This window comes from Streptomyces flavotricini (assembly GCF_020639365.1).
In the GTDB taxonomy this organism is placed as follows: domain Bacteria; phylum Actinomycetota; class Actinomycetes; order Streptomycetales; family Streptomycetaceae; genus Streptomyces; species Streptomyces flavotricini.
Window position 1 is genome coordinate 1525148 of record NZ_JAINUL010000001.1, and the last position, 115343, is coordinate 1640490.

At 70.3% G+C, this 115343-nt stretch carries 89 protein-coding genes and 4 pseudogenes (2 of these 93 running past the window's edge); 65 read left to right on the forward strand and 28 right to left on the reverse strand.

Annotation, left to right across the window (positions count from 1 at the left end):
• Positions 1 to 687, reverse strand: partial view of an ABC transporter substrate-binding protein gene (locus K7B10_RS07225; protein WP_229335116.1) — the 5' portion only. 309 nt of this gene lie to the left of the window's left edge; 687 of the gene's 996 nt are visible here — the first part of the coding sequence; its start codon is at positions 685 to 687; its stop codon lies off the left edge, out of view.
• A 540-nt stretch (positions 688 to 1227) separates the two neighbouring features.
• Between K7B10_RS07225 and araB the strand changes: the two genes are divergently transcribed.
• Together araB and araA are read left to right on the forward strand one after the other, a co-directional pair.
• Positions 1228 to 2922, forward strand: coding sequence for a ribulokinase (gene araB / locus K7B10_RS07230; protein WP_229335117.1), 1695 nt, complete (start codon positions 1228 to 1230; stop codon positions 2920 to 2922).
• Positions 2923 to 3004: 82 nt separating this feature from the next.
• Entirely contained in the window at positions 3005 to 4516 is a 1512-nt protein-coding gene (gene araA / locus K7B10_RS07235; RefSeq protein WP_229335118.1) for an L-arabinose isomerase, read from the forward strand.
• Positions 4517 to 4672: 156 nt separating this feature from the next.
• Here the strand turns inward: araA and K7B10_RS07240 are convergent, their stop codons facing one another.
• A complete protein-coding gene (locus K7B10_RS07240; RefSeq protein WP_229335119.1) occupies positions 4673 to 7597 on the reverse strand; it encodes a glycoside hydrolase family 48 protein in 2925 nt (974 codons plus the stop codon).
• Positions 7598 to 8270: 673 nt separating this feature from the next.
• Between K7B10_RS07240 and K7B10_RS07245 the strand changes: the two genes are divergently transcribed.
• Positions 8271 to 9995: a glycoside hydrolase family 6 protein gene (locus K7B10_RS07245; RefSeq protein WP_229335120.1), complete on the forward strand. Its 1725-nt coding sequence runs from the start codon at positions 8271 to 8273 to the stop codon at positions 9993 to 9995.
• Between the two features lie 107 nt (positions 9996 to 10102).
• On the opposite strand, the gene K7B10_RS07250 is transcribed toward K7B10_RS07245, so the two are convergent.
• Complete coding sequence (locus K7B10_RS07250) at positions 10103 to 11158, reverse strand: LacI family DNA-binding transcriptional regulator (RefSeq protein WP_229335121.1); 1056 nt, start codon at positions 11156 to 11158, stop codon at positions 10103 to 10105.
• Positions 11159 to 11589: 431 nt separating this feature from the next.
• Here K7B10_RS07250 and K7B10_RS07255 point away from each other — a divergent pair, with 431 nt between their 5' ends.
• The 4 genes from K7B10_RS07255 (at position 11590) to K7B10_RS07270 (ending at position 16546) form a co-directional block, all read left to right on the forward strand.
• Positions 11590 to 12939, forward strand: coding sequence for an ABC transporter substrate-binding protein (locus K7B10_RS07255; protein ID WP_229335122.1), 1350 nt, complete (start codon positions 11590 to 11592; stop codon positions 12937 to 12939).
• Between the two features lie 115 nt (positions 12940 to 13054).
• Positions 13055 to 14095 carry a carbohydrate ABC transporter permease gene (locus tag K7B10_RS07260; RefSeq protein ID WP_229335123.1) on the forward strand — a complete coding sequence of 347 codons (1041 nt, stop codon included), beginning with the start codon at positions 13055 to 13057 and terminating at the stop codon, positions 14093 to 14095.
• A gap of 4 nt (positions 14096 to 14099) precedes the next feature.
• The gene (locus K7B10_RS07265) at positions 14100 to 14993 is read left to right on the forward strand and encodes a carbohydrate ABC transporter permease (protein ID WP_229335124.1); all 894 of its coding nucleotides are present in this window, start codon (positions 14100 to 14102) and stop codon (positions 14991 to 14993) included.
• A 110-nt stretch (positions 14994 to 15103) separates the two neighbouring features.
• Positions 15104 to 16546: a GH1 family beta-glucosidase gene (locus tag K7B10_RS07270; protein ID WP_229335125.1), complete on the forward strand. Its 1443-nt coding sequence runs from the start codon at positions 15104 to 15106 to the stop codon at positions 16544 to 16546.
• 76 nt (positions 16547 to 16622) lie between these two features.
• Here K7B10_RS07270 and K7B10_RS07275 read toward each other — a convergent pair whose 3' ends face one another.
• Complete coding sequence (locus K7B10_RS07275; protein ID WP_229335126.1) at positions 16623 to 16901, reverse strand: hypothetical protein; 279 nt, start codon at positions 16899 to 16901, stop codon at positions 16623 to 16625.
• An 89-nt stretch (positions 16902 to 16990) separates the two neighbouring features.
• Here K7B10_RS07275 and K7B10_RS07280 point away from each other — a divergent pair.
• Positions 16991 to 17587 (forward strand): annotated as a pseudogene (locus K7B10_RS07280) (ABC transporter permease); the annotation flags it as partial.
• Positions 17588 to 17683: 96 nt separating this feature from the next.
• Here K7B10_RS07280 and K7B10_RS07285 read toward each other — a convergent pair.
• A complete protein-coding gene (locus tag K7B10_RS07285) occupies positions 17684 to 18901 on the reverse strand; it encodes an ROK family protein (RefSeq protein ID WP_229335127.1) in 1218 nt (405 codons plus the stop codon).
• 13 nt (positions 18902 to 18914) lie between these two features.
• Positions 18915 to 20345: a xylulokinase gene (xylB, locus tag K7B10_RS07290; RefSeq protein WP_229335128.1), complete on the reverse strand. Its 1431-nt coding sequence runs from the start codon at positions 20343 to 20345 to the stop codon at positions 18915 to 18917.
• Positions 20346 to 20437: 92 nt separating this feature from the next.
• Between xylB and xylA the strand changes: the two genes are divergently transcribed.
• Positions 20438 to 21610 carry a xylose isomerase gene (gene xylA, locus K7B10_RS07295; RefSeq protein WP_229335129.1) on the forward strand — a complete coding sequence of 391 codons (1173 nt, stop codon included), beginning with the start codon at positions 20438 to 20440 and terminating at the stop codon, positions 21608 to 21610.
• A gap of 80 nt (positions 21611 to 21690) precedes the next feature.
• On the opposite strand, the gene K7B10_RS41210 is transcribed toward xylA, so the two are convergent.
• Positions 21691 to 22233 carry a glycoside hydrolase family 31 family protein gene (locus tag K7B10_RS41210; RefSeq protein WP_372481381.1) on the reverse strand — a complete coding sequence of 181 codons (543 nt, stop codon included), beginning with the start codon at positions 22231 to 22233 and terminating at the stop codon, positions 21691 to 21693.
• A 1062-nt stretch (positions 22234 to 23295) separates the two neighbouring features.
• Positions 23296 to 23505, reverse strand: a pseudogene (locus K7B10_RS41555) (substrate-binding domain-containing protein); the annotation flags it as partial.
• A gap of 438 nt (positions 23506 to 23943) precedes the next feature.
• Between K7B10_RS41555 and chvE the strand changes: the two are divergent.
• The 7 genes from chvE (at position 23944) to K7B10_RS07335 (ending at position 31467) form a co-directional block, all read left to right on the forward strand.
• On the forward strand, positions 23944 to 25035 hold the full coding sequence (gene chvE / locus K7B10_RS07305; protein WP_308284550.1) for a multiple monosaccharide ABC transporter substrate-binding protein: 1092 nt from the start codon (positions 23944 to 23946) through the stop codon (positions 25033 to 25035).
• 105 nt (positions 25036 to 25140) lie between these two features.
• Positions 25141 to 26688 carry a multiple monosaccharide ABC transporter ATP-binding protein gene (mmsA, locus tag K7B10_RS07310; protein WP_229335130.1) on the forward strand — a complete coding sequence of 516 codons (1548 nt, stop codon included), beginning with the start codon at positions 25141 to 25143 and terminating at the stop codon, positions 26686 to 26688.
• Between the two features lie 3 nt (positions 26689 to 26691).
• A complete protein-coding gene (gene mmsB, locus K7B10_RS07315; protein ID WP_229335131.1) occupies positions 26692 to 27927 on the forward strand; it encodes a multiple monosaccharide ABC transporter permease in 1236 nt (411 codons plus the stop codon).
• A 96-nt stretch (positions 27928 to 28023) separates the two neighbouring features.
• A complete protein-coding gene (locus tag K7B10_RS41215) occupies positions 28024 to 28410 on the forward strand; it encodes a hypothetical protein (RefSeq protein WP_308284551.1) in 387 nt (128 codons plus the stop codon).
• Positions 28411 to 29099: 689 nt separating this feature from the next.
• Positions 29100 to 30002 (forward strand): expansin EXLX1 family cellulose-binding protein, encoded by a 903-nt coding sequence (locus K7B10_RS07325; RefSeq protein ID WP_229335132.1) that lies wholly within the window; start codon positions 29100 to 29102, stop codon positions 30000 to 30002.
• A 125-nt stretch (positions 30003 to 30127) separates the two neighbouring features.
• Positions 30128 to 30661 carry a SigE family RNA polymerase sigma factor gene (locus tag K7B10_RS07330; protein WP_229335133.1) on the forward strand — a complete coding sequence of 178 codons (534 nt, stop codon included), beginning with the start codon at positions 30128 to 30130 and terminating at the stop codon, positions 30659 to 30661.
• Complete coding sequence (locus K7B10_RS07335) at positions 30658 to 31467, forward strand: hypothetical protein (RefSeq protein ID WP_229335134.1); 810 nt, start codon at positions 30658 to 30660, stop codon at positions 31465 to 31467. The genes K7B10_RS07330 and K7B10_RS07335 overlap by 4 nt, the downstream gene beginning before the upstream one ends.
• Positions 31468 to 31619: 152 nt before the next feature.
• Here K7B10_RS07335 and K7B10_RS07340 read toward each other — a convergent pair whose 3' ends face one another.
• Positions 31620 to 34166: an RICIN domain-containing protein gene (locus tag K7B10_RS07340; protein WP_229344819.1), complete on the reverse strand. Its 2547-nt coding sequence runs from the start codon at positions 34164 to 34166 to the stop codon at positions 31620 to 31622.
• A gap of 676 nt (positions 34167 to 34842) precedes the next feature.
• Here K7B10_RS07340 and K7B10_RS07345 point away from each other — a divergent pair.
• From K7B10_RS07345 to K7B10_RS07365, 5 genes are all read left to right on the forward strand, one after another.
• Positions 34843 to 36402: a sigma-70 family RNA polymerase sigma factor gene (locus K7B10_RS07345; RefSeq protein ID WP_229335135.1), complete on the forward strand. Its 1560-nt coding sequence runs from the start codon at positions 34843 to 34845 to the stop codon at positions 36400 to 36402.
• Between the two features lie 592 nt (positions 36403 to 36994).
• Positions 36995 to 39361, forward strand: coding sequence for a non-reducing end alpha-L-arabinofuranosidase family hydrolase (locus K7B10_RS07350; RefSeq protein ID WP_229335136.1), 2367 nt, complete (start codon positions 36995 to 36997; stop codon positions 39359 to 39361).
• Between the two features lie 455 nt (positions 39362 to 39816).
• Positions 39817 to 41844: a serine/threonine-protein kinase gene (locus K7B10_RS07355; RefSeq protein WP_229335137.1), complete on the forward strand. Its 2028-nt coding sequence runs from the start codon at positions 39817 to 39819 to the stop codon at positions 41842 to 41844.
• Positions 41845 to 41996: 152 nt separating this feature from the next.
• Complete coding sequence (locus K7B10_RS07360; RefSeq protein WP_229335138.1) at positions 41997 to 44273, forward strand: outer membrane protein assembly factor BamB family protein; 2277 nt, start codon at positions 41997 to 41999, stop codon at positions 44271 to 44273.
• Between the two features lie 108 nt (positions 44274 to 44381).
• Positions 44382 to 46535: a serine/threonine-protein kinase gene (locus K7B10_RS07365; RefSeq protein WP_229335139.1), complete on the forward strand. Its 2154-nt coding sequence runs from the start codon at positions 44382 to 44384 to the stop codon at positions 46533 to 46535.
• 34 nt (positions 46536 to 46569) lie between these two features.
• Here K7B10_RS07365 and K7B10_RS07370 read toward each other — a convergent pair whose 3' ends face one another.
• The 4 genes from K7B10_RS07370 to K7B10_RS07385 form a co-directional block, all read right to left on the reverse strand.
• Complete coding sequence (locus tag K7B10_RS07370) at positions 46570 to 46758, reverse strand: hypothetical protein (RefSeq protein ID WP_229335140.1); 189 nt, start codon at positions 46756 to 46758, stop codon at positions 46570 to 46572.
• Between the two features lie 489 nt (positions 46759 to 47247).
• On the reverse strand, positions 47248 to 49956 hold the full coding sequence (locus K7B10_RS07375; protein ID WP_229335141.1) for an OmpL47-type beta-barrel domain-containing protein: 2709 nt from the start codon (positions 49954 to 49956) through the stop codon (positions 47248 to 47250).
• Between the two features lie 399 nt (positions 49957 to 50355).
• On the reverse strand, positions 50356 to 51579 hold the full coding sequence (locus tag K7B10_RS07380) for an MFS transporter (protein ID WP_229335142.1): 1224 nt from the start codon (positions 51577 to 51579) through the stop codon (positions 50356 to 50358).
• Positions 51580 to 51584: 5 nt separating this feature from the next.
• Entirely contained in the window at positions 51585 to 52946 is a 1362-nt protein-coding gene (locus K7B10_RS07385; RefSeq protein WP_229335143.1) for an NAD(P)-binding domain-containing protein, read from the reverse strand.
• 114 nt (positions 52947 to 53060) lie between these two features.
• Here K7B10_RS07385 and K7B10_RS07390 point away from each other — a divergent pair, with 114 nt between their 5' ends.
• The 3 genes from K7B10_RS07390 (at position 53061) to K7B10_RS07400 (ending at position 54402) form a co-directional block, all read left to right on the forward strand.
• Positions 53061 to 53423: an ArsR/SmtB family transcription factor gene (locus tag K7B10_RS07390; protein ID WP_229335144.1), complete on the forward strand. Its 363-nt coding sequence runs from the start codon at positions 53061 to 53063 to the stop codon at positions 53421 to 53423.
• Positions 53420 to 53914, forward strand: a complete 495-nt coding sequence (locus K7B10_RS07395) for a GNAT family N-acetyltransferase (RefSeq protein WP_229335145.1) — start codon at positions 53420 to 53422, stop codon at positions 53912 to 53914. Before K7B10_RS07390 ends, K7B10_RS07395 begins: the two co-directional genes overlap by 4 nt.
• A gap of 86 nt (positions 53915 to 54000) precedes the next feature.
• Entirely contained in the window at positions 54001 to 54402 is a 402-nt protein-coding gene (locus K7B10_RS07400; protein WP_229335146.1) for a cadmium resistance transporter, read from the forward strand.
• 176 nt (positions 54403 to 54578) lie between these two features.
• Here the strand turns inward: K7B10_RS07400 and K7B10_RS07405 are convergent, their stop codons facing one another.
• From K7B10_RS07405 to K7B10_RS07435, 7 genes and pseudogenes are all read right to left on the reverse strand, one after another.
• Complete coding sequence (locus tag K7B10_RS07405; protein ID WP_229335147.1) at positions 54579 to 55796, reverse strand: hypothetical protein; 1218 nt, start codon at positions 55794 to 55796, stop codon at positions 54579 to 54581.
• Between the two features lie 15 nt (positions 55797 to 55811).
• Positions 55812 to 56072, reverse strand: a complete 261-nt coding sequence (locus K7B10_RS07410) for a hypothetical protein (protein ID WP_229335148.1) — start codon at positions 56070 to 56072, stop codon at positions 55812 to 55814.
• Between the two features lie 29 nt (positions 56073 to 56101).
• Positions 56102 to 56350: an ABC transporter permease gene (locus K7B10_RS07415; RefSeq protein ID WP_229344821.1), complete on the reverse strand. Its 249-nt coding sequence runs from the start codon at positions 56348 to 56350 to the stop codon at positions 56102 to 56104.
• Between the two features lie 556 nt (positions 56351 to 56906).
• Positions 56907 to 57344: an NUDIX hydrolase gene (locus K7B10_RS07420; protein ID WP_229335149.1), complete on the reverse strand. Its 438-nt coding sequence runs from the start codon at positions 57342 to 57344 to the stop codon at positions 56907 to 56909.
• Positions 57345 to 57645: 301 nt separating this feature from the next.
• Complete coding sequence (locus tag K7B10_RS07425; protein WP_229335150.1) at positions 57646 to 58194, reverse strand: GNAT family N-acetyltransferase; 549 nt, start codon at positions 58192 to 58194, stop codon at positions 57646 to 57648.
• A gap of 22 nt (positions 58195 to 58216) precedes the next feature.
• The gene (locus tag K7B10_RS07430; protein WP_229335151.1) at positions 58217 to 58366 is read right to left on the reverse strand and encodes a hypothetical protein; all 150 of its coding nucleotides are present in this window, start codon (positions 58364 to 58366) and stop codon (positions 58217 to 58219) included.
• 755 nt (positions 58367 to 59121) lie between these two features.
• A pseudogene (locus K7B10_RS07435) lies at positions 59122 to 59286 on the reverse strand (pirin); the annotation flags it as partial.
• Between the two features lie 95 nt (positions 59287 to 59381).
• Between K7B10_RS07435 and K7B10_RS41220 the strand changes: the two are divergent.
• From K7B10_RS41220 to K7B10_RS07450, 3 genes are all read left to right on the forward strand, one after another.
• Positions 59382 to 60536, forward strand: a complete 1155-nt coding sequence (locus K7B10_RS41220; protein WP_229335152.1) for a tyrosine-type recombinase/integrase — start codon at positions 59382 to 59384, stop codon at positions 60534 to 60536.
• 573 nt (positions 60537 to 61109) lie between these two features.
• Positions 61110 to 62015: a tyrosine-type recombinase/integrase gene (locus K7B10_RS07445; RefSeq protein ID WP_372481382.1), complete on the forward strand. Its 906-nt coding sequence runs from the start codon at positions 61110 to 61112 to the stop codon at positions 62013 to 62015.
• Positions 62016 to 62271: 256 nt separating this feature from the next.
• Positions 62272 to 63081: a protein kinase family protein gene (locus tag K7B10_RS07450; protein ID WP_229335154.1), complete on the forward strand. Its 810-nt coding sequence runs from the start codon at positions 62272 to 62274 to the stop codon at positions 63079 to 63081.
• Between the two features lie 123 nt (positions 63082 to 63204).
• Here K7B10_RS07450 and K7B10_RS07455 read toward each other — a convergent pair whose 3' ends face one another.
• Entirely contained in the window at positions 63205 to 64008 is an 804-nt protein-coding gene (locus K7B10_RS07455; protein ID WP_229335155.1) for a class I SAM-dependent methyltransferase, read from the reverse strand.
• Between the two features lie 272 nt (positions 64009 to 64280).
• Between K7B10_RS07455 and K7B10_RS07460 the strand changes: the two genes are divergently transcribed.
• The 6 genes from K7B10_RS07460 (at position 64281) to K7B10_RS07485 (ending at position 72544) form a co-directional block, all read left to right on the forward strand.
• Positions 64281 to 64943 carry a GNAT family N-acetyltransferase gene (locus K7B10_RS07460; RefSeq protein WP_229335156.1) on the forward strand — a complete coding sequence of 221 codons (663 nt, stop codon included), beginning with the start codon at positions 64281 to 64283 and terminating at the stop codon, positions 64941 to 64943.
• A 156-nt stretch (positions 64944 to 65099) separates the two neighbouring features.
• Positions 65100 to 67652: a valine--tRNA ligase gene (gene valS / locus K7B10_RS07465; protein WP_229335157.1), complete on the forward strand. Its 2553-nt coding sequence runs from the start codon at positions 65100 to 65102 to the stop codon at positions 67650 to 67652.
• A 359-nt stretch (positions 67653 to 68011) separates the two neighbouring features.
• Positions 68012 to 68380 carry a hypothetical protein gene (locus K7B10_RS07470; RefSeq protein ID WP_229335158.1) on the forward strand — a complete coding sequence of 123 codons (369 nt, stop codon included), beginning with the start codon at positions 68012 to 68014 and terminating at the stop codon, positions 68378 to 68380.
• A 111-nt stretch (positions 68381 to 68491) separates the two neighbouring features.
• On the forward strand, positions 68492 to 70360 hold the full coding sequence (locus K7B10_RS07475) for a nitroreductase family protein (RefSeq protein WP_229335159.1): 1869 nt from the start codon (positions 68492 to 68494) through the stop codon (positions 70358 to 70360).
• Positions 70350 to 71375, forward strand: coding sequence for a hypothetical protein (locus K7B10_RS07480; protein ID WP_229335160.1), 1026 nt, complete (start codon positions 70350 to 70352; stop codon positions 71373 to 71375). Before K7B10_RS07475 ends, K7B10_RS07480 begins: the two co-directional genes overlap by 11 nt.
• Positions 71372 to 72544 (forward strand): JmjC domain-containing protein, encoded by a 1173-nt coding sequence (locus K7B10_RS07485; RefSeq protein ID WP_229335161.1) that lies wholly within the window; start codon positions 71372 to 71374, stop codon positions 72542 to 72544. Before K7B10_RS07480 ends, K7B10_RS07485 begins: the two co-directional genes overlap by 4 nt.
• 103 nt (positions 72545 to 72647) lie before the next feature.
• Here the strand turns inward: K7B10_RS07485 and K7B10_RS07490 are convergent, their stop codons facing one another.
• The gene (locus K7B10_RS07490; RefSeq protein ID WP_229335162.1) at positions 72648 to 73529 is read right to left on the reverse strand and encodes a hypothetical protein; all 882 of its coding nucleotides are present in this window, start codon (positions 73527 to 73529) and stop codon (positions 72648 to 72650) included.
• Between the two features lie 250 nt (positions 73530 to 73779).
• On the opposite strand from K7B10_RS07490, the gene K7B10_RS07495 reads away from it, so the two are divergent.
• The 10 genes from K7B10_RS07495 (at position 73780) to K7B10_RS07540 (ending at position 83987) form a co-directional block, all read left to right on the forward strand.
• Positions 73780 to 74238: an NUDIX hydrolase gene (locus K7B10_RS07495; RefSeq protein WP_372481540.1), complete on the forward strand. Its 459-nt coding sequence runs from the start codon at positions 73780 to 73782 to the stop codon at positions 74236 to 74238.
• 8 nt (positions 74239 to 74246) lie between these two features.
• Positions 74247 to 74885 carry a hypothetical protein gene (locus K7B10_RS07500; protein ID WP_229335164.1) on the forward strand — a complete coding sequence of 213 codons (639 nt, stop codon included), beginning with the start codon at positions 74247 to 74249 and terminating at the stop codon, positions 74883 to 74885.
• Positions 74885 to 76687, forward strand: a complete 1803-nt coding sequence (locus tag K7B10_RS07505) for a DUF4254 domain-containing protein (protein ID WP_229335165.1) — start codon at positions 74885 to 74887, stop codon at positions 76685 to 76687. Before K7B10_RS07500 ends, K7B10_RS07505 begins: the two co-directional genes overlap by 1 nt.
• 50 nt (positions 76688 to 76737) lie before the next feature.
• A complete protein-coding gene (locus K7B10_RS07510) occupies positions 76738 to 77310 on the forward strand; it encodes a phosphoribosyltransferase (protein ID WP_229335166.1) in 573 nt (190 codons plus the stop codon).
• On the forward strand, positions 77307 to 78485 hold the full coding sequence (locus K7B10_RS07515; protein ID WP_229335167.1) for a glycosyltransferase family 9 protein: 1179 nt from the start codon (positions 77307 to 77309) through the stop codon (positions 78483 to 78485). The genes K7B10_RS07510 and K7B10_RS07515 overlap by 4 nt, the downstream gene beginning before the upstream one ends.
• Positions 78486 to 78679: 194 nt before the next feature.
• Positions 78680 to 79603, forward strand: coding sequence for a hypothetical protein (locus K7B10_RS07520; protein WP_229335168.1), 924 nt, complete (start codon positions 78680 to 78682; stop codon positions 79601 to 79603).
• Positions 79588 to 80349: an SDR family NAD(P)-dependent oxidoreductase gene (locus tag K7B10_RS07525; RefSeq protein ID WP_229335169.1), complete on the forward strand. Its 762-nt coding sequence runs from the start codon at positions 79588 to 79590 to the stop codon at positions 80347 to 80349. Before K7B10_RS07520 ends, K7B10_RS07525 begins: the two co-directional genes overlap by 16 nt.
• Positions 80342 to 81007 (forward strand): histidine phosphatase family protein, encoded by a 666-nt coding sequence (locus K7B10_RS07530; protein ID WP_229335170.1) that lies wholly within the window; start codon positions 80342 to 80344, stop codon positions 81005 to 81007. The genes K7B10_RS07525 and K7B10_RS07530 overlap by 8 nt, the downstream gene beginning before the upstream one ends.
• A gap of 3 nt (positions 81008 to 81010) precedes the next feature.
• Complete coding sequence (locus K7B10_RS07535; protein WP_229335171.1) at positions 81011 to 81496, forward strand: helix-turn-helix domain-containing protein; 486 nt, start codon at positions 81011 to 81013, stop codon at positions 81494 to 81496.
• 928 nt (positions 81497 to 82424) lie between these two features.
• Positions 82425 to 83987, forward strand: coding sequence for a NaeI family type II restriction endonuclease (locus tag K7B10_RS07540; RefSeq protein WP_229335172.1), 1563 nt, complete (start codon positions 82425 to 82427; stop codon positions 83985 to 83987).
• Positions 83988 to 84151: 164 nt separating this feature from the next.
• On the opposite strand, the gene K7B10_RS07545 is transcribed toward K7B10_RS07540, so the two are convergent.
• On the reverse strand, positions 84152 to 84886 hold the full coding sequence (locus tag K7B10_RS07545; RefSeq protein ID WP_229335174.1) for an HAD family hydrolase: 735 nt from the start codon (positions 84884 to 84886) through the stop codon (positions 84152 to 84154).
• The gene (locus K7B10_RS07550; protein ID WP_229335175.1) at positions 84883 to 86403 is read right to left on the reverse strand and encodes a helix-turn-helix domain-containing protein; all 1521 of its coding nucleotides are present in this window, start codon (positions 86401 to 86403) and stop codon (positions 84883 to 84885) included. The genes K7B10_RS07545 and K7B10_RS07550 overlap by 4 nt, the downstream gene beginning before the upstream one ends.
• A gap of 197 nt (positions 86404 to 86600) precedes the next feature.
• Between K7B10_RS07550 and K7B10_RS07555 the strand changes: the two genes are divergently transcribed.
• Both K7B10_RS07555 and K7B10_RS07560 read left to right on the forward strand, forming a co-directional pair.
• Complete coding sequence (locus tag K7B10_RS07555; RefSeq protein WP_229335176.1) at positions 86601 to 86795, forward strand: hypothetical protein; 195 nt, start codon at positions 86601 to 86603, stop codon at positions 86793 to 86795.
• Between the two features lie 41 nt (positions 86796 to 86836).
• A pseudogene (locus tag K7B10_RS07560) lies at positions 86837 to 87598 on the forward strand (type I glutamate--ammonia ligase).
• A 195-nt stretch (positions 87599 to 87793) separates the two neighbouring features.
• Here K7B10_RS07560 and K7B10_RS07565 read toward each other — a convergent pair.
• On the reverse strand, positions 87794 to 88507 hold the full coding sequence (locus K7B10_RS07565; protein WP_229335177.1) for a 2'-5' RNA ligase family protein: 714 nt from the start codon (positions 88505 to 88507) through the stop codon (positions 87794 to 87796).
• Positions 88449 to 89969, reverse strand: coding sequence for a helix-turn-helix domain-containing protein (locus K7B10_RS07570; protein ID WP_229335178.1), 1521 nt, complete (start codon positions 89967 to 89969; stop codon positions 88449 to 88451). The genes K7B10_RS07565 and K7B10_RS07570 overlap by 59 nt, the downstream gene beginning before the upstream one ends.
• 340 nt (positions 89970 to 90309) lie before the next feature.
• On the opposite strand from K7B10_RS07570, the gene K7B10_RS07575 reads away from it, so the two are divergent.
• On the forward strand, positions 90310 to 91365 hold the full coding sequence (locus tag K7B10_RS07575; RefSeq protein WP_229335179.1) for a phosphotransferase enzyme family protein: 1056 nt from the start codon (positions 90310 to 90312) through the stop codon (positions 91363 to 91365).
• A gap of 140 nt (positions 91366 to 91505) precedes the next feature.
• Here the strand turns inward: K7B10_RS07575 and K7B10_RS07580 are convergent, their stop codons facing one another.
• The gene (locus K7B10_RS07580) at positions 91506 to 91994 is read right to left on the reverse strand and encodes a TrmO family methyltransferase domain-containing protein (RefSeq protein ID WP_229335180.1); all 489 of its coding nucleotides are present in this window, start codon (positions 91992 to 91994) and stop codon (positions 91506 to 91508) included.
• A 72-nt stretch (positions 91995 to 92066) separates the two neighbouring features.
• The gene (locus K7B10_RS07585) at positions 92067 to 93470 is read right to left on the reverse strand and encodes an NsdA family TPR-like regulatory protein (protein ID WP_229335182.1); all 1404 of its coding nucleotides are present in this window, start codon (positions 93468 to 93470) and stop codon (positions 92067 to 92069) included.
• A 211-nt stretch (positions 93471 to 93681) separates the two neighbouring features.
• Here K7B10_RS07585 and K7B10_RS07590 point away from each other — a divergent pair, with 211 nt between their 5' ends.
• The 19 genes from K7B10_RS07590 to K7B10_RS41225 all read left to right on the forward strand — a co-directional run.
• Entirely contained in the window at positions 93682 to 95127 is a 1446-nt protein-coding gene (locus K7B10_RS07590; protein ID WP_229335183.1) for an SAM-dependent methyltransferase, read from the forward strand.
• Complete coding sequence (locus K7B10_RS07595) at positions 95124 to 95711, forward strand: hypothetical protein (RefSeq protein ID WP_229335184.1); 588 nt, start codon at positions 95124 to 95126, stop codon at positions 95709 to 95711. Before K7B10_RS07590 ends, K7B10_RS07595 begins: the two co-directional genes overlap by 4 nt.
• Positions 95708 to 96037 carry a hypothetical protein gene (locus K7B10_RS07600; protein ID WP_229335185.1) on the forward strand — a complete coding sequence of 110 codons (330 nt, stop codon included), beginning with the start codon at positions 95708 to 95710 and terminating at the stop codon, positions 96035 to 96037. Before K7B10_RS07595 ends, K7B10_RS07600 begins: the two co-directional genes overlap by 4 nt.
• 176 nt (positions 96038 to 96213) lie before the next feature.
• Entirely contained in the window at positions 96214 to 96681 is a 468-nt protein-coding gene (locus K7B10_RS07605) for a hypothetical protein (protein ID WP_229335186.1), read from the forward strand.
• Positions 96678 to 97166 (forward strand): GntR family transcriptional regulator, encoded by a 489-nt coding sequence (locus K7B10_RS07610; protein WP_229335187.1) that lies wholly within the window; start codon positions 96678 to 96680, stop codon positions 97164 to 97166. Before K7B10_RS07605 ends, K7B10_RS07610 begins: the two co-directional genes overlap by 4 nt.
• Positions 97167 to 97632: 466 nt before the next feature.
• Positions 97633 to 97806, forward strand: coding sequence for an FxLD family lanthipeptide (locus K7B10_RS07615; RefSeq protein WP_229335188.1), 174 nt, complete (start codon positions 97633 to 97635; stop codon positions 97804 to 97806).
• Positions 97807 to 97887: 81 nt separating this feature from the next.
• Positions 97888 to 100956 (forward strand): lantibiotic dehydratase, encoded by a 3069-nt coding sequence (locus K7B10_RS07620; RefSeq protein WP_229335189.1) that lies wholly within the window; start codon positions 97888 to 97890, stop codon positions 100954 to 100956.
• The gene (locus K7B10_RS07625; protein WP_372481541.1) at positions 100953 to 102224 is read left to right on the forward strand and encodes a lanthionine synthetase C family protein; all 1272 of its coding nucleotides are present in this window, start codon (positions 100953 to 100955) and stop codon (positions 102222 to 102224) included. Before K7B10_RS07620 ends, K7B10_RS07625 begins: the two co-directional genes overlap by 4 nt.
• A 67-nt stretch (positions 102225 to 102291) precedes the next feature.
• Positions 102292 to 104361 (forward strand): methyltransferase, FxLD system, encoded by a 2070-nt coding sequence (gene fxlM / locus K7B10_RS07630; RefSeq protein WP_229335191.1) that lies wholly within the window; start codon positions 102292 to 102294, stop codon positions 104359 to 104361.
• An 85-nt stretch (positions 104362 to 104446) separates the two neighbouring features.
• Positions 104447 to 105547 (forward strand): hypothetical protein, encoded by a 1101-nt coding sequence (locus K7B10_RS07635; RefSeq protein WP_229344823.1) that lies wholly within the window; start codon positions 104447 to 104449, stop codon positions 105545 to 105547.
• Positions 105548 to 105924: 377 nt separating this feature from the next.
• Positions 105925 to 107934, forward strand: a complete 2010-nt coding sequence (locus K7B10_RS07640) for an ATP-binding cassette domain-containing protein (RefSeq protein WP_372481383.1) — start codon at positions 105925 to 105927, stop codon at positions 107932 to 107934.
• Positions 107931 to 108101, forward strand: a complete 171-nt coding sequence (locus K7B10_RS07645; RefSeq protein WP_229335192.1) for a hypothetical protein — start codon at positions 107931 to 107933, stop codon at positions 108099 to 108101. The genes K7B10_RS07640 and K7B10_RS07645 overlap by 4 nt, the downstream gene beginning before the upstream one ends.
• Positions 108098 to 109441 (forward strand): MFS transporter, encoded by a 1344-nt coding sequence (locus tag K7B10_RS07650; protein WP_308284557.1) that lies wholly within the window; start codon positions 108098 to 108100, stop codon positions 109439 to 109441. Before K7B10_RS07645 ends, K7B10_RS07650 begins: the two co-directional genes overlap by 4 nt.
• A gap of 38 nt (positions 109442 to 109479) precedes the next feature.
• Positions 109480 to 110961 carry an NUDIX domain-containing protein gene (locus K7B10_RS07655; RefSeq protein ID WP_308284559.1) on the forward strand — a complete coding sequence of 494 codons (1482 nt, stop codon included), beginning with the start codon at positions 109480 to 109482 and terminating at the stop codon, positions 110959 to 110961.
• 54 nt (positions 110962 to 111015) lie between these two features.
• Entirely contained in the window at positions 111016 to 112314 is a 1299-nt protein-coding gene (locus K7B10_RS07660; protein WP_229335194.1) for a protein-L-isoaspartate O-methyltransferase family protein, read from the forward strand.
• Positions 112311 to 112712, forward strand: coding sequence for a GFA family protein (locus K7B10_RS07665; RefSeq protein WP_229335196.1), 402 nt, complete (start codon positions 112311 to 112313; stop codon positions 112710 to 112712). Before K7B10_RS07660 ends, K7B10_RS07665 begins: the two co-directional genes overlap by 4 nt.
• A gap of 27 nt (positions 112713 to 112739) precedes the next feature.
• Positions 112740 to 113546: a class I SAM-dependent methyltransferase gene (locus K7B10_RS07670; protein WP_229335197.1), complete on the forward strand. Its 807-nt coding sequence runs from the start codon at positions 112740 to 112742 to the stop codon at positions 113544 to 113546.
• Positions 113543 to 114922, forward strand: a complete 1380-nt coding sequence (locus tag K7B10_RS07675; RefSeq protein ID WP_229335198.1) for a phosphotransferase — start codon at positions 113543 to 113545, stop codon at positions 114920 to 114922. The genes K7B10_RS07670 and K7B10_RS07675 overlap by 4 nt, the downstream gene beginning before the upstream one ends.
• A 38-nt stretch (positions 114923 to 114960) precedes the next feature.
• On the forward strand, positions 114961 to 115343 hold the 5' portion of the coding sequence (locus K7B10_RS41225; protein ID WP_229335199.1) for a GNAT family N-acetyltransferase. Its footprint extends 97 nt past the window's final position; 383 of the gene's 480 nt are visible here — the first part of the coding sequence; it begins with the start codon at positions 114961 to 114963; its stop codon lies beyond the right edge, outside the window.

The window sequence follows — 115343 nt, forward strand, 5'->3', positions numbered from 1 at the left end:
GTCCTTCTGGGACTTCAGGAACGCCTGCATGACCTCCTTGCCCTTGGCGCGGGTGAAGTCGCCCGTCTGCGAGGCGACGATCTTGAACTTGCCGTCGGCGCGGATGGCGTCGGCGAAGCCGGCCTTGCGGTCGTTGGCGGGTGCGGAGCCCGTGGTGCCCTGGAGCTCGACGATGTTGACCGGGCCCTGCTCGTTCGCATAGGCGGCGGTCAGCCACTCCCCCGCGGACTTGCCCTCCTTGACGAAGTCCGAGCCCAGGAAGGTCTTGTAGAGGGAGGTGTCCTTGGTGTCCACAGCGCGGTCGGTGAGGATGACCGGGATGCCCGCGTCCTTGGCCTCCTTCAGCACCGTGTCCCAACCGGACTCCACGACCGGCGAGAAGGCGATGACGTCGACCTTCTGCTGGATGAAGTTGCGGATCGCCTTGATCTGGTTCTCCTGCTTCTGCTGCGCGTCGGAGAACTTGAGGGTGATCCCGGCCTTCTTCGCCGCCTCCTGGACGGACTTGGTGTTGGCGGTGCGCCAACCGCTCTCGGCGCCGACCTGGGCGAAGCCGAGCGTGATCGTCTTGCCGGATCCCGCCTTGGCTTCGGAGGGGGAGCTGGAGGCGGGGCTGCTGGTCGAGCAGGCGGTCGACGAGGAGGCGAGAAGGGCGGCAGTGAGGACGAGAACTGCTCTGCGAGCCATGTCGAGTGTCCTTTCAGGGGGTACGGGAAGAGGCGCCGCACGGCCGGGGCCGGGCTTTGCCCACCAGGAGCCCCAGGAGTGCCGCGCGGTGCACGACGGCCGGGGGTGGCCGCGTCCGGGTCGGCGGGAGAGGGACCCCCTTGAGAGGGGGCACCGTGGCATTGTGAGCGCTAACAAGCCAGGTTCTCAACCCCCTTGCGCACGTTACCTCCCCGTTACCACCTCGGGTGCGGCAACGAGGCGGACCCCCATCCGTTCACGAGGCCATCGGTCCCACCACCTGGATTGAAGGCTCAACCCGTGCCACATCGACGGCAGATCAATCCGGGCCGCCGTATACGGAGGCAACCGTGCCGATGGAGCTCACACGTGATCCACGCAGACCCCTTGCCCATCGACATTGTTAGCGCTCACAATGGCGGGCATCGGACCACCCGGCCGACCGCCAGGATCGCGGGCGGCAACGCCTCCTGCCGGGCCTCCTGCCGGGCCGTCTGCCGGGCCTCCTGCCGCCTCACGGCTCCTTCGAAAGGCACTCTGTTGACCTCACCCCATCCCCTCGCGCCCACCCCGCATTCCGAGGAATCGGAGCAGTACACGGTCGGCGTCGACTTCGGCACGCTGTCGGGCCGCGCCGTGGTGGTGCGGGTTCGCGACGGTGAGGAGCTGGCCGCCGCGGTCCACGCCTACCGGCACGGAGTCATCGACCGGCACCTGCCGCACGGCGGTGCGCCACTGCCTCCGGACTGGGCCCTGCAACACCCCCAGGACTGGCGGGACGTACTGCGTCACGCCGTCCCGCAGGCCGTGGCGGCGGCCGGGATCGATCCCGCCGCGGTGATCGGCATCGCCACCGACTTCACCGCCTGCACCGTCCTGCCCACGCTGGCCGACGGGACCCCCCTCGCCGAGACCGAGCTCGCCGGACGGCCGCACGCGTGGCCCAAGCTCTGGAAGCACCACGCCGCCCAATCGCATGCCGACCGCATCAACGAACTCGCCCACGCCCGCGGGGAGAAATGGATCGCCCGCTACGGCGGCCGGATCTCCGCCGAGTGGCAGTTCGCGAAGGCCCTCCAGGTCCTGGAGGAGGATCCGCTCGTCTACGAAACCTGCGCACGGTGGATCGAGGCCGCCGACTGGATCGTGTGGCAGCTCACCGGAACCGAGTCCCGCAACGCCTGCACGGCCGGCTACAAGGGCATCCACCAGGACGGCGCCTACCCGAGCGAGGAGTACCTGGCCGCGCTGAACCCCCGGTTCGCCGACTTCGCACGCACCCGCCTCGCATTCCCCCTCTCCGCGCTGGGCTCACGAGTGGGCTCGCTCAGTACCGAGGCGGCAGCGTGGACAGGGCTGCGGCCCGGCATCGCCGTGGCCGCGGGCAACGTCGACGCCCATGTCACCGCGGCGGCGGCCCAGGCCGTCGAGGACGGTCAGCTGCTCGCCATCATGGGGACCTCCACCTGCCACGTCGTGAACGCCCCCGTCCTCGCCGACGTCCCCGGCATCTGCGGTGTCGTGGCCGGTGGGATCGTCGAGGGCACCTACGGCTACGAGGCCGGCCAGAGCGCGGTCGGCGACGTCTTCGCCTGGGTACTGGACCAAGGCGTCCCGTCGGACTACCTCACCGAGGCCGCCGACCGCGGCGAGGACCTGCACACCCTGCTGACCCGGAAAGCCGCCGGCCAGCCGGTCGGCGGACACGGACTGGTCGCCCTCGACTGGCTGAACGGCAACCGTTCGGTCCTCGTCGACCACCACCTCTCCGGAGTCATCGTGGGCCTCACCCTCGCGACCCGTCCCGAGGACGTCTACCGCGCGCTGCTCGAAGCCACCGCGTTCGGCACCCGCGTCATCGTGGAGGCCCTGGAGGCGGGCGGCGTACCGGTGCACGAGTTCATCGTCGCCGGCGGACTGGCCAAGAACGAACTGCTGATGCAGATCTACTCCGACGTGCTGCGCCGCCCCGTCTCCCTGGCCGCGTCCGACCAGGGCCCCGCCCTCGGGTCGGCCATCCACGCCGCCGTAGCCGCCGGCGCGCACGCGGACGTACGCACGGCCACCGCCGCCATGGGCCGCCGTCTGCCCGCCGTCCACACGCCCGACCCCTCCCGGGCCGACGCCTACGACGTCCTCTTCGCCGAATACCAGCTCCTGCACGACCACTTCGGTACCGGTGGCCTGCTGCACCGCCTGAGGAAAATCCGCGACACGACCCACACCGGGGGCTGACCCCGCCCCGCTGTTCCTACCCCCTTCCCCACCCGCCCGCCGCCCTCACCACCGTTGCGGGACGTCACCTTCAGGAGTCCATGTGCCCAGCCGAACATCTCCCGCCCAGGAAATCTGGTTCCTCACGGGCAGCCAAGGCCTGTACGGGGAGGCGACCCTGAAGCAGGTCGCCGAACAGTCGCGGCAGATCGCCACCACCCTGGCCGACGTCCCCGGCATTCCCGCACGTGTCGTGTGGAAGCCGGTACTGACCGACGCCGATGCCATCCGCCGAGTGTGCCTCGACGCGAACGCCGAAGACCGGTGCATCGGGCTCATCGCCTGGATGCACACCTTCTCGCCGGCCAAGATGTGGATCGCCGGACTGGACGCGCTGCGCAAGCCGTTGCTGCATCTCCACACCCAGTCGAACGTGGCCCTGCCCTGGGACACCATCGACATGGACTTCATGAACCTCAACCAAGCCGCCCACGGGGACCGCGAGTTCGGCCACATCCAGGCCCGTCTCGGCGTCCCCCGCAAGACCGTGGCCGGCCACGTCACCGATCCGGTGACGACCGCACGCGTCGCGATCTGGGCGCGGGCGGCCGCCGCGCGGTCCGAACTGGCCACCCTCAAGGTCGCCCGCTTCGGCGACAACATGCGCGACGTGGCCGTCACGGAGGGCGACAAGGTCGAGGCCCAGCTGCGCTTCGGCGTATCCGTCAACACCTACGGCGTCAACGACCTGGTGGAGGTCGTCGACAGCGCGGACGAGAGCGAGGCGGCTTCCCTCGTCGAGGAGTACGCGGACCTGTACCGCCTGGCGCCGCAACTGCGACCGGGCGGCGAACGGCACGACTCGCTGCGTTACGCGGCCCGCATCGAAGCCGGCCTGCGCACCTTCCTCGAAACGGGCGGCTTCGGGGCCTTCACCACCAACTTCGAGGACCTGGGCGGACTGCGCCAGCTGCCCGGCCTGGCGGTCCAGCGGCTCATGGGCCAGGGATACGGCTTCGGAGGAGAGGGCGACTGGAAGACCGCCACCCTGCTGCGCGCCCTCAAGGTGGCCGCCACCGGACTCCCGGGCGGCACCTCCTTCATGGAGGACTACACCTACGACATGACACCCGGCAACGAGCTCATCCTCGGCGCGCACATGCTGGAAGTCTGCCCCACCATCGCGACCGCCAGGCCCAGCTGTGAGATCCACCCCCTCGGCATCGGCGGGAGGGAGGACCCGGTGCGCCTGGTGTTCGACGCGGCCCCCGGCCCGGCCGTGGTGGTAGGGCTCGCCGACCTCGGCGACCGCTTCCGCCTGATCGCCAATGACATCGACCTGGTGGTACCCCCTCACCCGCTGCCCGCCCTGCCCGTCGCCCGCGCTGTCTGGCGGCCCAGCCCCGACCTGCGGACCTCCACCGAATCCTGGCTGACGGCCGGAGGACCGCACCACACCGTCCTCAGCACCGCCCTCACCTCCGACCACCTCGACGACCTGGCGGAGATGCTCCGCATGGAACTCGCGCTCATCGACAAAACCACCACCCCGAAGCAGTTCCGGCGCGATCTCCGCTGGAACCAGGCGTACCACCGGCTGGCACTGGGACTGTGAACCGCTCGAAGCCCGGCGCGTCCCTCCGTCACGGACATCGACGCGGTCCGGGCTTCCGGGAGACCGTATGACGGGTGGACGCGTAGAGGCCGGGCAGGCCCTGACGGCCTGCCCGGCCTCGTCGTACGCGGAGCTGTCTCCGGGCGGGGCGCTCTGTTATTCGAGCAGCTCCGCGTACGAGCCCATGGCCAGGGCGATGTCCGCCTGGGCCCAGAACCGGTGGTAGGTGAAGACGGGCGCGGCGCCGCCGGCGAGGTAGGCCTCGATCTTTGGCCAGGCCGGGTCGTTCTTGTAGAAGGTGCGGATCGAGGCGAAGGTGGACGAGGAGTTCACCGTGTCGCCGTTGGGCATCTTGCCGGTCCACGTGCTGGGGACGTACACCGGGTCGTTGAAGCGCTTGTAGTCGGTCCGGGTCTCCTGGACGGAGAGGCCCAGCGGGTCCTGGTGGTGGGCCCACATGCCGTCGAGCAGTCCCTTGGCGACCCGCTTGGCCTCGGTGTTCCCGGACTTCGCGGCGTAGTAGGTCAGGGTCTTGGCGTAGGCGGCGGCCACGCCCACGTCGTCGGTGTAGTCGGCGACGGTGACGTGCAGGCCCGCGTTGGCGCCGGGCGCCGACGCGTTCCAGGTGTCGGGGGCGCCGGACCACTTGAGGGTGGAGGGGATCCGGTAGGTGCCGTCGGGGTTGATCGTGGTCTTCGACAGGGCCCAGCCGACCCACTTGTCGAGCACGGTCTTGGCCGCCGCGTCGCCCGTCTGCTCGTAGAGCTCGGCGACCCGCTCCATGGACCAGGCCTGGAAGCCGAACCACTGGTTGGACGGCGGGTCCTGGTAGACGGGCTTCTCGTCGTAGAAGAGGCCGTGGAAGGTGGGGGTCCCGGCCGGGGGCTGGGCGTAGCGCCCCTGCCAGCTGTTGGTGGCGCCGCCCGCGATGGCGCCTTCGTCGGACTGGAGCCAGCGGTAGAACTCCAGTTGCCGGTCGAGGCTGGTCGCCCAGTCCGTGGCGCCGGTCGTCGACTTGGGCTTCAGCGGGGCGTACTCGCTGAGTGCGTAGGCGGCGAGGGGGTTCTGGTAGCCGCTGTGCGCGTGGCTGGAGCCGATCCGCCAGGACCAGCCGGCCGAGGTGTCGGTGGCGCCGCCCCAGGCGTAATACCAGGACATCAGGTAGTGCGCGCTGTCCTTGCCGGTGCCGGCGGGGCAGACGGTCGGGCCGATGCAGTTGCCGGTCTTCTTAAAGTACTTGTCGAACATGGAGTACCGCAGGTAGTCGCCCATTTTGGCCGCCTTGGAGACGGTCGTGGTGACCTGGTTTCCCCTGCCCTGTTCCTTCGCCCAGACGTCGGCCCAGTAGGCGGCCTGGATGGCACGCGCGTCGGCGTCCGGGGCATCGGTGAACTTCCACTGCTTGGCGTAGGAGGAGTCCCCGGTGAAGAGGTCGAGGTAGCCGTTCTTGCCGCCGTACGCGAACGTGTCACAGGTGGGGTGCGGCACGGTCTCCCAGACCGATTCCTCGGGCCCGCGCTGGAAGGTGTTGATGTACGAGGGTCCGGTCGCGGTCGGTCCGGCGGAGCACTTCCCGGGCTCGTTGCCGTAGCCGTAGACGTTGTCGACGTCCTGGAGCCAGTGCATGCCGTAGATGTCGTCCGTGCCGTACGCGCTCTTCAGCTCGCCGGCGATCGGGTCCGCGCCGGCGGCGACTCCTCCGTCGAGCTTGGCCGGGTACTGCGAGGGGAGGTCGTGCTCGGGTGCGTAGGTGGCGGGCTTGGAGGCGTTGTAGGAGCCGGTCGTCGGCTGGTCGGCATGGGTGGGGATCATGAACTTCTCCATGGTCTCCCACGCACCGTTGAACTTGGTCCAGTCCCCGGTGATCTTCCCGTACATCGCCTGCAGCCAGATCAGATAGCTGTAGGCCTCCGAGGTCGTCTCGTGCCCCTGGTCCGGGGCCTCCACGATGAGCGTCTCGACGGAGTGGTACGGGATGCCCTCGGGCGAGAAGTAGCCGTTGGCCGGGTTGGTGATCTTCCCGTGGAGGTCGAGGAAGCGGGCGTCGTACGTGGAGTCGGCGGCCAGCTGGGCGACGGTGACCTCGGCCTTGGCGTGGCCGGGGGCGGTCGCGGTGAAGACGGCGGAGCCGCTGCCAGTGGTCCCGGCGGTGACCGTCACCTTCTGGGCGGTGTTCCAGTTCGCCGGGGTGAAGGTGAGCTCGGGAGGCGTCGCGGCGAGGTCGGTGTTGCCCGAGGTGCGGGCGACGCTCACCGTGACGTTCGCGGTCGGCTGGGCCGAGAGCTTCAGGCCGAAGGTGCCCGTCTCCCCGCGGCGTACGGAGAGTTGCGCGGGGGTGGCGACGAGCGCGGGGCCGGCGGCGACGGTGATGCCGACGGGGGCCGACTCGGCGGAGGCCCCGAGGGTGTCGTAGGCCTTGGCGTAGAGGGAGTGGGAACCGGCTGCGAGGCCGGTGGCATCGAGGGTGAAGGGCGCAGTGGTGTCCGTGCCCAGGAGCGTGGTGTCGCTGTAGAACTCGACCTTGCCCACGGTGGCGCCGTCGGCCGCGGCGGCGGTCGCGGCGAGCGGGACGGGGGCGCCCGCCGTGTAGACGGCGCCCGCAGTGGGGCTGGTCAGGACGGTGACCGGGGGCTGGTGTGCTCCGGTGCACGGGGTGCCGTTGACGGCGAAGGAGGTGGGGGCGGCGTTGGTCCCGCTGTAGCTGAACTGGGCGCCGGCGGTGACGGCCGCGCCGGCAGCGACGGTCTTGTTCCAGTCCGGGGGCGCGACGCGGACGCTCTTGCCGGACTGGGTCCAGACGCCGTTCCAGCCGTTGGTCAGCTGCTGGTTGCCGGAGTAGTCGTAGGTGAGGTTCCACCCGTCGAGTGCGGTCGCGGACCGGTTGGTGAGGGTGAGCTCGGCGGTGAAGCCCGAACCCCAGTCGTTGGTCTTGTAGTCGACGCTGCACTGCACCGCTGCGGCCGCGGCCGTGGTGGCGCCGACGGCCGTGAGGCCCAGGGGGAGGGAGAGGGACAGGGCCGTGGCGGACGCGGTCAGCAGTTTGCGTCGTCCGTGGAATCTGCGTGGGGGGTGTGCCGACATGCGGATGGTTCTCCTCGCGGCTCGGGGAGACGGCGGATGGGAGAAGCGGCTGCGCACACGTTCTCAACAGTGGGAGCGCTCCCACTGTGCAGACGCGTCGCGACGGCGTCAAGACGCGTGAAGAGTCGAAAGCAATCTGCAAGAAATTTACTCAACTCCCCTTTTGTATGACGACAGTTGGCGCTACGGTCTGGCCCCAACCAGTGGGAGCGGTTCCATCAGCAGGCGCGCCGCCGGGGCGCACCTCGCTGCACGGACTCGCTCATCGACGCCCCGCGCCTGCCGGCGCTGCTCCGCGGAGCAGCGCCGACCTTGCGCGACGGCGGTACCTGCCGGCATCGGCCACGAGGTCGCCGGCACGCAGGACCTGGTGGAGGCCGTGCATACGACCGGGGCCCGCAGTTTCCTGCCGGTCCCCGGGATCGCCTACGACGACCCGAGCCAGCCGCTCACCCCTTCCCCATCCTCGCCTCGGTCGCCGGCCGGGTCCCCCGGTCGCGGGCGAGAGCGGCGAGCACACCTGCGGACAGGCGTTCGTCGACCGCGCCACGGCCCGGTTCCGACGCCCGCATCCGCTCCGTACAACGGAACCCCTGCTCACAACGGCACTCCCCGCATTCGGCACCGGGTGCGCGACCGCCTGCGCACCCTGAACTGAAAGGCACCCCACGAAATGAGCCGCACCATCCCCCGCACCGCCTTACTGGCGGCCCTCAGTCTCGTCACGGCCGCCGGCGCCACCGCCACGGCGTTCGGTACCAGCGCCGGCGCCGCCACCGCCGGCTGCAAGGTCGAGTACCAGATCTCGAACCAGTGGAACACCGGCTTCGGTGCCAACGTGATCGTCACCAACACCGGTGACCCGGTCGCCTCCTGGACCCTGGAGTGGTCCTACGCGAACGGCCAGGAGGTCACCCAGGGCTGGAACGCCACCATCACCCAGTCCGGGGCCGCGGTGACCGCGAAGAGCATGTCCTACAACGGGTCGCTGGCCACGGGCGGTTCGACGTCCTTCGGGTTCAACGGCTCACACACCGGCACGAACGCCGTCCCCGCGACCTTCAAGCTCAACGGCGTCACCTGCAACGGCGCCACCGACCCGACCCAGCCCCCCACCACACCGCCGACCACGCCTCCGCCCACCGGCGGCAAGGTCGACAACCCCTACGCCGGCGCCAAGATGTACGTGAACCCCGAGTGGTCCGCCCATGCCGCCGCCGAACCGGGCGGCAGCAGGGTGTCCAACCAGCCCACCGCAGTCTGGCTCGACCGCATCGCCCTCGTCACGGGCACGAGCGGCACGATGGGTCTGCGCGACCACCTCGACGCGGCCCTGACGCAGAAGGGCGGCGGCGAACTCGTCGTCCAGCTGGTGATCTACAACCTGCCCGGACGGGACTGCTCCGCGCTCGCCTCCAACGGCGAACTGGGCCCCACCGAGATCGACAAGTACAAGACGCAGTACATCGACCCGATCGCCGCGATCCTCGCCGAACCCAAGTACGCAGGGCTGCGGATCGTCACCACCGTCGAGATCGACTCACTGCCGAACCTGGTCACCAACGTCTCCGGCCGTCCCACCGCCACCGCCAACTGCGACGTGATGAAGACCAACGGCAACTACGTCAAGGGCGTCGGCTACGCCCTGAACAAGCTCGGCTCGATCGCCAACGTCTACAACTACGTCGACGCCGGCCACCACGGCTGGCTCGGCTGGGACGACAACCTCGGCGCCTCCGCCGAGATGTTCAAGCAGGCCGCGACCGCCGAGGGCTCCACGCTCTCCAACGTGCACGGCTTCATCGTCAACACCGCCAACTACAGCGCCCTGAAGGAGGACAACTTCAAGATCGACGACTCCGTCAACGGCACCTCCGTGCGCCAGTCGAAGTGGGTCGACTGGAACCGCTACACCGACGAACTGTCCTACGCCCAAGGCATGCGGACCAAGCTGGTCTCCCTGGGCTTCGACGCCCACATCGGCATGCTCATCGACACCTCCCGCAACGGCTGGGGCGGCACCGCCCGCCCGACCGGACCCGGCGCGCTGACGAGCGTGGACACCTACGTCAACGGCGGCCGCTACGACCGGCGCATCCACCTCGGCAACTGGTGCAACCAGTCCGGCGCCGGACTCGGCGAACGACCGCAAGCGGCCCCGGCCGCCGGCATCGACGCCTACGTGTGGATCAAGCCCCCGGGCGAGTCCGACGGGGCGAGCAAGGAGATCCCGAACAACGAGGGCAAGGGATTCGACCGGATGTGCGACCCCACTTACACGGGCAACGTACGCAACGGCAACAGCATGTCGGGAGCCCTCCCGAACGCACCGCTCGCCGGCCAGTGGTTCTCCGCCCAGTTCCAGGAGCTCATGAAGAACGCCTACCCGGCACTGTGACGCAGGTCGGGTGACGAGCCCGGAGCCCTTGCGGAAGCGTCCCCTTCCGCAGGGTTCCGGGCCTCGGCACGCTCCGTGCGGGGCGGCCGGCGGGCTGCCGGAGCGGCTCAGGAGGAATCCCGCACGACCAGTGCCGTCGGGAGTACCCGGCGCGGCTCCTCACCCTCGCCCTGCCTCGAGGCGGCGTCGGCTCGGGACTCCTCCGCGATCTTCTGGAGCAGGAGCCGGGTCATAGTGCGGCCCATCTCCTCGATGGGCTGGCGCACACTGGTCAGGGGCGGGTCCATCAGACGGGCCACCGTGGAGTCGTCGACCCCTACGAGGGCGACGTCCTCGGGGACCCGCCGGCCGGCCTCGCGCAGCACGCCGCGCGCACCGGCCGCCATCACGTCGGAGGCGGCGAAGACGGCGTCCAGGCCGGGGGCGCGTTCCAGGAGCTCGCGCATCGCCAGCCGGCCGCCCTCCTCGGTGAAGTCCGCGGTCGCCACGAGCGACTCGTCGGGCTTGATCCCGGCCTCGGCCAGGCCCGCGCGGTAGCCGCCCAGACGGGCGCGGGCCACGTACATGTCCAGCGGCCCGCTGATGGTCGCGATCCTGGACCGGCCGCGCCCCGCGAGATGGGCGACGGCCGCCCGTCCCGCACCGATGTTGTCGGAGTCCACATAGGCCACCGGCTCGGCCTCCGAACGTCGCCCGTTCATGACGACCGGCAGGCCCAGCCGCGCGATCCGGTCGGGCAGCGGGTCGTCCCCGTGGACCGATGCCAGCAGCACGCCGTCGACCCGCTGGGCGGCCAGGTAGTGCTCGAACCGCTGCCGCTCGGCCTCGGTCCGGACCAGGGTGAGCAGCAGCTGCTTGTCCGCCTCGGCCAGCTCGGCGCTGACCCCGCGGATGAGGTCGAGGAAGTACGGCTCCGAGAAGATCCTGGCCTCGGTCTCCGGGATGACGAGGGCTACGGCGTCGGTCCGGCTGCCGGCCAGCGCCCTGGCCGCCTGGTTGGGCACGTACCCGAGCTCGGCGACGGCTCGGGCGACCGCTTCCTTGGCCTGCCGGCTCACCCGCGGGGAGCCGTTGATGGCCCGGGAGACCGTGCCCCGGCCGACGCCTGCCAGGGCCGCGACCTCTTCCAGGGTGGGCCTGCCGCCGCTCTGCCGTCCGCTCACGCTCTTGAACTCCCCTCGTGCGCCATCGCACTCTGCACCGGGCACGGGCCCGGCCTGCCGATCAGGTAAGTAAGACGGTGCACCCGTCCGTCCCGTAGCCGTGGGACACGTTACGCCGACGAGGAGTGGGAGCGCTCCCACAGTACTCTCGATCCCCTCCCGACACCACGGTCGCGTTCACAACCTGACACGGGCAGCGCTCGAGAAGGAAGGCGCGCGCGCCCGAGGCTTCTGCGTAATGAATTCGCGTTCGTCTCTTGACACCCGCACCCGCCAGGCAGCAACCTTCCGGCAACGGCGTGGGAGCGCTCCCACTCAGGGGTGCGACAACGGCTTTCACATCAGGTCCGGGCGGGCCGCCGGCCGAGCCGCGAACAGCCCGCCGGACCCCATGGCGCACAACGAGCAGCACCTTGGACGAGGAGAGTGGAATGCGTACTTCCAGCAGCAGACGCGGACGCCGCACCGCAATGACCGCGATCGCCGCGGCCGCCGCGGTCGTGACCGGTGCAGCCTTGCTCACCGGTTGCGGGGGTGGCGACGGCAAGGGCGACGGCGCGGCCGGTGGCGGGCGGATCACGCTGCGGATCGGTACCTTCGGTTCCTTCGGCTACGACGACACCACGGGGGCCAAGCTCTACGCGGAGTACGAGAAGGCCCACCCCAACATCAAGATCGAAGAGTCGAACGTCGCCGACGGCCAGAAGTACTGGGACACGCTCAAGCTGCGCCTCTCCCGCAACAGCGGTCTCGCGGACATCCAGGCCCTGGAGGTGGGATACATAGCGGAGGCGACCGGGCCCGCCATGGCGGACAAGTGGGCCGACCTCGGCAAGACGGGCGGCGCGGACCTCGGCGCGTTCCTCGACTGGAAGGTCAAGCAGGCCACCACCGGGGACGGCAAGGTCATCGGCCTCGGCACGGACATCGGCCCGATGGCCATCTGCTACAACAAGGACCTCTTCGCCCAGGCCAAGCTGCCGACCGACCGCACCGAAGTCGCCAAGCTCTGGGCGGGCGACTGGGCGAAGTTCCTCCAGGCCGGGGAGACGTACAAGAAGAACGCGCCGGCCGGGACCGCCTTCCACGACTCAGCGAGCGGCCTCTTCAACGCCGTGGTATCCAGCGAGCCGCTGCAGTACGCCAATGCCAAGGGCGAGCTGGACTACGAGAACAGCCCGGGCGTGAAGCGGGCATGGGACACCGCCGTGGCGGCGGTCCAGGCCGGACTGACCGCAAAACTGCGCCAGTTCGACGAGAAGGGCACCTGGAACGCGGCCTTCAAGAACTCGAAGTTCGCCACCGTGGCCTGCCCGAGTTGGATGACGGGCATCATCAAGGAGCAGGCGGGCCCGGAGAACCAGGGGAAGTGGGACATCGCGGCGCCGCCCGTGGCGGGGAACTGGGGCGGCTCGTTCCTCACCGTGCCCAAGTCGGGCGAGCACGTCAAGGAGGCGGCCGAGCTGGCCGCCTGGCTCACCGCTCCGGCGCAGCATGCGAAGGTCTTCGGTGTGAACGGCAACATCCCGTCCACCAAGGACACGCTCACCTCCACGGCGGTCCAGGAAGCCAAGCTGCCGTACTTCGGCGACACGCCGATCGGCAGGATCTATTCCGAGGCCGCCGCCGGCATCACGCCCGCGCCCATCAGCCGGTGGGACGGCCAGGTGAAGACGTTCCTCACCGACAACGGCATCCTCGACATCGAGCAGCGGGGCACCGACCCGGCGAAGGCCTGGGAGAACGTCAAGAGGCTCGTCGACGACAAGATCGACAAGTAGCGGAGGCCGCACGGCGGCCCGCCCCCACCCGCCGCCTGCCGCCGCCTCCCCGCGGGTGGCGGCGGGCCGCCGCCGTCCGCACCACTGCACGCATCGACCTGGAAGGAACGCCCCCGTGGCCACCTCCGTACGGGCGACCAGTGGCGACTCCCCGCCGCCCGCCGCACAGTCCCCGGGCCCCAGCGCCGGCTCGCGCAAGCGGCCGCCCTCCGGCCGGAGCGGGCTGCGCAGCACGCTCTACCGCCTCGATCTGAAGGCGGTCCCCTACGTATTCGTCGCCCCCTTCTTCCTCACCTTCGCGGCCTTCGGGCTCTTCCCGCTGATCTACACGGGCTGGCTCTCGCTCCACCGGGTGGAACTCGGCGGCAGCGCGCAGTGGAAGGGGCTGGAGAACTACACCTCCCTGGCGAGCAGCGAGTTCTTCTGGAACGCCCTCGCCAACACCTTCACCATCGGCGTGATCTCCACCGTTCCCCAGCTGCTGATGGCCCTCGGCCTGGCCCACCTGCTCCACTACAAACTCCGTGGCCGCGGTTTCTTCCGCGTCGCGGTCCTCGCCCCGTACGCCACCTCGATCGCGGCGGCGACGCTCGTCTTCGCCCAGCTCTTCAACACCGACTACGGCCTGATCAACACGGCCCTGGGCTGGGCCGGCTTCGAGCCGGTCGCCTGGGAATCCTCCAAGTGGCCCGCTCAGATCGCGATTTCGGTGATCGTGACGTGGCGCTGGACCGGCTACAACGCCCTCATCTACCTGGCGGCGATGCAGGCCGTACCCCAGGACCTCTACGAGGCGGCGGCGTTGGACGGAGCTTCGCGCTGGCGCCAGTTCCTCAGCGTGACCATCCCCTCCATCCGGCCGACGATCCTGTTCACCGTCATCGTCTCGACCATCGGGGCCACCCAGCTCTTCGGCGAGCCGATGCTCTTCGGCGGCAGTGTCGGGATCAGCGGCGGGAGCGGGAACCAGTTCCAGACGCTGAGCCTGCTCATGTACGAGAAGGGCTGGGTGACCGGCGCGCTGGGCCAGGCCTCCGCCATCGCCTGGGTCATGCTCCTGCTCCTCCTGCTCATCGGCGGCCTCCACGCCCTGGTCTCCCGCTCGAACCGCATCCGCAACCGCGCCGGCCGCATGCGCACGAAGGCGGGGAGCTGAACCCATGAGCCGCACACTCGACACGACCGCCGCCGGGGCGCCGCGCGCCAGGCGCCTTCGCCCGTCGGCCGGCCGCCAGCACCACGCCGGACCGCTGACCTACGTCCTGCTCGGCCTCGCCGCCCTGGTCTCCCTCTTCCCCCTGTACTGGAACCTGGTCGCCGCCTCCCATACGGGCGAGCGCGTGGTCAAGGCCCCGGCCCCGCTCCTGCCCGGCCCCCGGCTCTTCGACAACCTCTCCTTCGCCTGGAACCAGGTCGACATGGGCGAGGCGCTGGTCAACACGACGATCGTGGCCGGGCTCGTGGCCCTGTCCACCGTCCTGTTCTCCACCCTGGCCGGCTTCGCCTTCGCCAAACTGCCCTTCAGGGGTCGGAGCGCCCTGTTGGCGCTCGTGGTGGCCACCATGACGATCCCGCCGCAGCTCAGCGTGATCCCCCTCTACCAGATCATCACCGACCTCGGCTGGGTCGACCAGCTCCAGTCGGTCGTCCTGCCCTCGCTGGTCGCAGCCTTCGGCGTGTTCTTCATGCGCCAGTTCCTCATCGAGGCCCTGCCGGTGGAGCTGGTGGAGGCGGCGCGGATGGACGGCGCGCACAGCCTGCGCATCATCTGGCACGTGGTCTTCCCGGTGGCCCGGCCCGCGATGGCGGTCCTGGGAATGCTCGTCTTCGTCCAGGCCTGGAACGACTTCTTCTGGCCGTTCATCGCGCTGACCCCCGACGGGAACCCCACCCTCCAGGTCGCCCTGGCCGGCCTCGGCGCGGGAAACCACACCGTCGACCAGGCCGTCGTACTGACCGGGGCGCTCATATCCACCCTGCCGCTGCTGCTGGTCTTCGCCGTACTCGGCAAGCACATCGTGGGCGGAATCACCGCCGGCGCCGTCAAGAACTGACGGCGTTCGTCGAGGACCGGCCGGACCGCCGGCGTGTTCACACACCGCGCCTTCCGCCACCGCTTCATCCGGCACGACTTCATCCGATCCTGCGTTGGGAGCGCTCTCCTATGACCGCGTCCGAGACCCGGCCGCTCACGGCCACCCGCGCCTTCCCCCCCGACTTCCTGTGGGGCACGGCCACCGCCGCGTACCAGATCGAGGGCGCCGCCCGGGAGGACGGCCGGACCCCATCCATCTGGGACACCTTCTCCCACACCCCCGGCAAGGTCTTCGAAGGCCACACCGGTGACGTGGCTGTGGACCACTACCACCGGTTCCCCGAGGACGTCCGCCTCATGTCGGAACTCGGCCTGGGCGCCTACCGGTTCTCCGTCTCCTGGTCACGCGTACAGCCGACCGGCCGGGGCCCCGCCGTCCAGAAGGGCCTGGACTTCTACCGTCGGCTCGTCGACGAACTGCTCGCCGCGGGCGTCACACCCGCCCTCACCCTCTACCACTGGGACCTCCCCCAGGACCTGGAGGACGCGGGCGGCTGGCCCGAGCGCGCGACCGCGGAGCGGTTCGCCGAGTACACGAGCCTGGTGGCCGACGCCCTCGGAGACCGGGTGAAGCACTGGATCACCCTCAACGAGCCCTGGTGCAGCGCGTTCCTCGGCTACGCCTCCGGCGTCCACGCCCCCGGCCGTACGAACCCGGTCGCCGCCCTGCGCGCGGCCCATCACCTCAACCTCGGTCACGGCCTCGCAGTCCAGGCCCTGCGGGCGGCGCTGCCCGGGGACGGTCAGGTCGCGGTCTCCCTCAACCTCCACGAGGTGCGTCCCCTGACCTCCTCCGCCGGCGACCAGGAGGCGGCCCGGCGCATCGACGCCGTCGGCAACCGGATCTGGCTCGGACCGATGCTGGAGGGCGCCTATCCCGAAGACCTCCTCGTGGACACCGCGCACCTGACCGACTGGTCCTTCGTCCGGGACGGCGACACCGCCACGGTGCACCGGCCCCTGGACCTGCTCGCCGTGAACTACTACACCCCGACGGTCGTCTCGCACGCAGCGGAGGGCGGAGCGGTGCCGCAGGACGACGGGCACGGCAACAGCGAGCACTCGCCGTGGCCCGGAGCAGAGGGCGTGGCGTTCCACCGGGCACCGGGTGAACGTACGGCGATGGACTGGCCGGTCGACGCGAGCGCCCTGTACGACCTGCTGACCCGGACCGCCGCCCGGTACCCCGGGCTGCCGCTCTTGGTCAGCGAGAACGGGGCGGCGTACGAGGACGACATCGGCCCCGACGGCACGGTCCACGACCCGGAGCGCGCCGCCTACGTCCACGCCCACCTCGACGCGGTGCACCGGGCGATCACCGACGGGGCGGACGTGCGCGGCTACTTCCTCTGGTCGCTGCTCGACAACTTCGAGTGGGCGTACGGATACGCCAAACGCTTCGGCGCCATCCACGTCGACTACGACACCCTGAAGCGCACCCCCAAATCGAGCGCGCACTGGTACTCCCGCGTGGCCCGGACGGGAGAACTGCGCGCTCCCGGCGCGGCGTAGCGGGCGGTGCCGGTGGACTCGGCGGCAGTGCGAGCCCACCGGTACGCCGTCGGCAGGCTCTTGGCCGGTCGCCCCGTCACCAGCCCGTCGGGAGACCGGCGATGAACGAGGTGAGCCGGTCGGCGATGAGCCGGTCGTCGTGGGCCGCGTCGTGCCAGTCGCAGCCGAGGAAGTCCAGGCCCGAGTCGTCGAGGGACCAGTAGCGGACCCCGCTGCCGCCGGCGTCGTTGCGCGCCTCGACCACCTGCTGGACATGGCCGGCGTACGGGCCGGGCGGGCGGGCGGGAGTGGCGACGGTGGCTCCTTCGACCTGGACGTCGCAACCGGCCGCCGAGTCGCCCAGCACGATCCCCACGCCGATGCACCTGACGCGGCCGTCGAAGCACACAGGTGCACACCGCTGGACGGGTCAAGGAGACCGGGAACACCGTGCAGTGCAGCTGGCCCGGCGTCCTCGTCCTGCGCCTCATCGGGTTCATCGCCTCGCCTGCCTTCCTCACCACCGACAACCTGATCGGTGTGGCCCAACAGTCCACCGGGTTGAGCCTGCTGTGCTCGCCACGACCTTCGTCCTGATCGCCGGCCGGATCGAGCTGCCCCTGGAGTCCACCATCGGCGTGGATCCCGTCATCGCCGTGTGGCTGATCCCGCCGTCCGGTGGGGGCCGGTTCACCGGACTCGGCCTCTTCCCCGAGTGGATGGCGATCCGCTCCGCCTGCTGGTCGGGGCGCTGATCGGCGCCGTCAGCGGTTTCCTCGACCTCAAGCTGCGCCTCAACGGCTGCATCGTCAGCCTCGCCCTGACCATGCTCCGGGGACTGCAGGTCGCCTCTCCGACGGCCAGTCCATCGTCGAGCTGCCCTCGTCCTTCATCTACCTGGGCAGGGGGTCCTGCCTGGGCGTGCCCGCCGCGATCCGGGGGTGCCCGCTGCTCTTCGCGATCGGCGGCAGTGCGCTGGCCTGGCTCCGGCACGGCCGGGCACTGTACGCGATCGGCGGCCATGGCGAGGCCTCCCGCACGGCGGGCATCCGCGTCGACCGCACCCCAGTCTGCGCGACGACCCGCTGCGGGCGATCGACGACCGACCGCCCCGGTGCACCCGGGAACGGCGGCCACCGGCCCGGCGGACCCGCGCGGTCAGCGCGCCAGGGCCTGCAGGCGGCTGGGGTCGGCGATGATCTGCCGGACGGTCGACCACGCCGCGCCCAGCACCGGTCCGCGCCGGCCCAGGGCGGAGGGGCGTACCGCCTCCGGGGCCCAGGGCCGGACGGTGATCCGGGCGGCCAGTTCGGCGCGAATGGACGGGAGGAGCCAGTCGGCGAGTTCGGCGTAGGCGCCGCCCAGGACGAGGCCGTCCGGGTCGATCAGGTTCACCGCCGAGGTGAGGGCTAGGCCCAGGGCCCGTCCTGCACGGTCCAGGGCGCGCAGGGTCGCCTCGTCCCCGGCGCCTGCCCGCTCGGCCAGCAGGGCCACCGGGTCGCCGACGTGCGCGAGCCCGGCCTCGCGCAGCACGGCCGCTTCGCCCGCGTACTGCTCCAGGCAGCCGCGTGCCCCGCAGGCGCAGGGGGCGCCCTCCGGGTGGACGGGCAGGTGGCCGAGTTCGCCCGCGAAGCCGCGGGCGCCCCGGAACAGCTGCCCGCCGACGACCAGTGCGCCACCGATTCCGGCCTCGGCGGAAACGTGTACGAAGGTCTCGGCGGGATGTCCCTGGTGCCACTGTTCGGCCAACGCCCCGAGGTTGGCCTCGTTCTCCGGCTCGGGCACGGTGTCGGGGTCGGGCCAGTGATCGGCGGGGCGGACGGCCTGCCAGCCGAGGTTGGGCGCGTTCGCGACCAGCCCGCTCGGTTCGTTCGGCACCACCCCCGGCACGGCCAGGACACGGCCCGCGACGCGCAGGCCGAGGGCGTCGGCCTCGGCCTCCGCCTCGGCACCCAGCGCGGCGGCCTCCGCCAGCACCTGCCCGGCCGGCCGGCCCGCGTTGGCCCGCTCCACCCGGCGCCACACCCGGGGTTCACCGCGCAGGTCCACGACGCACGCGGCGAGATGGGTGACGCCGATCTCCAGGCCGAGGCCCGCGGGACCCCGGTCGTTCAGGGCCAGTGCCCGGCCGGGGCGGCCGACCCGTCCGCTGGGCGCGGTCTCCGTCTCGGTCAGCGCGCCGCGGCCGATGAGCTCGTCGACCATGGAGGAGACGGCCGGCCTGGTCAGGCCCGTGTGTCCGGCGACGTCCGCCCGGGAGAGCGGACCGTGCGCGGCGACCGCGCCGATCACCACCGCGAGGTTCTGCCGACGCATGCCCTGCTGCGAGGCGGGCACGGCCTCCACGCCCCCGCTCGCCCTGCCGTTCCCCGCCATTGGGCCGACCCTCCTATCGTTCTGCCGGCGGGAGCTCCTGCAAGGCCCGCGCCCGCCGCAGCGTACTGGTGATCCGTTCGAGCGTGTCGTCGTCACGGCGTACGGGGTCCAGTACCCGGCCCTCGGCGGTCCGCCAGCGCCGGGCGACGGCGTCGGCGGGCTCACCGGTGAGCAGTGCGGCGGCCTGGGCGGCGGCCCCGAGCGCGACCAGTTCCCGGGCCGCGGGCACCTGGACCGCTCGGCCGGACAGCCGCAGGACGGTCTGCTGCCAGGCCCCGCCGCGGGCTCCGCCGCCGATCAGCAGCAGTGGTTCGTCGGGGGCGGGGCTCTCGCCTCCGGCACGCAGTACGTCGTCCAGGGCCACGAGCAGGGCGTGGGCGGCGCCGTCGTAGGCGGCCTGGAGCAGCTGTCCCGGCGTGGTGTCGTGGCGCAGGCCGTGGACCAGGCCGGAAGCGCCCGGGAGGTCCGGCGTGCGCTCGCCGTCCAGATAGGGAAGGACCACCACGGTGCCGCCCGCCTCGACGTCCTCGCGGTCGCGGCCGACGAGGTCGGCGAAGCGGTCGACGGCGAGGGTGCAGTTGAGCGTGCAGGCGAGCGGCAGCCAGCCGCCGAGGGCATCGGCGAAGCCGGCGACGGTTCCGCTCGGGTCGGCGGGCCGGGTCCGGCCGACGGCGTAGACGGTGCCGGAGGTACCGAGGCTCAGCACCGGCCGTCCGGGGGTCAGGCCCAGGCCGAGGGCGGCGGCCATGTTGTCACCGGTCCCGGTGGCCACCAGCGCGCCCTCGCGCAGTGGCATCCCGGCCCGGACGGCGCCCGCCAGGGCGCCCGGCGGGAGGACCTGTGGCAGCAGCCCGGGGTCGAGGCCGATCCGGCCGAGGACGTCCTGGTCGTAGCCGTCCGGGCCCCACCAGCCGGTTCCCGACGCGTCACCGCGGTCCGTCACCGCCTCGCCGGTCAGCCGCTCCGTCAGGAAGTCGTGGGGAAGGCGGACGGCCGCGACGCGGTCGGCGGCGGCACGCTCGTTCGCGTGCAGCCAGGCCCATTTGGCGGCCGTGAAGGCGGCCGTCGGGACGCTGCCGGTGCGGCGGGCGAGCTCTGCCGGGCCGAACGCGGCTCCGAGTTCGGCGGCCTGCGGGGCGGAGCGGACGTCGTTCCACAGCAGCGCCGGGCGCACCGGCCGGCCGGCCGTGTCAAGGGTGACCAGGCCGTGCTGCTGGCCGGCGACCGAGCAGGCGGCTGCGCGATCCGCCCAGCCGGTGCCCGTCACGGCCTCGCCGAGCGCCCGCCACCACTGCTCGGGGTCGCTCTCGCGTCCGGAGCCCCCGCTGACGGCGTGCGAGGCGCGGCCCTCGCCCAGGACCGCGCCGGTTTCCAGGTCGACGGCGAGGGCCTTGGTGGACTGGGTCGAACTGTCGACACCGATCACGACGCGCTGAGCAGACATGCGTTCCTCCGGTGGGGTTCCTTCTGGCGTCTCGGCATATTAATTTGTTTTTCGTCATTACAAATAACCCTCGGCCTGATCCGGAGCGCCTCATGACCAGCGACCCGCTCGTTCCCACCCCCGCGCACAGGTTCACGTTCGGCCTGTGGACCGTCGGCTGGCAGGGGCGGGACCCCTTCGGCGACGCCACCCGGCCCGCCCTCGACCCGGTCGAGACCGTGGAGCGGCTGGCCGGACTCGGCGCCTACGGCGTCACGTTCCACGACGACGACCTGGTCCCCTTCGCCGCCGGCGATGCCGCCCGCGAGCAGGCGGTCAAGCGCTTCCGCACCGCACTCGACACGGCCGGGCTGAAAGTGCCGATGGCCACCACCAACCTCTTCACCCACCCGGTCTTCAAGGACGGCGCCTTCACGGCCAACGACCGGGACGTGCGCCGCTACGCGCTGCGCAAGACCATCCGCAACATCGACCTGGCCGTGGAACTCGGCGCCTCGGTCTACGTCGCCTGGGGCGGCCGCGAGGGCGCGGAGACGGGCGCGGCCAAGGACGTGCGCACCGCCCTCGACCGGCTGAAGGAGGCCTTCGATCTGCTGGGCGAGTACGTCGAGAACCAGGGGTACGACCTGCGCTTCGCGATCGAACCCAAGCCCAACGAGCCGCGCGGCGACATCCTGCTGCCCACCATCGGCCACGCCCTGGCGTTCATCAACGAGCTGGACCGGCCCGAGCGGGTCGGCCTCAACCCGGAGGTCGGCCACGAGCAGATGGCCGGGCTGAACTTCCCGCACGGCATCGCCCAGGCCCTGTGGCACGGCAAGCTGTTCCACATCGACCTCAACGGCCAGACCGGCATCAAGTACGACCAGGACCTGCGTTTCGGCGCGGGCGACCTGCGCCAGGCCTTCTGGCTGGTCGACCTGCTGGAGTCGGCCGGCTACGACGGCCCCCGTCACTTCGACTTCAAACCCCCGCGCACCGAGGACTCCACCGGCGTCTGGGCCTCGGCGGCCGCCTGCATGCGCAACTACCTGCTCCTGGCGGAGCGATCCCGCGCCTTGCGGTCCGATCCGGAGGTCCAGGCCGCGCTCGCCGCCTCCCGACTGCCCGAACTCGCCGTCCCCACCGCCGAGGACGGCCTGGCCGGGCTGCTGGCCGACCGGTCCGCCTTCGACGAGTTCGACGTCGATGCCACCGCCCGCCGCGGCATGGCCTTCGAACAGCTGGACCAGCTCGCCCTCGAACACCTCCTCGGAGCCCGCTGAGCCGGTGCGCGCATGAGCCGGGCCGTGGCGTTCCACGGCCCGGCTCCGCCACGAGCTGACCGCCGGGCACCTCCTTCCGATCAGGCCGCCCGGCTAGGGCCGCCCCGCTCAGGCCGGGTGGGCGAGGTCGGCCTCCAGGGTGCCGGCGGGCCGGGCGTGGACGGTTCCGTCCGGCCCGCCGAACCGGAGCTGCCACGGATGAGGGCTGTCGGTGGTCGCATGGAGGCGGTCGCCGCGGCGGCGCAGGTGGAAGCGGGCCACGTCGCCGGGCCGTCGGAGCGCGGGATCACCACGGTGCGCTCGGCGCCGTCGGCGAAGGCGTGCACCCGAGGTTCGACGCGGTCCGCCCAGGCGGAGACCGGGCGCTGGTCGTCGGCGGCGAGCGGGATGACGGAGTCGGGGCGGGCCGGCAGCGGCAGGGTGTGGAAGCCGTGCTGTTCGCGGACCCAGCGGGGACAGGTGATCCGAGCGCCGGTCAGAACGTTCGTCCACGTCCCTTCCGGCACGTAGTACTCGACCGTGCCGTCGTCAGTGAAGACAGGGGTGACGAGCAGGTCGTCGCCGAGCATGTACTGCCGGTCAAGCGCGGCGGCGGCGGGGTCGTCGGGGAATTCCAGCACCATGGCGCGCAGGACGGGGACGCCGGCGGCGTGGGCCTGTTGGGCGGCGCGCTGGAGGTACGGGGTGAGGGTCGAGTGGCGTCTCCCACGACGAACTGGCGCCCCAGGGTGTGACGATGGCCAACAGGCAGGCCGTGGTCGGTGCGGCCGTCACGGTCAGGGCGGCGTGGCGGATTCGGCCCCAGCCGGTCGAGCAAGCTCGTCCGGAGCGGTCCCGAAGTGGTCCCGCAGAGCGCGGCGCTCGGCGTACGGCACGTCGTAGGCGCCGACCGGATCAGGGTCACCCCGGCACGCCCCCGGATCACCCGACCCCTGACCGCCATCGCGGAGCGCACGTCCGGGTGCGACCCGGAGCCAGCAGCGGCGTGGATCGCCGAGCCGCAGGCCGGACCTGCCGTAGCGGGAGATCCACTTCCCTGCGCGGGCGGCGTGTCGGCGTTGATACGGCCGGCCTGGTCCTGGGCCGGGTGACCTGTCCACGGCTTGGGGCAGGCGTGCGGGTGAGCGGCCCACTGGGCGGTCTCGGCGGTTCTCGGAGAGCGCGGCGCCCTCGGCGACCACCCGCCGGACCGTGCGGGTGGTGAGGTCGGTGGTGACGCCCATGAGGTGGGCGGGATCAACGCCGGCGACGGCGAGTACGACGGGCGGGAAGGACGGTGCTCAGTACTTCGCGCAAGTCCTCGGGATGCCGCGCGGTCCGGCCAGGCGGCAGTGGGCGCCCGGCGCCTGCCAACTCGCGCACGATGACGCCGTGTGGGTAGGTGTGCACGACGGCCGCGAGCTCCTGTCCGCCACGCACGCGGACCAGCACGGCACGACCGGTGAGGATGCCGGAGTCGACGCCGAGGACACACCTGCCCGATCCCCGGACAGCAGAGGTCGGTCCACCTCCTCATCCTTGCGCGGGAAACCGGCATCGGTTCCTGCTGAGTTCAAGCGGCACCTCTCTCGACACGGCAAATTGTTAGCGCTAACAATTCCCGCCAAAGAACCGATGGGGGCCTCGACAAAGCGCGGCGGGGAGCCTCGGACGCGACGGTCGGCCCCGGGTCCGATGGCGCCGGCTCACGAACGGCCCTCGGGGCCCGCCCTGCGACGCAGCACCATCTCGGGCGAGATCAGCAGGTGGGGGTGCGGGTGTGCACACCGCCCCCCAACTCCTCGACGAGCAGTTTCCAGGGCCCGGCGGCCGAGCTCACCGAAGTCCTCCCGCACAGAGGCCAGGGGCGGAGTGAAGCAGGTGGACTCGGCAATGCCGTCGAAGCCGACGAGCCGATGCCTCGCGGGGTCGAGCGGCCGGACTCGTGCAGGGCGCGCAGCGGGCCGAGCGCCAGGTCATCGCCGGCGCATAAGACGGCCGGGACGTCTCGCAGTTCGGCGATCCGCAATCCCGCCTGGCAGCTAGTGCCGCGTCAGGCGAACCCGCAGAAACCACGGAAGCCGTCCGTGGTCGGCGCACCCGGACCTCCCGCCGTGGGTCCGCCCCGACGAGGAGGCTGCCCGCCTGCGGCGATGTTGCCCAACGGTGATCTGAACAGACTCTTGACGACACAGTTGTGAGCGTTAACACTCAGGTATCGCCAAGCCGGAGCCGCTGCACACCTGAACTTCGCAACAGCGCGAGCAACGACTCCCGGCCGGCCCCGCTCGACCGCTTCCGGTTCTCCCAGCCGGGTCGCACCGTGCCGGTCGCGGAACATCACTGGAGGAACTGTGCGAAAGCTTTCAGCAGGCCTTGTCACCCTGGGCCTGACGCTGTCGCTGGCAGCCTGCGGCCAGAGCGCCAACGGAGCAGGCGACGGCGGTGGCGGGGACGCCAAAGGCGGCCTCATCGGCATCGCGATGCCGACCAAGTCGTCGGAACGCTGGATCAACGACGGCAACAACATGGTCAAGGAGTTCCAGGCCAAGGGTTACAAGACCGACCTCCAGTACGGCGACAACGTCGTGGAGAACCAGGTCTCCCAGGTGGAGAACATGATCACCAAGGGGGCCAAGCTGCTGGTGATCGCCGCCATCGACGGTTCCTCGCTCACCAACGTGCTGCAGAAGGCCGCCGACGCCCACGTCCCCGTCATCTCCTACGACCGGTTGATCCGCGGCACCGGGAACGTCGACTACTACGCGACCTTCGACAACTACAAGGTCGGCGTCCTCCAGGGCAGCTACATCGTCGACAAGCTCGGCGTCAAGGACGGCAAGGGCCCCTTCAACGTCGAGCTGTTCGCCGGCTCGCCGGACGACAACAACGCCGCGTTCTTCTACAACGGCGCGATGAGCGTCCTCAAGCCGTACATCGACGACAAGAAGCTGATCGTGCAGAGCGGCCAGACCTCCCTCAATCAGATCGCCACACTGCGCTGGGACGGCGGTCTCGCCCAGTCCCGGATGGACAACCTGCTGAGCAAGTCGTACACCGCCGCCCGCGTCGACGCCGTGCTCTCGCCGTACGACGGCATCTCGATCGGCATCATCTCCTCGCTCAAGGGCGTCGGCTACGGCGCCGGCCAGCCACTGCCCGTCGTCACGGGCCAGGACGGCGAGCTTGCCTCGGTGAAGTCGATCATCGCCGGCGAGCAGACCCAGACCGTCTACAAGGACACCCGCCAACTCGCCAAGGCCGCCGTCCAGATGGGCGACGCGCTGCTGACCGGCGGCAAGCCCGAGGTCAACGACACCAGCCAGTACAACAACGGCGTCAAGATCGTGCCGGCTCAGCTGCTCCAGCCGGTCAGCGTCGACAAGGAGAACTACCAGGAGGTCCTGGTGGACAGCGGCCAGTACACCGCGGACCAGCTCAAGTAGCAGCCCACGGAGCCCGACCGACGGGTCCGGCGACGACGGAACGGCGGTGCGACGCCCGGGAGACCGGCCGCCGCCGCACCGCCCCGACGAAACGGATGCACAACCATGGCCCGACCCGTTCTCGAGATGCGGTCGATCAGCAAGACGTTTCCCGGCGTCAAGGCCCTCTCCGAGGTCAACCTGACCGTCGCCGCCGGTGAGGTGCACGCCGTCTGCGGCGAGAACGGCGCCGGCAAGTCCACGCTGATGAAGGTGCTCAGCGGGGTCCACCCCCACGGCGGCTACGAGGGCGAGATCTACTTCGAGGGCGAGCCCTGCCGGTTCCGGGACATCCGGGCCAGCGAGCAGCGCGGCATCGTGATCATCCACCAGGAACTCGCGCTGGTGCCCTACCTGTCCATCGCCGAGAACGTCTTCCTCGGCAACGAGCACGCCACCCGGGGCGTCATCAGCTGGCACAAGACGCTGACCCACGCCGCCGCACTGATCCGGCAGGTCGGACTCGACGAGGGCCCGCACACCAGGATCGCCGATCTCGGCGTGGGCAAACAGCAGTTGGTCGAGATCGCCAAGGCGCTCGCCAAGAAGGTCAAGCTGCTCATCCTCGACGAGCCGACGGCAGCCCTGAACGAGGAGGACAGCCGCAAACTGCTCGACCTGATCCTCGAACTCAAAGCCCAGGGCATCTCCTGCATCCTCATCTCGCACAAGCTGAACGAAATCGCCCGGGTCGCCGACTCCGTCACCATCCTGCGCGACGGGCGGACCATCGAGACCATCGCGATCGGTCCCGAGGGCATCTCCGAGGAGCGGATCATCCGTGGCATGGTCGGCCGCGACCTGGAACACCGCTACCCCGAGCGCGCCCCCGAGATCGGCGAGGTCGCCTTCGAGATCGAGGACTGGAGCGTCCAGCACCCGATCGACCACCGGCGCAAGGTGGTCGACGGCGTCTCGCTCAACGTCCGTCGAGGCGAGATCGTCGGAATCGCCGGCCTCATGGGCGCCGGCCGCACCGAACTGGCCATGAGCGTCTTCGGTCGCTCGTACGGGCGGTGGACCGGCGGCCGGGTGCGGCTGGACGGCCGGGAGATCCGTACCCGCACGGTGCCTGAGGCGATCGGGCACGGCATCGCGTACGCGACCGAGGACCGCAAGCAGCTCGGCCTCAACCTCAACGACGACATCAGCCGGAACATCTCGCTGGGCGCCCTCGGCAAGGTCGCCCGGCGGGGCTGGGTCGACCGGCACGAGGAGGCGCGGATCGCCGAATCGTTCCGGCGGACCATGAACATCAAGGCCCCCTCGGTGTTCGCGGAGACCGGCAAGCTCAGCGGCGGCAACCAGCAGAAGGTCGTCCTCAGCAAGTGGATCTTCGCCGAGCCGAAGGTGCTGATCCTCGACGAACCCACCCGGGGCATCGACATCGGCGCCAAGGCGGAGATCTACACCGTCATCGCCGAACTCGCCGCCCAGGGCAAGACGGTACTCGTCATCTCCTCCGAACTCCCCGAACTCCTGGGCCTGTGCGACCGGATCTACACCATGGCCGAAGGCCGGATCACCGGTGAGGTCGACCGTGCGGAAGCCACCCAGGAATCCCTCATGCGGCTCATGACCATGAGCACGGCATACCCCGACAAGCAGGTGTGAGGCATGGCCCAGACCAAGACCACCCCAGAGACCACGCCCAGCACACCGCAGACCGGCCGAGGTGCGTCGGCCGGTGCCGTACTGGCCCGGGCGCTGCGCGGCAACCTGCGCCAGTACGGGATGCTGCTCGCGCTGGCGTTGATCGTGCTGCTGTTCCAGTTCTGGACGGACGGCATCCTGCTCCAGCCGCTCAACATCACCAATCTGATCCAGCAGAACGGCTACATCCTCATCCTGGCCATCGGCATGATGATCGTCATCATCGCCGGGCACATCGACCTGTCGGTCGGGTCGCTCGCCGCCTTCGTCGGGGCCACCGCCGCGGTGATGATGGTCAAACACCAGGCGCCGTGGCCCGTGGCGCTGGTGGCCGCGCTGCTGATCGGGGCTCTCGCCGGAGCCTGGCAGGGCTTCTGGATCGCCTATCTCGGGATCCCCTCGTTCATCGTCACGCTGGCCGGCATGCTGCTGTTCCGCGGGGGGACCCAGATCCTGCTGCAGGGGCAGTCGGTGGCGCCCTTCCCCAAGGGCTTCCAGAACATCAGCAGCGGCTTCCTCCCGGCGGTCGGCCCCCACACCAACTACCACAACCTCACCCTGCTGCTGGGTCTCGCGGTGCTGGCCGTAGCGATCCTGCAGGAGGTGCGCGGACGGCGGCGGGCCGCCTCGTACGGGCTGGAACCGCTCCCGGCCGGGTTGTTCCTGGTGAAGCTCGGCGCGATCACCACGGCCGTGGTGGCCTTCACGCTGCTGCTGGCCAGCTACCACGGCGTGCCGATCGTCCTGCTGATCCTCGGCGTCCTGCTGGTCGGCTTCGGATACGTGATGCGCAACTCGATCCTCGGCCGGCACACCTACGCCATCGGCGGCAACGAGGCGGCGGCGCGGCTGTCCGGGGTGAAGAGCAAGCGGGTCGTCTTCCTGGCCTTCGTGAACATGGGTGTCCTCGCGGCCCTGGCCGGGATGGTCTTCGCCGCGCGACTCAACGCCGGTACGCCGCAGGCCGGCATCAACTTCGAGTTGGAGGCGATCGCGGCCGCCTTCATCGGCGGCGCCTCCGCGAGCGGCGGTGTGGGAACCGTCCTCGGTGCGCTCACCGGCGGTCTGGTGCTGGGCGTGCTGAACAACGGCATGTCGCTGGTCGGCGTGGGTACCGACTACCAGCAGGTGATCAAGGGCCTGGTACTGCTGGCGGCCGTCGGCTTCGACGTCTACAACAAGCGCAAGGCCGGAGGCTGACCCTGTCCCTCCTCGGCTCGGCGCTGCCGCCGCTCGCACGAGGAGGGGTGCCTTCGCGCGGCCGCCCCCCGAGTGGGCCACGTTCACCCTCCGCTGGTGGATTCCCACCACAGCGCCCGGCACGCGGGGGCGGGAGGGTCCTGGTCCTACCAGCGGCTCACCGAGGCGCTGGTAGGAAAGGTGACCATGCAGGCGACACTCGCCCACCTTGACGAGCAGCCCCCTCTCGCCGCCGTCGGCATCGGCGTGCACGGCCCGGCCGCTCACGTGGACGTGTTCTCCCTGCCAGACCTCTGGCAGCTCCATCTGTGCCACCACGAGGCCGACTTGACGGTTGACGGCGCGATGTACGCGGTCCGTCCCGGCGGGGTCAGCCTCGTACCGTCCGGCGCCGAGTCCGCTATCGCTACCGGGGCCGGTCCTCACACCTCTGCGTCCACCTCCGCCTGGGCTCAGGTGGAACTCCCCGCAGCAAGCCGGTGATCCAGCACGCCGGCCCCGAACTCACCTGTCTGAAGACCCAGTTGCGGCAGGCAGTGGCCGTCTGGCCGAGCGTCCCGGCACGGGGAGCGGCCGAGGTGTGGGCCGCCCTGTGGCGGGTCGCCCAGCTCGCGCCCGCGAGGGAGCGGAACGCACAGGCCGCCCACCCGGCGGTCACGGCCGCCGTGGCCCTGATCGAGGCGCGGCTGGGGCGGCCTCTGACGGTGCCGGACATCGCGTCGGCGGCCGGTTCCTCCCACAACCACCTGACGCGGCTCTTCCGCGCCGCGACCGGGGAGGCGGTCGTCGGCTACGTCCTGGCCCGGCGGATGGAACGGGCGCGCCACTTCCTGCAGGCCCCCCCCTTTCCGTCCCCGCCGTCGCCGCATCGGTCGGCATTCCCGACCTCCAGGTGTTCAACAAGGCTTGTCGCCGCACGCGCGGAGCTTCTCCGCGCGGCATCCGTGCCGCCCGGCCCGCCTCCCCGCACTCCCCCGATCAGTGAGCGGACCGATACGGGACACCGCCGCCCGGCCGCCCCGAAGGACCCGCCGCACGCCCGCTCCACAGCGGCGGCAACCTTTTCGCGTCCTGCGGCGACCAGGCAGTGCACCTCGACTCGAATCTTCGAACGGACGGACATGCAGACTGCACGGCAGGCCGCGCGGCAACGCAGGCGTAGACACAGGCTGATGCTGGGGGCGGCAGTGATACTGACCGCCGCGGGCGTCCTCTTCTGCCTGGTGACGGCCATGCGCCCCGACCCCAAGGCCGGGGCCGCGGCCGTGGCCCCGGCCGACGTGGCCGCCCCCGCCGCCCCCCTGGCGGGAGCCACGCCCTCGGCCCCGACGAGCCCGTCCCCGGCGGCCAGCTCGCCAGCCGCGGCCACCCCGAGCGCGGCCGGCGCGACGGCCACCGCGCAGACGCCACGGCCTTCGGCGAAGGAATCCCCACCGGCGGCGTCCGCCCCGGCGCCGTCGGCAGGACGCATCCAGCCCGGGACCACCTACAAGGGCGTCGCCACCGCCTACGCCGTCGGCGACGGCAACGGCGCCTGCCTGTTCGGCCCGAGCGACGACCTCATGATCGCGGCGATGAACACCACCGACTACGAGTCGTCCAGGGCGTGCGGCGCGTACGTGCGCGTCCACGCCGCGAACGGCGCTTCGATCACGGTCCGGATCACCAACGAATGCCCGCTGCCCTGCGCGCCCGGACAACTGGACCTCAGCCAACAGGCCTTCGCGAAACTGGCCGACCCCAAGCTCGGTCGCATCCCGATCACCTGGAGCCTGCTGAGTCCCCAGACATCCGGGGCGCTCTCCATCCGGTACAAGACCGGGTCCAGCCCAAACTGGTGCGGCATCCAGGTGATCGGCCACCGCAATCCGGTCGCGCGGCTGGAGGTACGCACCGCCGCGGGCTGGCGGAAGCTGCCCCGTACCGACTACAACTACTTCCTCTCCGCCGACGGCAGCGGGTGCGGCGGCGCGATGAGGATCACCGACATCTACGGGGAGCAGCTGACGGTCGAGGGCACCGCGCTGCTCCCGGACGTCGCACAACCGACACGGGTCCAGTTCGCCCCGCACTGAAACCACACCACGGCCGGGTGGCCGCTCCGGTCCGGCGGATCGGAGCGTCCCGGGTCGTACCGGGCGCTGGTACGCTGCCGCCCGGATGTTAGCGCACACATTTGCGAAAGGGGCGACCGTCGGACATGGTCCTCGATGACGCGTCCGCGGAGTTCCACGACTTCTTCGAACGCCACTACGCGGAACTCGCCCGGTTCGCCCATCTCCTGACGGGCGAGGCGGACGGCGCCGACGATCTGGCCGCGGACGCCCTGACCGCACTGTGGCAGCGCTGGGACCGGCTGCGCCAGGCCGAGCACCCACTCGCCTACGCCCGTGGCGTGGTCGCCAACCTGGCACGGTCACGGATCCGCAGCACGGTGCGCGAGCGCCGCCGGATCGCCCTGTTCTGGTCCCGTGGCGCGGAGCCGTCGGGCGGTCCGGACGTGGCCGCCGTGGTGGACGTGCGGACGGCTCTCGCCCGGTTGCCGTTCCGGAAGCGGGCGTGCGTGGTCCTGCGGCACGCCTTCGACTTGTCGGAGAAGGACACCGCACTGGCGCTCGGAATATCGGTCGGTACGGTAAAGAGCCAGACCTCGAAGGGGATGGCCGAGCTGGAACGGATACTGGGCAGCGCGGGATCAGCCGGGGAACTTGTGGCGGGGAGGAGGAGTCGTTGAACGAGGAGCTCACCGAGCGGCTGCGCGCAGCCGCCGAGGCCCACCAGCCCGACCGTGCCCGGATCCTGGCACGCGTGGAACGCGGCATGTCCGGCGCCCCCGCCCGCCACCGCGAGCCGTCCGGCGCGAGGCCCTGGCCCAGGGTCGCGCTCGCCTCCCTCACCGTGGTCGGCACCCTGGCGGTCGGTGGTTTCGCCGTCGCCGCCATCGTCCAGTCACCGCCGGCCCGGCCGGAGGTCTCGGCCACCCCCGCCGCGCCGTCCGCGCCGTCCGGGAGCCCCCGTTCGACACCGTCGACACCATCGGCGCCCGTCACCGGCAGCCCGACCACGCCGGACCGTTCGTCCCCGACGGGCCCCCGCCCTTCGGCGTCAGGCCCCGCGGGCTCGGCCCGGCCCGGCAGCGCGCAGGTCCAGGACGGGCCACTGTCGTCGGCCGGCGCTCTGGACGCGAACAGCAACAGCTTCTGGGCGCAGAGCGACATCACCCTCAAGTCCACGCAGCCGCTCACCGCCCTCACCGTGGAACTGCGCATCACGCAGACCGGCGCGGTGCAGAGCACCGGCAGCTGGCGGACGCTGCCCGCCGAGGATTTCACCGTCACCGTGCAGAACGAGGGCGGAGCAGTGGTCTACCGCTGGATCCTCAAGCCGGGCCGTACGGTCCCGGCCGGACAGCACGTCTTCGCCGGCCAGTACAACCACGCCGCCGGCGCACGCGAGGCCGGGCAGGACGGCTACCGCGTCGACGCCAACGGTCCCCGCGGCGCCTTCTCGGTCTGGGGCGGCTTCACCCCGACACGATGAGGCCGTGCCCGTAGCCGGGTCGAAGCCGCCCACGCCCCTGCCCACGCACCTGCGCGCCGCGTGCCTCACCCTCGCCGAGCGCCGTGTGGTCCCGTTTCCCCGGCCCGTGGGTGGAACGGCTCTGACCGCCGCACGCCCACGGGCCGAGGCGATCAGGACAGGTCGCCGTACACCACGCCACGGCCGTAGGCTCCCAGGTAGACCCGCCCGTACACGTCGGGGTCGCCACTGATGACGCTGATGGCGCTGCCGCCGAACTGGTGCTGGTCGTCGTTGATCCGGACCCAGGCCGAGCCGCCGTCGGTGGAGCGGAACAGCCCGGCGACGCCCTTCACCTGCCCGGAGAGGTAGAGCGCCTGGTACCCGGCACCCGGGGCCGGCTTGCCGAAGCCGACGGCGGTCGCCCGCTCCACTGCGCCGATCTTGCCGAAGCTCTTCCCCCCGTTGGTGGAGTGCAGGAGTCCGTTGCCCCCGCCGGCGATCCACAGGTCACCGGCGATGCCCGGAACCGCCTCGAGCTGCCCGCCACCCAGACCGGTGGCCCGGGCGGTGAAGTTCTTCCCGCCGTCGGTGCTGGCGTACAAGGTGCCGTCGCTGAGGGCGTAGAAGGTGTTCGCCGCCGAACGGTCGGCCACCACGGCCGTGTCCTTGGGCAGACCGGAGGTCGCCGTCCAGGCCGAGCCGCGGTTGGTCGAGGAATACGGAACCTGCCCATCAGGGGCCCACACCACGGCGGCGCCGTCCGCCGAGACGGCCACGGAACCGCCGCCCGCGTCGCGCGCCGGCGCCGTGGCGAACGGCGCCCAGACGGCTCCGCCGTCGGTCGAATAGGCACCGTGCTGCTCGCCGCCGAGACCGACCCGTACCACGAACTGCGGCTTCGACTGGGCGAAGTCGATACCGGTGGTGTTGGTGAACTGCGGTCCGGAGAGCGCCTTGGCGGGCACCTTGGTGAGGTCCTCGTGCCGGAACCCGCTGACATCGCCGAGGGCACTGATCAGCGGAAGACCAGGGGGCTTGATCAGCCCGAGAGTCGCGGTCTCCTCCAGGCCCTTGGCCGGGACGGTCCAGTGCGTCGCCCGCCCGGTGTCCGCCGCGGTCACGTCGTTGCTGCCCCACATCCCCGATCCGGTGCCGTACAGCACGTGCCCGGAATCGAAGGGGTCGATGGCCAGGGCGCCCATCCAGTGGCCGATGCCGGTGCCCACGTAGGGCGCTGCGGAGCTGTCCCGCACCGAGGTCGCGCCGAGCGCCTTCCAAGAGGCGCCGCCGTCGGCCGACCGGTAGATCTCGTCCGAGGGCCACCAGCGGTCCAGCGTGGTGACCATGACCGTGGACGGGTGCTGCGGATCGACCGCCAGGCCGGCGAAGCCGTAACCGCCGCTGGACGGCGAGATGTTCTGCCAGCCCCCGGTGGACGGCGTGTGCTTCCACACCGAACCGGCCGTCACGCCGTTCGGGCCCGGAGCGTTGGTGTACGTCAGGTAGAGCGAGCCGTCGCCGGACAGCACACCGTGCTGCGGCAGCTGCCCCTTCGGCTGGCCGGGCACGGCCTGCCAGGTGCTGCCGCCGTCGGTGGATCGGTACAGCGAGGTGGTCTTGTCGGCCACCCCGACGTAGATCGTCCGGCTGCCGGACGGGCCGAAGGTCACGAAGGAGAGGCCGACGCCGCTGCTCGCACCGTCCTTCACGGGGAAGCCGGCGACCTGGCTCCACGTCACGCCGTAGTCGGTGCTGCGCCAGAGCCCGTTCTTACGGGTACCCAGGTAGAGCGTGCCGTGGGCGGACGGGTCCACCACCAGCCGCTCGCCCATGGACCGGCCGTCCTCGTTGCCGCCCAGTTTGAACGGCAGGTCGGTGCGCTGGAACGTCCTGCCCTGGTCGGTGGAGCGGAGGATCGCACCGTTGCCCGCCCAGTCGTTGGTGTAGGTGCCGCTCGCGAGGTACAAGCGGTTCGGGTCGACCGGGTCGGTCGCCAGGCTCTCGATCCCCAGCAGGTTCCAGTCGGCTCCGCCGATCCAGTCGGTCAACGAGGTCCAGCGGGCGGCGGTCGCGTCCCAACGGTAGGCGCCGCCGATGTCGGTCCGTGCGTACAGCAGGTCCTTGCGGGCGGGGTTGAAGACCAGCCCGGTGACGAATCCGCCACCGACGATCTGCGCGTTGTGCCAGGTGTACCTGCCCGAGCCGCCCACCTTCACCAGCTTCCACCGCTGGTTGGTGCTGCCCTGGTCCGCGTACTGGATGAGCGGCACGCCGTCGCCGCTGGAGCCGCCCCACACGTCCAGCACCATGCCGCTGCTCCGGGAGACGATTTTCACCGCCGCGCCGCCGACGTCCTCGATCTTCCACTGCTGCGTGGCGGCGCCGTGGTCGGACTGCTGCTCGACGGCTGCCGCCGACTGTCCGGAAGCACCCCGCACACCGAGGACCTTCTTGCTGCTGCGGTTCTCCAGCCCGTAGTAGCCGTCCCGCGTCGGCCTCAGGCGCCATTGCTGACTCGCAGCACCGGCCACGCGGCTCTGCTGCCGTGTCCAGGCGCCGTCCGACGTGTCCGCGCCGGGCACGTCCAGCACCTTGTCGCTGCGCACGGACACCACCTCGTAGTAGACGTCGGAATCCAACGTCGCGGCCTCCGAGCCGGCCTGCACGAAAAGCAGGTAGGGACCGAGCACACCGGGCACGCCCAGCGCCAGACCCATCGTCGTCCAGCGCCGGCGGTGGCGTCCACGCGTACGTCGCTCGCCACCGGCCGCGTGCGTGCGCCGACCGTGACCGTGCGCGGTGGGATCCGTCTCGTTCATGGGGGGGTGCTCCTTGCTCCGAGCCTGCCACGCACACCCGCTCAGGTCAGCGGTGCGCAGCAGCATGCGACGGTGTGATCGGACGATCCGTGGGTGTGATCGTCTTCGGGTCGCCCGTCAGTCGCCACAGCTCCGCGAAAGGTTGCCGATCGCCGAAGTCCTCCCTGGACCACTGACGGCCCGGCCCGGCGCGCGCCGATCGTGCCGGCGTACGCACGAGAGTGGTACAACACCGTGGTGCCGCGCGGCTGAACACAGAGCGCAGGACATGTTGCGCTCCCACCCCTCGGCCACGACCGACCCAGTGCGGCGGTCAACCCGGCACGGTCCGCGACCGGGTGCTCCAGCACCGCTCCGGCGTGCCGGATCTACCCCTTCCCGTCAGCGGCGACAGGAAGCCGTTGGTCCCACCCTGTACGCTCGCTCACCGAGAAGGTGACCCAGACACTCGAATCCTCGCAGCTCAGGGGTGCCTTCTCCTCACTTGTCGTCAGATCGCCCAGCCCGGTTGAATACCCGAGGCCAAGGTGTGGCCCGCCGTACTCGGCGGATCTCTCCCCTGAGGGAGGTGGGAATGGGGCTCATGGATGCGGACCACGCGGGGCTGGTTGTCGCGGCGCAGGCCGGTGACGACCGGGCGCGCGAGAAGCTGATCGCCGCGTACCTGCCGTTGCTCTACAACATCGTCGGGCGAGCGCTGAGCGGACATGCCGACGTCGACGACGTCGTCCAGGAAACCCTGCTGCGCGTGGTGCGCGACCTGCCTGCCCTGCGTTCCCCGGAGAGCTTCCGGTCCTGGCTGGTGTCGATCACACTCCGCCAGATCAGTGCCCACTGGCAGCGGCAACGCGCCTTCGCCGACCGGACCACGGTCATCGACGAGGCACTCCGGCTACCGGACGCCGGCGCCGAACTTGAGGACGTGACGATCCTGCGTCTGCACGTGTCGGACGAGCGTCGTCAGGTTGTCGAAGCCCGCCGGTGGCTCGACCCGGACCATCGGGTCCTGCTGTCGCTGTGGTGGCAGGAATGCGCCGGCTCGCTGAGCCGTGACGACATCGCCGCCGCGACGGGGCTGACTGTCGCCCACGTCGGAGTGAGCCTGCAGCGCATGCGCGAGCAGCTGGAACTGAGCCGGGCGATCGTCGCCGCACTGGAGGCCGACCCGCGCTGCCCGCAGTTGAACGAGACCGTCGGCGGCTGGGACGGTGTCCCTGCATCGGTGTGGCGCAAGCGGATCGCGCGGCACACCCGCGGCTGCACGGTCTGCATGGCGACGACCACAGAACGGGTTCCGGTCGAACTCCTGCTCCTCAGCCTCGCGCCGCTGGCCGTCCCGGCCGGACTCATCGGCGCGCTGGCCGCCAAGGGCCTGCTGTCCGGCACGGCCGCGAGCGCCGCCGGGCTGGCCACGGCACACTTCGCCGTCGCCACCGCGCCGGGGGGAGGCGCTCTGCACGGCTCGCTGATCGGCAAACTCCACGCGGTGACCGCTCATCCGCTGGTGGGCCTCGCCACCGGCGCGGTGCTCATCGCCGGGACCGCCACCTACGCGACCTGGCCCGAACCGTCGCATCGGGTGCCCGGCGTCGTCGCCGCTCCCCCGGCCGGCGATCCCACGCCGATCCCGTCACGCACCACCACGTCGGCCGGACCGTCCCCGGTGAGTCCGTCCGCCGTAGCAGGCACTGTTCCGCTGGGCGCACAGTCGCTGGAGTCCGTGGATGACCCCGCCCTGTACCTCACGTATGCCGACGACTTCGCGACGCTCACCCGAGTCTCCGCGTCCAGCAGCACGCAGACACGGCAGCGGGTCACCTTCGCGGTCATGGGAGGGCTAGCCGACACACGGTGCGTCACCTTCCGCGCCGCCGACGGCCGCTATCTGCGCCATCGTGACCTGCGGCTCCAGCTGAGCACCAACGACGGCAGCGAGCTGTTCCGTGAAGACGCCACCTTCTGTCCGCGCCCCGGGGCGGTCGCCGGGTCGGTGACCCTCCACGCGCACAACTATCCCGGATCGGTCCTCCGCCACCGCGACGGCGGCATCTGGCTCGATGGCTCCGACGGCACTCGGACCTTCGCCGGCCAGGCTTCCTTCATCATGCGCAGGGCCTGGGCCACCGCTCCTTGAGCATGTGGACCGACTCGCGCAGCGACGGCTGGTGATCCTGCACCTTGGTCCTGCACCACGCCGTTCTCAGCCCGGCAGTGAGCAGCGTGCTGCGCCGAATCCAGCTCCGATCCGCATTCAGCGACGGCTGCCCCACTGTGACCGGCTTGAAGGCTGATCACCGCAACCGCCACCGGTGCCACTCCACAATCCTTCACTGGTGATCAGGACGGCGCACCCTTTCTCCAGGGACGACCCGACCGTGGGGCTTCGCATAACGCTTTTTGCCTGCGAGATGCATCACCGGGCAATCGTCCGGACGACGCGACTTATTTGTTACGAGACCGCGAGTTCGGAGGCCTCCATATCGTGGGGTGCCTTTCCCGCCGCTCACCATGCGTGCCGGCGTGGCAGGTTCCCCGACTCTCCCGTTGACGTATCTCCTGAAGAAAGCCCCTCCTATGACGCGACACACCCACGAACCCCGGGCGACCGGTACGCAGGATCGGCCCCACGTCCTGCACCGCACCCACCCCGCGGCGGATCAGGCCGTACCGGCCGATGCGCGCACGATCACGGCACCCAGGGTGACCCGCGACCCCCGAGGAGAATCATGAAGGGCCTGCACCGGCTCAGCCGGCGTCGCCGGACATTGGCGACAGGACTGTCGGCCGCGGCGCTGGTGGCCGGTGTCGTGACGCTCCTTCCCAGCTCCGCCGGAGCCGCGAACCTGGGTACGCAGGCGGCCCCCTCGGGCAGGTACTTCGGCACCGCCGTGGCCGCCGGCAGGCTCGGCGACTCGACCTACGCCGCGATCTCGGACCGGGAGTTCAACATGATCACCCCGGAGAACGAGATGAAGTGGGACGCCATCGAACCGACCCGCGGCAATTTCACCTTCGGCCCCGCCGACCAGATCGTCAACCATGCCCTGGCACACGGCCAGCGCATGCGCGGCCACACCACGGTCTGGCACTCGCAGCTCCCGTCCTGGGTCAGCTCCATCAGCGACGCGAACACGCTGCGCAGCGTGATGAACAACCACATCACCGCTGAGATGACCCACTACAAGGGCAAGATCTACGCCTGGGACGTGGTCAACGAGGCGTTCGCCGACGGCTCCTCCCAACACCGCGACTCGGTGTTCCAGAACGTGCTGGGCAACGGCTTCATCGAGGAGGCGTTCCGCACCGCCCGGGCGGCCGACTCCTCGGCCAAGCTCTGCTACAACGACTACAACATCGAGAACTGGACCGACGCCAAGACCCAGGGCGTCTACAGCATGGTCAAGGACTTCAAGTCCCGCGGCGTACCGATCGACTGCGTCGGGTTCCAGAGCCACTTCGGCACCGGCGGCCCGCCGTCCAGCTTCCAGACCACCTTGTCCAACTTCGCCGCCCTGGGCGTCGACGTCCAGATCACCGAGCTGGACATCGCCCGGGCGTCGTCCACCCACTACGCCAACACGGTCAACGCCTGCCTGGCCGTGGGTCGGTGCACCGGCATCACGGTATGGGGCATCCGTGACAGCGACTCCTGGCGCAGCGGCGACAGCCCTCTGCTGTTCGACAACAAGGGGAACCCCAAGGCCGCCTACACCGCCGTCGTGAACGCCTTCAAGGCCGCCCCCGGTACCACCGGCGGCACTGGCACCGGAGCGATCAAGGGCGTCCCCTCCGGTCGCTGCATCGACATCAACGGCTCCACCACCGTCAACGGCACCCAGGCGCAGCTGTGGGACTGCAACGGACAGACCAACCAGCGCTGGACCTACACCTCCGGCAAGCAGCTGAAGATCTACGGAAACAAGTGCCTGGGCGCCATGGCCAAGGGCACCGGCAACGGCACCGCGGTGGTCATCGGGGACTGCGACGGCGGCGCCGGCCAGCAGTGGAACATCAACACCAACGGCACGATCGCCGGCGTCCAGTCCGGGTTGTGCCTCGACGCCGTCGGCGCGGCCACCGCCAACCGCACCAAGATCCAGCTGTACTCCTGCTGGTCCGGCAGCAACCAGCAGTGGACCGGCCCGTCCGGGACGACTACCCCGCCAACGCCCACGCCGACGGGCGGCACGTGTGCTCTTCCGTCGACGTACCGGTGGACGTCGACGGGTGCGCTGGCACAGCCGGCGAACGGGTGGGGCTCGGTGAAGGACTTCACCGACGTGGTGTACAACGGCAAGCACCTGGTCTACGCGTCGAACACGTCGGGGTCGTCGTACGGCTCGATGATGTTCAGTCCCTTCACGAACTGGCCGGACATGGCGTCGGCCGGCCAGACCGGGATGAGCCAGGCCGCGGTGGCGCCCACGCTGTTCTACTTCGCGCCCAAGAACATCTGGGTGCTGGCGTACCAGTGGGGTTCGTGGCCCTTCATCTACCGCACGTCGAGCGACCCCACCAACCCCAACGGCTGGTCCTCGCCGCAGCCGCTGTTCACCGGTAGCATCCCCAACTCCCCTACCGGCCCGATCGACCAGACCCTGATCGCTGACGGCCAGAACATGTACCTGTTCTTCGCCGGTGACAACGGCAAGATCTACCGGGCGAGCATGCCGATCGGGAACTTCCCGGGCAACTTCGGCTCGTCGTACACGACGATCATGAGCGACTCGGCGGACAACCTGTTCGAGGCGCCGCAGGTCTACAAGGTTCAGGGCCAGAACCAGTACCTCATGATCGTTGAGGCGAGGGGTGCGAATGGACGCTACTTCCGCTCGTTCACGGCCTCCAGCCTGAGCGGTTCGTGGACACCGCAGGCCACCAGCGAAAGCAACCCCTTCGCGGGCAAGGCCAACAGTGGTGCCACCTGGACCAACGACATCAGTCACGGTGACCTGGTCCGCAATAACCCTGACCAGACCATGACCATCGACCCCTGCAACCTGCAGTTCCTCTACCAGGGCAAGTCCCCCACCGCGGGCGGCCCCTACGACCAACTGCCGTACCGGCCGGGTGTCCTCACCCTGCAGCGCTAACCCGTCCGATCCCCGGTGATCGCGATTCGGGGCTGCCTGCCGACGCGGAGACGAGTGGTACACGGCCCGGGCAACCCCACCTGCTGACCGATACCCACCGCTTCGAGGAACCCCAGCCGTGCGTCGGCTGGGGTTCCTCTCTCTTGTGGACTTCGTCGTGGGTACGGACCGAAGCACTACGGCGCCACCGCGAACACCGGGCCTTGTCGATCCGGTCCAACTGCGTCTCGTCCGGCCCTGCCAGGGAGCGGCGTGCGGTCTGGAGGCTACGACGGCGCTCCGATTCCCGCCCCGGAACTTCCCCCAACTCGCCGCGAACCGCACCAGGTCCATCGCGAAGCGTTCCCCGCCACCGCGCGCCCGGCGCAGCCGAGGTGCGCCCCCGCCCAGCCGGGGATACGTGAACTTTGTTGATTCCACGGATGGTTGATGCCCGCGCGCATACGATCAACAGCATGACACCAGTGATCGCCCCGCTGCCGGGCGGTACGCCCGCGCAGCTCGGAGGTCACCGGATCCTGGGGGTGCTCGGGGCTGGCGGCATGGGGACGGTCTACCTCGCCCGCCGTCGGGGGCGTCCGGTCGCCCTGAAAACCATCCGGCCCGAACTCTTCCGCGACGCGGACCTGCGCGAGCGGTTCACCCGCGAGGCCGCCGCCGCGGCGGCGGTCCGCAGCCCCTTCGTCGCCAACGTGCTCGGCTCCTCGACCGCCGGGCAAGTGCCCTGGATCGCCGCCGAGTTCGTCCCCGGCGCGACCCTCGCCGCTGCCGTACTGCGGCACGGGCCCCTGCCCGCGCCCGCCGTGCGGGTCCTCGCCGGGGCGCTCGGCCGGGCCCTGACGGCCCTGGGCGCGGCCGGGGTCGTACACCGTGATCTGAAGCCGTCGAACGTCATCCTCGGCGCCGACCGCCCCCGCGTCGTCGACTTCGGCATCGCCCGGGTGACCGGCGACGCCACTTTGACCGCGACCGGGCAGCGCCCCGGCACGCCCGGCTACATGTCGCCCGAACAGGTGGTGAAGGGGCCCCTCGGGCCGCCGAGCGACGTGTTCTGCCTCGGCGCGCTGCTCGTCTTCGCACTGACCGGCCGGCACGCCTTCTACGACGGAGACCCGGTCCGCTCGGACTTCCGCATCGCCTACGAGGCCCCCGACCTCACCGGCGTACCGGCCGAGCTGACACCCGTGATCCGCGGCTGCCTCGAAAAGCAGCCGGAAGACCGGCCCGCCGCCACGGAGGTGGCCGCGGAACTCGACCCGCAGGGCGCCGCCCTGCGCGCCGCCACCCGCTGGCTGCCGCCCACGGTGCTCGCCGACGCCGCCGAGATCGCACGGGCCGCAGCCGCCCTGGGCGCCGGCCCGCGGCTGCCGACCCGGCGCAGGGTGCTCACCGGCGTCGGGGCGGCCGTGCTCCTCGCGGCGACCGGCGCCACCGCCCTGCGCACCCTCCAGGAGGACGACGGCCCCGGCCGCACCCCCGCCCCCCGCTGGAGCGGCCCGCCCGGCACAGTGCCGGGGCCCCTGTGGTCGTACGACGGCGCCGCGGCGCAGCCGGCCTTCGGGCCGGTCGACGTCGACGGCCGGGTGTGCTTCGCGGACGGCGGCGGCGAGCTCCTCCTCCACGATCCGGTCTCGGGCGAACGGCGCTGGCGAGGCCCGGTGGTGCGCGACCTCGTCGGCGGCCGCCGACCCGTCGCCCTGGACCCGGACGGCGCCCTGCTGTTCCTGGACCCCGGCAGCGGTACGGTCCGCCACCGCACGCGCGACGGGGTGACCGGGCTGCTCGCCGCCGACGAGGACCAGGTGTACGTCCTCGACGCCGACGGCCGCCTGGCCGCGCTCAAGCAGGCGGACGGCGGGGTGCGCTGGCGCGTGCCCGTCCCCGTGTCGGGCACGGTGCTCTCGGCAGCCGCCGGGTACGGGCGGCTGCTCCTGGCCTCCGCCGCCGGCGGGGTGGTGGCCCTGTCCGCCGCCGACGGCGGCTCCGTGTGGCGGCGGCCCGCCGGCACCGACGGCTCGCGGACGGCCCTGTCCGCGCGCGGAGCGCTGCTGGGCGGGGCCGGAGACCGGACGCTGACCTGCCTGGACCGGGGGCGCGGCGAACAGCTGTGGACGCTGCCCGCGGACGACAGCGCGGGCTTCGGCGTGCCCACGTCGGCCGGCGACAGCGTGTACGTCGCCGACGGCCGCCAGCTCCGGAGCATCGACGCGAGGACCGGAGCCCCCGCCTGGACCGTGCTGGCCGCCGAGGAACTGGCCCAGAACCAGGCCCCGTTGGTGGCGGGATCCGGGATCTTCGCACCGCTGCGGAGGCCCGAGCTCGGAATCCTCGTGGTGCACGGCGGACTGGCGGCCGAGCAGTACGTGTTCGCACCGGCCCCGGCCGGGGAGGTCCGTGCCGACGTTCCCTGGCGGGGAGCGGTCGCCGGAGGCAGCGTCATCTGGCAACGCGGCAGCGCGGTCCGCGCCCTGCCGGGCATGTGACCGGCCCCGGGCGGGGCCACGAGGTGAGGGGGGAACAGGTGGGGGGCGGACGTCTGGGGGAGGGCTTGCGCCCCGAGGACCCGCGGTCGGCCGGGCCGTACCGGCTGCTGGCTCGTTGGCCCGGCCCCCGGCCGGTGCCGCCGCGGGGCGGCATGTACGTCGGCCGCGACCGGAACCACGGGCACGCCGTGGTGTGCCTGCTGCCCCCGGGCGCGTACCGGGCGGCCGAGGCGGTGCGCCGTGGGCCCGTGCCGGGGGTGCCGCCTGTACTGGACCTGAGCACCGGGACCGAGCCCGCGTGGGTGGCCCTCATGCACACCCCTGCCGTGTCCCTCTCCGACGTGAGGCGGCAGCCCGGACCGGAGTCCGGCATCCTGCCCCTGGAACAGTCGGTGCGGCTCGCCGCGGAGGTCGCCGACACCCTGGCCGCCCTGCACGCCCGGGGGATCAGCTACGGCGCGGTGGCACCCGACGGGGTCTGGCTCACCACGGCCCGCCCGCTGCTGATGGCCCTGCACGCCTGCCGCATGCCGTCCGCGTCGCCTCGCGAACCGGGCCGGGGGCCGGAGCAACGGCAGGGGCCGGAGCAACGGCAGGGGCCGGGGCCCGGGCCGGGCCAGGGGCCGCGACCCGACGCAGGGCCCGGGCGACCCGAACCGCACAGCCGGGTGTCGACCGTGCCCGCCGCCTTCATGGCCCCGGAAGTGGCCGCGGGGCGGCCCTCCTCCACCGCTGCCGACGTGTACTCCCTGGCGGTGCTGCTGCTCCACACGGCCACCGGGCGGCTCCCCTTCGGGGACGGCCCGCCGCCCGTGCTGGCCTACCGCGCCCTCCACAACCGGCCCGAACTGCCAGACCTGCCGGGAGAGCTGGGCGAGGTGGTCGCCGCGGCGCTGGCCGCCTCCCCGACAGACCGCCCCACCGCCGCGGAGCTGTGCCGGACTCTGGCCCCCGGAGGGCAGGACGCGGAGCGGACGCCGGACCCGCTGCCCGGCCGGGTCGTCGCCGCACTGGCCGTACGCACGCAGGCGATCGCCGACCTGGAGATCGCCGATGCGGACGCGGGCGGGCAGGCGGACGGGGATGGGGACGGCCGGGCCCCGGCGGACGCCGATGCGCACGAGCCCCCGCACCCCGCCACCCAGGCGGCGACGCCCCCGACCCCCGGCCCGGTTCCGGCCCCGGCCACCCCCGACGCGCCCGCCCCGCCCACCCGCCGCCGGGTGCTGTCCGGTCTGCTCACCGGCGTGGGGGGCGCGGCCCTGGGGGTCTCCGGGACCCTCGCCTGGCCCGCCCTGATGCGCAAGGACGGCCGCACCGGGCCGTCCGCGGCAGGGGGCGGTTCCGGTACGAGCCCCCGCGTGCCCGGCATGCCGCCGGCCGCCCTGTGGCGCCTGGACGACCCGACGGCCCGCACCCGGCTCCTCCCGGTGGGCAGCGCCGACCATTGCCTGATGACGCGCGGCGACGACCTGTACGGGCACGACCTGCGCACCGGCAAGGAGGTGTGGCAGCTGCCCGCCGGCGGCAGCGCCCCGCCCGTCCAAGTGCCCGGCGACCGCTTCCTGACGGCCACGCGCGAGGGGCTGTCGCTCTGCTCGATGCGTGACGGCCGCACCCAGTGGCTCCAGCGCAACGAGCAGCTCGCAAGGGTGCTCGCCGCCGACGGCGCCACCGCGTGGCTGCTCACGGGGGACGGGAGTCCGACGGGCGGATACCTGCTGGCCGCGTTCGACCTGGACCACCGCAAGGAGTTGTGGCGCACCCCGCTGCCGAGCGGATTCGGCAACACGCAACTCGCCACCACCGTCGGGCCCGAGACGGTCGTCGTGGAGGTACAGGTACCCCAGCAGGTGTTCCGAGACGTCACGGCCGTCCGGACCCTCGCGATCGCGGGCTTCGAGCGGAGCAGCGGACGCATGCTCTGGAACCGCTCCTACCCCGACGTGCACGGCGGCCCCGCCTCCGTGGTGGACCCGGCGGGCGGAGGGCGGCTCTTCCTTCTCTCCGGCGGTCGCGCCCACGCGTACGATCTGAAGACCGGCACCCGGCTGTGGGAGTCGCAGGCCCTGGTCGCCGGGACCAACGCCCCGCCCTTCTTCAGCGGCGGCACCCTGTACCTCGCCGACGACGGCACCGGCCCCATCGTCGCCGTCGACCCGGACACCGGCCGGACGCTGTGGGAGCAAACGCTCACCGAGAACCTGGCGTGGAACGAGCTCGGGAGCATGACCGCGAGCGCCTCCGGACGGACCCTCTACCTCGCGACCCTGCACCAGATCACCGCGACCGGCATCCCCTCGGGCAAACGGATGTGGCAGACCGGGCTGGCGGGGGTGGAGGCCCGGGTACCGTTCCAACTCGCCGCGGTCCCCGGCACCCTGCTCGTCGCCCGGCCGTCCGCCGTCGTCGCCCTCCCGGCGGAGTGACCCCGCGCCCCCTCCCCCACACGCCTTCCCACGGCCCCCGCCGACGCACGCACGCACGCGCGAGCCACTCACAGATACGCCCGTCCGCCCCGAAGGAGTCCACCGGTCATGTCCACGCTCCTGCCCCTGCTGCCCGACGATCCCGAGCGGCTCGGGGAGTACACCCTGCTCGGCCGGCTGGGCGGCGGCGGCATGGGGACCGTCTTCCTGGCCCGCACCACCGGTGGCCGCCTCGCCGCGGTCAAGACCGTCCGGTCCGACCTGCGCGACCAGCCCGGCTACCGTCAGCGGCTGACCCTGGAGGCCGAGGCCGCGCGGGCCCTGGGAGCGGAGCACACCGCGGCCTTCCTCGGCGCCGACCCCGACACGGCCCGGCCCTGGCTGGCCACGGCGTACCTCATCGGGCCCTCGCTGACCGAGGCGGTGGTGGCCGGGGGGCCGCTGCCGGAACCGGTCGTCCGCGGACTCGGCTCCGCGCTCGCCGCCGCCCTCGCCGCCCTGCACCGTGCCGGGCTCGTCCACCGGGACGTCAAGCCGTCGAACGTACTGATCACCGCGCAGGGCCCGCGGCTCATCGACTTCGGGCTCGCCCAGGCCCCGGGCAGCCCCCGCCTCACGGAGGCCGGGGGGCTCGCGGGCACACCGGCGTACATGTCACCCGAGCAGGCGCGCGGGGGACCGCCCGGCCCGGAAGGTGACGTGTTCGCCCTCGCGGCGGTCCTGGTGTTCGCCTCGACCGGTCACGGCCCCTACGACGCCCGCGGTCGGCAGAGCACCCTCGAACTGCTGCGGGACGGCGCCGACCCCGACCTGACGGGCCTGCCGGACGGGCTGCGCGAGACGCTCACCGCCTGCCTGTCACCGGAGCCCGGCGACCGGCCCGCCCCCGGCCGACTGCGGGACGAGTGGGGGCCGTTCGACCCCGGGGAGTTCGCGGACCTGCTGCCGCAGGCGCTCCTCGCCGACCTGTCCCGCCGGATCGGGGACGTCGCCACCCTCGCCCCCGCCCCGCTGCGCGCCCCCGCCCCGCGCCGCGCGCTCTCCCGGCGCACCCTGATCGCGGGCACGGCGGCCGCCGCGCTCACCGCCGTGGGCGGCGCCTCGGCGCTCTGGGCCACCGGGAACCTCCCCGGCTCGGGCTCGGGGAACCGTACGCCGTCGCCCGGCCCCGGCCGGAGCTCCCGCCGGCCAGGCACCCCGCCGGCCCCGGTGTGGTCGGTTCCGTCCCCGTTCTCCGCCGCCCCGGCCGTCGCGTCCGACGAGGTCCTGATCCACACGAGCGACGTCCTGCGAGGCATCTCGACGGCCGACGGCCGGATCCTGTGGGAGACCCAGACCGCCAAGGTCGACGTGGCCGTGGCGGGAGACCGCCTCGTGGGCTTCGTCTTCGACGACGACGGCAACGCGAGCGCGGGATTCCTGGACCCGCGCTCCGGCCGCCTCCCCGGCGACGCGGCCGACCCGGCCGTGCTGGGCGGCCTCGCCCAGACCACCCAGCTGCTCGCCGCGGACGCCGAATGCCTCTACCTGAAGGCGTACTTCCGCTCCGCCGACCAGCGACAGCAGGAGGAGGCCTGGCTGCTCTCCTACGATCTGGGCGCCCGGAAACTGCGCTGGCGCACGCGCGTCGAGGGCGCCGTCCTGGACTCGAACGGTGCGCTCATGATGTCGGCGATCATCTCCGGCGGCCGCCTGATCTGCTCGGATCCCGCACGCGTCTTCGCCGTCGACCTGCGCGACGGCCGCCTGCTGTGGGCCTGCCGGGTCCGCACCGACCAGGAGGCGGCGTCGCCGAACCAGTCGGGAGGCATCAACCCTCCGGTCGCCTCGGACCGCCACGTCTTCGACTTCGAGGAGCGGATCACTGCGGTGGACCTGGTGACGGGCGCGGTGGCCTGGAAGCTGGAGCCGGAGGGTACGAAGCTGCTGAGCGCGCCCGTCTGCGTGAACGGCTCGGTGTACGTCGCGGACGGGGCGCTCCAGGCCTTCGACGAGTCGACCGGGAAAAAGGTGTGGACCCACGACCCGGGCGCGTACGTCTCCATGCTGGCGGCTCCCGCCCCGTTCCGCGGGGAGCTCTACGCGGCGGTCGGCGGCGCCGGTCAGGCGGTCGTCGCGGTGGACGTAGCGGCCCGCCGGGTCGCGTGGACGCTCGCCGCGGGCGCCGTGAACATGCCCGACGGCCCGACGATGATCGTCCAGCGCGGCAATCGGCTCTACCCCCAGACCGTCGACCGCCTCGCGGCCGTACCGCTCGATTGACATCCGCCGCGATCCCGGCCCCCTGCCGCCGGGATCAGACGCGGAAGCTGGCGTACACCACGCAGCACAGCGTGAGCGTCGCACCAGCCGAACCGAAGGCCGTGAAGATCGACTCCACGGATGACAGTCCTTTGGCGTGCACGGGGAAGCCGGCGCCGAGGCCGACGATGACCGACACGGCCAGGAACAGGAGGAAGACCAACAGGTTCACGAGGTGCGTCATGACGACAAGCCTGTTGCCCAGCCCCGTCCCGCGTACGGTCCGCACACACGGGTCCGGCAGGCGTCCAAGCGCGCCGCCCCCGGCAGAACGGGTGCGGAGCGTGATGTTCCACTGCTCGACGGCAGGTCCTGGCTTCTCCTCCAATATCTCTACTCGTCAGTAGAGTCAGCAGCATTCGTTCGACCAGACCTGCCCGCACCCTGATCCCCATGAGACTCGAGATCGAGATGCCGCTGCAGAGATCGCGTCGGCTCCCGCCGGACCCTCGGAAGCGGAACGATGCGAGCCACCACGTACGGTCGCACCCTTAATGCCATCAGCCCGGCGATCCCGGCAGCGCAAACGACGACGTACAGAAGAGGCTTGGACGGCTGCGGCTCGGTCACGCGGGCTCCCGGTCGGCGGCCCACACATCGAGCCGTGGTTCGGGCGCGAGCAGCAGAGGGCCCGGACCCGAGGTCGGGTCCGGGCCGGTGTGCGCGGAGTGTGTCAGCGCAACGTGAACGGGGCCACGTGGGTCGTGGTGTCCGCTCCGCTGATGGTGAATTCGAGGTTGTAGTTGCCGTTCGGCAGTCCCCGCGTGCTGACGGGGAGGCTGTAGTTGGAGAACAGCGCGCTGTAGGTGAACCGTCCGGTGACGGGCCTCGTGACGGGGCCGGTGACCCGGACGGAGGTCAGCGTGATGTTCGAGCTGGAGAGGTTGTTGCCGTTCGCGTCACAGATCCGCAGGCTGAGCACGACCTGGCCGAGCAGGCGGACCGGCTGGGTCGGGTCGTAGAGCAGGCAGATCCGGTACGCCACGTTGTAGGTGACGCTCTTCGTCGACGGGTTGGTGGCGATGTCCTTGGCGTTCACCGTGAACGTGTGCGAGCCGAGGGTCGAGGTGTTGACCGGGCTGCCGTTGGGAACCGTGCCGACGCAGCTCGCCAGTCCGGAGGTGGCATCCGTGCACGAGTAGGACGCGGTGACCGGCTGACGGTAGAGGTAGGTGCCAGCCGCCGGTCGGACGATGGTGATCGACGGTGCCACCGTGTCGAGCCGCACGGTGATCGTCTGCGGCGCGGACGTGTTGCCGGCGTTGTCGGTGGCGGTGTAGGTCACCGTGGTCACGCCGTTCGCCGTGATCGGCACGGCGGCGCTCGCACCGGACACGTCGGTGGAGGCGATCGGCTGGGCGCCGCTCGCACTATAGGTGATCTTCTGGACGCCGGAGCCGCAGGACCCGTCACCCGCGCTGATGTTGACCGTCGCCGGGCCGACGGTGTTCCACCCGGCGCCGTTCGGCGACGGCGAGATGCTCGCGGAGGCGGTCGGCGCGGACGTGTCCGCGTCGTACGTGTACTGGTCGGCGCCGCTGGTCGGGCTGGTGCCGTTGGGGGTGGTCACGGTGACGTCCACGGTGCCCCGGGTCTGCGGCGGCACCTGCGCGGTCAGCTGCTCCGGCCCGGTGACGCTCACGCTCGTGGCGGCCACGGAGCCGAACTTGACGGTGGTGCCGCTCGTCGGGAACTCCGTACCGGTCACCGTCACGGTGTTCACGCACGGCGTCAGTTCGGGCCCGTGGTTCGGGCTGACACCGGTGACGGTGGGCGGGGACAGCGTGACGCGGTCCATCGCGGTGCCCCAGTCGCCGCCGGCCAGGCCGCCGATCTGCTGGACCGTCCAGACGTCCTTGGGGTGGCTCGGGTCACGGGCAATGCCCGTGTAGTCGCCCCAGCGGAAACCGGCGGAGTAGGCCTGCGTGCCTGCGGCATAGAAGTCGCCGACCGTCGTCCCGGGGAAGTTTCCGCCTGGAACTCCGATCGCGACCGCGGTCGGGAACATGGTGGGAGAGGAGGCGGTGAAGCCGGAGAACAGATCGTCCTCGTCGTTCAGCGCCACCGACCCGTAGTAGAGGTGACCGCCCACGAGACCGAGGTTGAAGTTGGTCCCGAGGGTCTGCCCCCCGCTGGTCGAGACGTGGAGGAAGCGCTGGCAGGAGCGGGCCGCCGTGTCACCGGGTGGAGTGCACGAAACGTTGAAAACGCCCCAGAGGTGGTTGTTCTGCCAGGCGACCGACAGCATCCGGCTGTCATTGGTGTTGATGCTGGCGTCGCCGCCGGACGGCTGGGTGGCCATCGGCGGAGGGTCGGCGGCGCCGATGGCGATGGTGTTGTCGCTCTGGGCGACCGGCTGCATCGGATCGCCGGGCACACCGGTGATCGTGACCACGTGCACGTCCGTGCTGTTCTCGCCGTGCCACATCGCGAGCTGGTCATCGATCCCCGACAGCGAAACGGCCGGAACGACCTGGAACTTGCCCGTGTCGGGCGCGAAGGTCGTGAAGGTGATGGTGCCGCTGGCCACCAACTCCGCCTTGTTGACGACCACGGTGACCACGCCCTGGAAGGAGTCGTCGGCCTTGTTGTAGTTGTTCCAGCTCAGCGTGACCTTGTTGTTGCTGTAGCCGAGCTTGGGCTGGTCGTGCTGGACGTTCGAGGTGTTGCTGCCGACGTTGTAGCGGGTCCAGGTGCCGACCGGGTCGTCGTCGTCGCTGACCGCGAGCTGGATCTCGTCACCGCCGGCCACGTTCGACTCGTAGGACGCATAGAAGCGGCCCACCGAAGCGTCGTAGTGCACCCGCGGGTCGGTACCCGTGTTCATCCCGAAGCCGAAGAAGGTGCCCAGATCGAAGGGGCTGCCCACGGTGTTGCCGGCCTTGTCGTAGACCTGACCGGTGCGGTTGACCATCTGGACGATGCGCGTGGGCCCCACCGCGAGCTGCGTGTCGGAGGGGATGCGGCTGTTCACGTTCCCGAGCGTCGAGAAGGTCTTCAGCCGCTCGAGGACGGCCGAGGACGGCACCGCCTTCGGGGACGCGGCGCCCGCGGCCGCCTTCGGGACCAAGGCCCCTGTCGCGACGGGCAGGCTGGGCACGCGCTTCGCCTCACGCGCGAGCTTCGGGGCGGGCAGGAGGGGCTCCGCTTCCTCCCCGACGGCGCGCCTCGGCTTGGGCAGGGTCCGCGTGTCCACCTGGCCATCCGGCTGTACCCGCGTCTCCTCCTGCCCCTCAACGGCCGGCTGCGAGGAGCTGCTGGCCGCGGGCGGGACGTTGGGCTGCGGCTCGGCGGTCGCCCCGGTAGCCGTGGCGGCGATGGTCAGTGTCACGGTGAGTGCGACGACCGCCGTGCGCGACCACTCTCGCGCTGCGCGCAGCACACGTCGATTCACGCGGAGAACCGGTCTCGACGACATGGGCTTCCCCCTTCCACTCGCGACGGACATCCCGCCCCGCGCACAGATCGACGGCAGGCCGCCGATCCGCTGCAGTTGGCAATGATCATGGGCGGTATCTATCGGAAGGGGCCGTTCGCTGGCCTCCGGCCACGGCGCCGGACGCCGTCAATTCCCCCTCGATTCCCCCTGGTGGTCTAGTGACTCACGTAAGTAGTTGATCGTTGATTTTTGTTTTGTCTTCCACTCCGCCGACGTTCCCCGCCGGGCGGACACTGCCGGGCCAGGTCCTGTCCGGCCGATCATGCGACTAGACGTGGCCCTTGCCGTCGAGGTGCACAAGGGACGAGGTGGTGATCTGAGTGATTCGCGGGAAACGGCGGCTCACGGGGCTGATTTCACGTCGCTCCGCCCCCACCCTGCGAGGCACGCGGCCACGCCGGAGACCACCGCGAGCAGCCCGAAGAGCTGGGGGTAGCCGCCGAGAGGGCCGGCCAGGGCGGCACCGGCCCAGGGGGCGAGGGCGGCGGCGATGTGGGCGGGGGCAGCGAGGAGTCCCGAGAGTCGGCCGTAGTGGGCGGTGCCCCAGCGGTCGGTGACGGCGGTGGCCTGGAGCAGGGTTAGGTTGCCGCGAACGACTCCTGCCAGGACGGCGAGGACGACCAGCAGGGGCAGGGGGCCCGGGACGAGGGCGAGCGCTGCAGTGGTGGCGCCGCCAAGGGCGATGAGGGTCACCGTACGGGCGGTGACCGAGGTATGGCCGGCCAGGCTCGCGTAGAGGGTGCGACCAAGCGTCTGGCCCGCGCCGCCGAGTCCCAGGGCCCAGGCGGCTGTTGTGGCGTCGGCGCCGCGTTCGGTGAGGAGCGGGATCAGGCCGATGACGACGGCGTACATGGCGAAGCCGGAGAGGGTGAAAGCCGCCGCGAGCGTGAGGAAGGGGCGGGTCTTGGCTACCGGCGTGCGGTCGGTGGTGGGCGGGACCGGAGGTGCCGGGGGCCAGCGGGCTCGCAGGGCCAGCGCGTGGGCGGGGATGGTGATCGCGGCCAGGATGAGGGCGAGGACGGCATAGGTCTGCCGCCAGCTGAGATGTTCGGCGAGGGTGGCGGCGAGCGGCGCGAAGACCGTGGAGGCCAGGCCGCCCGCCAGGGTGACGATGGTCAGCGCCCGGACCCGGTCCGGTCCCCACCAGCGGGTGACGGCCGCGAAGGCGGGCGGATAGAAGGTAGCCGCCATCGCGATTCCGGCCAGGATCCAACCGAGGAAGAAGACGGGCAGGTTGGGGGCGGCGGCGATGGTCAGGACGGCGAGCACGCCCATGCCTGATCCGGCGGTCATCACCGCTCGGGGACCTCGGCGGTCGAGGATCCGGCCGACGGGGATTCCGACCAGGGCGGAGACGAGCAAGGCGAGGGAGAAGGCGCCGGTGGTCGCGTTGGCGGACCAGCCTGTGTCGGCGGTCAGGCGCGGGAGGAGTACGGGGAAGGCGTAGTAGACGATGCCCCAGCTGGTGATCTGCGTGGCGCAGAGGGCTGGGAGTACGGCGCGCGGCCGTGACCGGACCCCCGTTCCGGTCACGGCCGCTCCCGCTCCGGCCTTGGTGTTGGACACCGTGGTCAGCAGCCGCCGGAGGAGGTGGGGGCGCCGATGGTGAGGGTGGCCGGGGCGGCGCAGCAGCCGCCACCGGCCTCTTCGGCGGCCTCGGGCTGGTCGAACAGGCCCGCGCCGCCGCACACTCCGGTCTCGGGAAGGGTGAGTTCGACACGCTCGGCGGCCTCGCGGTCGCCGGCAAGGGCTGCGGCGACGGAGCGGACCTGCTCGTAGCCGGTCATGGCCAGGAACGTCGGGGCCCGACCGTAGGACTTCATGCCCACCAGGTAGACGTCCTCCTCCGGGTGGGAGAGCTCGCCCGCCCCGTGGGGGTAGACGGTGCCGCAGGAGTGCTGGTTGGGGTCGATCAGCGGAGCGAGCTCGACCGGGGCCTGGAGTCGTTCGTCGAGGCCGAGGCGGAGTTCGTCGAGGAAGGTCAGGTCGGGGCGGAAGCCGGTCAGGACGATGACCTCGTCCACCGGGTCCAGGCGACGGCCGTCCTCACCGACCAGGACCAGGCGGCCGTCCCCGGTCTTCTCGATGGCGTCGGTGCGGAAACCGGTGACCGCGTCGGCGTACCCGCCGTCGACGGCAGCCTTGGCCGCGAGGCCGAGGGCGCCGCGGGCGGGCAGCTGGTCGGCGGTGCCGCCGCCGAAGGTGGAGCCGGAGATCCCGCGTCGGAGGATCCAGGTGGCGTGCGTCCCGGTGCCGTCCTCCGCCTTGGCAAGATCGGCAAGGTAGGCGAGCGCGGTGAAGGCGGAGGCGCCGGAGCCGATGACGGCGGTGCGCTTGCCGGCGTACCGGGTGCGGACGGCGGGGTCCTTGAGGTCGGGGACGCGGTAGGTGATGCGGTCGGCCGCGCTCTTCTCGCCGAGTGCGTGCAGGCCGCTGCCGCCAGCGGGGCTGGGGGTGGACCAGGTTCCTGAGGCGTCGATCACGGCGCGGGCGAAGATCCGCTCCTCACGGCCCTCAGGGCTGGTGAGGTGGACGACGAAGGGCTGGCTCTCGCGGTCGGCGTCGACGATGCGGTCGCGGCCAGTGCGCGAGACCCCGGTGACGGTCGCGTTGTAGCGGACGCGGTCGCCGAGGACATCGGCCAGGGGCTGGAGGTAGAGCTCGGCCCAGTCACCGCCGGACGGGTACGTGGCGCCGTCCGGCTTCACCCAGCCGGTGGGGGCGAGGAGCTTCTCGGCCTCAGGGTCGACCACCTCGGACCAGGTGGAGAAGAGGCGTACGTGAGACCAGTCGCGCACGGCGGACGCGGCGGCCGGTCCGGCCTCCAGGACCAGGGGCTCGATGTCCCGCTCGATGAGGCGGGCGGCCGCTGCGAGTCCGATCGGGCCGGCGCCGATCACGACGACGGGCAGGGTCTCAGTGGTGGCGTTCACAGCGGGCTCCCCGGTTGATTTGACGTTTGTCGATGTCCTGACGCCTCTAGAGTGGACCTTGGATCGACGTTCGTCAACATAGACATCCATCGAAATTTCTCCGATGATGGAGGCATGACTACGAAGGTGTTGCCGTTGCTGGAGCCGGAAGCCGTGGCGGCGTGCTGCCCGCCCCTGTCGGAGCGCCCGCTGACGGCCGAGGAGGCCGAGCGGACCGCCGTCATGTTCAAGGCCCTGGGCGACCCGGTCCGCCTGCGCCTGTTCTCGCTGGTCGCCTCCCACGAGGGCGGCGAGGCCTGCGTGTGCGACATCTCCGACGTCGGCGTATCCCAACCGACGGTCTCCCACCACCTCAAGAAGCTCCGGGAAGCCGGGCTGCTGTCCTCCGAGCGGCGCGGCACCTGGGTGTACTACCGGGTCGAGCCCGCCGTGCTCGCCGCCATGGGACAGCTCCTGACCCGCGCGGCCGCCGTATGAGCATCACCATCGCGCCGCTGGCCGAAGCGCACGCGGATCAGGTCCTGGCGATCTACCAGGCGGGGATCGACGAGGGCAACGCCACCTTCGAGACCACCGCCCCGACCTGGCGGGCGTTCGAGGCCGGCAAGCTGCCGGAGCACCGCTTCGCCGCCGTCGGCGCGGACGGCAAGGTCCTCGGCTGGGTCGCGGCGAGCGCCGTCTCGGACCGGTGCGCGTACGCGGGTGTGGTCGAGCACTCCGTCTACGTCCACCCCGCCGCCCGCGGGCAAGGGGTCGCCATGCGGCTCCTCACCGCGCTGATCGGCTCGACGGAGACCGCGGGGATCTGGACGATCCAGTCCGGCATCTTCCCCGAGAACCGCGCGAGCCTGGCCCTCCACCAGAGGGCCGGATTCCGGATCATCGGCACCCGCGAGCGCATCGGCCGCCACCACGGCGCGTGGCGTGACGTGGTGCTGTTGGAGCGCCGCAGCCCGCGGATCAGCTGACCTCAGCCCTCCCGCCACGCCCGTCACTGCTGTTCAGCGTGAGCTGGCGGTGATGGACGTCGAAGTGCTGCGTCGGGTAGCGGTAGATGTCCGCGAGCGTCCTGATCCTGGCGCTGTTCTTCGCCCAGGGCGCCGGACACCGCGGCTCCACCCGCAAAATCGTGCTCGGCCAGTACCTCGGCTTCACCGCGATCCTGGCCGTAGCCGTAGCCGTGGCCGTGGCCGTGGCCGTGGCCGTGGCCGCAGCCTTCGGCGCCACATTCCTGCCGCAGTCGGCCATCCCCTACCTCGGTCTCCTCCCCCTCGCCTTGGGCCTGAAGGCCGCCTGGCAGGCATGGAAGCACCGCAACGAAGACGGAGACGACGACGGCGAGGCCCCACAGGGCGGGCCGACCACCATGGCGGTTGCAGCCGTGACCTTCGCCAACGGCGGCGACAACATCGGCGTCTACGTCCCCGTGTTCGCCACCGCCGGCATCGGACTCTGAGCCGACTCCGTCCACCTTCCACGGCTATCGGTCCAGTTGGCTGGACACAGCGGCGGGCCAACGGGGATCGGTGCCCTCGACCGGCCTCCAGGTTTCGAGCCGTACCTCCGCTCTGCTGGACGGCGGGGTGGGCGGCGCGGCGCCCGCACCGCCCCGAGTGCCGTGCCCACACCGGTTCAGCTGCCGATGCCGAAGTGCACGTACCGCGGTTCCACGTTGCGGCGGTCGAAGCCGCCCTGGAGGGTGTAGCCGGAGGCCACCCACTCCGAGGAATTCGGATCATGGCGGTGACACGTGAGGTAGTCGCCCCACTTGCCCCCCAGGGGGCCGTGTGTGCTCGTACCGGTGACGGCCAGCCGCCATTCACCGCCGTCGCGGAAGCCCACCACATGCGAGGGATGCCGGGGACCACCGCCGAGGAACAGGGTGACGCCGACGATTCCCTGGGCGTTCGGGCAGGCCGCCGGCTGGGCGTACGCGGACTCCTGGCTCCAGATGTCGGGCTCCTCCACCAAGGCCTGCGTGGTCACGTCGACGACCGCGCCCTTGACGTACGGCATGGGTCGTCCGGATCGGGGACCGGCCGTCCACAGGAAGCCCGCGCGGGTGCCGCTCACCCAGCCGCCGGTGATGCGCGAGTCGGTACGGGTGAGCCACTCGACGCCGCCGGGTCCGGGGGCGGAGAACGGATCGGGGGTCCACGGGCTCACCTGCACATCGAACGAACCCACCGTGTTCGAGGCGTCGGGCCAGCCGTGCACCCTGAGGGTCCGGCCGCCGTTGTGGCTGGCGAAGAACATGCTGCCGACCGCGCCCTGGGTGAGCCGCAGGGAACCGTTCTGCGTCGTCGTCCACCACTGGTACGTCAGCTCGGTAGCGGCCTTGAGCGCGTCGAGGGGCAGCTTGAAGGCGAAGGCGCGCTGCCAGTTCCCTGCCGCGTTGAAGGCGTTGAAGGTGATGTAGAGGTGGTTCGAACTCAGCGCTGCGTCCGGGTAGTCGAACCACATGTCCGTCCACGAGTGGTCCAGGTCCCGCGGGCTGAAGTCCTGCCATTTCCATGCGGTCGGGTCGTCACCTGGGGCGTAAGCAACGCGGAAGACGTTGCTGCCCGCCTTGGCGCTGTACTGGAGGATCCAGATCCAGAGGTCCCGGCTGGGTTCGTAGAGGACGATCTGGTCGCAGCAGAAGCCGCCCGCCGCAGAGGGCAGCGTGGTGAACGGATCGACCAGGGTCCATCCCGCGCCGTTGTCGGTGCTGCGGCCGGCGAACCAGTTGCCGGTGATGAAGATGTTGTCGTGGGATGTCGCGACGGTCGGCTCGTGGATGGTGCCGGTCTGGATGCCGGTGGCGTTGTCGTCGAGGCCGATGTTCTTGATGAGGCGGACCTGAGCCATGACTGCTGTCCTCCGTCACTGCTCCTCGGGCTCGTCGAGCTCCTGAGGAATGGTTTCGGGCACCTGGTCCTGAGTGGGGCCCATCGGCTTGCGACGTCGGCTGACCTTCTCCTCGCGGGCGTCGAGCTCCTCGGGTGTCGGCGTGCCCTCCGCCGACTCGGCCAGGGCCCTGGCCCGCTTTCCGGGCTTCGCCAGGGACTTCGGCTTGCGGGCATGCCCCACATTCGCTTCCTGCGCCACGTACGGGGGACCCTCGGTCCGCTTCTCGTTCGACATCTGACAGCCTCCGGTTCCTGCTGATCAGCTCACTCCGTGCGCGGCTGCAGCGCCTTGGCCCTGCGCCATTCACCGCGCGCGAGCAGCGAGAACGTGAGCGTGGCGCAGGCGGCGAGCGCGACGATGACCCATTCGAGCGCCCCGCTGTGCTGGTCCGGGTCGACCCCGAAGACTTCTTCGATCCAGTCGCGCCAGACCAGGGTCACGATGAGAAGAATTCCGCTGATCGCGGCGGCGATCGCCTCGATCCAGCCGCGCATACGCACATCACGCATCATCTTGCGCACCCTTCGCGAGGTATTCCACGGGCGGACCGGCCGCTCCACAACCGAGGCCAGGGTGAACGCGCCCGACGGACGGACGGGCGGCGACGGCCCATCAGCGGCACCGCCACCGCAAGCAGGCGGCAACAGGAAATGCCGGGCCGAGGCCTCACTCTCAGTAGGCGCCGCACCCCCGAGACTGTCAAACGCGCCAGCACGGGTGCGCGCCACAGAACGCCGTCCGTGCGGCGGCTCCGCAGACACCGGTACCGCTCCGCAGTCGGTCTGCGATACGGCGAAGGGGCATCTGGACGCCGGATCAGGAGACCGCGCAGTGAGCGCGGCCTCCGCCGACCATCTGCTCGCCGCTGTCGCGCCGAGTGGCCCCCTCCCCCACGGCGGTCGGTGCCGCCGTGGCCGGTACGCGGCTCGCGAGAGGGCTCCTTCCACGGCCCAGTGGTGTACGCCGAGTCCGGAGCCATGTTGGCAGCAGCCACAGTGCACCGCAGGCACCGTCGGGGCCGACGCACTTCGGTGTCGGTCCCCGACGACAAGTCCACCGATCCGGAAGCTACTTCGCAGCCTCCGTCTGAAGGGCGCCGGCGCCGATGGCGCCCCGGAGGACGTGGGCGATCTCCTCGGGCTTGAGGTCGATGCCGTCGAGGCCCTCGACGGTCAGCGGGACCTCCTCCAGCGCGTACTCGCCGCGGCCTTCGGCGCTGAACTCGGGACCGGTGCGGTCCTCGAAGGACCAGGTGGCGATGCGGGCGAGGTAGAAGAGCTGACGCTCGTCGACGGACTCCATCATGTGGAGGAGCCGGACGATGTCGGCCTTCCCCGCGATCTCCTCGTGGATCTCCCGGTGAAGGGCGGCCTCCCGGGACTCGTCGCTGGGTTCGACGCCGCCGCCGGGCAGGACCCAGTACACGGGGATGCCGGGCTTGGTGCGGCGGATGACCAGCATCGTGTCGTGAGCGGTGACGAGGACGGCGCGGACTCGTTCGATCATTTCGGTCTGTCTCCTTGCTTGTTGACGGTCTCGGTGCAGCAGCCAGCCGCCACCGACGTGGACGGATTGGCCAGTGATGAACGAGGCGGAGGGGCCCACGGGGAACGCCACCAGGGCCGCGACGTCTTCGGGCCGTCCACGGCGAGGGACGCACTGTCGCTTGATCTGGTCCTCCGGGCGCGCGGTGCTGTGCGGGGACGGAGTTCTCGGCCTCGACCTGGATGGCGGCGGGCATGACCGTGTTGATGCAGACGCCGTACGGGCCCAGTTCGCGGGCGAGGGAGCGGGCAGTCAGGCGCCCCTACCGAAGGGTGCGGAGCATGGTGGCGTAGATGGGCGCGTCAGGGAATGGCTGCTGGTCGCCGATGTGCTGGTACCCCCAACTCTGGTAGAGGTCCCTCACCTTCGGGTGGCCCGGCTCGACGAGGAGAGTGACGCGTTCCTCGGTACGGCCGGCCAGCAGTTCCTCGTGGATGCGCTGGGCCAGGCCGGTCCCTCGCCAAGGAGCACGGACCATGATCTCAAAGAGGGCGATGGTTCGGGTGCCGTCCTCGGCAGTGTCGACTGCGGGGAGGGACTGGAGCATGTGGGCCCACCAGCCGGTGTTCTCAGGCAGGGGAGCGGCGTACGCGTAGCCGGCGGCCTCGCCACCGTCGTAGGCGACCACGGCCTCCCAGGAGGGTCGGGCGGAGTGACCGGTCAGGCGGCCCTCGAAGCGGTCGACCGAGAAGAACGGGTCCTCGTCGATCTCGTTCTCGTACACTTCGGCATATACGCCGACCAGGGTGGGGCGGATGGTGGACAGCTGGTCGGTGCCGTAGCGGTGAAGGGTGATCTCCGAGGCCGACATGGTGCTCCTTGTGGCGCGGGGTTCAGGCGGTACGGGTGCGGTCGTTCCAGTCTCGGGTGATGGCCGACTGAGGGGCTGCCTGGTTGAGGGAGGAGGTGAAGCTGCCGAGCAGGTGGGGGACGCGGCCGGCGTCGGCACCGGTCGGCTCAATGACACGGGTGGCAGTGGCCACGGCCTGCTCGACGTCGCCTTGCGCGACTTGGGCGAGGGCGGCCCGGGACAGGTAGTAAGCACGGTTGCGGTGCTGGTCGATACGGAGGTCTGCGATGCACCGATGGGTAGGGAACTCGGCCTTTTCCGGATCGCCGAGACGGTAGTGGGTGATGCCGGTCAGGCCGTGGAGTTCGCCCCGAGTGCAGAAGGCGACGGAGGAGGGCCGGGCCTCGGCCAGGTCGCGCGGTCGTAGGCAGCGTGGGCTCGGTCGACGGCACGCAGGGCCCTGCTCTTGTCGCCGAGGCTGGCAGCGGTCAGGGCGATGCGGGAATGGGTCAGGGAGGCGTAGAGGGGGTCGGTGCGGTGCGCCCGCGTGCCGGGTGCACGCTTCGGCAGCGGCGAGAGCGTCGGCGTACCGGCCGCGCTATCCGGCGAGCATGGCGGCGCACCGCCAAGTCTGGTGCTGGACCTGACCGTCTCCGGAGAGCCCTGCGAGGGTGACGGCTTGCTCCAGGTAGCGCTGAGCCTCGATCGCTACCACCACACACGCGGGTGGACGCCACCAGGCCTGATGGTCCGCCACCAAAGTCAGCATCGGGTCAGCATTGGTCCTGGCAAAGCTGACCCCAGCTGGTCATACCTGGGAAACGCCGAGGGCCCGGAGAGGTCGTCCCGGAGCCCCCCGTCGCTCGCCTCGCCGGGATGATCTCCGCACGGGATGCGACCTCTCCTCCACTGATCTCGACTGGTCGACCTACTCCAGGAAAGCGCAGGTCAGCGCACTCGTCCGCGCGCCTTCAGCGGCCCCGGCGGGAGCTGCGGAGCAGGGATCGGAGGGCCGTCGTAGCCCTTCACTTCGCCGTAGCGGGTGCCTTCCATCCAGTCCTTGCGGGCTTGTACGATCTCCTCGTTGCTCCGGCCGATCCAGTTCCAGAACATACCGCTCCTCAGGAGCATCGGTGCAGGTCAGAGCACTCCTAGGCCGCTGAAGGTCAGCAAACCGTCAGCATCGCAAGCCAAGGAGTACTACCACCGTGGCAGCCACGACAACCATCCACGGCACCGGCACCGTCTTCAAGGACTGCGGGCACGCACCCTCCTATTGGCCGAAGTGTGCCCACGGCTGGAAGATCCGGTACCGCAATGCCTTCGGCAAGCAGAGCCAGGAGTCCGGCTTCCCCGACAAGGACAAGGCGTCCGAGCGTCTGTTGGAGATCCACAACCAGAAGGCCTCCAAGCCGGCGAACCAGGCGAAGGCCGAGCGCATCGCGCGATACGGCCAGATGCGGTTCGACGAGTACGCCACCGCGTGGAAGGAAGGCCAACGCCACCTCGCGCCGGCGTCCGTCGGCCACCTCGACTCGCTGCTGCAGCACCACCTCTATCCGGCCTTCGGCAGCCGCCGGATGGGCACCTTCGACCACAAGGTCGTCGACGGGTTCATACGCACGATGGAGCGGAACGGCGCCGGGCTGGCGACGCAGTCGAACGCCTTCGACAAGCTCAAGGCGATCCTGCTCGACGCGCACCGCCTCGGCCTCTTCGAAGAGAGCCCACTGCTCGGCGTGCAAGCACCGGTTTACGACCCCAAGAAGGCCGTCATCCCGTCGCCCGAGCAGTTGCGCAACCTGCGCCTCGCGGGCGACGACATCTTCACCCTGCTGGTCGACGTCATGAGCGGGTGCGGCCTCCGCAACGCGGAGGCAGCCGCGGTCAACGTGAACAACATCGTCGCCGACGACGTGTACCGCGTCACCGAGCAGGTCAACCAGACCACCAAGCACTACGAGCGCCTCAAGCACCGGAAGCCGGGCGAGTATCGGGACGTTCCCCTGCCTGCCCGAGTGAGGGACAGCATCGAGTGGTACGCCGACAAGTACGGCACGGTAGACGGCTATCTGTTGCGCCATCCGCACGACGCTGGCCGCCCGTACCAGCCGTACCTGCTCCAGAACCAGTGGCAGAGGCTGAAGCGCTCCGGCGCCCTCGACATCCCAGAGGGCATGGTGATCTACGGTTGCAGACACTTCTTCGCCTCGAACTGCCTCGCACATCGGATCCCGATTACCGACGTCGCGGAGTGGATGGGCCACAAGAGCCTGGAGATCACGTTCAAGATCTACCGGCACCTCATGCCCGGATCGATCGGCCAGGCGGCCAAGATGCTCAACGTCGAGCTGACTGCGTAGCCGGTCGTATACCAGAGGATCCCCGGTTAGCCCAACCGGGGATCCCCTGGACCATGGATGCCGTCAGCAGCAGTTCGAGCAAGGAGTTCCGATTTCAAGCGATTTCATCTCCGCCAAGCAGTTGGCTCACCAGCTCAACATGTCTCTCTCATGGGTCTACAGAGAGGCAGCTCGATTGGGCCTACCCAGCTACAGATTCGGTTCGGGCCGCAGCGCCAAAATCCAATTCAAGGTATCCGAGGTCAACGCTTGGATACGCCAGCACAGGCAGACCACCTAGCAACCGAGACATCTCAACGGCTCCACACAAGAGGCAGGCCCAGACCCATGAAGACCCTCCCACGAGGTATGGGGACAGTATTCAAGCGCTGCAACCACTCGAGTGACGAGTGGTCGCGATGTCAACATCCATACGTGATCCGATACCGCAGCTTGAGCGGGCGGCAGACAGAGCAAGGAGGGTTCCGAACCCAAACCAAGGCAGTTTCCCGGCTTTCTGAGATACACGCAGCGAAGTCTCAGGCATCCTCAAGCTCCGGCTTCCGTCAAGAGCGGGCGGATCGATATGGCCGCATGACTTTCAAGGAATATGCCGAGCAATGGAGACTGGGGCAGCGCCATCTGGCCCCCTCGTCCGCGAGGCACCTCGACTCCCTGCTAAAGCACCACATCTTTCCGGTCCTAGGTAGTCGCCGCATGAACTCATTCGACCACCGAGTAGTCGACGATTTCATTCGAACCCTGGAGGTTGCGGACACGGGCCTAGCCACGCAATCCAACGCATTCGACAAGCTCTCTGCGGTACTTACTGACGCTCAAAGACTCGGCATCTACGACTTCAATCCAACGGATGGAGTCAAGCCGCCACAGTACACACCTGGCCGCGCCACCATACCGACAGTGGAACAACTGCGAAACATCCGACAAATCGGCGACGATAGGCTTCGGTTGATCTGCGACCTAATGAGCGGGTGCGGAATGAGGAATTCCGAGGCCGTCGCCGTGAACATTGACAACATAGTTGCCGACAATGTTTACAGGATTACCGAGCAGGTGAATCAGGCGACCAAGGATTACGATCGCCTCAAGCATCGCAAGTCTGGCGAATATCGCGAAGTTCCACTGCCGCCGCGAATAAGGCAGTCCATCGAACAGTATGCCGCAGAACACGGTAGCATCGACGGCTACCTTCTGAGAGACCCTCGCGATTCATCCAGGCCCTTCCAGCCATACCTGCTCCAAAACCAGTGGCAGCGACTAAAGCGCGCCAACCGCGCAGCCATACCAGACGGAATGGTGCTGTACAGTCTCCGACATTTCTTTGCATCACGGTGCCTCCAACTGCGCATCCCCATTACCGACGTAGCCGACTGGATGGGCCATAAGAGCCTGGATATGACGTTCCGCATCTATCGACACCTGATGCCAGGGTCGATTAAGAGTGCCGCCGAATCCTTGGATTTCGCCTTGGTCGCATAGAGGACGGCACGCGGATAATCTCACAAGGGGATCGGCAGACCCTCTTTCGTAACGGTCCGCCGACAGAGGTTGGCGGACCGTTACGCGTTCTGTAGCTGGCGGCAGGCTGACAACGCGGTTCCTCGCGCTCGGTGAGCACCGACTTCCACTGGTCCGGTCGCGGTGCCGCCGGGACGAGGAGCCCGCCTCAAAGGCCATCCAGGTAGGAGGGGAAACTCCCTGCGGCGTCCGACGAGACTTGGCACCATCCTTGAACATGACGGCGCACCCACTCCTCGACGTCTCCCACGTGGCCTCACTCGACACCTACGTCGCCCAAGTCGGGCCCATCTTTCGCACCTTCGCCGAGCAGGACTCCGGATGCATCTCGTACGGGGTCCTGGCAGGCGAGCGGAGATGGTTTGTGAAGAGCGCCTCGACACCCGCAGCCGCAGCCTTGCTGCGCCAAGCCGTAGCCGTGCACCAAGCCGTCACCCACCCCACCATCATCCCCCTCCTGAACAGCATCACGACGGATCAGGGGCTGGCCCTCGTCTACCCCTGGGTACCGGGCGAAGTCCTCTACCACCCCACCAGGTCTCGTAGCGGAGGCAGAACAGCGCCGGAGAGCACGATGGCTCGCTTCCGCAGGCTTCCTCTCCCCGAAATCCACTCCGCCGTGGAAGCCATCCTGGGTGCCCACATCGCTGTGGAAGGCGCGGGGCTCGTGGCCGTCGACCTCTATGACGGCTGCATGCTGTACGACTTCGAAGAGAACCGCATGAGGTTGTGTGACCTGGATGAATACCGGCAAGGGCCGTTCACCCTGGAAGCCGACCGGCTCCCCGGCTCAAGCCGGTACATGGCTCCGGAGGAGTTCATTCGCGGTTCGGTGATCGACATTCGGACCACTGTGTTCAACCTCGGCAGGGCCTTGCGGCTCCTGCTGGACACCGGCGACGAGGAAAAGGGCTGGCGCGGCACTCCCGATCAGCTCGCGGTCATCGAGAGGGCGACGTCGACCGGACCCAGGGACCGTTTCTCCTCCGTCTCCTCGCTGGCCGATGCCTGGCATGCCGTTGCCTGAATCGCAGTCGCCCGTCGGTGTATACCAGCGCCTGCTGCCACAGCATCGGGCGCTGAGGCAGGCCCTACCTGCCGATCCGACCGCGCCCGTTGGCCTCCCCGTCATCCGGGGAAGCCAACGACGTCAGGACGTGCCAACGACGAGCATGTGCGCAGAAGCGTCGGTGAACACGCCCTGCTCGTCCGCCAGGCGGGCTGTGGCCACCGCGTCGGCGACCAGCGCTTGCGCAACCTCCTGCCCAGCACATCGGCCAGCCGCGACGACGTACGCCCACCCGGGCCCCTCGATGCCGTGTAGGCGCACCTCTTTCATGCCAGCCTCGGCCGCTTCCCGGGCGAGCTCGGCCGCGGTGTGGAAATGCACCACCGTGAACCCGCGACTGCCGTCGTACGAACCGGTCCGCACCACCTCGGTGACCTCTCCTGCGAGGAGATCCGGGGTAAGGCCGGCGCTCACCGTGTAGTCCTGCATCAGTGAGTACCGGGAAATCCCGGCTGCCGCCACCAGACCACCCGGCACCACGACGCGGCGGGCCTCAGAGAGTGCTCTGAGGCGCTCCGCGCGATCCGCCAAGTGGTACAGCGGTCCCAGGAGCAGGACTGCGTCGAAGCTGTGCGTGGGGAGGGTCAGCTCGCGTGCGTCACCTAGCTCAGCCGAGCACCCTGGCACGTACTCGCGGGCTTGTTCGAGATGCTTGGGAACCGGGTCCAGGAGCAACACCTCGTAGCCGTCCTCGACAAGCCACCGGGCGTGAGTCCCCGGCCCTCCGCCCAAGTCCAGCACACGGGCCGGCGGGGGTGGCAGGTACTGGCGTAACAGCTCTTGAGTCCGCTCGAGCTCCAGGCGGCCTGAGGCGGTGGAGTGCAGCCGGGCTGCCTCGTCGTACTCTGCGTAGAAGTCTGCGATCCGTGCATCGATCGTCGTCATACACGGCGACGGTAGGCCGCGCCCGGCCGCCTTGTCACCCGGAAATCCATGCCGCGCCTCGTGAGGCAACGTCCCTACGTCGGCCGGGCGGCTCTCCTCCGACTCCGACCCTTGCCATCGCGCAGGCCGTCTCCCTGCAGTCAGGTCAGCGGCGTCACCCATTCGGACGAATCTCGGCCACTGTTCAAGCGAAGCTCGGCGAAGCGGGCGCTCTATCGCCGTTGGACGGAGCTCAAGTGGCCCGGCAAGGGGAGTCGTGGACAGACTGGATTGTGCTGATCGATTACTGGCCGCTACTGGGCCTGCGGCTGACGACGCCCCGCCTGGTGCTTCGCCTGCCCAACCCGGATGAGCTCGCGGAACTGGGCGATCTGGCATACGAGGGTGTTCATGATCCATCCCAGATGCCGTTCAGTAGCGGCTGGACGGATCAACCCGGCGCCGACCGAGCGCGCTCCATGATTCAGCACCAGTGGCTGCGACTCGGGAACTGGCGGCCGGAGGACTGGTCCCTCAATCTCGCGGTCTTCCTCGAAGGCCGTCCCGTGGGAGTGCAGGCCCTGGCTGCGAGGCGCTTCGCGCTGGTGAGGGAGGTCAACACCGCCTCGTGGCTGGGACTGACGTTCCAGAGTCAGGGAATAGGCACGGAGATGCGAGCAGCCGTCCTCCACCTGGCGTTCACGGGACTGGGGGCAGAATCAGCGACCACTGGCTCGTTCATCGACAACAGCGCTTCACTGGCGGTCTCCCGCAAGCTGGGATATGCCGCCGACGGCATCGAACGACGTGTCGTTCGCGGGGATGTCGTCATCCTGCAGCGGCTCCGGCTGTCACGCAGTACATGGCAGACGACCGTGACTCCGGTCACCGAGATCACGGGCCTCACCCCGTGCCTGCCACTTTTCGGCCTACCCCCACAGCAAGCACCTGGCTGACTGCGCACCAGCGGCCCCGCTCCGACCTCGCATCTCAGAGGTCCAGGCCCGCCACGTTCGTCCGACAGCACTCTCATCACACCGCTATCGCTGGCCTGAACTACGCTATTCGATAAGGGAATTACGGACCTCCACAGCCCGATACCATCTACCGTCATGACGACCGCATCTCCTCGCCAGGGCGTACCCGACAAGCCCACACTCGACGGCCTTGAGGCCAAATGGGCTCCGACCTGGGACGAGCAGGGCGTATACGTATTCGACCGCACCGCGCCTCGCGAGCGGGTGTACTCGATCGACACGCCTCCGCCCACCGTGAGCGGCTCCCTCCACGTCGGGCACGTGTTCTCGTACACCCAGACGGACGCACTCGCCCGCTTCCACCGGATGCGCGGCAAGGCGGTCTTCTACCCGATGGGCTGGGACGACAATGGCCTGCCGACCGAGCGCCGGGTGCAGAACTACTTCGGCGTGCGGTGTGACCCCTCGCTGCCGTACGACCCGGAGTTCACTCCGCCCGCCTCTCCAGGCAAGCAGCAGGTCCCGGTGTCCCGCCGCAACTTCATCGAGCTGTGCGAGCGGCTCACGGTGGAGGACGAGAAGGTCTTCGAGAGCCTGTGGCGCCGGCTGGGGCTCTCCGTCGACTGGAATCACACCTACCAGACCATCGACAGCCGGGCGCGTGCCATCTCCCAGCGCGCCTTCCTGGCCAACCTCGCTCGCGGCGAGGCGTACCAGGCCGAGGCTCCGACGCTGTGGGACGTGACGTTCCAGACCGCAGTCGCCCAGGCCGAGCTCGAGGACCGCGAGCGCCCCAGCGCCTACCACCATCTGCTGTTCAGGGCAGAGGCAGGGCCGGCACTGGAGATCGCCACGACACGCCCCGAGCTGCTGCCCGCCTGCGTGGCAGTCGTGGCGCATCCGGATGACGAGCGCTACCAGAAGCTGTTCGGCACCACGGTGCGGACGCCGGTCTTCGGCGTCGAGGTGCCTGTGGTGGCCCACCGCTTGGCCGACCCCGAGAAGGGCACGGGTGCGGCCATGATCTGCACCTTCGGCGACACCACCGACGTGGTGTGGTGGCGTGAGCTGGACCTCCCCACCCGTTCGGTGATCGGGCGGGACGGCCGATTCGTACGCGAGGCACCGGCCGCGCTGGAATCCGACGCCGCGAGGACCGCGTATGCCCAGCTCGCCGGAGCGACGCCGCACACGGCCCGGGAGCGCCTGGTGGAGCTGCTCCGCGCGGACGGCAGCCTCGTCGGCGATCCACGGCCCTTCAACCACATGGTCAAGTTCTACGAGAAGGGCGACAAGCCCCTCGAGATCGTCACCAGCCGCCAGTGGTACCTGCGCAACGGCGGACGCGACGCGGAGCTCCGGCAGAAGCTGCTGCGGCGCGGCCATGAGCTGAACTGGCACCCCGAGCACATGCGGAACCGGTACCAGTCCTGGGTGGAGGGACTTGCCGGGGACTGGCTGATCAGCCGGCAGCGCTACTTCGGCGTACCCGTTCCCGTCTGGTATCAGCTGGACGCCGACGGAATCCCGACTGACGAGCTGATCGTGCCGTCGCAGGACTCGCTGCCCGTGGATCCCAGCAGCGATACCCCGCCGGGCTTCACGCCGGACCAGCGGGACGTCCCGGGCGGCTTCACCGGCGACCCGGACGTGATGGACACCTGGGCAACGTCTTCGCTGACACCTCAGATCGCCGGCGGCTGGGGCCACGACGACGACCTCTTTCAGCGTGTCTTCCCGATGGACCTGCGTCCGCAGGCCCACGAGATCATCCGCACCTGGCTGTTCTCCACCGTCGCCCGCGCCGAGCTGGAGCACGACGCGCTTCCGTGGGCCCATGCCGCAATCAGTGGCTGGATCCTCGACCCCGACCGCAAGAAGATGTCCAAGTCGAAGGGCAACGTCGTCACCCCGCTGGACCTTCTGGACCAGCATGGGTCGGACGCAGTGCGGTACTGGGCAGTCTCGGCCCGGCCGGGAACGGACACCGCCTTCGAGATCGGCCAGATGAAGATCGGCCGACGTCTGGCAATCAAGATCCTCAACGTGTCGAAGTTCGTGCTCGGCCTCGGTGTGGGGGAACGGCGTGCTGCGGTGACCAATCCGCTGGACCAGGCGCTGCTCGCACGACTCGCAGACGTCGTGGACGAGGCAACGGCTCAGCTGGAGGCGTACGACTACGCCCGGGCGCTCGAGACGATCGAGCGGTGCTTCTGGGCGTTCTGCGACGACTACGTGGAGCTGGTGAAGACTCGCGCCTACGGAGGAGGGGGCGAGGAGGCCGCCGCGTCCGCGCAGGCGACCCTGTCGACGGCGCTGTCGACGCTGCTGCGGCTTCTCGCGCCGTTCGTACCGTTCGCAACCGAAGAGGCGTGGAGCTGGTGGCAGCAGGGCTCGGTGCACCAGGCTCAGTGGCCCAGCGGGACCGAGCTTCGGGAGCAGTGCCTGAAGGGAGATCCTCAGCTTCTGGATGTCGCCGCGGAGGCGATCGCCGCCATCCGAAAGGCCAAGAGCGCGGCTCAGGTCTCCATGCGGGCCGAGGTGGCCAGGCTTTCGGCTCGCGGGCCTGCTCCGTTGCTGGCCAGCCTGCGCCAGGTGAGCGGAGACGTGCAGTCTGCCGGGAACATTGGCGAGGTGGATCTCGAAGTGGCCGAGAGTGAGCTCCTCACCTACGAGATCACCATGTAGCTCACGCTGAAACGACAGACGGCGTTGCCGCCCCTCTTGTGGGGGCCGGCAACGCCGTCTTGCGTTACGGGCCACCGGAGTTGACCCGTTCACGGCGATCCCGGCCGGAAGGATTCCGGCCATGCCGGATAAGGGCGTCCAATGCACTGCACAAGGCACGGATGTCCGTACTAGAGTCTCGGCCCTGTGACAGCCAGTCACCACACGTGTGCACTGCGGCCGGTTGAACGGAGCCGTCCGGCTCGATGGCCCCCGTGTGCCGTCCAAGCAAAGCTCAAGTCCACTGCTGACACATCACGGAACCACCCCGCAGGGGTCCTGGTCCACCAGCCTCTGCGGCCGACCTGTGGAAGGTGCCTGTGAAGATCGCGGTGCAAGACCCCGGAAGGAACGCCACCTACGTACTCGACCCGGAGCTTCTGGGCGAGTTCACGGTCGAACCGGCCCAGCTCGGCGAGGGTGCCGACGTCGTGTTCGTCCTGCCGTCGAAGACCCTGTGCGAGCAGGTCCCCGTCGTCGCGGGCACCGGCTCGGCCGACCCCTCCATCCTGATCTCCGACCCCGACGGTGACCACCGGTGGCTGCTGACCCGCTCCGCCCTGGAGCGCTTCGCGGCCGACTGCCAGCCGCCGGCGGACGCCGTGTGGTTCTCCATGCCCGACGCGAGCGCCGGCATCTACTCCGCGGTACCCCTGTTCCGCCGCGCGCTCGTGCAGAACAGCTCCTGAGGCACCAGGGCCCGCGGCAGCAGTGCTGCCGCGGGCCCGCCGCGTCCCGGATCCGGCACTCAGGAGGACTTACACCAGATGGACAGGGTTCGCATATTTCCCGCACGGACCATGGCTCCCCAGATACAAGCCGACGCTCGATGGGTCTCCGTCGACGCCGCGACCCGCAAGGCGTACGTCCTCTCCGGCAAGGACCGGGAGTGCGCGCTGCTGTCCTGGATCGCCCAAGGCAAGGATCGAGAGACGCATGAGGAGTTCAGCGCGGCCGCGAGGGCCCTCGGCATCTCGGATGCCTGGGAGAGTCCGGAGGCACCAGACTTCCTGGCCCACTACCGCCTTCTGAACCTCGACTACCCCTTCCTGGACTACAGCGTCGAAACGAGCCACGAGGCGGACCGGGCACTCATGGACGGCTACGCGGCAAACGGTGCGCCACCTCCCGTCGCGACCCCGCGCCCCGGCCCGAGCACTGATCTGCCCGAGGCTCCGCTCCCCACCGGCCCCCGCAGGGTTCCCGACGTCGCCCTCCTGGCCTCGTGGCTGGCCGCGGCCGGGCGGATCACCGGCCGGCGACAGGGCCGGCACGGCCCCATCGTCATCAAGAGCAGCCCCTCCGGCGGTGCCCGACACCCCACGGACCTCGGCGTGGCCCTCGACGACGGGTGGCCCGCGCCGTTGCGGGGATCGTGGTGGTACGACGGCGACCGCCACACGCTAATCCGGGCGGAAGCCGGATTCCCCGTGACGGCGCCCCTCCCGCCGTCCGGCGCAGCGTTCATCGTCTCCAGCCACGTCGAGCGCGCCATGTGGCGCTACCGGGACGTACGGGCCTTCCGACCCGTCCTCATCGACGCCGGCCACGTCCTGGAAACGCTCGACCTGGCCCTGCAGGCCACCGGCTGGTCCACCGCCTGGCTTCCGATGCCCTCCTTTGTGGGATCCGACCCGATTCTCGGGCTGCTCCTCGCCACACCGGAACCGGCCCACGTGGCAGCAGGACCACCGCCGGCTCCCGAGACCAGGCCGACGGTCCCGGACACCGAGTACCGGACCAACCCCCTCCTGTCCCTCATCCCGCGTGCCGACGGCCTCTACGCCGAGGTCCACTCCGAACGGCAGGGCCTCGCCAAGCTCACGCCTCATACCGTTACCGCCCTCGCCTACGCCAACCCCAGTACGCGCGGCGACCGCCCCTCCCGGCCGGCCGAGATCCGTGAGAACAGCGGCGCGTCCCCGGCAGAGGTCGAGGAACTGGTCGCGGCCCGGGCCCTTCTTCCCGCAGACGAAGCCATGAGGCTCTGGGAGCGGTCACGACCGTGGATCGAGTCCAGCTGGTTCCCCTCCCTCCTGGTGCACGCCGAGGCAGCCGGTGAAGCCCAGACGAAGAAGCACCGAACGACGACCTCGGCCGCGCTGACGTCGCCGGTGCCCTGGTCCCGACTGCCCGCTGCCCTTGCTGCGCGGCGCACCCACCGCGCCTTCTCCGAACTGCCACTCACCAGGGGAAGCCTGGACACCCTGCTCCGGATCCTGGCGACCGTACGGAGCGAAGTCCGGCTCAGCCTGCTGCACCCGAACCACGTCCTGGAGACCGGCACGTACCAGCGCACTGACGGCGGCTGGGCGCGGGTCGGACCGGCGCCCACTCCCGACGAGATCCAGCGCGCGGCCATAGGGCAGCCTTGGACAGCAGGTATATCGGCGGTGGCTTGGCTCGTCCCCCGAGTGACGGAACCTGGCAGCGTGTCCTGGCAGAGCGCGCTCATCCAGTGCGGGCGTGACGCACAGCGCATCGCCCTGGGCCTGGCGACGGATCCGTCGTGCGGCGTCTTTCAGAGCCCGGCTCTGGTGGAGCATCTGCTGGAGCCGCTGACCGGACTCGGCACTGTCCACGACGGGGCCTACCTCGTAGGCGTGGGCAGGACCCGAGCGACCAGCCCCGATGCCGGAGCACATGGGGGTGACGCAAGTGAGCACTGAGCCCTCTGGTTGGGTCGTCTCCGAACGATCCGACGGAACGTGGGACGCCGTGGAGAACACGACGAGCACGGCCTACCAGGTCAGCAGCGCTATCGGTACGCGACTGTGGCGAGAGGACGTGCTCTGGCCGCTCCCGCTGCACCAGGCCCTCGACAGGGTCTCCGGCCCGGCCGAGAGCGGCGACCAAGATGTCATGCCGTTCGTCGACCTGCTTCTCGCGGGAGGTACGGTCCGCTACAACACGGTCGACCCGGCTGTTCAACGATGGCTCCGGACAGGTCTCGCTGCCGCGGTACCCGTCCGCCGGCGAACCGCCGACGTCCTCGTGCGGCTCGAGAGCGATGCCCAGGCCGACATGCTGCACCGGTCGTGCGCCGACGAACGACCCGGCGTCCGTTACCGCATGCCAGGTGATCCCCAGTGGCACGCGCTGGCGGGCCACCTGCCCGCTCTGCCCCCGCTCGCCACTCCCCCGTACCGTGGGCGGTTCGTCGCCCTGCACGCCGCGCTGCTTGTGCCGGCCTCTGGCCAAGCCCTCCTCGTCTGCGGCAACCAGAAGGCCGGCAAGACGACCGCGGCACTCTGGGCCCGCAACGCCGGGCTCGCCTCCGTCGCCACCGACGAGGTCGTACTGCTGGACTCGTTGACCGGTGTGGTCTTCGGTGTCCCGCTCCCGGTCGCAGTACGGTCCGGGGAGCAACGAACCTCCGTGCCGCTGCCGCAGGAAGCCGGAACGTACCTCGGCGCCGCCCTGCCCGCTGCCGTGGTGATCCTCCTCCCGGAGCAGGAGCCAAGATCTCCGGGCGTCGAGACGGCCGGCGACGAGGAAGAGGCCATGTCGTGGCTGGTGGAACACCTCCGTGACGGGGGTGCCAGCCCGACAGACCTGCACCGTAGCAGCCGTGAGCTGGCCTCCCGAGTCCCGGTGCACCGGCTGCGCGTCTCCCCATGGCCGGGCCTCGTCGCCGACCTCGAGTCTCACCTCTCCCCCTTACTCAAGACCTTGGAGCGATGACCATGACGCCACACGCCGTGCATCGACTGGACGAAGTCGACCGACTGGCTATCCGCGTAGGCGCCGTTCCTGCCAGCCTCGTATCCCTCATCGACACCGCCAACAGCAAAGCCGTCGAGCGAGCCGCCGAGCGCCTCCGCCTCGTTCTGGGGGACACCGTGGTGGCGAGCCTCGGACGGCCCTGCGAAGCCCCGTCGCTCGGAAGGGCAGCTGATGGCACCGGCTGGCTGCCTGGCCGCGCTGAGTTCGAGCGCTGGCTTACGGCTGAGCCACGGCTGATCGCCGGACCTGGTACGGGAGCCAACGCGGACATGGAGCTCCGCGACGCCGACGGGAAGCTGCCCGGCGACCGGTTCGGCAACCGGCTGGAACCGGACTCCGACACCTTCCAGATGGACATCCATCGGGTCAGGCGGGCACTGGACGGAGGAGTTACCCTCGGAGTCCGACAGTTCGACCGCTGGTCTGCGGCCCTGGCAGCGCTCATGGACGATGTCGTCGCCGTGTCCGGAGCTGATGTGTTCACGAAGCTCTTCATTTCCGCCGGCACGACAAGCGTCACCGGATGGCACTCCGATCGCCAGGACGTCATCGCCCTGATGCTCTGGGGCAGCAAGCGTTTCCAACTGGGCGGCTGGGACACCCCGGAGGGAGGACCCGCCTCCCGAATCGTCCTCGACGAGGTGCTGAAGCCCGGGGACTCCCTGCTCTTCCCTGAGGGACATCCTCACCAGGCGGTCCCGCTCGGCGATGACAGTGGGCTCCTGTCCATCGCCCTCCTCCGGCACCACAACTGGATCTCCCGGAACCAACTGCCGGCCCACCTCGGCGTGGCCGAGTTTCCTCCGAACGAGGGAACCTATCGTCGGCTGCTGCGATCAAGGCTCCCGCTCTCGGCGGAATCGGTGCGGCTGACCGACGGTACGCAGCTGCGCACACGGATACCGGGAGGAATCGAGCCTCTCGGCGCCACCCCGGACGGCCAGGTCGCGTTCGCCGCCGCCGACGGCGTCTTCGCGGCGAGCCCGGACACCGTGGACCTCCTCGCCTCCGTTCACGCATCGTTCCCCATCAGGCTCGACGAGGCAGCACGACCCGGGGAGCAGCAGGCCGCGGCCGACCAAGGTCGTTCCCTCATCGAGATGGGGCTGATAGTTGCTGGGCCGTAGGGCTCCTCCTCACCCCGTCGATGTCCCGCTCAAGGTCCCGACAGCTCCTGTCGCATGGCCCACCGGGTTCAGATTCTCGGCCCCACGGTGTATACCGCAGCTGTCAGCCAGAACTTCCGGGCCCTCCACGTGCGTCAAGCTCAGCCACCAGATGCTCGGCCGCCTTCCGGGCCGGCTCCCGCAGAGGGTCCTCCGCGCATGCGTGAGGCCCGACGATCTTCGACAGGAAGAACAACGACATCAGCTTGCCGTCCCGGCTCTCCAAGTCCGCCCGCCTCTCCCGGTGGACACGGTCTGCGAGCTCCGGGACGGCAAGCGCATTCCCCCACAGCGTCGCGGCGTCCAGGCCTCGGGGCGCCATCCCCCAGTCCTCCCAATCGACGATGGAGAACTTCGGGCCCATCACATTGGCCCAGGTCAGATCCGCATGAGCAGGAGCCCACCGCTCGATCCGCGTATCGGCCACGCCGGGGAAAACAGCCCCGAGCGTCCCCGTCACCAGCTCCTGCGTGATCGTCACAGTGTCCGGTGTCGCGATCCTCGGCGTCTGCTGCTCAGCGAGCGCGTCCAGCGAAGCGTTCAACTCCGTCCACCATGCCTCTGGCAGGCCCGGATCTGTGACCACCCGAGCGCCGGTCCCTACGGACGGCGAAGCGATCAGCTCCAGCTCGTCCGCACGCCACATCACCGGCTCACCAGGCTCGCGCCACGCCATACCTCGGTACCACTCAGGCATCGCGATCTTCTGCAACACAGCAGCTGCCTCGGTGCCATTCCAGCCCTGCAGGCCGATCCGCTCGAACCCTCGGCGCTCGATCCGCACCCATGTGCCCCGCTCCGTAGGAGCGCCCAGGGAACGACGCTTGCGGATCAGTGCGTGTCTGTTCAAGCGAACATGCAGGGCCTGTTCCACGCGCTCCAACACCTCTTCGATCGGCTGACGACGGAGATCCACGCGGGCAGCGAGGGGCAGGGACGCAGTCATCACGGCCTCCTGGGCGAGCGGAAGACGCGCACGTAGAAGGCGGAGGACGCAGGCTTGCACATAGATCCAACTCCTCCATCACAAGGGTGATATCACCACCGCGATGTGCGCGAGTTCCTATCAGTATCAGACCCTGGGGCACGCCCGACTCCAGTCGGAAGCGAACCTCATATACGGGCCTTGCACAACCGGGTCAGCCGTACTTCGGCAGGGCGCATAGGGAATCCCAGAGAGGAACGAGAACAAGGTGATCACCAAGCGGAACGCACGAGCCATCCTGTTGGACGGCGACGAGCTCGTGCTGATCAAGCGGACCAAGCCCGGCCGGGATCCTTACTGGGTGACGGTCGGCGGGGGCGTCGAAGCCGAGGACGCGAGCATCGAGGACGCGCTGCACCGCGAGGTGTTCGAGGAGCTCGGCGGCAAACTGAGCCGGGCAGAGCTGGTGCACCTGATCACCGACTCGCTGGACAACGGCCTCGGTGTCCAGCACATCTTCGCCGCCCGCCTGGACCAGATGGACATCCAGGCGCGTACCGGCACCGAGTTCGACAAGCCCGATCGGGGCAGTTACGAGGTCGTGCGCGTGCCGTTCACCGCGGAGGCGATCCGGCAGCTGAACCTCATGCCGCCGGAGCTGGCCCACTTCGCCGCCAGCAACGTCGAGGCCATCAAGTCCGTGCTCGACACCCAGATCCGCGCGTCCTGAGCGCCGGCATGTTCATCAGCCTCAACGGCCCGGACAACGTCGGCAAGACCACCCACTTACGCCTACTCGCCTCTCGCTTCCCTAACGTCCAGCCGCTCGGCTCCGTACACGAACACCACGCCGCCGCCTGGAAACAGGTCGCGGGCGAGGGCTACGCCACGTGGTGGTTCGAGGAGTCCACGACTGCCGAACTGACCGGGCTGCTTCTCGACAGCTACGAAAGACGGTCCGGAGCTCTCGAGCGCGGCCGCGTGGGTCTCCTCGACCGGGGGCTGCCGATGCTGATCGCCGTCAGCGCGGCAACTGCCTCGGTCAAGGAGGGCTCGTCCCCGGCTGAAGCGCTCACTGCGGTGGAGGGGATCGCAGCCTTCCGCGTACTGGCCCCGGAGGTGCCCGTTCTCCTCCTCCCGTCGCTTGACACCGAACGCAGCTACGCGATCACCAGCGCGCGGGAGGGCCGGCCGTGGACAGGCGTCTATCCGGCGTACCAGCGGACCCTGCACGCGGTCTTGCTACACCAGGCGGAGCGGGGAGCGTATGTCGGAGTCGTCGACTGCGAGGGCAAGTCCATCGAGCAGGTCCAGGCCGACGTGGTGACCATCACGGGATCGGTCCTGCTTCCTTCCACTGACGCGGAGGACTCCTGATGACCGCGCACGTCCCTCCCCTCGTTCTTCCGCCCCGCCTGATACGGGCGGCGTCCGTGCTACCGCCCAAGGACCGGCAGCGGCTGGACGACACACTCAACCGCCTGCACGCGACCAACGGCCGACTGTGGCTGGCCGAGGACCGCGTCCGCGGAGGCCTGAGCGAAGCCGAGATCGCCGATTGCAAGCGCGAGATCGACCAGCTCAACGCGGAGCGCAACAACCTGGCCGAGCGCGTAGACGAGGTACTGGCCGCGTTGGCCGGCCCGCCGCGTGCCGACGCCGTACTCCACACCGAGACGCTGTCCTCCGTGCTGGACCGCCTCTCCGTGCTCACCCTGCGCATCTGGCGCAGTGAGGAAGCCGCTCCGTTCGACGCGGCCGTCGCTCAGCGGGTTCCCCTGCTGCACGCACAGCACGAGGCGCTGTCGGAGGCACTGGACGTCCTCGCCGCCGACGTTGCGGCGGGAGCCCGGCTGTTGCCGACCCCGGCGCGCTTCAAGCTCTATGGCGGCAGCACGGCCACGAACGAGGCCATCAGCCCCAGTCGGCACCTCCACCGGGTGATTGCCTTTGGCGGGCTGAGCGAGTCCGGAAAGAGCACGGGGGCCGACTACATACGCCGGCTCGTGGGCGCCCAGCGTTTCAAGATCGGGTATCTGCTCCGGCAGGCCGCCCATCACCACGGACTTGCCGACCCGTACCGGCTCTCGCCCCGCCGGCAGGCGGAGCTGCTTCTGGAGGAGCTGAACCGGTTCGCCGAGGCCCATGTGGAGACAGGGCTGTTCACGATCGAGTCGGTGCACGACGACGAGTCGATGGCGGAGCTCAAGATCATGCTCGGTGAACGCCTCCAGGTCGTCTACCTCTCCGCCCCGTTCGATGTCCGTGTAGCCCGGTCCGGTTCGACCCCGCACGCCGTGGCCGCGAAGGACGCAGTGAAAATCCAGCGCGGCGCGGACAAGGTCGAAGCCATGGCTGACCACGTCATCGACAACTCCGGCAGCGTGATCGACTTGCGAGCCCGGTTGCGGCGGATCGCGGAGACTCCCCGGCTGACGGTACCCCTGCAGATCGCGGACCTGTCCGCACTGGCGCTGCCGACCGCCGTCGCGGCGGCCACTGCCGTCTTCGCGGAGGACATGCATTCGGTCGGAGAACCGGTCCGGCTCGCTGCGCTGACGGGCAGTCCGAGCACGGGGTCCTGGATCGCAGGCTGGTCCGACATCGACCTTTTCGTGATCGCCGAACACGAGGGCACCGAGCCGGTGTCCGCGGCGCTGAAGAAGTACGAGGCGGCCCTGGAGGGCCTGGCGACCGTCGGTCTCACCCTGGCCACTCCGGACGAGCTCACCGCCCGTCGACTCACTCCCAGGCTGGCGTTCGTACTCCACCAGCTCCAGGACGGACAGCCGGTGCTTCACACCTCGGCTGGACTTGAGTTGCCGGTAATCAGCCGGCGCGACCTCGTCATGGCCGGGGCACAGGACCTTCCCCAGGTCATTCTCACCATGCGCCGCCTCCGCGCGGGAGCGACTCCCACCAGCCTCCGCCCGCTCTACCGTCACCTGGTCCTCGCCGTCCGGCTCCTGCTACGCGAGCAGGGGGTCTGGGTCAGTGGCCCGGACGAGATCCTCGCTGCGGCCGCGCAGCTGCCCGGCCTGCCCACGCTCACGGTGCCCGCGCTGGTCGCCGTTGTCGACGAGTGGCTGACCCGCAGCTCAGAAGGCGCCCTTCAGTCGGTGTGCACGGCTGTTGATCACCTGCTGGCCTGGTACGCCGCCCAGGTGTCCGCTGCCTGAGCGCCCCCCGCGCTCGCCTCCAATCCATGACGTACTCAAGGAGCTTCGCCATGCCCGAAACCGCCACCGCGCCGTTCACCGCACGGATCGTCGAGCGGCTTTCCATCGGCCCCCAGAGCCGCCGCGAGCGCATCATCCACTCCCTGGACGGCCTCGAGGCCCCGGTCGCGCCGTCCGATCTGTCCAGCGTGGGCGAGGAGCTGTGGTACCGGGTCCAGGAGGAGATCGGTAGCGAGCTCGGGCCGCTCGACTTCCTTCTGGGCCTCGACGCCGGCGGCATCCTGCCCACCGTCGCGCTCGCCCACGCCGCGGCGCTCCCCTACAAGATCGCGTGGAAGCTCCACCTCCCGCTCGAGGGTGCGGTCAGATTCAGCGAGCCCCACGCGATGCGCACCGACGTGTACGCCTACGGCATCGCGGAGGGCCAGCGCATGCTGCTGGTCGACGACGAAGTCACCACCGGGCACACGCTGGCCAACCTCGCCCAGAGCTTGCGGCAGGCCGGCACCACACCCGTGGCCGCCGCCTGCCTGGTCGAAGACACGACGCGGGGTGCTCGGGAGCTGCTGGCCGCGCACGGCGTCCCCCTGGTCTCGCTGAGCACGATAGGCAGCTCTCGTTGACCAGCAACGAGGCTGGCGTACCCCGGTTCGTCCTGGGCCGTGAGACCGCGACCCGTGAAGACGTGCACAGCACCCCGCTGGGCTACAGCCGCGAACTTCTGCAGGTGGGCGAGACACTGCCGATCCCTGCGGCCGCCGAGCTCGTCGATCAGCTGGACGTCCAGACATCGGTGACCGTCTCACTCAATGGCAGCCTGGGCGACTCGCTCCTGGCGCTGGCCAGCGTCCGGGCGGTGCTGGATTGGCTGCGGCTTCGGCACCCGTCCCGCGAAGTGCGCGTAGCGGTCGAGGGCCGACATGCCGCCCTCGTCCGCCGCGCGTTGCCGCTCGGCCTGGTGGAGCCCGCCGCCGGACCCACCATCCTCATCGGGGACCGCGCCACCGTCGAGAAGCACGTCGGCGACGTCATCCCGATCGTGTGTGACCCGGCCGCACCACCCTGCTGGGCGTCGAGCTGGCAAGTCCATACCGACCTGCCCGCCCGGTACTACCTGGCTCTGGAGCGGCGCCTCGGTGTCCGGCTACCCGCGAACGGGGACTTCTGCACGCTGCTCCTCGCACCGGAGCCGTCGGCCAACCCGGTGGTGCGGGCCCTCGGGAGGGACGGCTGGTTCGCCGGGAGGACCATCGCAGTGATCACCGCAACCAGCTGGCCCGAGCGGAAGGACTACACGGTCGCCCGCTACTTGCGGATGGCCGAACATCTGGCCGAGCGCAGTGGGACGGACGTGAGGCTTCTCGTCGTCGGAGGCGAGGCAACCACGCCCGAGACATCTGCGATCGACAACGCGGGACCGCGGGTCCGAGCTCTGCGTCTGGACGGCCTGCGCGCCCTGGACCTCGCAGACGTCTTCGCTGTCTGCGACCTGGTCATCGGCAACGACACCGGCCTCACCCACCTCGCGGCCCTCTCCCGGCGGCCCGACGGTGGGGGTCCCCCAGTCGTGGGCCTGTACGCCAGGCACAGCTACAGCAAGTGGACCACCGGCCTGGACCACCACCATGCCGTAGCCACCGCCTTCTCCCAGCGCATGCACCAGGGAGACCTTTGCCCGGTGCGGGACGCCCTCGGTGCACACGCCGACGGCGGCCTGGTCTCTATTGCCCCGGAGTACTTGGCGGACCTCGCCGCCGGCCTTCTGCCCGGAGTCGGCCGTCCTGGCGGCACCGGATGATCCGGATCGGGCGCCCGCGCCGCTTCACCCGGAACCTCATCGTTCCCGTCGACCTCCCCGGGAAGCGGCTGCTGGTGAAGTACAACCGCGATCTTGACGAGGCGCGGCAGGAACGGAGGGGGCACGAAGCCTTGCGTAGTCGGTACCGTGTGCCGGCACTGCACGCCTCCATGCGCGTACCGGGTGGTTACGTCATGGTGTATGAGCGCCTCGCCGGCGGACGGGACAACGGTCTGCTCGTCGACCTCCTCAGCGCCGACGGCGTCGGTGAGGAACTCCGTGTCTACCTAGATCGGCTCACCGATGCCTACCGGGAGAACATCCTGGTGACCGCGGTGCTGGAGGATCCCGTCCGCGTGGTCCGCAAGCTGTACTGGGACCGAGCGGCTCCGGGTGGCCGCCTGGACTCGTACTATGCCAAGGCCCAGCTCGCCCTCAGCCTGGCCGACGCCGAGATCCCCTTCGACGACCTCGGCGCGTGGACTCTGACCATCAACAGCCAGGACACCAGGCTCGACTGGCAGGCCACCCTCAAGGACCTCCGGACGCACTTCGAGAACGCGGGTCCGGTCTGGGCCGCCCTCACACAGGGCGATCCGACTGATGTGAACCTGGCGGTGCCTCTTGCCTGGTTCGACTACGACACCGCCGGGACGAACTGTGTGCTCGGCGAGTTCGCCAACTTCCTCACCTACGTGACCACCCTCGGCGGCTGGCTGGTCCCCACGTACAACCCTGCCGCCTTCGCCGACCACCCCGCGGTCGTCGATCGCCGACCGGATAACACACCGGTCGTCACGAAGCAGTCCGTCGAAGCCGCACGCCGCTCCCTGCACATCGCGTACGAGTCACGGCTCTCCGCCCCTCGCAGGGCGGCGGTCACGGCGTACTGGCACCGCCTCGTGCTGCCCGTAGCGGCACGGCTGTGGCCCGGTCAGGACCTTGCAGCCCTCCTGCGGCCGTACGTCGCCATGCGGCTCCTCGGCGTCTACGACCTCGGCGACCTGACACCCACCGACCGGCTGCTCGTCATCGTCCGGCTCGTCGAGGCGCTCTCCCCGTACTTCGACCCGATCACCTACTTCCACATCGAGGAGGCCCCGTGCCTGCCCCACTGACTGGCAGAACCGCCCTGGTGACCGGCGCCACCGGCGGCATCGGCACCGCTGTCGTACAGCAGCTCGCGGCCAAGGGCGCCATCGTCGTCATCGCACACCACGACGAGCCGAAGGCGGCCGCCGAGCTGGCCCTCGACATCGCTGCCTCCGGCGGACGCGCCTTCGCTCTCGAAGCCGACCTACGCGACGAGCGCGCGGTCAGCGAACTGCACGCACAGGCCGTCGCGCGCCTCGGCGCCATCGACATTCTCGTCAGCAACGCCGGCTCGTACCCGCGCACGCCCTGGGCCGAGACAACACCCGCGGTCTGGAACGCCATGCTGTCGGTCAACCTCACCAGCCATTACCTGCTCGCCCGGGCCGTCTCCCCGGACATGGCCGCCAGAGGCCGCGGACGCATCGTCACGATGGGCTCGGTCCTGGCCACCGTCGGCCGCCATGAGCTGTCCGCCTACATCAGCGCGAAGGCCGGCGTGGAGGGGCTCACCCGGGCACTGGCTCGCGAACTCGGACCTTCTGGCATCACGGTGAACTGCGTCGCGCCCGGCTCGATCCAGGTCCCCGCCGAGCAGACAGTTGTCGACGACCCCGAAGCCATGACCGTCCGGCAGCTCGCACGGCAGTGCATCAAGCGACGCGGTGCGCCGACCGACGTCGCCGCCGCGGTGGCCTTCCTGGCCAGCGAGGACGCCGGCTTCATCACCGGCCAGACCCTCCACGTGGACGGAGGGTGGGTCCTTGCCTGAGATCTGGCTGATGCGTCACGGCGCGTACGAAGGCCACGCAACCGGACACCACGCTCCATGGGGCGTTTCGCTCTCCGAAGCGGGTCGCGCGCAGGTCGCCATGGCCCCGCTGCCCGGTGCCGTGCAGGCGATCCTCACCAGCCCCTTGCCGCGAGCCGCCCAAACCGCAGACATCGTCAGCCGTGCAACCGGCCTTCCCGTGATCGCCGACACACACCTGTTGGCCGAGTGGCGCGCCCCGAGCGCGGTGATCGGCCGGACGGCCTCGGACTACCCACCGGCGTACGTCGAGTGGCGTAGGACACGGATGCACTCCCCGTCCGTTGCCTTCGGGGACGGGGAATCCCTGGCTCAGCTGCATGGCCGCGCCTGCCTCGCCGCCCGGCACCTCAAGGCGCTGTCCCAGTCCTACGGCGGCGGCTTGCTCGTGGTGTCCCACAAGCTGCTCCTCGGCGTTCTGTGCGCGCTGGATGAGGGCCCTACCGCATTCGAGCGTGCCGCCCGCGACGAATGGAGCTTCGCGGAGATCCGGCCCTTCCCCGAACGCGAGAGCCCTCATCCCCGCCGACAGGCCGCTGCCCAGTCGCCGCCGCCCCGCGGAGTCGAATGCGCACTTCCCAGCTTCACGTCTGCTGCTCCCACGCGTGAGAGGACCTGACCCATGGCCGGACGCCCCAGCACTGCCACGACCCTGCTCACCCCCGCTCAGCTCCGCATCGCCGCGAAGGTCGCCCTCGGCATGTCCAGCGCTCAGGTAGCTGCGAAGCTCGGGCTCTCCAAGGCCACGGTGGATGTCCAGATGTCCGACAGCAACACCAAGACGGGCGTGACCTCCCGCACCGCCCTCATCCACACCTGCTACGTGACCGGGCAGCTGCCTCTTCCGGAAGCGGTCGCACCGGCGCCGTCGGCGGATGAGGTCGAGCGGGAGATCCTCTGGGGTCTTGCTCTGGGTGCCGAGCTGGCGGAGACGGGCCGCCGGTGCCACTACTCGGCCGACGCGGTCGGCAAGAGACTGCGGGACCTGAAGAAGCGGTGGATGGCTACCAATGATCCCCAACTCATCACGCTGGGATGGCAGTACGGCGTACTCGACGCGTCCCGTGGCTGCGCCGGGTTTGCCACCCGCTCGAATTCCCGCCGCTGATCTGCCGTAGCGTCGAACCACGCCGGGACTACGGGCACGATGGACGGAGTGAAGCGCTTCGCTGCCGGAGAGACCGTCGTCCGCCGCGACATTTGTCGCGGGAAGGTGTGGAGCGCCCAATCGCTGCACACTGTTGGGGATTCCAACGAGGCTGCCCTGGAGGCGGCTTGCCGCCCCGGGGCGAATGGCCTGGGCCCCACGACTGGTCGGAGTGTCCTGCCAACCGTGTGCTCGCCGACGCCCGCCGCATGATCCGCTTGTGGGCCATCGAGACATCCGAGGGGGTTGGTGCACCGTCCTGGAGCGCCGCCTTCGCCACCACGGTGACGCAGGCCTCCAGCAACAGTCGCAGGACGTCGAAGAACAGTGTCAACGTGCGCTTGGTCAGCTGGCCTTGAACCCCGGCGGGGCGTCGACCATCCCCTCCTTGGTCTCGTCCCGGCAGACCGCGGGACAGCACACCGACCGGGCGACCCGTGCGCTGCGGTGTGGTGTAGCCGGGCAGCGTGCTCACTTCACACTTCGCGGCGTGGGGCCCGGACTGGCTCCCGACCGGATGCTGGTCCGGAGTCGGAATCGCAGCCGGATCCGGGATCGGAGCCGGCCCCGCGCCCTCCCCCGGGGCCCTGTGACGGCGGCCTGCCTCCACCTTGGCGCCAGGCGGAGTAAAGGACGGCCGAGGCGGAGGTGGCCGCGATGACCTGATCGGAGGGCAGGTCCAAGGCGATCAGACCTGCCGGTGCGGCGACGATGAAGGCAAAGGCGCAGAGATCGGCGGTGCGCTGACGCATCGACTTCCTTTCTAACGTGGGGATTCCTAGGTGCAATGACCACGGTGTCGGATCTTTACGGGCTCCGGAAGTTCGATCTTCCGATCAGGTAGATTGAATCTGCTATCAACGGGATCGAAAGGGCGAGAGGGCGAGGTATGGCACGCCGGAAACGGGGCGGCCAGTGGTCGGAGTTGGACCCGGGCCTCAACGAGCCCATGCGGGAGATAGTCCGGCTGCTGCGGGGTCTGGTCACGAGCAGTGGCATCCGCCTGAAGGAGCTCCAGCAGCTCCTGCTCGCCGAGCACCGGGAAGGCCCCCGCCCGCCGTCGTATCAGGTGCTGTCGGACCGGCTTCGAGGCAAGGGGCTCCAGAACAACGCCTCGTTGATCTACGCGATCATCGCTGTAATCGCCCCGCCAGAGGGTAAGGACGCCCTGGTCGAGGAGGTCAGGCAACACCTGCTGAATGCACGCTCCGTGCCGGCGACCGGCAGCCAGCAAGCACCGCAGGCGAAGCCGGAGCCCGAACTCCTCGACGTGCTGCGAGAGAACCGCGCCCTGCGCAGGGAGGTGGAACGGCTGGAGCGCCGTGTGGCCCGCAGGGAGAAGGAGCTCCATGCCCTGCGTGGCCGGCTGGCCGCGGCCGAGGGCCGGGCCCCGGCAGCCCCCGCATCAGCCGGTCCCGCCCAGGACGAGCCGACGGTCGTCCCCGGGCTCTCGGTGGGCGAGATCACTGAGCCGGTCGGCTCCGTGCACCCCCACCCTGCGGCCGCAACCAGCACTCCTTCTTCTGCCAGTGGCTCTGGAACTGGATCTGGCTCCTCCGACGTCTTGGCCGTCGCCGATGTCCTGCGCGGCATGCAGGGCATCGAGGCGGTGACAGCGGCTGCGCTGCGCGACGCATTCGACAGTGTGCTCGACGGATGGCGGACAGGGCGATTCGACCTCTCTACGCTCGGGAAGCCCGAGAAGGCCTACCTCGGCGCCAAGGTCACCCACGAGCTCATGGCGGCATGGGGGTTCCAGCCAGGCGGCGAGACCGATCTCCTCATCGGGCACCAGGAGGTGACGTTGAAGTTCACCACGGGCTCGACGTGGACGGTCACGCCCGGCGAGGTCGGCAGGGTGAGTCTGCTCGTGTCGGCCAACGACCAGCGCTCCTGCTGGAGCCTCGGGCTCATCCGGATCGAACCCGGTCACCTCAGCGGAGCAGCCAACCGGGACTTCAAGCGCACCCTCTCGGCCGCAGGCCGACAGGCCGTCGTCTGGCTCTTCCAGGACGCACCGCTGCCAGAGAACACCCTGCTCCACCTCCCGGCGCCGCTCCGGGATCGGATCTTCGCCCCCGAAGCGGGCGGGGGCGGCAGCCAGGCCCGGGCGAAAAATCTCTTCCGGCTCGTGCAGGGCCGGGTACTCAACCACACCACGGTCGCCACCGTCTCCATGACGGCGGACCCCGTGAAGCGGATCAGGGGCGCCCGAGACACGCTGCGCGAAGAGGGAATCCTCGTCCTGGGAGGCACCGGTCAGCAGGCAGAGATCGCCCGCACCCTTGGCCTACCCGTACCGCGGAAGGGCGAGTGGGTCAGCCGGAGAGTCACCCGCCTGCGGCCCCACCACGGTGATGCCCTCAGCGTCACCCTGTCCGGCGAGGTGTGGACCGCGGCTGGGCCCGACGATCCCGTCGAGGAGGCCCCGTCCATCGCCACACTCTGGTAACGCCGAGGAGACCGCCGGCGCACACCCATCGGCACGCGCGGAGCCGATGGATTTCTCTTCCACCCGCCTCTATAAGGAAGGCCCCCACGCCTGAGCGTCATCGCCTCGCCGCCTGCCGAGGCGCTGCCTCGCCCAGCGCACCGATGCCCCCGGACTGCGGTCGGCTACGATCGTCGGCTCGTGTTGGTGAGCTCGGAGATGCCCGCCAACACCCTCGCGGCGTTCTCGAGCGAGTCGAGCACAAGGTCGGCACCGGACTCGCTCAGCTCGGCGGCCGTGGTCTTGCCCGATGCGACACCGATGACGGCCGCGCCGCCCTCACGACCGGTGCGGACGTCCTCAAGGGAGTCGCCGATGATGACGGTGTTGGCACGGTCGAATGCCGTGCCGTGCTTCGCCTCGGCCCGCTTCTGTGCGATGGCGACGAGCGCCGGCCGGTGGTGGTCGTCGGAGGCGAATCCGCCGATCTCCATGTCCAGCATGCCGTCCAGGTCGAAGGCCGCCAGCTTGAGCTGGGCGCTCGGCCTGAGGTTGCCGGTCACGGCAGTTGGGATAAGGCCGGGATGGTCATGCACCGCACGCAAGGCCGCAGTGGCACCGGCCATGAGGACCCCCTGCTCCCGCAGATCCTGGCTGTGTGCTGCGAGCCGTGCCGGTAGGAGTTCCACCATCCGCGGCAGTAGCTCAGCGACGTCTGCATCCGGCACACCGTTGTCGACGAGGAGCGACCGGATCGCCAGCGGCATCGTGACGCCCGTACCGCGGGCCGGCAGGTGTTCTGCGGGGCGGCCGACCACCTCGGCGAACGTCTCCCGGTAGACCTGGCGGTCGATGTCGCCGACGTACAGGAGGGTGCGGTCGATGTCCCATAGCACGAGGGTCTGCTGGGCCTGGGTCACGTTCTGCTCCTTGTACCGGTCACGAGGGCGGCGCGGTCGATCAGGTCCCGAGCGTACGGGTCTCGGCTGACGGGGGCGAGCTCGCCCACCATCGCATCGATGTGCTCGTTGAGCCGGGCCGACTGGAGCTGTTCGGCGAGGTCGAGCGCCTGGTGCGCCGTGGAGCACCCTGCTTCCAGCTCGCCCTTCCTGAGGTAGGCGGACGCAGCACGGGAGAGGAACAGGGCGTTGGTGCGCTGGTCCGCCGGGTTCAGCGCCTTGCGCGCCTCGGTGAAGCTGACGGCGGCCTCGGGCGGATCGCCCAGGTCGAGGTAGGCACTGCCGGCCTGTCCGTGGATCTCACCTTCGTTGATCCAGTAGAGCCAGTGGGGATCTGACTCGGAGCGTCCGCAGCCGCAGAGTTCGGCGGCCTCGCCGAGCGCGGTGAGCGCTGCCTGTCGTTCGCCCAGTTTCGCGTGGCCTCGCGCCTGCCTGGTGAGCAGCATGGCTTCGAGGGCGGGGGTGCCGAGGGTTTTGATCTTCTCGCGGGCAGCTCGCGCTGCGGTGACCGCCGTGCGCGGCTGCCCGGTGGAGTACCCGTGAATGGCCAGGTAGGAGAGGGCTCCGGCGCCGAGGCGGTCGTCACCGGAGACCTTGGCGGCTCGCAGCGCCGCGAGCAGGTAGTGCTGTGCGTGGTCGTGCCGTCCGGAGTCGAAGGCAAACCAGCCGGTCTGGGTGGCGGTGTCGGCGACGATGCCGGCCAGGCGGCGACCGATGTCTTCCGTGTACGACGCCTTCTGCAGGAGACGTTTGAGTAGTTCTAGGTGGGCGTCGCCCAGTTCGCTCAGTGTGCCGCTGCCGCCGCTCGCGTCCATGATGCGCAGGCGGTCGGTAGTCGCCTGCAGGTTGTCCAGCAATTCCGCCGAGAGCTGGCTGCCGTCGGCGGCACGCTGGAGGGGCTCGGCCTCGGCGGTGCCCCAGTGGTGTACGAAGGCGGTGAGGGCGATCCCGCTCACCGTGAGGAACTGCCGGCGGTCTATCACGTCGCCTCCAACCGCGTGGTCCAGTGCTGCCACCATACGGGCGGCGCTCCACGGGAGGGTGGGATCAAGATCGCCTGTCGCCTGGTCCACGGGCGGCGGAGGCACCGTCCCGGGCGACCGGGGAAGCGGGAGCTGCACGAGCTCGGCGGGAGCACCGAGGCCCGCAACGAATTCGGTGATCTTGTCGATGTTGGTGAGGCGACGGCTGCCCGACTCCAGCATGGATAAGAACGCTTGGCTCAGTCCGGTGAGCTGGGCCATGTCCTCTTGGCGCAGCGAACCTCGTTGCCTGATCAGACGACTTGCCTTGCCGAAGTCCAAGGCAGCAAAGGCCTGTCGAACGGCGATGTCCCGCCAGACTCGATCCGGCACAACAGGTAGCGAGGGGACTTCGGGAACTCGAGCGCGAGTGCAGGCGGCGCAGAGCCCGTCCGGGTTGTACTGGCTGAGCTGGCAGCCGCACTGGTCGCAGTGCCGCAGCGCGTGCTGGACCACCTGTTGCCTCCTCACCGGGAACGTACCCCGCACGAAGGTGCAGGTAGAGAACCGAGATCACCCCAGTGATATCACCCATGGAGTGTGCCCGCCGGGTGGTTCCCGGTCACCCTTGTGCCTCATTCAGCCGCTATCCAGGGCCAATTGCGAGGAAGTCCGGGTCCTGTCTTTGCCCTGGAGAGAGGAAGTGCGTCTCCGTGGCGATCAGTGTCTCCGTCGTCGTGCTGCTCGCGGTTTGTGTCGTCTTGCTCGTCAGGAAGGGCGGTCTGAATACGGGGCACGCACTCGTGTGCACGCTGTTGGGGTTCTACCTGGCCAGCTCGTCCATGGCACCCGCGATCTCCCAGCTCGCAGCGAACGTCGCACGTCTGATCAGCGGGATCAAGTTCTAGGTCGCCCATGCCTGAAGTCCTGTCTGCCCGCCCGGGCCGGCATGCCTGTAGAAGCGGTCAAGACCGAAGGCGCCCCGGGAAAGGTCGAAGTAACCTTCCCCTACGGTGCCGCACTGGCAGCGTGCGACAACCATCTCGTCTTCAAGCACGCTGCACGGACCCTGGCCGGCAGGTCCGGCATGACCTCAACGTTCATGGCCGCCCCTCAGTCAGGGATCGCAAGCGGACGGCACCTGCACTTGTCCCTCACCCACAGCGGCGACCCCATGCTCGCCGGGCCGGCCGCTCGGCTGTCCGAGACCGGCTAGCAGGCCGTCGCCGGGCTCGTCTCCGCGCTGCCCGGGCTCACGATGCTGTACGCGCCGAACATCAACTCCTACAAGAGGTACGCCCCCGGCTCGTTCGCCCCCACTCGCATGACCTGGGGCTACGACAACCGCACCTGCGCCGTGCGGGTCGTCGGCCACGGCCAGGGCGTCCACCTGGAGATCCGTGTGCCCGGGGCGGACGCGAATCCGTATCTGGCCGTCTCGGCCGCTGTAGCCGCAATCGTCCACGGCATCGAGCGCAAGCTCGCTCCGCCCGACCCCTGCACGTCCAACGCATACGAGGCCGCCGACGCAGCCCTCATGCCGACGGCCCTTGAGCAAGCCCGCTCGGCGTTCCGACACAGCCCCGTCGCCGAGGAGGCATTCGGCAAGGACGTCGTCGCGCACTACGCGCAACTTGCCCAGCTCGAACTCGACCACCACCGCGGCATCGTCACCGACGCCGAGCAGGCCAGGTGGTTGACCCGCGCCTGACCGGCGCACCCTCGGACCAGGCCCCGGCCGGGAGAGCTCTCACCTCGGCTGGGGCCTGCCCAGCAACCCGTGCACTCACCCCGCTCCGCCGGACGGTTCTCCACTGCGCGCCATAACCAGGTCCGGGCGGACGCCCGTGGGGGCTTGGTCAGACGCAGCGAGAATAGGCAAAGGGGTAGGTGGGCCAGCCGCAGATCACCGTGGCTGAGGCCCGAGCGGAAGGGTGTGCACGACCCTCCACTGGTACGCGCGCCTCTCACGGCGCAGTTCTACGAGATGCACATCGGAGATCGTGACGGAGACCGCTGGCATCTGTCGAAGGGGGCCCAAAGCCTCACGCACCGGGGCCGAGGACCGCCTCCGGTTGCTGTACGCGATGCCGATGTGCGGCCTAAGAAGCCCTGTGGGCTTCCGGGGTGGCAGTCCGATCTGGAGGCCGGCCAGCGAGAGGGCAGCATGGAGTTCCAGGACGGGATTCCAGGGGCCTACGCTGTAGCGGAGTGCGCCTCGTGACGCTGTGAGAGGGACTGCCACGAGACTGAAAGCCGCGGGCAGGGATTCGGTGGCCGTCGTGACAAGGTGTTCCAGCTGGCCAGCGTTCACCTCACCGACGAGCCCCACCCGTGCCAGGGTCAGATGCAGTCCGTCCTCGGCGATCTCGTCGAACCCGAGGTGGCTGAGTTGCCGCTGACAGTCCTGCGCCTGGGAAACCAAGGGCGCCTCCGGCGGAACGGTGATCATCCAGTAGTACGCCCGAGTGGAATCGCTCCACCCCGGCCGGTCCCAGTGATTGATCATCTCGTCAACCGCATCGAAGGCGGTCCAGTCGTGCTCGGCGATGGCATCGAGATCAGTGACGCTGGGCGGGGGTGTGGGAGGAAACGCGCCAGGGTCGCTCAAGAGATGCACGTCCTGCCCCTTCCAGTTGCCCGACTGGCCGTGCGATCTTCGCAGTTTTGGCCAGATGTCTTGCCTGAGGAGCATCCTGCCAGGAGCGGAGCGCCTCCCCGTACTCACCCACTGCCTGCAGATCACGCCAGTCCTGGGTTCGAGCATAGAGCTCACCCGCCCGCTGCACGACGGATCGGATCGGCGGTCCACCACCACCCTCAAGGACCTGGCGGCCGAGCACCATGGCGTGTTCGACTTCCGGGCGCGGGCCGGCCAGGAGAGCGGTCGCAACGTCAAGACGTACGAGGGCACGACTCCATGCCGATTCGGACTGCTCGACGAGTTCGTCGATCTGATCCGCGTACTCGAGCACCCGCTGAGCGTTGCCAAGGGAGACGTGAACCGTAGCGACGTTGGCTAACGTACGCGCCGTTCCATACGCCTCGAAGGAGATGCAGGAGGTCAGAGTCGGCGGCGTGCTGTGCTTACTGCTGAGATCTTCGGCGCTCGCGATGGATCGCTCGGCCTCCGCCCGCTGGTTGAGCTTGCCCAGCGCCCGGGCGCGGCCGTTCGCGTGAAGGCGGATGGCCTGGGGATGGCCTGGGGCGACGGCCAGTCCGACGTCAGCCCATTGGACAGCAGCCTCATACCGTCCGGCGTAGTAGGCGTTCAGGGACCTGGTGCCGTACGTCCACATGATCAGCTCAACGTCTCGGATCTCCTCGGCAAGGGACTGCGCCTCAGAGCAGTACGCCTCTGCCAGCGATTCTCGTCCAGCGTTGACGGCCATGTAGCCCAGCAACCCCGACGCCTGTGCCGCCAGGCGAAAGAGTGACCGCCTGTGCTCCGGCGGCTGCCGGCCGTCCAGAAGGCCCTGAATGAAGGAACGGAGCTCGACGGCCTCCGTCACGAGCTGGTACGGGCCTTCGCCTTCATACCGCTCAACGATCTCAGCGACTCCCTGCTCCAGGAGCAGAAGGGCGGTCGAGTCCACGTTGGATGCAGTTGTCGCATTCAAACGCTTGGCGATCTCAACCGGACTCTCCCAAGCGGGTATCGCGGGCGCAGGCTGGCCGAGACTGGGCATCTGAGGTTCGCACATGCCGGCCTGCACCGGCTGAGGAGCGACATCCGGAGGTACCCGCAAGCGCGAGAGAACTGAAATGATCTTGTCGATGTTCGCCAGTCGCCGGCCTCCTGACTCCAACGTCGAAAGAAACGATTGGCTGAGGCCGGTGAGTTCAGCCATGTCCTCTTGGCGCAAATTCGCGATCTCCCGGATTCGGCGGAAGGCACGACCGAAGTCCCATTCAGACATCGCCTCAGCGACCTCGGCGTCCCGCCATACCTGGTGCGGCAGATGAGGACCTGCCGACACGTCATCGGCCGCGGTCCGGATGCAGGCAGCACACATCGGTTCGGTGTTGTAGCGGCTGAGAGAACAGTCGCAGCGGCTGCAGCGTCGTTCGTTCCGTGCCATGAGTGCCTCCCCGCTCGGGTCCGGGAGCCTGGTCAGAGAGCCCGCGGAGCGCAATGACATCAGTGATATCACCGGCTCGATTCATGAACATCGTCTTCGCGTCACACACTTGGGCTGCCAAGTCGCGGCGCAGATGCGGAGTTCAGCCCGCAATGCGGCGTCCTTGGCGTCGGCAGCCGGCGCTCAGCAGGCCCACCACGCTCCGGCGTGACCAGCTCACCCTGTCCGGATTCCCCAACCCACCATGACAGCTACCCACGAAGGGCATGACAGGTGTCTCCACGAGCCGAGCCAGTTGACGGCCCGCTGACAGCCGTCCGGCCCCATGGCGGTTGGCACCGTGCATGACGAGGAACAGCAGAACGAGTTCGTGGCCGAGGTGCTCGAACTGCGGTACGGACTAAGTGCTGACGGGATCGAGCGGGTGCCGCCCACGGACCTCGGGGCCGTGATCAACCGGCGAGTTCTGACCTCTGGCGGCGATCGGGTGTACATCAAGGAGTACCCCGGCGGGGGCACACTGCACGAGGTCCGTGCGGCTTTGGACATGGCGCAGTTCTGCTTCGCCGCTCAGCTTCCCGTGCCGCGAGTCTGGCCGGATGAGAGCGGAGACGTACTGAGCGAGTTCGGCGGCAGCGCGTGGGCAGTGGTCTCGGAGGCACCGGGTCGCATCAGTCCGCACGTGATGTCCGGGCCCCAGGCAGAACACATCGGGATGGTCTTGGGCCGCATGCACAGGGTTCTCGCCGCCTACCCACTCCCCCAGTCCAGCCAGCCCAGGCGCTGGTCCAGTCACCCCGTCGAGGGAGCCTTGGCGGAGTGTGATGCTTTGCTTCGACGACTGCCGGCGCAGCTCCTGAATGGTCCGACAAGCCTGCGCACCGATCTAGCCCAGAGGGCAGATGATCTTCGTGGCGAGGCGGAGCGTCTCCGGTCGGGTGTGCCCCGGGATCTGGTGGAACACGCCATCCATGGAGGGTTCACCCCCAGACACGTCCTGCTTGTGACCGATGTGGTTACGGGGGTCATCGGCTTCCGCTGCCAGAGCGGGATGCCTGCATGGGAACTGGGGAGGATCGCGCTCGATCCGCGGACTGTCGCAGGCAACGACGAATGGCTCGGCGGCGTGATCGCTCTGGTCTCCGCCTACAGATCAGAGAACCCCACCCTCCCAGTCAGGGACATCACAGCAAGCGCCCGAATCGCGTTGCTTCACATGTTGTTCAGCTTCGGCGGCGCAAAGACCACGACGTGCTGCACATCCCTCGAGGCAGACGGCCTGAGGCACCGTTGGGCTGATCAACAAGCGGCCATCCGCAGGGTCCTGACGAGCCTCGACGATCTCGAAGAGGCTCTCCGGTCCACGCCTGGCCACTCGCCTGGAACCCGCCGATGAGCACCGCACCCGACAACACATCGCGACGCCTGGTCCTGACCGTCGACTCTTCGAGGCTGAGATTGCACACGCGCCCGAGCGGTACCCCAGGATGTCCGCCTGCCGACGTGGACGTGTCTCCGCCACCCACGGGCGAGGTCCTACTCGGGTCGGTTGGCCGCGGGCTCCCAGTAGTTCGCCAGCATCGCCGCCGGCCAGGCCGGAGCGGTGACCGGACCGCGGGGGCCCATCTCCTCGAAGTAGGGGGCCAGGTCGTAGATCGGAGTCCCGGCCACGGCGTCGAGGTCGGTGACGTGGAGGTCCCGGCCTTCCACCTTGAGCAGGCGGGGGAAGGACGTCGCCATGCGGTTGGGACGTCGGTGGTTTCGGTGCACGAAGGTACCGGTGGGCTCCCACGTCGGGTCGTTGCGAGGGCTGCGGGCTCCGAGGTGCAGGTCGGCGTCGGAACCCAGGTGGAACCGCCAGGTCACGATCAGGTGGGAGAACTCGTCGAGTCCGCGCAGGGTGTCCAGCGGGAAGTCTGGGCGCATGCGGATGATCGATTCGACTCCGCCCTGGTAGTCGTCGGCCGGCGTCTGGTGGCCACCGACGACGTGGGCGATGGCCTCGATCGTGATCGGGTCGTGCACGCATTCCTCCCCTGGGACTACCGGACCGGCTCGGCTATTGGCTCGGCTCGGGCCGGTGGTGTGACGGCGCGGTCAGCGTACCCGGCTGATCACGATGCGGGCGCGGTCGTCCAGGCGGGCCAGCGCGGTGCCGCCGCGGCCGCGGTACGGGGACAGGGCACGGCGCATCTGGACGACGGTGTCCAGGGCGCGTCCGGACTGGACTCCCTGCATGGCGTCGAGGGCCTGGGTCCAGGTCGCGCACGCCACGTCGAGTGCGCCCCGCTGTATCTGGACCGCACCCAGGAGGCCGAGGGTGACGGCGTGCGTGCGGGCGAAGGCCGTGCTCTTGCGAGTACGTACGCTACGCAGGAACTCCCGCTCGGCGCCTTGGAGATCGCCGAGGGCTTGCAAGGTGCGGGCTGTCTCGTGCGCGAGGGACGCTTCAGAGAAGAAGAAGACCCTTGCGGGCTCGTCGTCACCGGCTTGGGCGCTGCGCAGGTCGTCCTCGGCTCGCAGCAGGGCTGGGATGGCCTCCTGCTTATGGCCGGCGGCTGCCAGGGTGCGGGCGTGGACGACGCCGAGGAGGGAGCGTTCGCGGGAGCTGGCGTTGGTGTAGCGGCGCTGGGAGACGGAGGTCTCGGCCAGCTGGAGGGCCTGCGTGGGGTGGCCGAGGTCGAGGGTCTGGTGGGCCTGTGCGCGGAGGATGTGTCCTGCCAGCGGGGCGTCGTCCGCCTCGGCGGACAGTTGCAGGGCGAGGCTGAGCCACTTTTGGGCCAGCACGTGCTCGGAGGCGTCGAACGCTGTCCAGCCTGCCAGGTAGGCCAGTTCGCCGGCAGCCGTGAACATCTCCTGCCGGATGCGCTCGTCAGGGAACGGGCTACCAAGGTAGGCGGCCACGTCCGTGCGGAGGTAGGCCACCAGCGCGGACCGTCCGTCTCCTCCACCACGCCGCTGCTCGCGCTGCGACAGCAGCTGGGTCATCTCCCGTACGGCGGCCACGTCGTCCGGCCCGACCGTCCGGCCAGCCGGAGGTCGCCGGGTACGGGCGGCGGTCAGGGAGTCCTCCCACCACCCGGTGGACGGCAGGCTCATTCCGGCGAGCGAGAAGGCGGCGCGTTTGAGGGCCAGGCGGCGCTCCAGGTCCAAGTCGGTCCCCCCGAGATCCACGAGCTGTGCGATGGTGTCGCCGCCTCGAGGACGCATCGAACCCGCCTGTTCGTCGGGGTCGTTGAGCCCGATGTCGGCAGGCGTGACGATGCGGTTCAGCCCCTTGCCGAGCAGTCCTCGCGACAGCGTCTCGCACAAGATACGGGTCGCCGTCGGCCCCGGATGCGCTCCTCGAATCCACTGGTTGACGTGGGAGCGCGTGATGGACTGCAGCTCCGTGGCTCCGACCTCGGAGGCGACGCGCACCACGTGCGCGGCTGCCGCGACCTGCGACCAGCCGATTTCCTGGAGTACGCCTTCCAGTCGCGTGTTCCGTTCGCGCGGCACGCAGCGCTCCTGTCCACGAAACGATCTTTACCCGCGTTACCCGTCCCCGACCGCGCTTCGGGATACCCACACGGGGTGAAACGCGGTTCGCTGAGCGTAACGGTAGCCCCAAGGGCCACTGACACGGCCGCAGTTCGGCCATCGACCGCACCAGCACATGGCTCCCCGGCGGGGTCTACACGTCCGCGGAATGGAACGAGGTGAGGTGACCATGTCCCATCGGATCACGCGAAGTGACCTGCTTCGAGCTCTGGACTCCCCCGCCGCCGTCTCGGCGCGCATGGCCCTGCCCAGCCGCCTGGAGTCCGTCAGACAGACCCGCCGCTTCGTCTCGGACCAACTGGGCAGGTGGGGATGTGAGTCCCTGACCGACTCCACGGTGAGGATCTGCAGCGAGCTGGCCGCCAACGCTGTCACCCATGCCGAGCCGGACGCGGCGGGACGGGGCGAGATCCTGGTTTCCCTGACGTTCGTTGCCGGTGAGGCGCTGATCGCCCAGGTCGCGGACTCCGATCCGAGCCCGCCCGTCCCGAAGATCACCCGGCCCCAGGGCCTCGCGGAGAGCGGGCGCGGTCTGTCCATCGTCACCAAGCTCTGCGACTACTGGAGTACCTCTCCCAGGTCCGATGGTCACGGCAAGACCGTCAGCGCCTACCTGCGCGATCACCAGCAGGCCCTTGCTCCCGGAGCGGCGTCGGCAGCCGACCGCGCCCTGCCGCCGCCGGCCGGGCAGGACCGTGTGCCGTCCGAGGATGCCGCTGGACTCGTGGCCGCGGCGGAGCCCGGCGGTACCGCGCTGCCGAAGCTGGACTTCTCCAAGCCGGCGGTGGCACGGGTGTGTGACTACGTCACCGGCGGAACGGACAACTACCCGGCAGACCGGGCTCTGGGACGTCAGCTGCTCGCGGTTGCGCCGTGGCTTGACCGGGCAGCTGCCGCTGCCCGTGCCCACGGACAGCACGTCGTCCCGCATCTCGCTTCGCAGGGGATCGTGCAGTTCCTCGACCTCGGCTGCGGGCTGCCCCGTCGCCGCGGCCGCAACGTTCACGATGCGGCGCAGGACATCCAGCGCGAGGCCAGTGTCGTCTACGTGGACCGCGACCCGATGGTGCAGGCCCACGTCCGGACCGTGTTCGAAGAGACGCCCCGGGAGATGGGCCTGCACGCCGACATCACCCTCACCGAGGACATGCTCGCCCAGCCGGCCATCGCACGCCTCCACCGGCGCAGGCCGTTGGCGGTCCTGCTGCACGAGGTCCTGCCGTGGATCGATGACGACAAGGCCAGGCACCTGCTGGACACGCTCCGGTCCTGGGTCCCCAACGGCAGCGTCTTGTCCGTCGTCCACGCGGCAGCCGACAGCCACCCCGAGTCGACCCCCGACCTTGTCGCGCTGTACGAGGAGGCCGGCATCGTCTACCAGCCGCGAACCCTGGAACAGCTGCTCGCTCTTGCCGCCGACTGGGACGTGGACGGCCCGGGCATCGCGGCCGTCCCCCTCGACGGACTCCGCGCCGTCGGCGGCCGCGAGCCGCTGTACGGCTCGTACGCGTTCATCGCCTGCGCGTCCGAGTCGGCGGGCAGGCGGTTCGGCCCGAACGCTCCGGCACGCACGCCGGTAGCCTCCGGCGGCGCGTACCGGGAGGCCACCCGGTGACCGCTCCCTACAGCGTGCGAGCCCTCGCCCGCACCGACTACCCCGAAGCGGGCAGCCTGCTGTCCCGGCGCTGGGCCCGGGAGGCCGAGTGCGGGCGGCCGGTCGACCAGGAACACGATATCGCCCTGATCCGGCCGCTGCGGACCGGTGACCACAGCGACGATCTCCACGGTCTGTTCGAGGACGGGAGCCTCGTCGCGATGTGGGAGCTGGACCCCAGTGGTCCGGGCCCTGGCTGGAGCACGTCCGAGCGCGGCGAGAGCAGCGTCGGCCTGCTGCTGCTCTACGCCGACCCCGTTCACCGGCACGCAGGCCGCCTGGTCTCGCTCTGGCTCGCCGATCAGCTCGCACGCCGCCCGCGCCCGCCGCAATGGCTGCGCTGCAACGTGATCGACGGCCGGCTCGCGGACCACATCGCCCGCGCGTGGGGCTGGGAGAAGGTCCGCTACGACCACGGCCGTCACCTTCTCCAGCTTCCTTGCGACGTGAAACCGGCGCTCAGCATGCTGATCACGGATCCCGTCTCTGAGCGGGCGTCCAGCTGTCCCTCCCTGGCCGCGCCCGCAGGGAGCGAACGCCCGTGACGTACAACGACTTCGGCGACGACTCCTACTGGACCGGGCTCGAGGACAACGAGCCGGAACCCGTGCACGACCGCCTGGCCGCCCGCACCGTGCGCGGTGCGCCGCCCGGAGAGGTCCGGGACGCGTCCCCCCGGGAGATCCGGGTCGGCGACTGGTTGGTCCTCGATGGCACGGCCTACGAGATCACCAACATGTTCTCGCCCGGCTTCGACAGGTCCCTCAAGCGAGTCATCCTTCGCGGCCGCCCCGACCTGGTGGTCAAAACGCGCCAGGAGATCGTGCGCCCGTACGAGGTCTCGTACCGCGCCCGGCGCCGCCCCTGGTAGCCGACGGTCTTCCCCGCACGGCATCGACAACTGACATCCAATTCCCTGTCCGAGGAGATTCCGTGGGTCCGTCACTTCCGATCCCCACGCCGCAGTCCTGCTTACCCTCTCCGCCGCCACCGCCGAGGTGGGGCATTCCAGGCGGTGTCCTTCGGAACCCGTCCGAGGCGGAGCCGGTGACCTGGCGTCTGCTGCGTGCCCTCGCTGTCTCCCGGCTCGAAGACATCACCAGCGAGGACAGCGGCCTCTGGGACACCCTCAATCGTGTCCTTGACGATGCGGTGGACTTGGGTGAGGTCCGCCCGCTGACTGCCAGCCTGGCTGTGGACCTCCGCTCGTTGACGGACCGGGCCTCCCGCCACGTCGAAACCGGGCTCACCGAGGAGACGCGGGCGCGGGCGTGCGGTCTCTTGCGCGAGGTCCGCGACCGGCTGCGCCGTGACGCCCTGGACATCGGCCTTCTGCGCCGACTGGCCTGGATGACGGAGGAGGTCGCGGGCGAGGTCCTGGCCCCGGCTCCGTCCGCCGCTACTTCGGCGCCGGCCGCAGGGCGTGCGTCCGCGTGCTCCCCCGTCGCCTCCGGATGGGCCGGGCAGTGGTCCAGAGGGCCTGCCCCTGCCGCATACTCGGCGGCCTCGGCATGACCGCCGGTGTCTCCGCTGCCACGAAGCCGGAGAGCATGCGGATCCTGGACCGGGCCTGCGTCATCGTGCACCAGCACGTCACCACCATGTACCCGCCCGGTGCCCCTCTTCCGAGCACCAAGCAGTTGGCCCTGGCCTTGGGGCTGCCGCAGAAGCATGTGCACCAGGGGCTGCTGCGTCTGGACAGCCTGGGCGAGATCGCGCTGCATACCGGGAGTGTGCCGGTCCGGCTGCGCACGCGGGAACCGCACCCACGCGACCGCGGCCTGCATGGTGCCGTCCGCGACCGGATCCGCGCCGGCCACTACCGGCCGGGGACGGCACTGCCGACCGGTCTGCTGGGCAAGGAGTTCGGGCTCCTCCCCCACCACGTCCAGCGAGCCTTGCGGTTCCTCACGATGGAGAAGACCCTGCGCTTCGAAGAGGACGGGGCCTACGGCCCGGGCTACTACGTCCCTGCCGGGCCCGTGGAGGCAGTCGCGTGAACGGAACGCTGCTACCTGCCGCGCAGCACCAAGGCGGGCACGGCCGCCGCGATGCGGCGCCCGCCCTAACCGATGCCTGCGCCGGCGTCCCGGTGAGAACCCCACCGACCACGGTGGGGGTACTGCGGTGAGGGCCGTACAGCGCCGCAGGCTCGTGCTGCTGCAGCAGCTGGCCGCCATCCCGGTGGCAAAGCCGATCGCAGGCCGGCTGGGCGAGGCGTATCTCCGGTGCACCATCCGGCAGACGCTCTCTCGGGCCCAGCTCTGTGAAGACCGCACCGGTGTCGGGCTCTCCCCGCGCCGCTCGGCACCCCCCAGAGACACGGGCTGATCTCTACCGCCGCCCTCGCTGCCCACGACTTCCCCCTCCGGCGCTTCCGAAGGGGGAGGCCAGGAAGCGCGCCGTCTGGCACGCGCCCCTGGCCGGTACCACACCGAACAAACCGAATCAGACGAAGGAGTTGCAATGGCCACCAATCCCAACCCGGGCATGACCCAGGCCCAGCCCAAGGCCACGGCCAAGGACGCGTTCCACCTGGACGTGGAGCTGGTCGAGGTCGGCGACGCAGGCGCCCTGAAGACGCTGACCGACGACGGCTGCGGATCGACCTGCGGCGCCTGCACCACCGGCGTCCACTGACCCACTCGCTCCACCCTGACCGGTGCCGTCCCGCCCAGCGCGGCGGGGCGGCACCGGGCCCGTCCGTTCCTTTTACCCTTCATGGAGGTTCAGGTGGCAAGCCCCGCGTTTCGGTCCAGCCACACGGCGCTCGTGCGCGCGGTGACGTCCCCCACGCCTCCGCTGCTGCCTTGGCCTGACCTGGCCGACCGGTCAACCGGGGATTTCACCGGGCAGGTTCCCTGGCTGCGTGCGATCCGCGACACGGATACCGGCAAGGCGTTGCGGCACGCCAGCCCGGCACTGGGTGGTGAGGTCGACGGCCTCCTGGCCGCCGAACGTCCCCGGCCTCGCGATGTGCGGCGGGCTGCACTCTCGGTGGCCCGGTACATAGTGCGAGCACACGGCCGCCCCACCCCCTTCGGATACTTCGCCGGCGTCACCACCGCCGGATTCGGCACCTCGTCCCGTGCCGACTGGGGACGCGAACACCTGCCGGTGGCCCGAGCGTCCGCGGAATGGATGGCGGAGGTCATCGCCCGCCTGGAGGCCGACGCCGAGCTGCTGGAGCGGATTCCGGTAGTCGCCAACACCACCCTCATCGAACGCGGCGATCGTCTCGTCGTCCCGTACCGGACGGATACTGAAGCCGCCCGCCGGCGCGCGGTCGAGGCCTCGGTCCGGATGACCGGCGCCGTGGCTGCCGTCCTCACCGCCGCGCGGGCGCCGATCCCAGTCGCAGATGTCGTCGCGAAGGTCCTGGCCGAGTTCCCCTCAGCAGGGAAGCCCACCGTGCACGGGTTCGTGCGGGAGCTGATGGGGGTCGGCGTCCTAGTCAGCGCCTTGCACGCGCCGAGCACGGAGACCGATGCCCTCGGCTACCTGCTGACCCAGCTCGACACTATCGGCGCTGACGAGGTCGTCGGGGTATCGGAGACCCTCGCCGCTCTGGGGGCCATCCACGATTACCTCCACCACTCCGACAGGCACGAGGCCGCCCGTGCCCAGATGCGCGCCTTCACCCCCCGTCTACGGCGGGACTCGGTCGCCGTTGACATGCGCCTGGCCGGGTCCGTCGTGCTGCCGGAGGAGGTCGCCCGGGAGGCCGAGCGCGCCGCACTTCTGCTCGCCCGCGTCAGCCCGGCGCCGTTCGGGACGACAGCCTGGAAGGCGTTCCACATGCGGTTCTACGAGCGGTTCGGGATCGGCTCCATGGTTCCGGTGCTCGACGTAGTCGCCGACAGCGGCATCGGCTACCCCGACGGATACCCGGGCGCCGGCCCCGCGGACCTCAAACCGCGGTTGACGGACCGCGACCAGGTCCTGCTGCGGCTGGGGCAGCAAGCTGCCCTCGACGGCCGCCGCGAGGTCGTCCTCGACGAGGCCACGATCGAAGCCCTGACCGTGGGCAGCGAACCGGTACGGCTCCCGCCCCACCTTGAGCTCGGGTTCAGACTCCGCGCACCCGACACCAGGGCGCTGGAACGGGGAAACTTCCGCCTGGAAGTGGTCAGCGTGTCCCGGGGCGCCGGGGTCGGCACGGGCCGGTTCCTCCCGGTGCTCGACTCCGGGCAGCGGCAGGCTTTGATCGAGGGCCTTAGTGACCTTCCGGCTTCCGACCAGGACACGATCGTCGCGCAGTTGTCGTTCCCTCCGCTGCTGCCGGAGAGCGCGCACGTCACCCGGACACCGCGCGTGCTGCCGACCGTGATCAGCCTGGCCGAGCACCGGCCTCCTGGTGAGGACGTGCTGACCGTCGACGACCTGGCCGTAGGTTGCGACGGGCGGCGGATGTACCTCGCTGCCCCCGGTCGCGGGCAGCGTGTGGAGGCGGTGGGGATGCATGCCCTGAACCTGGACACGCACACCCCGCCCCTGGCCAGGTTCCTCACCGAGCTGGGCCGCGCCCAGTGCGCCCAGGTCACCACGTTCGACTGGGGAGCCGCCTCCCACCTGCCCTACCTTCCGCGCCTGCGCACCGGCCGCATCATCCTGGCGCCGGCCCGCTGGCGGCTGAACGCCGGAGAGCTGCCTGCGGCCGACCGGTCGTGGGAGGAATGGGACGCAGCGTTCGGCACCTGGCGCGACGGTCGCAAGCTTCCCCTGACGGTGCACGTCGGGGAGGGCGACCGGCTCCTGCCCCTCGACCTCACTGTCCCCGCGCACAGGGCGCTGCTGCGCGAGGAACTGGACCGGGCCGGTGCGATCACGGTCGCCGAGGCGCCGGCTGTGGCCGAGCTGGGGTGGTGCGGCGGCCGGGCCCACGAGATCGTCGTGCCCCTCAAGGCCAACCGTCCACCGGCCTGGCCACGCCTGCCCCAGCCCACGTCCGCTCGCACGGTTCGGAGAGACCTGGTCCACACCCCCGCCGTCTCACCTGTCCTTCTGGCCAGCGTGTACGGGGACATCCGCCGCCAGGACGTCCTGCTCGAGGAGCACTTGCCGGACCTCCTGAAGCGGCTCGGCGGGCCGCCCTGGTGGTTCGTACGGTTCCGCGACCCCGACCAGCACCTACGGCTCCGGTTCGCCCTGCCCACCCCGGAAGCCTTCGCCGCCACGGCAAGCACGGTGAGCGCATGGGCCGACGAACTCCGGCGCGCCGGGCTGGTGTCGGATCTGCTCTACGCCACCTCCTATCCGGAGATGGGCAGGTGGGGCGAGGGGCCGGCGTGGGCTGCAGCCGAGGAGGTCTTCCGCGCCGACTCCCGAGCCGTCCTCACGCAGCTCACCTGCGCGGGCCGGCCGTCCCGGCGGGCGCTGATCGCCGCGCACAGCGTGGCCATCGCCGCCGCCTACCTCGGCAGTACGGCGAAGGCGATGGCGTGGCTGATCGACCACATCCCGCCCGCGCCCCCGGCACGGGTGGCCCGCCCGGAGTTCACCGAGGCCGTGGCGCTCGCCAACCCTGACGACGGCTGGGCAGCCCTGCGGTCTGTCGCCGACGGCGAGACGATCCTGAACGCCTGGAGCGACCGCAGCCAGGCCCTGGCCACGTACCGGAACCACTTTCCCGGCCCGGATACCCAGGGCATCGACGTCGACGACGTACTGACCTCCCTGCTCCACGTCCACTTCGTCCGCGCCGTCGCCGTCGACTTCGCCGAGGAAGCCGTCTGCCTCTACCTCACGCGGGCCGCCGCCCTCGCCTGGACCGCCAGGAGGTCCCGCTGATGCCCCACCCTGCACTCGGCTTCGCCCGGGAGATCGCCGACCGGCTCGCCGACCCGGCGGCCGTACTCGGCGCGCAGATCGTCTCCGACTGGCGTCGGCAGTCCCTCGGCCATGGCGCTCCCGGCGTCACTTTGCTGCACATCGAGCTCGCCGCCGCCGGCCTCGCGCCGTGGGACCGAGCGCACTCCTGGCTCTCCGCCGTGGCCAGACAGCCGCTGACCAGCGGGGCCGACAGCCACGCCTTCTACGGAGCGCCGGCCTTCGCCCACACCCTCGCGTGCGCGGCCGAACGCCTTCCCGGGGCCTACGGCTCCGCACTCGATGCCCTGGACCTGCAAGTGGCCAGCGACGCACGCCGCCGCCTGGCCGCAGCCGAGCAGCGCATCGAAGCCGGAGAACTCCCGGCGCTCGCGGAGTTCGACGCTATCCGCGGTCTCACCGGATACGGCGCCTACCTCCTTCGCCGACGCCCCGACAGCGACACCGTCCGCGACATCCTCGACTACCTGGTCCAGCTCACCCAGCCCCTCAGCCACCGGGGCGAGACCGTGCCCGGATGGTGGACGGCGTCCGGACCTTCGGGCCGCCTCGAGGACCGCTACCCGGACGGGCACGCCAACACCGGGCTCGCCCACGGCATCGGAGGCGTCCTTGCCCTCCTTGCACTCGCGGCACTCCGCGGAACGCTGGTCCCAGGTCACAGGGAGGCCATGGCCAGCATCCTTCAGTGGCTGGACCGCTGGGAAGTCGACAGCGGCCGGGGACCGGCCTGGCCGTACTGGGTAACCATCCCCGACCTACGCACCAGCCACTTGCCCATGGGGCCACAGCGACCGTCCTGGTGCTACGGCACCGCCGGCCTCGCCCGCGCGCAGCAGCTCGCCGCCATCGCCATCGGGGACCGGAGACGACAGCTCGCCGCCGAGCACAGCCTTCTGGCAGCGCTGACCGACCCCCAGCAGCTCCGCGAGACCACCGACAGCGGTCTGTGCCACGGCTTCGCCGGCCTGGCCCACATCGCCGCCCGCGCAGCCTCGGACGCCCTCCCCCCTACCGCCGGTCAACTCCGGGCAGTGCTCCCCGCGCTGCTGTCCGCTGTGCACCCCCCTGGCAGCGACCCGACCGCCGCCGCAGCCGGGCTCATCCAGACGCAGGAGCCCGACCCCGGGCTCCTCGACGGTGCCGCGGGAATCGCCCTGGCCCTCCTGGCACCAGCCACCGGAACGCCGACGCAAACCTCCTGGGACACCTGCCTGCTCATCGCCTGAACGGCCCGCGCGCGAACCCACACACACGACAGACCCCCGTCGTCCACCTACTTGAAGGACCTCATCGATGCAGGGCACATGGCACCAGATCAACGTCACCTTCCGGGACCGCGCCGCGGCGCAGCAGGTGATTCCCCAGAAGCTCTGCCCCGCCCTGCTCAAAGCCGAGGACCGGGGGGAAATTTCCGCCTGGTGGTTCCTGAACAAGCAGCCGTGGAAGCTGCGCGTGCGCACCACCGGCGACGAGACCCCCTCCCTGTGGGCCGCCCTCAGCGGGCTCGTCCAAGACGACGAGGTCCGGCAGTGGATTCCCGCCATCTACGAGCCGGAGACCCTGGCCTTCGGCGGGACCGAGGCCATGGAGGCAGCCCACGAGCTATTCCACGCCGACAGCCGGCACCTGCTGACCTACCCCGTCCAGGCCGGGCACCTCGGTCGTCGCGAGACCGCCGTCCTCCTCGTCAGCGCGATGATGCGCGCTGCCGGTCTCGACTGGTACGAGCAGGGAGACGTCTGGGACAAGGTCGCCGCCGAACGCCCGACCCCGCCGATCCTCGCCTCCGAGCTGGACGCGGCCATGCACTGCCTGCTGACCGTCGACGCCCGCAGCCTGTGCCGGGAGGACGGCCCGCTCCACGGCCACGCCGACTGGGTCCGCGCCTTCGCACGGGCCGGGACCGCGCTCGCAGTCCTCAACCACGAAGGCCGCCTGCGCCGGGGACTGAGAGCCGTCCTCGCCCACCACATCATCTTCCACTTCAACCGGGCCGGCCTCCCCCTGGAGGACCAAAGCGCCCTGTCCAACCTCGCCCGAAAGGCCATCATGGGAACGAGTGACACCCCCGCAACCACCCCCGACGGCACCCCGGCCGCCGATAGCGTCGGATCGGTGAACACCAACACGCTCACCACCCCCGACCCGACCGCGGAACAGCTCCGCAACACTCTCGTCGACCAGATCCGCCAGGAGGGCCACGCCACCAACCCGGCCGCCGAGGTCGCACTGCGCACCGTGCCCCGGCACCTGTTCGTGCCCGACGCCTCGCTTCAGGAGGCCTATGCCAACCAGCCGGTTCACGTGAAGTACGACACCGACGGCACGTCCATCTCCTGCGCCTCCCAGCCCGCCGTGGTCGCCCTCATGCTCGACCAGCTCGACGCCCAGCCCGGCGAGCGCATCCTCGAACTCGGCGCCGGCACCGGGTACAACGCCGCCCTCATCGCCCACCTCGTCGGCGACACCGGTCACGTCACCACCATCGACGTCGACGACGACCTCGTCGACGGCGCCCGCGCGCACCTGGCTGCCGCCGGGTACACGAACGTCGAAGCACTGACCCGCGACGGAGCCGTCGGCTACGCCGACGGGGCGCCGTACGACCGGATCATCGCCACTGTCGGCGCCCACGGCATCCCGCACGCCTGGCTCGACCAGCTCGCCCCCGGCGGGCGGCTCGTCGTTCCCCAGCGCATCAAGGGCAGCGTCTCCCGCTCCATCGTCTACGAACGCCGAGACGGCCGGTGGGTGTCGCTCGGCAGCGAGATGAACACCTTCATGCCCCTGCGCCGCGGCATCGCGGACGACGACCGGCGTATCGTCCCCCTCACCGCAGACGGAACCGTACGACTGCAGGCGCCGGCCGGGACGTCCATCGACGCCGAGGCGCTGGCCCGCGTGCTCGAAGAACCGCGGGTCGAGGAGTGGACTGGGATGACGGTCCGCGCCATGGAATCGCCCGAGTGGATGGAGCTCTTCGTCAGCTGCTCCTTCGACTCCGGCCTGATCAGGATGCTGTTCCCGGCCGCTGCGACGGGCACCACCCTCACCGAGGACCCCTACCCCTCCTCCACCGCGGTCATCGACAAGGGCGCCCTGACCTACCTCGCCCGGCGCCTCTCGGACCAGACCACCCCTGAGGGCGGCAAGCTGTGGGAGTTCGGCGTCATCGGCCACGGCCCCGGCAGCGACGAGCTCGCTGCGCAGGTCGCTGAGGCGATCCGTACCTGGGACCGCACCTACCGCAGCCGCGAGGCCGGCTTCGAGCTCCAATCCCTCCAGGCGCCGGTTCCCGAGGAACGTCCCGGCCAGTTCACCGTCGACACGCCCCTGAACCGGATCGTCATCGACTTCAACTGACCGTACTCCCCTGACCGTGTGGTGCCCGCCGCCCACATCTCCGGCGGTGGGCACCACACGTCGGGCTGCCCCCTCGGAGAACTTCATGGACCCGCACGGCCAGTTAGCCCGACGCTTCCCCCTCGTCTCACGGTTCCGGCCCGCATGCCTTCCCCTCCCCGACCGCATCCAGGCTCTCGCAACGCTCTCCGAGACCGCTGCCGCCCGCACGGACCAGGGGCTCGCCTCGGCCGTCTACAACCAGGCCGCCCTGATCGCCAGCGACGTCGGGCTGCCTGACCTCGCGCGCCAGCTGTGCCACCAGCACGCCGACGCCTACCTGCACGCAACCCCACTCCCCGCCACGGCCGCGATCCGCGCCCTCGAGCCCATCGTCAACCTGGCCCGCCTGCAGATCCGGGCCGGACACCCCGACGAAGGACGCAACCGTCTTCTGCGCCTCTTCGGCGCCATCACGAACGGAACCGCCGGCCGATTCGACGACGTACACATCCCCGCCGACCTGGTCCAGTCCGAAGACGGTCGGCAGGAAGTGCGCGCCTGGCTGTGGCGGGTCCTCCTCGCCGACGGCTCTCGGACCCTCACCGGAAGTGGCCGGTGGGCCGAAGCCCTCGCGCACACCCGCAAACATCAAGGCACCGGCAAGCGGATGTTCGACGGCCGACAGATCGCCGTCGTCGCCGCCCTCACCAGCGGCGACACCGAGCACGCCGCCGCCCTCATCGCCGACACAGCCGCCGGCGAACCGTGGGAGCACGCCGTCACCTCCTGCCTCCACGCCCTATGCCTCCGTGCCTGCGCCGACTTGGACCAAAGCCAGGAGAACGAACTCGAGGCCGCCCTCCGCGCCGTCCCCGCCGAGCAGGGCATGACGGTCTTCGACACCCGCGTGCGCCTCACAGTCCTGGACACCATCGCCTCCCCGGCGAGCCCGGCCGCCTACCGCATCACGAACGAGTTGCACCGAAGCATCGTCGGTACACGTGATGGCTTCGCCGCCCGCGAAGTCCTGGACAGCTCGCTGTTCACCCAGCTCGCCGCCCCAAGACAGCTCCAGGACTGCCACGACCTCGTCGCAGCCTGTGCTCTGGGCTCCGGCGCCGTGCCCGCGCACCTGCGCAGCGCCTTGGACACGGCACTGCATCGGAGCGACCGCGTGATCAGAGACAGCCTGTCGGTCCCCTGAGTCGCCCAGGTGTCCGAGCCGGTCCGGCGTACGCACGCGGTCGGCAATCCTCCGCCCGGGTGACACCCCCTGTTCGAGCGAATTTCAACGCCACCGCCCCAGACGCGCCAAGCCCACCCAGCCGGACGGGAACATTCGTTCCCGTTTTGCCTCCGATCCGGCCGTGACGGACCCGGATCGGAGCCGTTCTTAGAGCACCAGTACCAGTCGTGCGCCCATCCGGAGGACCCCGTGAATCTCCTACCGAAGCACCTCGCCGCCCTCCCCTTAATCGAACATGACGCGCCTGCCCCGTGCCTGCCCTCGGCGGGTGGGGGTCGTGTTGACGCTTCATCGTCCTGCTGCCGCGGCTCACGCCCGGATTTCGGGAGGGCTACGTGAGCAAGGACTCGGCAAGCGGATCCGGCGCCGCGGGGGTGTCGGATTCCGAGCGGCTCCTCTTCGGCGGCGAGCTGGCCTACGACATCGGCTGGGACCAGCATGAGGGCGCCTGGCTCCAGCTCGGGCTCTGGACCATGGCGCGGCAGCTCCCGCGTCTTGCGGGGACCGGCCTGCGGCTCGCCCACCTCGCCGACGCACGGGCCCTGCGCGTGGTCCTGGCCTCGGAGGCCGGGCGGGGCATCGCGCAGGCTGTCGGCCTGGTCGCGGTCAACAGCGTGCTCGGCCACGTCCTCGCGGCGGGCAGCACCAACGAGCGCCTGACTCAGGCGCTGCCCGCGCTCGCGGCCGTGGCCGTCACGGCGTTCCTCGGGTCGCTCTTACGCTCGGCGTCGACGGCGGCCACCGGGGCGCTGGAGCCGAAGGTGCAGCGAGTCGCGACCGAGCAGTACCTCGGCCTGGTGTACCGCACGGAGCTGTCGGCGATCGAGGACGACGAGTTCCACCGGCTGCTGGACGCGGCCCGGTACGGCGCCGACTCGGCCCGGCGCATGATCCGCTACTGCACCAACACCCTGAACTCCGCGGTGTCGCTGATCGCAGCGGCCGGCGTGCTCACCGTCCTGCACCCGGTGCTGCTGCCGCTCTTGGTCCTGATGACCCTGCCGAGCGCGTGGAGTTCGCTGATGATCTCCCGCCAGCGGTACATCTCCTTCCACGCCTTCGTCCAGCACGCCCGCGCCGGGCACCTGCTCGGCCAGCTGCTGACCCAGAAGGAAGCGGCCGCCGAGGTCCGCGTCCATGCCGTCGGGCCCTTCCTGCTGGGGCACTTCCGGACCATGGCCGAGACCAGCGAGCGCGAGCAGACCCGGCTGGCCCGCCGCGCCGCACGGATCGGGCTCGCCGCCGACGGCGCCGGCGGCCTCGCCACCCTCCTCACCTACGGCGCCCTGGGGGCCCTGCTGTGGGGCGGAGCGATGGAACTCTCCGTCGCCGGCACGGCGGTACTGGCCATCCGCACAGGCGCCGCCAGCCTCGACAGCCTGGTGCTCCAGGTCACCGAACTCCACCAGGAGTCCCTGTTCGTCGCGGACTTCGAGCGACTGTGCCGGGAGGCGAAGACCCGGGCCATCCCTGCGGGCGGGGACCCGCTGCCCGAGCGACTGCGGGAAGTCCGGTTCGAGAAGGTCACCTTCACTTACCCCGGCAGCGGGCAGGCCCCGCCCGAGCCCACGCTGCGCGAGGTGACCCTGGCGTTCCCGGCGGGGAAGATCATCGCGCTGGTGGGCGAGAACGGCTCCGGCAAGTCCACCCTGGTCAAGCTCCTCGCCGGCCTCTACCTGCCGGACGAGGGCAGCGGCACGATCTGGTGGGACGACGTCGATGCCCGTACCGCCGACCGCGACCAGGTCTTCGGCCGCGTCGCGCTGATGTCGCAGGACTTCTACCACTGGCCCTTCACGTTCCGGGTGAACGTCGGTATCGGGCAGCCCGGTCAGGTCATCGACGACCGGGCGGTCGAGGAGGCCTGCGGCTTCTCCGGTGCCGACGAGGTCCTCAACGGCCTGCCTCGCGGGCTCGGCACGCTGCTGGCTCGCGGCTATCGCGGAGGGCACCAGATCTCGGGCGGTCAGTGGCAGCGCATCGGCATCGCGCGGGCCAAGTACCGGCAGGCCGAGATCCTGATCGTGGACGAGCCCACCAGCGCCCTGGACGCGGTCGCGGAGCAGCGGGTCTTCGACCAGATCAGGGCCCTGGCCGCGACCACCGGGCAGACGATCGTGCTCATCACCCACCGCCTGCACTCCGTGCGCCATGCGGACCTCATCCACGTCTTGAAGGACGGCCGGGTCGCCGAGTCGGGCACCTGGGAGGAACTGATGGACCCGGCTACGGGCACGGGGGACTTCCGCGACGCCTACCTCGTCCAAGCAGCTGCCTTCGATGCCACAATCCCCACGCAGTCCGCCGGCGACCACGACACTCTGCGGCCCCAGGACCACGCATGACCGCCGCCGCGCCCCAGGAACAGGCCAGCGGGGTGAACATCCGCCCGGCGTCGGGACGCAACCTGGCCCAACCGCAGACCAGCTCGCAGACCGAGTGCCGTCCGCCTGTCCCCGTCCCCGATGCCCTGCCCGCAGGCTGGCTGCTGACGGAGGCCGTCCTGTGGTGACGCTGCCCCGCCCCCGGCCCTCCGCCCGCAAGAGGGCACCGGTACTTGGGACAGGATTCCGCTTGTACCTCGGCGGGGAGTCCGCCGGCCTGGTCGGGACGTCGGTGCACCTGGTGGCCCTGCCCACCCTGGCCGTCCTCGAACTGGACGCGACGGCCGGGCAAGCCGCTCTGCTCGCCTCCCTGGCCCACCTGCCCACCTTCCTCCTTGCCCTCCCCGCTGGCGGCATCGTCGACCGGTACGCCAAGCGGGCTCTGCTGGTGGGCACCGACCTTGCCGGTGCTGCTGTCGTCACGGTAGTTCCCGTGGCGGCGCTGGCCGGGGTGTTGTCGATGTCCGTGCTGTACGCGGTCGCGCTGGTCCTGGGTGCGGTGACCGTGCTGCACCAGGCGGCGGCCATCGCGATCGTGCCGCAGTTGGTCGAACCCGCCGTGCTGCACCGGGCCAACGCCCGGGTGGGTGCCGCGTTCGGGGCCGCGGATATGGCCGGGACCTATCTCGGCACCGCGGTCGTCGCGGCCGTGGGCGCGGCCAAGGCCTTCTGGCTGGACGCCCTGTCGTACCTGGTGTCCGCCTGCTGCACAGCCCGGATTCCGGAGCCCGGCCGGCCGGTAGCGGGCGAGGGGCGGCCCAGGGGCAGGTTGGCCGGGGAGATTTGGGAGGGCCTGGCCTATACCGCGCGGACTCCACTGGTCCGGGACCTCGTGTTCGCGCTGACCCTGACCGGTGTGGGCGTCGGTGTGACCGGCGCGCTGTTTGCGTACTACCTGCTGACCGTGCTGGAGGCGGGACCTACCGGGTTGGGGGTCGTGATGGGTGTCTCCGGGGCGGGCGCGCTTGCCGGGGCCCTGGCAGCGCCGCGTGTCGTAGCCCGGTTCGGCCCCGGGCCCACCCTGCTCGCCGGTTTCGCTACCTGCCCAGTGGCGGGCGTGCCGCTGCTGTTGGCCCGGCCGGGGCCCGTCTGGCTTGCCGTCCTCGCCGCGGCGGGCGGCCTTCAGCTCGCCGCCGCGGCAGTGGCGGGTACCACCCAGAGGTCGGTGCGCCAGCAGATCTGCCCGCCCCACCTGCAGGCGCGGGCGCAGCAGACGTCGACCTGGCTGGTCTCCGGGAGCAAGCCGTTCGCGGCCCTGGCCGGCGGCGCCGTGGCCACGGCGTTCGGGGCACGTACCGCTCTGGCCGTCGGGACGCTGGTGTTGGTGCTGCCAGTGATCGTGCTCTTGCGCTCCCCGGTCAGCCGCCTGACCGTGATGCCCGTCCCCGCACCTCCTTCCGGCGACTCCGCCCGCGCCCGAGTTGCCCCTCCGCCCGCTGATGCCCCAGGAGCGCGCCCTCACCCGTGAGCGCCGCCGACTCCTCCATCCCGCCGTCCCACCGACCTGTGAGGCTCCTCTTGCCGCCCTCCCGCTCCCACATCCGCGATCTCGTCACCGCCTACCTGGAACGGTACCCGGCTGAAGTGCCGCTGCTGGCACCTCTGTTGCGGCTGCTGGACGAAGACGCCGAGCCGACGAGCCGCTCGACCATGCCAGGGCACGTCACGTGCAGCGCGGTCGTCGTCGAACACGACCGCCGTGTCCTGCTCGTCCACCACAACACCTTCGGGCTCCTGCTGGCACCCGGCGGGCACGTCGAGGCAGATGATCGCTCGCTGCTGGAGACGGCGCTGCGCGAGATCCACGAGGAGGCCGGCATCCCGCCCGGCGCCCTGTGCGCCACCGCCGCCTACGGCGATCTGCCCATCGACATCGACGTCTTCGACATCGACGCCAACCCGACCAAGGGCGAAGCCGCGCACCAGCACTGGGACTTCCGCTTCGTCTTCCAGCTGGTGGACAGGGAGGTCAAGGTCACGGTGCAGCCGGAGGAGGTCTCGGCCCCGCAGTGGGTCGCCTTCGAGAAGGTCACGGCCCCGCAGCTGCGGGAGAAGCTCACCGCGTCCGGGCTCGACGGCCGCATCGAGCCGGTCAACGCCTCGGCGCTGATCCACGACGGGCACGGCCGCTACCTGCTGCACCTGCGCGATGACCTCCCCGGCATCTGGGAGCCCGGGGCCTGGGCCCTGCTCGGCGGGGGCCGCGAGCCGGGCGACACCTCGCTCGAAGACACCGTCCGGCGGGAACTGCGGGAGGAAGCCGGGCTCGAGCCGGGCGTCGTGGAGCCGTTCGCCGTCGAGCTCGCCACCGGTACCGACGGTCTGACCGTGCCGGTGGAGGTGTTCACCGCCCAGTGGAACGGCGATCCGGCCGGACTGCCGCTCACCGAGGGCGTGATGCTGGCCTGGTTCCACCCCGACGCCATGGAGCGCCTGAGGCTGAGCCCCTCCACCCTGGACCTCGTACGCCGACACGCCGAGCACTTCGGCCGCACCAAGGCGGCGCCCCAACGCGAGGCCCTCGGGCCGGACCGCCCGAGGGCGGGCAGCACCAGCGTTCCGCACATCGTCGGCGTCCACCTCTACCTGGAACGCGATGGCCAGGTGCTGCTCGGCCTGCGCCACCCCGGCTCCGCGTACGCCGGCGGCACCCACCACTTCCTCGCCGGGCACTGCGAGCAGGAGTCCGCGGTGGCCTGCCTGGTCCGCGAAGCGCAGGAAGAGGCCGGGCTGTGCATCGACCCGTCCGACGTCGAGCTCGCGCACGTGGTGCACATGGTCGACAAGCCCGGAGACCAGCCGAGAGTCGGGTTCGTCTTCCGCGCCCGGCAGTGGACGGGGACACCTGAAGTCCGAGAGCCGGACCGGTGCGTGTCCTGGGGCTGGTGGCCCGCCGACGCCCTTCCGGAGCCGATCGTCCCCTACACCCGAGCGGCGATCGAAGGCATCCGAGCCGGTCGTCCCTATACCGAGCTCGGGTGGACCTGACCGCCCCGCGCATCCCGCCCGCAGTCCCCGTGCCCCCTGCCCAAGGAGTTGTACGTGCTCGATCCCCTTGTCCCGCCCGCCCGGACCGAAGCCTCCCCTGAGGAGCGAGCGAGGGTCGCGCGGGCGGAGATGGTCGCCGGGCTGGAAGCATCCGGCCACCTCCGGCCGGGCCCGGTCGGGGACGCGTTCCTCGCGGTGCGGCGGGAGGTGCTGATGCCGCAGGCGTACGTGCGGCGCAGCCGGCCGGACGAGACTCCGCCGCGCTGGGACCTGCTCGACTGGGGAGTGCCCGCGGACCGGGAGGAGCTGCTCGGGCTGCTGTACGGAGTGGAGAGCGTGCTGGTCCAGCACGACGGCGAGCCGGTCCTGGGCCGGGTGCCGGCCCCGAGGTCGGGCGGGTCGATGACGGCCATGTCCAGCACGGCCGGGATGACCGTCGCGCTCCTGCAGCGCCTCGGACTGCGGCCGGGCCAGCGGGTCCTGGACGTCGGGACCGGTGCGGGAGTGACCGCGGCCGTCGCGTGCGTGATCGCAGGGGCTGCGGGGGTAGTCACCGTGGACCGGGACGAGCACGTCACCGCCGCCGCCCGCGAGCGGCTGGCGTTGCTCGGCCACCGGCCTACGGCCGTGACGGGGAACGGGCAGAACGGCTGGCCTGCAGGCGCCGACTACGACCGGATCTTCGTGTCGTACGCGATCCCCCGGGTACCGGAGGCCTGGCCGCAGCAGCTAGCCGCCGGCGGGCTGGCGCTGGCGACCTTGTCGACGTCCTCGCCGTCCTGGCCGGGCCTGGCGGTCCTCACCAGGACCGGCAGCGGGCGTGTTACGGCCCGTCTGGAAGCGGTGCGGCTCGGGCACCGGGCGGGCCACGGCTGGAGCCAGCTCTACCTGAAGCCCGGTCTGCGGGGCCGGATCGAGGCCGCGGACGGGGGCAGCACCCGCACCACGCACACGGGCCCACCACCGGATGATGCCCGCGGTCTGTGGCTGGCCCTGGACCACCTGCACCCCGGGCTCGTACGGAACTGGGCCGCCGACCACCTGGTCATCGGGGCCCCCGACTGCGGGTCCTGGGTCACTGCCCGGCCGGACGACTCCGGCACGTGGACGGTCACGGTCTGCGGGCCCCGCGACATCTGGGCGGAGATCCAGGACACCGCCACCCGATGGCAGGCGGCCGGATCCCCGTCCTCCTACCGGCTGCACCTCGAACCGGACGGAACCCAGTGGGTCAGCGCCGGCAGCGGGCCGGCCGAGTTGTCCTGGCAGCTGCCCGCCGCCCTCCAGCCGGCAGTGACCGTCCCGCCGCAAGCCCCCGAACCCACCCCGGCGCCGAAGGAGTCCACCCCATGACCTCATCCACCCCGGCTTCCACCACGGCCCGTTCGGGCGGCTGCCTGTGCGGGAAGGTCCAGTTCACGGTCACCGGGGAGCCCGACTACCCCCACACCTGCAGTTGCCGGGACTGCCAGGGCCTGTCGGGGGCACCGATGATGTCGTGGGTCTCCTTCCCGCTCGACGGCCTGGCCTGGTCCGGCGCCGAGCCGTCGTGGCACTACACGTGGCCGGACTCCAAGCGCGGCTTCTGCCCGTCCTGCGGCAGCCAGATCTGCGCCCTCGATGACGGCGCCACCAGCATCGCGGTCACCCTCTCCGCGCTGGGCAACCCGCCCGACCTTGTCCCGGTCAACCAGTCCTTCCGCGAGACCGCCGTCCCCTGGCTGCCCCAGGTCCCCGACACCCGCAGCTGAACGCCCACACCACGAGATCGGAGTCCTGTGTCCTTGTTCGACTCGGCGGACCGCTACTACGCCCGCTATCGCCCCCGACTGCCCGACCATGTGGTCCAGCTCCTGGCCCGGGAACTGGCCAGCGCGGCGGCGCCCACGCTGCTGGACCTCGGCGCCGGCACCGGACAGGTCGCCCTGTCCATGCTGCCCGCCCTGCTTCCCGCGGCCCACCTGGACCTTGTGGACCAGGACGAGGGGATGCTCCGCACCGCGCTCGACGAGCTCGAACCCCAGCTGGGCGAGCGCACCGCCACCGTGCACGCCGTCCCGGCCGAAAAGTTCACCCCCGCCCAACCCGGCTACCAGGCGGATCTGGTCACCTGCTGCCGGGCGTTCCACTGGATGGACCGCCCGGCAGTGCTGGCCATGGCCGACCGGGTGGCCGCGCCGCACGCCGCCGTCGCGATCATGGGCGACGGCAGCCTGTGGACCCACCAGGCCGAATGGACCGTCGCGCTCCAGGGCCTGATCCAGTCCCACCTCGGAGCAGAGCGCCGCGCCGGCGCCACCGGCACCTACCGCGAGCCCGGCCGCCGCTACGAAGACGACCTCGCCGAATCCGCGTTCAGCGACATTGCCGAGCACCGCATTCCCTTCAACCGCATGTGGACCCCCCGAAGCGTCCTGGGTTACCTGCGGTCCACGACCTTCGCCCGGCCCGACCTCTTCGCCGACCACGCCGGATTCGAGGACCAGGCCCAGCAGCTGCTGCTCCAGCACGCGCGGGACGGAGTGCTACACGAGGACGGCGTGTTCACCCTGCTGCTCGCCCGCCGCCCCGGGGAAGCCCGGTGAGCGGCGGGGCCCGGCACACGGTGCCGGTCGACGTCCACCTCATCCTGCGCCGCGACGGCGAGCGCGGACCCGAGGTGCTGCTGTCCCGCCGGGCCGGACCGGTGTACGCGTCGGGCCTGTGGCATCTGCCGTCCGGGCACCTCGACCCCGACGAGGACATGGTCGAGGCCGTCACCCGGGAAGCCCTCGAGGAAACAGGCGTACTCATCCAGGCGGAGGACGTGACCACGGCGGTCACCGTCCACCACCGCCCACCGGCGGGATCCAGGTCCCGTATCGGCGTCTTCTTCGACGTCCGCCGCTGGTCGGGCCGGCCTCGGATCATGGAGCCGGACCGGTGCGACGGCATGGACTGGTACCCACTGGACGCCCTCCCCGACCCGACGGTGGCGTACTGCCGAGCCGGTCTGGACGCCTACCGCGCCCATCTGCCCGCCGCCGTGCACTTCCAACAACCGGGCGACGACATCGAGCACCGGCCGAACGGCCCCCACCGCACCCGCCTGCTGAGCGGGCCGCCCGTCGGTGGGGTGGAAATGCCGTACGTGCTGCGGGTGTTCGCCGAGCAGGCCGTCGGCCGGATCGCAGAGGCGACGGAGGTGTCCTGGGTGCGCACCGGCAGCCGCGTATGGCGGCTGGTCGGGCCTGGGGGTGGCACCTGGTACCTGAAGCGGCACCGCGGCGCGAAGTTCCATGACCGGGAGGTCACCGCGTACCGGTCCTGGGTGCCGGCCCTCGGGCCGCGCGCTCCCCGCCTCGTCGCCGCCGACACCGCCGCGCGGGCCGTCGTCGTCACCGGGCTGCCCGGACAGCCTCTGCACGGCATGGTCCTCGGCGCCGCCGACGAAGCGCGCGTGCAGCAGTCCCTGGGCCGTCTCGTGGGCGTCCTTCACCGCAGCGCACCCGGGCGTCCCGCCGCAGCCGCCACGGCCGCGGACAGGATCAAGCGTCATCTGGACGGGGCTCGTCCGTACCTGGCCGACGGGGATGAGGATCTGGTCCTCGCCCTGGCCCGCGCCTATGCGGAGCTTCCGAAGCCCCTGCTCGTGCCCACGCACGGGGACCTGCAGTACCGCAACGTCCTGCTGGACGGCGACGGTGCACCGCTGCTGTTCGACTTCGAGCGGTCCGAGTACAACACCGCGACCCGGGACCTGGTGCGGCTGAGCGACACCTGGACCGGCCGCCCGGACCTGCGCGCCGCGTTTCTCGACGGGTACGGCAGAGCACTCACCCCCACGGAGGAGCTGCGCCTGGACTGCGAGGCCGCCTTCGACGCCATCTCCGGCATCGCCTACGGCACCAGCCACGACGACCCCGAGGTCACCGAGCGCGGCCACCGCACCCTGCGCCGACTCCGAACCCAACATCCATAGCCCGTCTTCATCTTCTAGCCGTTCGAGAAAGGACCCCCGTGCCAGAACCCCGCCTCGCCACCCCTGCCGATGCCGCCGAGATCGCCCGCCTCCGGTCGGAGAACATCCTCAGCCAACCCCTCGACCAAGCCTGGCTCACCACGTGCGCCGACCAGCTCGCCTTACGCCTCCAGGACGGCGGTGACGCCCGCGCGTACGTGATCGACTCCCCCGTCGGCGGGCTCGCCACCTGCGCCCTCGGACTGGTCCACGCCGTCCTACCCGCCCCCAAGTACCCCAAGGGCCTGGCCGTACGGATCCACGCGGTCGCAACCGACCCCACCCACCGAGGCCGCGGCTACGCCAAAGCCGCCCTCGCAGCCCTCCTCGACCACCTGGAACACACCGGTGTCACCCTGTACGAGCTGTACGCCAGCGACGG

Bases quoted from the DNA above. Each gene is read 5' to 3' on its own strand.
- K7B10_RS07240 (WP_229335119.1), bottom strand. From the start codon at position 7,597: ATGTCGGCACACCCCCCACGCAGATTCCACGGACGACGCAAACTGCTG.
- K7B10_RS07245 (WP_229335120.1), top strand. From the start codon at position 8,271: ATGAGCCGCACCATCCCCCGCACCGCCTTACTGGCGGCCCTCAGTCTC.
- K7B10_RS07255 (WP_229335122.1), top strand. From the start codon at position 11,590: ATGCGTACTTCCAGCAGCAGACGCGGACGCCGCACCGCAATGACCGCG.
- K7B10_RS07265 (WP_229335124.1), top strand. From the start codon at position 14,100: ATGAGCCGCACACTCGACACGACCGCCGCCGGGGCGCCGCGCGCCAGG.
- K7B10_RS07270 (WP_229335125.1), top strand. From the start codon at position 15,104: ATGACCGCGTCCGAGACCCGGCCGCTCACGGCCACCCGCGCCTTCCCC.
- K7B10_RS07285 (WP_229335127.1), bottom strand. From the start codon at position 18,901: ATGGCGGGGAACGGCAGGGCGAGCGGGGGCGTGGAGGCCGTGCCCGCC.
- xylB (WP_229335128.1), bottom strand. From the start codon at position 20,345: ATGTCTGCTCAGCGCGTCGTGATCGGTGTCGACAGTTCGACCCAGTCC.
- xylA (WP_229335129.1), top strand. From the start codon at position 20,438: ATGACCAGCGACCCGCTCGTTCCCACCCCCGCGCACAGGTTCACGTTC.
- K7B10_RS41210 (WP_372481381.1), bottom strand. From the start codon at position 22,233: ATGGTGCTGGAATTCCCCGACGACCCCGCCGCCGCCGCGCTTGACCGG.
- mmsA (WP_229335130.1), top strand. From the start codon at position 25,141: ATGGCCCGACCCGTTCTCGAGATGCGGTCGATCAGCAAGACGTTTCCC.
- mmsB (WP_229335131.1), top strand. From the start codon at position 26,692: ATGGCCCAGACCAAGACCACCCCAGAGACCACGCCCAGCACACCGCAG.
- K7B10_RS07325 (WP_229335132.1), top strand. From the start codon at position 29,100: ATGCTGGGGGCGGCAGTGATACTGACCGCCGCGGGCGTCCTCTTCTGC.
- K7B10_RS07330 (WP_229335133.1), top strand. From the start codon at position 30,128: ATGGTCCTCGATGACGCGTCCGCGGAGTTCCACGACTTCTTCGAACGC.
- K7B10_RS07340 (WP_229344819.1), bottom strand. From the start codon at position 34,166: ATGGGTCTGGCGCTGGGCGTGCCCGGTGTGCTCGGTCCCTACCTGCTT.
- K7B10_RS07345 (WP_229335135.1), top strand. From the start codon at position 34,843: ATGGGGCTCATGGATGCGGACCACGCGGGGCTGGTTGTCGCGGCGCAG.
- K7B10_RS07350 (WP_229335136.1), top strand. From the start codon at position 36,995: ATGAAGGGCCTGCACCGGCTCAGCCGGCGTCGCCGGACATTGGCGACA.
- K7B10_RS07355 (WP_229335137.1), top strand. From the start codon at position 39,817: ATGACACCAGTGATCGCCCCGCTGCCGGGCGGTACGCCCGCGCAGCTC.
- K7B10_RS07360 (WP_229335138.1), top strand. From the start codon at position 41,997: ATGTACGTCGGCCGCGACCGGAACCACGGGCACGCCGTGGTGTGCCTG.
- K7B10_RS07365 (WP_229335139.1), top strand. From the start codon at position 44,382: ATGTCCACGCTCCTGCCCCTGCTGCCCGACGATCCCGAGCGGCTCGGG.
- K7B10_RS07370 (WP_229335140.1), bottom strand. From the start codon at position 46,758: ATGACGCACCTCGTGAACCTGTTGGTCTTCCTCCTGTTCCTGGCCGTG.
- K7B10_RS07390 (WP_229335144.1), top strand. From the start codon at position 53,061: ATGACTACGAAGGTGTTGCCGTTGCTGGAGCCGGAAGCCGTGGCGGCG.
- K7B10_RS07395 (WP_229335145.1), top strand. From the start codon at position 53,420: ATGAGCATCACCATCGCGCCGCTGGCCGAAGCGCACGCGGATCAGGTC.
- K7B10_RS07400 (WP_229335146.1), top strand. From the start codon at position 54,001: ATGTCCGCGAGCGTCCTGATCCTGGCGCTGTTCTTCGCCCAGGGCGCC.
- K7B10_RS07405 (WP_229335147.1), bottom strand. From the start codon at position 55,796: ATGGCTCAGGTCCGCCTCATCAAGAACATCGGCCTCGACGACAACGCC.
- K7B10_RS07410 (WP_229335148.1), bottom strand. From the start codon at position 56,072: ATGTCGAACGAGAAGCGGACCGAGGGTCCCCCGTACGTGGCGCAGGAA.
- K7B10_RS07415 (WP_229344821.1), bottom strand. From the start codon at position 56,350: ATGATGCGTGATGTGCGTATGCGCGGCTGGATCGAGGCGATCGCCGCC.
- K7B10_RS07420 (WP_229335149.1), bottom strand. From the start codon at position 57,344: ATGATCGAACGAGTCCGCGCCGTCCTCGTCACCGCTCACGACACGATG.
- K7B10_RS07425 (WP_229335150.1), bottom strand. From the start codon at position 58,194: ATGTCGGCCTCGGAGATCACCCTTCACCGCTACGGCACCGACCAGCTG.
- K7B10_RS07445 (WP_372481382.1), top strand. From the start codon at position 61,110: ATGACTTTCAAGGAATATGCCGAGCAATGGAGACTGGGGCAGCGCCAT.
- K7B10_RS07450 (WP_229335154.1), top strand. From the start codon at position 62,272: ATGACGGCGCACCCACTCCTCGACGTCTCCCACGTGGCCTCACTCGAC.
- K7B10_RS07455 (WP_229335155.1), bottom strand. From the start codon at position 64,008: ATGACGACGATCGATGCACGGATCGCAGACTTCTACGCAGAGTACGAC.
- valS (WP_229335157.1), top strand. From the start codon at position 65,100: ATGACGACCGCATCTCCTCGCCAGGGCGTACCCGACAAGCCCACACTC.
- K7B10_RS07475 (WP_229335159.1), top strand. From the start codon at position 68,492: ATGGCTCCCCAGATACAAGCCGACGCTCGATGGGTCTCCGTCGACGCC.
- K7B10_RS07485 (WP_229335161.1), top strand. From the start codon at position 71,372: ATGACCATGACGCCACACGCCGTGCATCGACTGGACGAAGTCGACCGA.
- K7B10_RS07490 (WP_229335162.1), bottom strand. From the start codon at position 73,529: ATGACTGCGTCCCTGCCCCTCGCTGCCCGCGTGGATCTCCGTCGTCAG.
- K7B10_RS07500 (WP_229335164.1), top strand. From the start codon at position 74,247: ATGTTCATCAGCCTCAACGGCCCGGACAACGTCGGCAAGACCACCCAC.
- K7B10_RS07505 (WP_229335165.1), top strand. From the start codon at position 74,885: ATGACCGCGCACGTCCCTCCCCTCGTTCTTCCGCCCCGCCTGATACGG.
- K7B10_RS07510 (WP_229335166.1), top strand. From the start codon at position 76,738: ATGCCCGAAACCGCCACCGCGCCGTTCACCGCACGGATCGTCGAGCGG.
- K7B10_RS07520 (WP_229335168.1), top strand. From the start codon at position 78,680: ATGGTGTATGAGCGCCTCGCCGGCGGACGGGACAACGGTCTGCTCGTC.
- K7B10_RS07535 (WP_229335171.1), top strand. From the start codon at position 81,011: ATGGCCGGACGCCCCAGCACTGCCACGACCCTGCTCACCCCCGCTCAG.
- K7B10_RS07540 (WP_229335172.1), top strand. From the start codon at position 82,425: ATGGCACGCCGGAAACGGGGCGGCCAGTGGTCGGAGTTGGACCCGGGC.
- K7B10_RS07570 (WP_229335178.1), bottom strand. From the start codon at position 89,969: ATGGCACGGAACGAACGACGCTGCAGCCGCTGCGACTGTTCTCTCAGC.
- K7B10_RS07590 (WP_229335183.1), top strand. From the start codon at position 93,682: ATGTCCCATCGGATCACGCGAAGTGACCTGCTTCGAGCTCTGGACTCC.
- K7B10_RS07610 (WP_229335187.1), top strand. From the start codon at position 96,678: ATGACCGCCGGTGTCTCCGCTGCCACGAAGCCGGAGAGCATGCGGATC.
- K7B10_RS07615 (WP_229335188.1), top strand. From the start codon at position 97,633: ATGGCCACCAATCCCAACCCGGGCATGACCCAGGCCCAGCCCAAGGCC.
- K7B10_RS07620 (WP_229335189.1), top strand. From the start codon at position 97,888: ATGGAGGTTCAGGTGGCAAGCCCCGCGTTTCGGTCCAGCCACACGGCG.
- fxlM (WP_229335191.1), top strand. From the start codon at position 102,292: ATGCAGGGCACATGGCACCAGATCAACGTCACCTTCCGGGACCGCGCC.
- K7B10_RS07635 (WP_229344823.1), top strand. From the start codon at position 104,447: ATGGACCCGCACGGCCAGTTAGCCCGACGCTTCCCCCTCGTCTCACGG.
- K7B10_RS07645 (WP_229335192.1), top strand. From the start codon at position 107,931: ATGACCGCCGCCGCGCCCCAGGAACAGGCCAGCGGGGTGAACATCCGC.
- K7B10_RS07665 (WP_229335196.1), top strand. From the start codon at position 112,311: ATGACCTCATCCACCCCGGCTTCCACCACGGCCCGTTCGGGCGGCTGC.